At 44.6% G+C, this 115,343-nt stretch carries 86 protein-coding genes, 18 tRNA genes, 8 rRNA genes and 1 riboswitch (2 of these 113 only partly in view); of the genes, 25 read left to right on the forward strand and 87 right to left on the reverse strand.

What is annotated here, in order from left to right; all coding sequences use genetic code 11:
* The 10 genes from P4S58_RS13445 to P4S58_RS13490 all read right to left on the reverse strand — a co-directional run.
* A protein-coding gene (locus P4S58_RS13445; RefSeq protein ID WP_102964275.1) for a GspE/PulE family protein crosses the window boundary here: on the reverse strand, positions 1–1,049 show its 5' portion. The gene continues 676 nt to the left of window position 1, outside the view; the window shows 1,049 of its 1,725 coding nt (coding positions 1–1,049); it begins with the start codon at positions 1,047–1,049; its stop codon lies beyond the left edge, outside the window.
* On the reverse strand, positions 1,039–2,217 hold the full coding sequence (locus P4S58_RS13450; RefSeq protein WP_102964276.1) for a tetratricopeptide repeat protein: 1,179 nt from the start codon (positions 2,215–2,217) through the stop codon (positions 1,039–1,041). Before P4S58_RS13450 ends, P4S58_RS13445 begins: the two co-directional genes overlap by 11 nt.
* Positions 2,217–3,059, reverse strand: a complete 843-nt coding sequence (locus P4S58_RS13455; RefSeq protein WP_102964288.1) for an ExeA family protein — start codon at positions 3,057–3,059, stop codon at positions 2,217–2,219. The genes P4S58_RS13450 and P4S58_RS13455 overlap by 1 nt, the downstream gene beginning before the upstream one ends.
* 5 nt (positions 3,060–3,064) lie before the next feature.
* Complete coding sequence (gene mshL, locus P4S58_RS13460) at positions 3,065–4,744, reverse strand: pilus (MSHA type) biogenesis protein MshL (RefSeq protein WP_102964277.1); 1,680 nt, start codon at positions 4,742–4,744, stop codon at positions 3,065–3,067.
* 14 nt (positions 4,745–4,758) lie between these two features.
* A complete protein-coding gene (locus tag P4S58_RS13465; RefSeq protein ID WP_269350805.1) occupies positions 4,759–5,103 on the reverse strand; it encodes an MSHA biogenesis protein MshK in 345 nt (114 codons plus the stop codon).
* On the reverse strand, positions 5,096–5,737 hold the full coding sequence (gene gspM / locus P4S58_RS13470) for a type II secretion system protein GspM (RefSeq protein WP_102964278.1): 642 nt from the start codon (positions 5,735–5,737) through the stop codon (positions 5,096–5,098). Before gspM ends, P4S58_RS13465 begins: the two co-directional genes overlap by 8 nt.
* Positions 5,734–7,182, reverse strand: a complete 1,449-nt coding sequence (locus tag P4S58_RS13475; protein ID WP_102964279.1) for an MSHA biogenesis protein MshI — start codon at positions 7,180–7,182, stop codon at positions 5,734–5,736. Before P4S58_RS13475 ends, gspM begins: the two co-directional genes overlap by 4 nt.
* Positions 7,183–7,188: 6 nt before the next feature.
* Positions 7,189–9,180 carry an RNase E specificity factor CsrD gene (csrD, locus tag P4S58_RS13480; protein WP_102964280.1) on the reverse strand — a complete coding sequence of 664 codons (1,992 nt, stop codon included), beginning with the start codon at positions 9,178–9,180 and terminating at the stop codon, positions 7,189–7,191.
* Positions 9,181–9,430: 250 nt separating this feature from the next.
* A complete protein-coding gene (locus P4S58_RS13485) occupies positions 9,431–11,317 on the reverse strand; it encodes a reverse transcriptase domain-containing protein (protein ID WP_337164270.1) in 1,887 nt (628 codons plus the stop codon).
* 621 nt (positions 11,318–11,938) lie between these two features.
* A complete protein-coding gene (locus P4S58_RS13490) occupies positions 11,939–12,475 on the reverse strand; it encodes a single-stranded DNA-binding protein (protein WP_102964281.1) in 537 nt (178 codons plus the stop codon).
* A 291-nt stretch (positions 12,476–12,766) separates the two neighbouring features.
* Here P4S58_RS13490 and P4S58_RS13495 point away from each other — a divergent pair, with 291 nt between their 5' ends.
* The 4 genes from P4S58_RS13495 (at position 12,767) to P4S58_RS13510 (ending at position 19,276) form a co-directional block, all read left to right on the forward strand.
* A complete protein-coding gene (locus tag P4S58_RS13495; RefSeq protein ID WP_042489353.1) occupies positions 12,767–13,414 on the forward strand; it encodes a LuxR C-terminal-related transcriptional regulator in 648 nt (215 codons plus the stop codon).
* A gap of 145 nt (positions 13,415–13,559) precedes the next feature.
* The gene (gene galU, locus P4S58_RS13500; RefSeq protein ID WP_102964282.1) at positions 13,560–14,429 is read left to right on the forward strand and encodes a UTP--glucose-1-phosphate uridylyltransferase GalU; all 870 of its coding nucleotides are present in this window, start codon (positions 13,560–13,562) and stop codon (positions 14,427–14,429) included.
* A 154-nt stretch (positions 14,430–14,583) separates the two neighbouring features.
* Complete coding sequence (gene uvrA, locus P4S58_RS13505; RefSeq protein WP_102964283.1) at positions 14,584–17,406, forward strand: excinuclease ABC subunit UvrA; 2,823 nt, start codon at positions 14,584–14,586, stop codon at positions 17,404–17,406.
* A gap of 103 nt (positions 17,407–17,509) precedes the next feature.
* A complete protein-coding gene (locus P4S58_RS13510; protein ID WP_102964284.1) occupies positions 17,510–19,276 on the forward strand; it encodes a PglL family O-oligosaccharyltransferase in 1,767 nt (588 codons plus the stop codon).
* 39 nt (positions 19,277–19,315) lie between these two features.
* Here the strand turns inward: P4S58_RS13510 and P4S58_RS13515 are convergent, their stop codons facing one another.
* Positions 19,316–20,437, reverse strand: coding sequence for a pyridoxal-phosphate-dependent aminotransferase family protein (locus P4S58_RS13515; RefSeq protein ID WP_102964285.1), 1,122 nt, complete (start codon positions 20,435–20,437; stop codon positions 19,316–19,318).
* A 267-nt stretch (positions 20,438–20,704) separates the two neighbouring features.
* Positions 20,705–20,882: riboswitch (Lysine riboswitch) on the forward strand.
* Positions 20,883–20,999: 117 nt separating this feature from the next.
* On the opposite strand from P4S58_RS13515, the gene lysC reads away from it, so the two are divergent.
* Positions 21,000–22,352 carry a lysine-sensitive aspartokinase 3 gene (lysC, locus tag P4S58_RS13520; protein ID WP_042489367.1) on the forward strand — a complete coding sequence of 451 codons (1,353 nt, stop codon included), beginning with the start codon at positions 21,000–21,002 and terminating at the stop codon, positions 22,350–22,352.
* A 69-nt stretch (positions 22,353–22,421) separates the two neighbouring features.
* Here lysC and metH read toward each other — a convergent pair whose 3' ends face one another.
* The gene (gene metH / locus P4S58_RS13525; RefSeq protein ID WP_102964286.1) at positions 22,422–26,102 is read right to left on the reverse strand and encodes a methionine synthase; all 3,681 of its coding nucleotides are present in this window, start codon (positions 26,100–26,102) and stop codon (positions 22,422–22,424) included.
* Between the two features lie 196 nt (positions 26,103–26,298).
* On the opposite strand from metH, the gene P4S58_RS13530 reads away from it, so the two are divergent.
* Positions 26,299–27,630 (forward strand): cation:proton antiporter, encoded by a 1,332-nt coding sequence (locus P4S58_RS13530; RefSeq protein ID WP_042489373.1) that lies wholly within the window; start codon positions 26,299–26,301, stop codon positions 27,628–27,630.
* Positions 27,631–28,285: 655 nt separating this feature from the next.
* On the opposite strand, the gene P4S58_RS13535 is transcribed toward P4S58_RS13530, so the two are convergent.
* The 13 genes from P4S58_RS13535 to dusA all read right to left on the reverse strand — a co-directional run bounded on the left by P4S58_RS13535 (position 28,286) and on the right by dusA (position 41,227).
* Positions 28,286–28,362: transfer RNA gene (locus tag P4S58_RS13535), tRNA-Asp, on the reverse strand.
* 30 nt (positions 28,363–28,392) lie between these two features.
* A 5S ribosomal RNA gene (gene rrf / locus P4S58_RS13540) occupies positions 28,393–28,508 on the reverse strand.
* Positions 28,509–28,614: 106 nt separating this feature from the next.
* Positions 28,615–31,503 (reverse strand): 23S ribosomal RNA (locus P4S58_RS13545).
* 317 nt (positions 31,504–31,820) lie between these two features.
* Positions 31,821–31,896, reverse strand: a tRNA-Ala gene (locus P4S58_RS13550).
* A gap of 39 nt (positions 31,897–31,935) precedes the next feature.
* Positions 31,936–32,012, reverse strand: a tRNA-Ile gene (locus tag P4S58_RS13555).
* A 66-nt stretch (positions 32,013–32,078) separates the two neighbouring features.
* Positions 32,079–33,621: ribosomal RNA gene (locus P4S58_RS13560) — 16S ribosomal RNA — on the reverse strand.
* Together the 16S, 23S and 5S rRNA genes with 3 tRNA genes alongside form the textbook arrangement of a ribosomal RNA operon.
* A gap of 642 nt (positions 33,622–34,263) precedes the next feature.
* The gene (locus P4S58_RS13565; RefSeq protein ID WP_102967336.1) at positions 34,264–35,016 is read right to left on the reverse strand and encodes a phosphoadenylyl-sulfate reductase; all 753 of its coding nucleotides are present in this window, start codon (positions 35,014–35,016) and stop codon (positions 34,264–34,266) included.
* A complete protein-coding gene (cysI, locus tag P4S58_RS13570) occupies positions 35,009–36,757 on the reverse strand; it encodes an assimilatory sulfite reductase (NADPH) hemoprotein subunit (RefSeq protein WP_337164272.1) in 1,749 nt (582 codons plus the stop codon). Before cysI ends, P4S58_RS13565 begins: the two co-directional genes overlap by 8 nt.
* A complete protein-coding gene (locus P4S58_RS13575; RefSeq protein WP_337164273.1) occupies positions 36,757–38,610 on the reverse strand; it encodes an assimilatory sulfite reductase (NADPH) flavoprotein subunit in 1,854 nt (617 codons plus the stop codon). The genes cysI and P4S58_RS13575 overlap by 1 nt, the downstream gene beginning before the upstream one ends.
* Before the next feature lie 91 nt (positions 38,611–38,701).
* Positions 38,702–38,938: a hypothetical protein gene (locus P4S58_RS13580; protein WP_042490298.1), complete on the reverse strand. Its 237-nt coding sequence runs from the start codon at positions 38,936–38,938 to the stop codon at positions 38,702–38,704.
* 142 nt (positions 38,939–39,080) lie between these two features.
* Positions 39,081–39,746: a TIGR04219 family outer membrane beta-barrel protein gene (locus P4S58_RS13585; protein ID WP_443089013.1), complete on the reverse strand. Its 666-nt coding sequence runs from the start codon at positions 39,744–39,746 to the stop codon at positions 39,081–39,083.
* 85 nt (positions 39,747–39,831) lie between these two features.
* Positions 39,832–40,041, reverse strand: a complete 210-nt coding sequence (gene pspG / locus P4S58_RS13590) for an envelope stress response protein PspG (protein ID WP_042490308.1) — start codon at positions 40,039–40,041, stop codon at positions 39,832–39,834.
* 178 nt (positions 40,042–40,219) lie between these two features.
* A complete protein-coding gene (gene dusA / locus P4S58_RS13595) occupies positions 40,220–41,227 on the reverse strand; it encodes a tRNA dihydrouridine(20/20a) synthase DusA (protein WP_337164277.1) in 1,008 nt (335 codons plus the stop codon).
* A 401-nt stretch (positions 41,228–41,628) separates the two neighbouring features.
* Between dusA and zur the strand changes: the two genes are divergently transcribed.
* Both zur and P4S58_RS13605 read left to right on the forward strand, forming a co-directional pair.
* On the forward strand, positions 41,629–42,078 hold the full coding sequence (gene zur, locus P4S58_RS13600) for a zinc uptake transcriptional repressor Zur (protein ID WP_042490291.1): 450 nt from the start codon (positions 41,629–41,631) through the stop codon (positions 42,076–42,078).
* A gap of 26 nt (positions 42,079–42,104) precedes the next feature.
* Entirely contained in the window at positions 42,105–42,566 is a 462-nt protein-coding gene (locus P4S58_RS13605) for a chemotaxis protein CheX (protein ID WP_042490288.1), read from the forward strand.
* A gap of 105 nt (positions 42,567–42,671) precedes the next feature.
* On the opposite strand, the gene pgi is transcribed toward P4S58_RS13605, so the two are convergent.
* Entirely contained in the window at positions 42,672–44,324 is a 1,653-nt protein-coding gene (pgi, locus tag P4S58_RS13610) for a glucose-6-phosphate isomerase (RefSeq protein ID WP_042490286.1), read from the reverse strand.
* Positions 44,325–44,618: 294 nt separating this feature from the next.
* Here pgi and P4S58_RS13615 point away from each other — a divergent pair, with 294 nt between their 5' ends.
* Complete coding sequence (locus tag P4S58_RS13615; RefSeq protein ID WP_102964735.1) at positions 44,619–45,038, forward strand: secondary thiamine-phosphate synthase enzyme YjbQ; 420 nt, start codon at positions 44,619–44,621, stop codon at positions 45,036–45,038.
* 120 nt (positions 45,039–45,158) lie between these two features.
* Here the strand turns inward: P4S58_RS13615 and P4S58_RS13620 are convergent, their stop codons facing one another.
* Positions 45,159–46,571, reverse strand: a complete 1,413-nt coding sequence (locus tag P4S58_RS13620; protein ID WP_042490282.1) for a replicative DNA helicase — start codon at positions 46,569–46,571, stop codon at positions 45,159–45,161.
* 353 nt (positions 46,572–46,924) lie between these two features.
* Here P4S58_RS13620 and P4S58_RS13625 point away from each other — a divergent pair, with 353 nt between their 5' ends.
* Positions 46,925–47,689 carry a DUF481 domain-containing protein gene (locus P4S58_RS13625; RefSeq protein WP_102955683.1) on the forward strand — a complete coding sequence of 255 codons (765 nt, stop codon included), beginning with the start codon at positions 46,925–46,927 and terminating at the stop codon, positions 47,687–47,689.
* Positions 47,690–47,758: 69 nt separating this feature from the next.
* Here the strand turns inward: P4S58_RS13625 and rplI are convergent, their stop codons facing one another.
* From rplI to fkpA, 15 genes are all read right to left on the reverse strand, one after another.
* Positions 47,759–48,208, reverse strand: a complete 450-nt coding sequence (gene rplI / locus P4S58_RS13630; protein WP_042490280.1) for a 50S ribosomal protein L9 — start codon at positions 48,206–48,208, stop codon at positions 47,759–47,761.
* 32 nt (positions 48,209–48,240) lie between these two features.
* Positions 48,241–48,468, reverse strand: coding sequence for a 30S ribosomal protein S18 (gene rpsR / locus P4S58_RS13635; protein ID WP_042490278.1), 228 nt, complete (start codon positions 48,466–48,468; stop codon positions 48,241–48,243).
* Positions 48,469–48,483: 15 nt separating this feature from the next.
* The gene (gene priB / locus P4S58_RS13640) at positions 48,484–48,786 is read right to left on the reverse strand and encodes a primosomal replication protein N (protein WP_102943069.1); all 303 of its coding nucleotides are present in this window, start codon (positions 48,784–48,786) and stop codon (positions 48,484–48,486) included.
* Between the two features lie 8 nt (positions 48,787–48,794).
* A complete protein-coding gene (gene rpsF / locus P4S58_RS13645) occupies positions 48,795–49,172 on the reverse strand; it encodes a 30S ribosomal protein S6 (protein ID WP_042490275.1) in 378 nt (125 codons plus the stop codon).
* A 195-nt stretch (positions 49,173–49,367) separates the two neighbouring features.
* Entirely contained in the window at positions 49,368–49,844 is a 477-nt protein-coding gene (bfr, locus tag P4S58_RS13650; protein WP_042490273.1) for a bacterioferritin, read from the reverse strand.
* A 104-nt stretch (positions 49,845–49,948) separates the two neighbouring features.
* Positions 49,949–50,137 (reverse strand): (2Fe-2S)-binding protein, encoded by a 189-nt coding sequence (locus P4S58_RS13655; RefSeq protein ID WP_042490272.1) that lies wholly within the window; start codon positions 50,135–50,137, stop codon positions 49,949–49,951.
* A gap of 329 nt (positions 50,138–50,466) precedes the next feature.
* Positions 50,467–51,651 (reverse strand): elongation factor Tu, encoded by a 1,185-nt coding sequence (gene tuf, locus P4S58_RS13660; RefSeq protein WP_337164282.1) that lies wholly within the window; start codon positions 51,649–51,651, stop codon positions 50,467–50,469.
* A 121-nt stretch (positions 51,652–51,772) separates the two neighbouring features.
* The gene (gene fusA, locus P4S58_RS13665; RefSeq protein WP_337164283.1) at positions 51,773–53,869 is read right to left on the reverse strand and encodes an elongation factor G; all 2,097 of its coding nucleotides are present in this window, start codon (positions 53,867–53,869) and stop codon (positions 51,773–51,775) included.
* Positions 53,870–54,038: 169 nt separating this feature from the next.
* A complete protein-coding gene (rpsG, locus tag P4S58_RS13670) occupies positions 54,039–54,509 on the reverse strand; it encodes a 30S ribosomal protein S7 (protein ID WP_042490263.1) in 471 nt (156 codons plus the stop codon).
* A gap of 112 nt (positions 54,510–54,621) precedes the next feature.
* Complete coding sequence (gene rpsL, locus P4S58_RS13675) at positions 54,622–54,996, reverse strand: 30S ribosomal protein S12 (RefSeq protein WP_042490261.1); 375 nt, start codon at positions 54,994–54,996, stop codon at positions 54,622–54,624.
* Between the two features lie 178 nt (positions 54,997–55,174).
* Positions 55,175–55,450 (reverse strand): sulfurtransferase complex subunit TusB, encoded by a 276-nt coding sequence (gene tusB, locus P4S58_RS13680; RefSeq protein ID WP_102964729.1) that lies wholly within the window; start codon positions 55,448–55,450, stop codon positions 55,175–55,177.
* Between the two features lie 9 nt (positions 55,451–55,459).
* The gene (gene tusC / locus P4S58_RS13685) at positions 55,460–55,816 is read right to left on the reverse strand and encodes a sulfurtransferase complex subunit TusC (RefSeq protein ID WP_102964730.1); all 357 of its coding nucleotides are present in this window, start codon (positions 55,814–55,816) and stop codon (positions 55,460–55,462) included.
* Positions 55,813–56,220 (reverse strand): sulfurtransferase complex subunit TusD, encoded by a 408-nt coding sequence (gene tusD / locus P4S58_RS13690; protein WP_180980210.1) that lies wholly within the window; start codon positions 56,218–56,220, stop codon positions 55,813–55,815. The genes tusC and tusD overlap by 4 nt, the downstream gene beginning before the upstream one ends.
* On the reverse strand, positions 56,217–56,942 hold the full coding sequence (locus P4S58_RS13695; RefSeq protein WP_042490253.1) for a helix-turn-helix transcriptional regulator: 726 nt from the start codon (positions 56,940–56,942) through the stop codon (positions 56,217–56,219). Before P4S58_RS13695 ends, tusD begins: the two co-directional genes overlap by 4 nt.
* Before the next feature lie 174 nt (positions 56,943–57,116).
* A complete protein-coding gene (fkpA, locus tag P4S58_RS13700) occupies positions 57,117–57,893 on the reverse strand; it encodes an FKBP-type peptidyl-prolyl cis-trans isomerase (RefSeq protein WP_102955673.1) in 777 nt (258 codons plus the stop codon).
* A gap of 147 nt (positions 57,894–58,040) precedes the next feature.
* On the opposite strand from fkpA, the gene P4S58_RS13705 reads away from it, so the two are divergent.
* Both P4S58_RS13705 and P4S58_RS13710 read left to right on the forward strand, forming a co-directional pair.
* On the forward strand, positions 58,041–59,021 hold the full coding sequence (locus tag P4S58_RS13705; protein ID WP_042490248.1) for a WD40 repeat domain-containing protein: 981 nt from the start codon (positions 58,041–58,043) through the stop codon (positions 59,019–59,021).
* 46 nt (positions 59,022–59,067) lie between these two features.
* On the forward strand, positions 59,068–59,295 hold the full coding sequence (locus P4S58_RS13710; RefSeq protein ID WP_042490246.1) for a SlyX family protein: 228 nt from the start codon (positions 59,068–59,070) through the stop codon (positions 59,293–59,295).
* Positions 59,296–59,318: 23 nt separating this feature from the next.
* On the opposite strand, the gene P4S58_RS13715 is transcribed toward P4S58_RS13710, so the two are convergent.
* The 9 genes from P4S58_RS13715 to tsaE form a co-directional block, all read right to left on the reverse strand.
* Entirely contained in the window at positions 59,319–59,504 is a 186-nt protein-coding gene (locus P4S58_RS13715) for a DUF2065 domain-containing protein (protein WP_102955671.1), read from the reverse strand.
* A gap of 57 nt (positions 59,505–59,561) precedes the next feature.
* Positions 59,562–60,542 (reverse strand): protease modulator HflC, encoded by a 981-nt coding sequence (gene hflC / locus P4S58_RS13720; RefSeq protein WP_042490241.1) that lies wholly within the window; start codon positions 60,540–60,542, stop codon positions 59,562–59,564.
* A 2-nt stretch (positions 60,543–60,544) separates the two neighbouring features.
* Positions 60,545–61,747: an FtsH protease activity modulator HflK gene (gene hflK, locus P4S58_RS13725; protein WP_042490238.1), complete on the reverse strand. Its 1,203-nt coding sequence runs from the start codon at positions 61,745–61,747 to the stop codon at positions 60,545–60,547.
* Positions 61,748–61,792: 45 nt separating this feature from the next.
* On the reverse strand, positions 61,793–63,082 hold the full coding sequence (hflX, locus tag P4S58_RS13730; protein WP_042490237.1) for a ribosome rescue GTPase HflX: 1,290 nt from the start codon (positions 63,080–63,082) through the stop codon (positions 61,793–61,795).
* A 38-nt stretch (positions 63,083–63,120) separates the two neighbouring features.
* Positions 63,121–63,384 (reverse strand): RNA chaperone Hfq, encoded by a 264-nt coding sequence (gene hfq / locus P4S58_RS13735; protein WP_042490235.1) that lies wholly within the window; start codon positions 63,382–63,384, stop codon positions 63,121–63,123.
* Between the two features lie 192 nt (positions 63,385–63,576).
* On the reverse strand, positions 63,577–64,509 hold the full coding sequence (gene miaA / locus P4S58_RS13740; RefSeq protein ID WP_042490234.1) for a tRNA (adenosine(37)-N6)-dimethylallyltransferase MiaA: 933 nt from the start codon (positions 64,507–64,509) through the stop codon (positions 63,577–63,579).
* A 9-nt stretch (positions 64,510–64,518) separates the two neighbouring features.
* Positions 64,519–66,519, reverse strand: a complete 2,001-nt coding sequence (gene mutL, locus P4S58_RS13745) for a DNA mismatch repair endonuclease MutL (protein WP_337164291.1) — start codon at positions 66,517–66,519, stop codon at positions 64,519–64,521.
* Between the two features lie 8 nt (positions 66,520–66,527).
* Positions 66,528–68,246 carry a LysM peptidoglycan-binding domain-containing protein gene (locus tag P4S58_RS13750; protein WP_102964732.1) on the reverse strand — a complete coding sequence of 573 codons (1,719 nt, stop codon included), beginning with the start codon at positions 68,244–68,246 and terminating at the stop codon, positions 66,528–66,530.
* Positions 68,240–68,704 carry a tRNA (adenosine(37)-N6)-threonylcarbamoyltransferase complex ATPase subunit type 1 TsaE gene (gene tsaE / locus P4S58_RS13755; protein WP_042490231.1) on the reverse strand — a complete coding sequence of 155 codons (465 nt, stop codon included), beginning with the start codon at positions 68,702–68,704 and terminating at the stop codon, positions 68,240–68,242. The genes P4S58_RS13750 and tsaE overlap by 7 nt, the downstream gene beginning before the upstream one ends.
* A gap of 265 nt (positions 68,705–68,969) precedes the next feature.
* On the opposite strand from tsaE, the gene queG reads away from it, so the two are divergent.
* Positions 68,970–70,082, forward strand: coding sequence for a tRNA epoxyqueuosine(34) reductase QueG (gene queG, locus P4S58_RS13760; RefSeq protein WP_102964733.1), 1,113 nt, complete (start codon positions 68,970–68,972; stop codon positions 70,080–70,082).
* A gap of 592 nt (positions 70,083–70,674) precedes the next feature.
* Here the strand turns inward: queG and P4S58_RS13765 are convergent.
* The 8 genes from P4S58_RS13765 to P4S58_RS13800 all read right to left on the reverse strand — a co-directional run bounded on the left by P4S58_RS13765 (position 70,675) and on the right by P4S58_RS13800 (position 71,699).
* Positions 70,675–70,751: transfer RNA gene (locus P4S58_RS13765), tRNA-Met, on the reverse strand.
* A 61-nt stretch (positions 70,752–70,812) separates the two neighbouring features.
* A tRNA-Gly gene (locus tag P4S58_RS13770) sits at positions 70,813–70,888 on the reverse strand.
* Between the two features lie 33 nt (positions 70,889–70,921).
* Positions 70,922–70,998, reverse strand: a tRNA-Met gene (locus P4S58_RS13775).
* Between the two features lie 149 nt (positions 70,999–71,147).
* Positions 71,148–71,223: transfer RNA gene (locus tag P4S58_RS13780), tRNA-Gly, on the reverse strand.
* 33 nt (positions 71,224–71,256) lie between these two features.
* Positions 71,257–71,333: transfer RNA gene (locus tag P4S58_RS13785), tRNA-Met, on the reverse strand.
* Positions 71,334–71,384: 51 nt separating this feature from the next.
* A tRNA-Gly gene (locus tag P4S58_RS13790) sits at positions 71,385–71,460 on the reverse strand.
* A gap of 33 nt (positions 71,461–71,493) precedes the next feature.
* Positions 71,494–71,570 (reverse strand) — tRNA-Met (locus P4S58_RS13795).
* 53 nt (positions 71,571–71,623) lie between these two features.
* A tRNA-Gly gene (locus tag P4S58_RS13800) sits at positions 71,624–71,699 on the reverse strand.
* A gap of 383 nt (positions 71,700–72,082) precedes the next feature.
* Here P4S58_RS13800 and P4S58_RS13805 point away from each other — a divergent pair.
* Positions 72,083–72,775, forward strand: coding sequence for a hypothetical protein (locus P4S58_RS13805; RefSeq protein ID WP_337164576.1), 693 nt, complete (start codon positions 72,083–72,085; stop codon positions 72,773–72,775).
* Between the two features lie 43 nt (positions 72,776–72,818).
* Here P4S58_RS13805 and orn read toward each other — a convergent pair whose 3' ends face one another.
* Entirely contained in the window at positions 72,819–73,364 is a 546-nt protein-coding gene (gene orn, locus P4S58_RS13810; RefSeq protein WP_042490222.1) for an oligoribonuclease, read from the reverse strand.
* Between the two features lie 89 nt (positions 73,365–73,453).
* On the opposite strand from orn, the gene rsgA reads away from it, so the two are divergent.
* From rsgA to P4S58_RS13845, 7 genes are all read left to right on the forward strand, one after another.
* On the forward strand, positions 73,454–74,590 hold the full coding sequence (rsgA, locus tag P4S58_RS13815) for a small ribosomal subunit biogenesis GTPase RsgA (protein WP_337164293.1): 1,137 nt from the start codon (positions 73,454–73,456) through the stop codon (positions 74,588–74,590).
* Positions 74,591–74,752: 162 nt separating this feature from the next.
* Positions 74,753–75,613: an archaetidylserine decarboxylase gene (gene asd / locus P4S58_RS13820; RefSeq protein ID WP_102964687.1), complete on the forward strand. Its 861-nt coding sequence runs from the start codon at positions 74,753–74,755 to the stop codon at positions 75,611–75,613.
* A gap of 172 nt (positions 75,614–75,785) precedes the next feature.
* Positions 75,786–77,201, forward strand: coding sequence for an SLC13 family permease (locus P4S58_RS13825; RefSeq protein WP_042490215.1), 1,416 nt, complete (start codon positions 75,786–75,788; stop codon positions 77,199–77,201).
* A 204-nt stretch (positions 77,202–77,405) separates the two neighbouring features.
* A complete protein-coding gene (locus P4S58_RS13830; RefSeq protein WP_102964688.1) occupies positions 77,406–78,293 on the forward strand; it encodes a DMT family transporter in 888 nt (295 codons plus the stop codon).
* A gap of 191 nt (positions 78,294–78,484) precedes the next feature.
* Positions 78,485–80,017 (forward strand): 2,3-bisphosphoglycerate-independent phosphoglycerate mutase, encoded by a 1,533-nt coding sequence (gpmM, locus tag P4S58_RS13835; RefSeq protein WP_102955616.1) that lies wholly within the window; start codon positions 78,485–78,487, stop codon positions 80,015–80,017.
* A 172-nt stretch (positions 80,018–80,189) separates the two neighbouring features.
* On the forward strand, positions 80,190–81,332 hold the full coding sequence (locus P4S58_RS13840; protein ID WP_180980208.1) for a murein hydrolase activator EnvC family protein: 1,143 nt from the start codon (positions 80,190–80,192) through the stop codon (positions 81,330–81,332).
* A gap of 249 nt (positions 81,333–81,581) precedes the next feature.
* Positions 81,582–83,141, forward strand: a complete 1,560-nt coding sequence (locus P4S58_RS13845) for an HD domain-containing phosphohydrolase (protein WP_337164294.1) — start codon at positions 81,582–81,584, stop codon at positions 83,139–83,141.
* Positions 83,142–83,191: 50 nt separating this feature from the next.
* On the opposite strand, the gene P4S58_RS13850 is transcribed toward P4S58_RS13845, so the two are convergent.
* The 4 genes from P4S58_RS13850 to nudC all read right to left on the reverse strand — a co-directional run bounded on the left by P4S58_RS13850 (position 83,192) and on the right by nudC (position 87,214).
* Positions 83,192–84,151, reverse strand: coding sequence for an acetyltransferase (locus P4S58_RS13850; RefSeq protein ID WP_102964691.1), 960 nt, complete (start codon positions 84,149–84,151; stop codon positions 83,192–83,194).
* A 118-nt stretch (positions 84,152–84,269) separates the two neighbouring features.
* Positions 84,270–84,905 (reverse strand): TetR/AcrR family transcriptional regulator, encoded by a 636-nt coding sequence (locus P4S58_RS13855; protein ID WP_042490205.1) that lies wholly within the window; start codon positions 84,903–84,905, stop codon positions 84,270–84,272.
* Positions 84,906–85,003: 98 nt separating this feature from the next.
* Positions 85,004–86,086, reverse strand: a complete 1,083-nt coding sequence (gene hemE / locus P4S58_RS13860; RefSeq protein ID WP_102964692.1) for a uroporphyrinogen decarboxylase — start codon at positions 86,084–86,086, stop codon at positions 85,004–85,006.
* 309 nt (positions 86,087–86,395) lie between these two features.
* Positions 86,396–87,214, reverse strand: a complete 819-nt coding sequence (gene nudC, locus P4S58_RS13865; protein WP_373279456.1) for an NAD(+) diphosphatase — start codon at positions 87,212–87,214, stop codon at positions 86,396–86,398.
* A gap of 151 nt (positions 87,215–87,365) precedes the next feature.
* Here nudC and rsd point away from each other — a divergent pair, with 151 nt between their 5' ends.
* On the forward strand, positions 87,366–87,854 hold the full coding sequence (gene rsd / locus P4S58_RS13870) for a sigma D regulator (protein ID WP_102955623.1): 489 nt from the start codon (positions 87,366–87,368) through the stop codon (positions 87,852–87,854).
* A 97-nt stretch (positions 87,855–87,951) separates the two neighbouring features.
* On the opposite strand, the gene rpoC is transcribed toward rsd, so the two are convergent.
* The 13 genes from rpoC to P4S58_RS13935 form a co-directional block, all read right to left on the reverse strand.
* Entirely contained in the window at positions 87,952–92,154 is a 4,203-nt protein-coding gene (gene rpoC, locus P4S58_RS13875) for a DNA-directed RNA polymerase subunit beta' (protein ID WP_102955624.1), read from the reverse strand.
* 87 nt (positions 92,155–92,241) lie between these two features.
* On the reverse strand, positions 92,242–96,270 hold the full coding sequence (gene rpoB / locus P4S58_RS13880; protein WP_042490194.1) for a DNA-directed RNA polymerase subunit beta: 4,029 nt from the start codon (positions 96,268–96,270) through the stop codon (positions 92,242–92,244).
* Positions 96,271–96,501: 231 nt separating this feature from the next.
* Positions 96,502–96,870 carry a 50S ribosomal protein L7/L12 gene (rplL, locus tag P4S58_RS13885; RefSeq protein ID WP_042490192.1) on the reverse strand — a complete coding sequence of 123 codons (369 nt, stop codon included), beginning with the start codon at positions 96,868–96,870 and terminating at the stop codon, positions 96,502–96,504.
* Positions 96,871–96,929: 59 nt separating this feature from the next.
* Complete coding sequence (rplJ, locus tag P4S58_RS13890) at positions 96,930–97,418, reverse strand: 50S ribosomal protein L10 (protein WP_102964694.1); 489 nt, start codon at positions 97,416–97,418, stop codon at positions 96,930–96,932.
* Positions 97,419–97,700: 282 nt separating this feature from the next.
* Positions 97,701–98,402 carry a 50S ribosomal protein L1 gene (gene rplA / locus P4S58_RS13895; RefSeq protein WP_042490187.1) on the reverse strand — a complete coding sequence of 234 codons (702 nt, stop codon included), beginning with the start codon at positions 98,400–98,402 and terminating at the stop codon, positions 97,701–97,703.
* 4 nt (positions 98,403–98,406) lie between these two features.
* Positions 98,407–98,835 (reverse strand): 50S ribosomal protein L11, encoded by a 429-nt coding sequence (rplK, locus tag P4S58_RS13900; RefSeq protein ID WP_042490185.1) that lies wholly within the window; start codon positions 98,833–98,835, stop codon positions 98,407–98,409.
* A gap of 184 nt (positions 98,836–99,019) precedes the next feature.
* Positions 99,020–99,568, reverse strand: coding sequence for a transcription termination/antitermination protein NusG (gene nusG, locus P4S58_RS13905; RefSeq protein WP_042490183.1), 549 nt, complete (start codon positions 99,566–99,568; stop codon positions 99,020–99,022).
* A 12-nt stretch (positions 99,569–99,580) separates the two neighbouring features.
* The gene (secE, locus tag P4S58_RS13910; RefSeq protein ID WP_042490180.1) at positions 99,581–99,958 is read right to left on the reverse strand and encodes a preprotein translocase subunit SecE; all 378 of its coding nucleotides are present in this window, start codon (positions 99,956–99,958) and stop codon (positions 99,581–99,583) included.
* 239 nt (positions 99,959–100,197) lie between these two features.
* Positions 100,198–101,382: an elongation factor Tu gene (gene tuf, locus P4S58_RS13915; protein ID WP_337164304.1), complete on the reverse strand. Its 1,185-nt coding sequence runs from the start codon at positions 101,380–101,382 to the stop codon at positions 100,198–100,200.
* Between the two features lie 104 nt (positions 101,383–101,486).
* Positions 101,487–101,562 (reverse strand) — tRNA-Thr (locus P4S58_RS13920).
* Between the two features lie 14 nt (positions 101,563–101,576).
* Positions 101,577–101,651, reverse strand: a tRNA-Gly gene (locus tag P4S58_RS13925).
* Positions 101,652–101,685: 34 nt separating this feature from the next.
* A tRNA-Tyr gene (locus tag P4S58_RS13930) sits at positions 101,686–101,770 on the reverse strand.
* Between the two features lie 68 nt (positions 101,771–101,838).
* Positions 101,839–101,914 (reverse strand) — tRNA-Thr (locus P4S58_RS13935).
* Positions 101,915–102,122: 208 nt separating this feature from the next.
* On the opposite strand from P4S58_RS13935, the gene coaA reads away from it, so the two are divergent.
* On the forward strand, positions 102,123–103,046 hold the full coding sequence (gene coaA, locus P4S58_RS13940; RefSeq protein ID WP_042490401.1) for a type I pantothenate kinase: 924 nt from the start codon (positions 102,123–102,125) through the stop codon (positions 103,044–103,046).
* A gap of 35 nt (positions 103,047–103,081) precedes the next feature.
* Here coaA and birA read toward each other — a convergent pair whose 3' ends face one another.
* Together birA and murB are read right to left on the reverse strand one after the other, a co-directional pair.
* Positions 103,082–104,044 (reverse strand): bifunctional biotin--[acetyl-CoA-carboxylase] ligase/biotin operon repressor BirA, encoded by a 963-nt coding sequence (gene birA / locus P4S58_RS13945; RefSeq protein WP_102964772.1) that lies wholly within the window; start codon positions 104,042–104,044, stop codon positions 103,082–103,084.
* A complete protein-coding gene (gene murB, locus P4S58_RS13950) occupies positions 104,045–105,115 on the reverse strand; it encodes a UDP-N-acetylmuramate dehydrogenase (protein ID WP_443089021.1) in 1,071 nt (356 codons plus the stop codon).
* Positions 105,116–105,164: 49 nt separating this feature from the next.
* Between murB and P4S58_RS13955 the strand changes: the two genes are divergently transcribed.
* Together P4S58_RS13955 and pssA are read left to right on the forward strand one after the other, a co-directional pair.
* On the forward strand, positions 105,165–105,605 hold the full coding sequence (locus tag P4S58_RS13955) for a GNAT family N-acetyltransferase (RefSeq protein WP_102964774.1): 441 nt from the start codon (positions 105,165–105,167) through the stop codon (positions 105,603–105,605).
* A 92-nt stretch (positions 105,606–105,697) separates the two neighbouring features.
* Positions 105,698–107,038, forward strand: a complete 1,341-nt coding sequence (pssA, locus tag P4S58_RS13960; RefSeq protein WP_102964775.1) for a CDP-diacylglycerol--serine O-phosphatidyltransferase — start codon at positions 105,698–105,700, stop codon at positions 107,036–107,038.
* A gap of 530 nt (positions 107,039–107,568) precedes the next feature.
* Here the strand turns inward: pssA and P4S58_RS13965 are convergent.
* The 8 genes from P4S58_RS13965 to P4S58_RS14000 form a co-directional block, all read right to left on the reverse strand.
* Positions 107,569–107,645, reverse strand: a tRNA-Asp gene (locus P4S58_RS13965).
* Positions 107,646–107,675: 30 nt separating this feature from the next.
* Positions 107,676–107,791, reverse strand: a 5S ribosomal RNA gene (gene rrf / locus P4S58_RS13970).
* Positions 107,792–107,880: 89 nt separating this feature from the next.
* Positions 107,881–110,769 (reverse strand): 23S ribosomal RNA (locus P4S58_RS13975).
* Positions 110,770–111,086: 317 nt separating this feature from the next.
* Positions 111,087–111,162: transfer RNA gene (locus P4S58_RS13980), tRNA-Ala, on the reverse strand.
* 39 nt (positions 111,163–111,201) lie between these two features.
* Positions 111,202–111,278 (reverse strand) — tRNA-Ile (locus P4S58_RS13985).
* A gap of 66 nt (positions 111,279–111,344) precedes the next feature.
* A 16S ribosomal RNA gene (locus P4S58_RS13990) occupies positions 111,345–112,887 on the reverse strand.
* 375 nt (positions 112,888–113,262) lie between these two features.
* Positions 113,263–113,378, reverse strand: a 5S ribosomal RNA gene (gene rrf / locus P4S58_RS13995).
* 90 nt (positions 113,379–113,468) lie between these two features.
* Positions 113,469–115,343 (reverse strand): 23S ribosomal RNA (locus P4S58_RS14000); it runs 1,014 nt beyond the window's last position.

Raw genomic sequence — 115,343 nt, forward strand, 5'->3', positions numbered from 1 at the left:
TCTGCGGTAATGATTTTTTTGCCCACTTCATTCAGTTCACTTAGCGCGCCGTACAAAGTGGTTGTTTTACCCGAACCTGTCGGTCCAGTGACGAGGATCATACCATGCGGGCGCTTAAGCTGACGTCGGAAGCGCAGTAACAGCTCGTCAGGAATGCCTGATTTATCCAGCTCCCGAATACCAGAGGACTGGTTTAATAAACGCATTACAACCGATTCACCATATTGCACAGGCATTGTCGACATACGAATATCAACCGACTGCCCTTTAGCTCGGATGTTAAATCGGCCATCTTGCGGCAGACGTTTTTCAGAAATATCGAGATTAGCCATCAGCTTCAGTCGCGAAACGAGCGCTGATGCGATACCCACTTCATTTAGAACCGTTTCATGAAGAATACCGTCCACACGCTGACGAATACGCAATATCTTTGAATCTGGCTCGATGTGAATATCCGACGCCCCCACCTGAATTGCATCTTCAAACAGCGAGTTAATCAGCTTAACAACCGTTACTTCTTCGCTGTCATCATTCGCGATATCAAAGTCGAACGCTTCTGTAACTTGGTGTTCAGCCTGTAACTGTTCAGCGAAAGAGGCAATTTCTTTGGTACGGCGGTAATAACGGTCAAAACCATCCACCAGTTGTTTTTCTGGTGCGATAACAAACTCAAAGCTGTACTGAGACAGTTGGTTGAGGAGGGACTCCTGAGCAAACAAATCCGCAGGGTCACTCATTGCGACACGCAGAGTATCGCCATTGCGGCCAATCACTAGTGCACGCAGACGGCGTGCATGTACTTCGGAAAGCAGCTGTACCGCGTCAATGTCGACCGTTGCACGGCTCAAATCAATCAGCGGAATCGCCAGTTGCTGAGACAAAAAGCTCAGCATTTGCTGTTCAGATAAAAAGCCTAACTCAATTAAGGTATCACCCAGCTTACGACCAGTATTCTTCTGAGCTGATAATGCCTGCCCAAGCTGTTCGTCAGTAACAATGCCCTCTTCGACCAGCAAATCCCCCAGTCGTTTTCTTAACTTAATTTGCATTGTTGTTCTCCTCTAGGTGATTCAGCACATCTAGACGATTACGAATAAAGGCTTGTGACTGAATCGATACCCCAACCTTTGTTAACGCCTTTTGATAAGACATCTTCGCGTCTTCTAACAAAAACGAACGCTCTTGCTGAATCGCTAACCCAAGCCACCAGCGACCATTGTTCGCCTCTTTCTCAGTCAACTTCTGATAGCTTTCTAGTGCAATTTCATTCTGTTTAACTTTTTGCGCCAGCGCCGCACGTAATGAAAGGTACTCCACGCTTACCGATGCAGGTAAATACGCTAGAGGTGTTAATGCCGCTTCTGCTTGCTGCTCTTTCATCAGCAGTTTTGAAAGCGCTATTCTCAAAGTTTCACCTTCAGGGTTTATTTCGATACCGCGCTGCATCAGATCAAATGCTTTTCGCACTTCACCTTTACCGTAATACAACGCCGCCAATTTTTGACGCACCGATTCATTATCCGGTGTATAGCGAAGGGCCTCACTGTAAGCACTGACTGCATTTTGAAAATCGCTAGAATCCATCGCTTTGTTTGCTCGGGAAATTGCTTTTTCTGCCAGTTTTTCAGCGCTCATTTCTACCTGTTCAATGGTTACCGTATTTTCTTGTGCGCTTTTCGATTCTGAAGAAACCATTGCTGGTGCTTGAGTTACTGAGCTTGAGTTCACTGGTGCAGAAGTGGTATTGCTCGCTAACAACACAGGCTTTTGAATGCGTGTTTGATTTCCTGTTGCCTCATTTGAAGCAATGGTCTTTGGCGTTGTGATTGCTGGTTCAACAGGCTGTGCAAAATCGCTAGCTTCTGTCGCTTCTTCTGTAACTTGACGAGATTCCAATAGCGGCTCTTCAATCGGCGCAGAGTGATAAACCACCACAGATGCCTGATTTACTTTTTGTGTTGGCGAAGCGACAACAGGAGCAGGTTCAACAAACGCCTTTACTTGCATTGGTTGACTGATTATTTGGGTATTCTGTACTTCAGGCGCTTGCTGTGACACAGCCCAACCGCCAACCGCTAAACTCAAACCAAATCCTGCCATCATCCATACCCAGACAGGACGCGTTTTGATTGGCTCAACGTGCGCTTTTTCTATTGGATCAAGTGATGATTGCTGCTTATCGGCAAGTTGAGATAAAGCTTTGTTCATAACACTCATCAATGGCTCCATCCCCAGATAACTGGAGTTTTATGTTTGGGTTTACAAGTATCGTACGTATCGTGAATAGCAGTGTATAGATGCTGGTTCTTGACCTGTTTGGTCTGTTCGTAAAACGCGAGCAACAGGGTTTTATGGCACACCTGATTGATAAGTCGAGGTGTGCCCTGACACGCTTTCCAAATAACTTTCTTCTGATTCAAACTGAACAGCGCACCTTCATAGCCTGATTTAGACAGTCGATTGTCAATATAAGCAACGGTTTCAGCCATATCTAATGGTCTTAACTTGGCACTAAAAGTAATTCGCTGACGGAATTGCCTTAAATGGTATTGTTCAAGTCTTTCATCCAGTTCTGGCTGGCCAATCAAAACCAGTTGTAATAACTTGGTTTGTTCGGTCTCCAGATTGCCAAACAACCGCAACACTTCCAACGCTTCATCAGAAAGCGCTTGGGCTTCATCCAGTAAAGCAACCACTCTTTTACCACTGGTATGGGATTCAATAAGTCGCGCCTGAATAGCTTCAACCAAACCCACTTTAGAACATTCATTAATATCCAGTTCTTTTGCTATCGCCGCACGTAAATCGTCACCATTCAAGGCTGGATTAGGCAAATATATCAGCTGGACATACTCTTTCAGATGAGTCAGCAGCATTCGACACACCATGGTTTTACCGGTTCCGATTTCACCGGTTACTTTTATGACACCTTCACCCATTTGCAGAGCCGCGCTGACGGTTTGAATCGCTTCATAATGCGGGTCTAGCCCCAGAAACAAACCAGTATCAGGCGTTAAGTGAAAAGGCTGTTGTGTAAAACCAAAGTGCTCCAAATACATATTCATTACTCAGAGTCAGGGAACCACTCCTGCAACAAATCACGTGAGCGCTCCAACTCTTTTTGCCACGTGTTGACACCAACTACCGTTGGTTTTAGCAAGATGACCAATTCTGTTTTCTGTGTCACTTGAGATGTGTTGCGGAACGCGTGGCCTAACACGGGGATGTCCCCTAAAAACGGAACTTTCGATGTTTGGTTCAAGGTATTGGTTTTCATCAGACCGCCAATTACAACCACATCGCCATCTTTGGCACGAATCACTGAGTCAGATTCACGGATAGAACTTTTCGCCAGCGGTAGAGATATCACTTTATTGTTGTAAGTGATGGTTTTGTTCTGTTGCTCCACTTCAATGACTGCGGGGTGAACATGCAGCAGTACATGCCCTTTGTCATCAATTTGAGGGGTTACATCCAGTGAAATACCAGAGAAAAATGGTGTTAGTTCCACATCAGGAGACGCTTCAGAATTGTCTCCATTACCAACGACACTGGATAAATCGGTAACGTAATACTCATCAGTACCCACTTTGATCACCGCTTTCTGGTTGTTGGCTGCGGTTACGCGAGGGCTTGATAGCACATTCAAGTCGCCTTGCGTTGCCATAAAGCTCAATACCGACTCAAAGCTGCCACTCGACATAACAATGTTGGTTTGTCCGCCCAGTAGTGTACCAATAGTGTCAATACCGGGTAGCGCTGCAATGGTACCTAGACCATTGCTGATTGCAGAGCCAGCGCCCGATGTGTCACCAGTACCAATTCGGTAGTTAACACCATTAGAGGTAAACATCTTGCTCCAGTTAATTCCTTGCTGGTAGCCGTCATTTAAAGTGACCTCTAGAATCTTCGCTTCCATAATCACTTGACGATGCATACGCTCTTGAGAAATCCCTAAAAATCGACGAACTTCGCGAATCTCATCAGGATATGCTCGTAACGTAATCACACTCGCTTGCGGTGTTACAACCACGCTTTGACCACGACCAGAGCCAACCAACTGCGCTACAGCAGTTTGCAGCTGTGGCCAGAAATCACTCTCGCTCAACGTTTCAATCTCTGTACCACCTCGGTCCGACGTGGCATTACTGTCACTATTGTTCGAATTATTGTTATTCGAACTACTTGAAGACGAAGAAGAGCTGTCGCTTGAAGAATTGGTGTCCGTATTGGTAATCGTACCTGTAGTGATGGTCGTCAGTGAGCGACCACTTCGTTTAAATTGCAGGTAATCAACAGGGATAGTCACCGTGCGTAAACCCGATGGATAAACTTGGATAACCTTGCCGACTTTTTCAATTTGGTAACCGTAAAGATCGCGAACCACATCTAACACTTCATCAAGTGTGACTTCCGATAAATTGACTGTGACTGTGCCATCCACCATCGGGTGAATTGCAACGCTGTATTCAGTGCCTTTTACTAAGCTGGTAAAAAAAGCTTTCGCCTGAACGCCGTTCGCCTGAATACGAAAACGCTTCAAGCTAGGATCCGATGTCGCTATTGCTCCGTCCATATCAGGCATAAGATCCGCTTCTACCGATGGCGGTAGATTTTCTAAATTGCGGCTATTCGCTTCATTAATAGCCTGATTCAGCGACTGTTTGGCTTCCACTGGGTCACGATGCCCCATAGAGCAGCCCACTAAACTCACCATCACTACGCCGATGATCATATTACGCATATGAATTCTTAACCTTATTTCTTAATGTCCAGAGAGAACAGCTTCAAAGTCCAACTTTTACTGCCTTGCTTAAGTTCGACCTGCGATGGCGTGACTTTAGACACTTTATAGCCAGACACACTATCGCCCTTGTCCACGACCTTATCATTTAAAATGGCATAGCATTGATTATCATCTTTACAAACAATGCTTTGCAGCTCAGGCACAGGTACATTTCTTTTTGCTTTTTTAACTTGTTCTGTTTTCATCCAACCTAATGGCGCGGTTGGATCTTGTTCTTGGCTCGCCGATACGGAAACCGAAACGGCAGCAAGTATCATTAACCACCATGCCTTATTTAGCATCGATATCCTAGCCACCGATAAACTCCTCACGGGTTCCAAGTGTGTAGACTTCTAATACCAACTTGGCATTAGGGTAGGTTTCAACTTGATAGTGAAAACTACGCCAATAATATTTCACAGGCAGGCTTTCTAACGCGTGCAAATAATCTCTGATAGCGAAATAAGTGCCATTCAGTTCCATCCGAACTGGATGTAGGAAATATTCGGCATTGCTATCTGTCTCATTAATTGGACTAGCTGGCAATGATGTCAAGCTCACTAATTTCAATTTAGCACTATGATCCAATACGCTTTGTAGCAAATTAGCCATCTGTGATGGTGACACCAAATTACTCATAACTTCGGAAAGCTGCATAGACAGTTCCTGACTCTGCTGTTGCAGTTGTTCTAACTCTTTATTTATCTCTGCGTTGGGATCTTTAGCCAGTTCGCGCTGCAAAATGATGATTTCACTTTCCATTCGCTGATTAGCGGATTGCTGCGACATTAACTTCTGTTGGGCATCTTTTCTCTGCTGCAATAGCGGATCGATTAACAGTGTCTGCAACACCATCGTAATCACAATCAAACCACAAATGGCGATTAACCACTTTTCGCGCGGAGCTCTGCCTTCGAACTGTTGACTCCATTTCTGCCAGCGTTCGTTCATTTCTCCACACCTCGTTTTGATTTCAATTCAAACGTCACTATGTCTTGCTCGTCACGACCAATAGTGAGTTGTTCGAAACTACGTCCAGTCAAACTTACTTCATCCTTAAATTGCGCAATCCATGTTGGTATAACGTTGGCATCTCTCGCCATACCTTTTACATCCAACGTTGCTTCATTTATCTCTATCTCACTTAAGCTAATATCACGGCGGGAAAGTTTTGCTAAACCATCCATCACTCCGGAATAGCCCAACTGTCGCGAAGCGTCATACTGGCCAATCGCAGCTAGTGATGCTTGCTGTGATTCAATCTCTTTCTTTAAACGAGCTGAAGCCGCCACTTTTTCTGCTGAAGGCAGATGCGCCGCATGCTTTTGTTTCAGCTCTCCAAGTTGCGCCGTCAGTTGGGTATTTTGTTGGTTGGCTTGTTTAAGTTGTTGCTGATATTGAATATTTTGAAATTGAAACCATGCAAAGAAGCATAGCATAACAACAGCAACAGCCCCCCAGACAGCAGTGATGGATGATAGCGTCATCAACTCTTTCTTTGGCTTCAGGTGCTCTTGATAAAAGTTGATCGCATCAGCAGGAACAAACAGTGCTTTTTCTGCCAACACTTGGCCAGAAACGATATGCTCAGCACCTTCAACCAGAGGGGCAACCTTGACACTTAAACGCTCGCCCAATGCTTGGACGAGTTCGGCGTGTTCTTCTTCATCACAACACACTTTTAACTGATGCAGCGACATGCCTTTGAAATGAGAGGATAAATAGTCGATTGAACGCTGCAGTTCTAGCGCGAGACCATCAAGTTGCAGCGCTGTACTGGCAACGCCTGTAATCGGTGCGACAACACCACGCAGTGTACGTTGAAAAATACAACGCTCATTGACGAACGCATCTAATTTAAAATGGCTGCCTTTGCTTCGTTGCACTAATAAGTAGTTTTTCAGCTCACCATTGTTTCGGCCCCAAACTTCTTGTTCAGGAACAATACTCTCGAGGCTACACCCCATACTCTCAAGTAAACTGCTCGCTTCTAAAACGACCTTTTTGTTAATCACGTAGGCTTGCGCCTTATTGCCGCCTTCGAGCGGGTAAGCATCCGCAATTACATCTGAAGATTTTTCGGTAATCAGGTCTTTTAACAAGAATGGCAGCGCACTAGACCACTCTTGCTGAGGAATGGATGGCTTATCAATTTGATAACTTTGAAACAGTTGGGCGTGCAACACCACGTGAACACTCAACCCTTTCGCTCCGGCGGTAAGAAGTGCATTCACTAAGGCATGAGGCCAAGTATTATTGGTCAAAGGATAGTGTTCAGGCAAGGCAAGGGATTCTGATGACGAGAAATAAATCGCATCAGGTTGAACCACTGCAAACACAGCCATCTGCTTAGATTTTTTTCTGGTGAACCGCTTTAACAATGCTTCAATCTTCATTTATCTCTACTTTGTGCGCCATCGGTTTCGTTTACCGGGTTTAACTTGACGTTCCGCCACAGGTAACTTGCTCGGATTTAGTGGTTGTTCAGTATCAAATAAACGCCCTTGAACACCATCAACCCCAAGATTATGCAAAACCTGTAACTCTGACTGGTTTTCAACCCCCACGGCAATGACTTTTGTTTGTGTGCCTTTGCAAACCCCTAACAGGCTGCGCACTATCAACTGATTTTCATGTCTTTGATCGATTTGCTTTATTAGACTTCGATGCAATTTAAGATAGTTGATCTTTAAGTCTTTGATATAGTGAGTTGCAACGATTGTTCGCCCTGCTTGTCCGACTATCAACTCGCACCCAAGTGCGGATATTGTTCTGAGTACCGGACGCATATAATCCAGATGTTGAACTAAATGCCCTTCGGTAAATTCAAACGATAACTGACCACGCTGGCGGAAGGTTAACTGCATTAACTCATTACGGAACCAGCGAAAATATTGTTTATCAGAAAAAGGAAGTACATACAGGTTTACCGACAACGCGGATTCGTTAACTGAAGACTTAATCAGTTGTAACGTTCTTCTCATCACCGCTTTATCTAGGACAGCTTCATAGCCAACGGTTTCTATAGCTGAACTAAATCGAGACGCTTTCAACACCCCTTTGTCAGGGTCGTTAATTCTAGCGAACAATTCGTTATGCAATAATTCTAAGTGATTAGAACGACCGGACAAATAGCAAGCCTGTCGGAATAGGATGATATTGTCATCAATAAGAGCCTTATCGAATAGAGTCCGCCAACGTACGCTGCCTCTGTCTTCGGCAACCGCCGCTTTTTCGAAGCGACTCCAAGCATTGACTCTCTGCAACTGAGCACTTTTCAAAGCCGTTTCTGTCTCATCAATAATTCGGCCTCTACGCTCTCCTTCCTTGTACATACTGACACCAATATGGAACCAATTATCTTTATCTAATGGATCTGGCGGCGTTAGGCGTTCAATAAACTTCAGGCATTGAGAAGCAACATGAGAGACATCTTTTGCCGTTTGGTGTGGCATGAAGAGAGCAAATACTGAATCATAGTAACGAGACAAAATTACGTCTGGATAACGAGCAATGACGTTTGAGATACACTGGCCGACTTCAACGACAAAATCATCAATGACACGTTTCTCGTTTTCTTCTTTCGCTACATCAAGATCATCAATACGTAGCATCAGAACGCCACCTTGAGCTCCACTCTCCTGCAACGCCGATTCTAATTTGCTGTCGAACAGGACTCGATTTGCCGTACCCGTTAACTGGTCGAGAAATGTCTGTGTACGGATAAAAGTATCAAAACGGCTACGCTCTTGACGTGCATCTTGTAACTCTTCGATCAGAACATCTAAAGCTTCACTGGCAGTATATGGCCACTCTCTGTCATCGCCTTTTGCGTATTGCTCAACTCTACCGGCCAATATCATTCGCCCACGCTCTTCCAGCATTTCCGATCCCAAAAGCTGAAAACGCAACCACTTAACACTCTGTACCAAGCAGAAAACAATGAATAAAACAGCGACTGTTATCGACCACATAGCACCGATGGAATAGCTAAAGCCAACATAAGGCGGTACGACTTTAAAGTGCACCGAATAACCTTGAATGCGTTGCAAAGGAAAATCAGCTTGATAAAGCCGTGCTGGGTCGATTTTTGAGGAGGTGTCTTTAAAACGGTAAATAATGCCAGCTTGAGATGACAATTCCATCTCAACAATATTACTTGCTTGCAGCATCTTGGGCATCCAACGCTGCATAGAATACGCAGCATCTGGATCTTCCATCTCTTTATCCACCACTTCCACTATGCCCTGCATGTAGTGGTTGAGATATTCCTGCCCTAACCGCTGAAAGGATAAGGTTCCACCTATAAACAAAATGAACATCGCACTGGTCACAATCAAAGTGACGAAAACCACTAAACGTGTACTGAGTTTTAGCGTAGGCGTGTAGCGCATAGAAATTGAATTCCCTTTCAATTTATCGATGGGTGGCATTATTCATCGAAGAAGGCTGCTCGCAAAAATTATGTAAACAGTGCGCTAAGTATATAAAAAAAGCCACAAAATTGCGGCTTTTTTAAAATCGAGACAAATTGGGTAGAACACGTGCGCCCTCTTCAAACCCCTTTTTCATTTCGTTTGATAGGGTTAGCCGTTGTCCCCCCACCGAACCGTACGTGCACATTTCTATGCATACGGCTCTCCGTTAGACTTTAGCAAAATTTCGATAGTCAGGTAACTTTCCGCGATGCAAATCAATGTGACAGTCCTTACATAAAACTAAAGTTTTTCTCTTTCGAGAAATCATTAGTCGTTTCCAAGGTTCTGTATCCCCCTTGATATCTTTTAGTTTACGCACATGGTGAACCTCCAAATATCCAGATGGAATACCACAATATTCACATTTTCTAGCTGCCATTCTATCGAGCAATTCAGTTCGAGACATATACTTAAATGTATTCGGAAACGGATCTACGAACTCTGCTGTCGACACACTTCTGTTTTTTAACTGGAATAGCTCCAGTTCGTAGAGTTTATTGTTACGACTCTCTCGATGGACATATCTCCCATCTGGTTGTTTTAATCGTTTAGCGATCTTAGTCCTAGATGTTTGATGCTTATTTGCCAGTGTTTTGAACAAACTGTTCATCCATATCCAATGTAACTTATTAAGATACAGAACTGGCGATAAATTGTAGTAATTCGCAAAACCCCGCATTTCAGCATTATATTGACCGATTATTTCGTAATCAGACAAATATGCCATTGCAGGTTTGCTACTACTTCTATCCCTATGCGAATCGTATTCCCCATAGCCACGGAGAGAACAAAATCTCTGTACTTTCTCTCTTGGTACACCGAGGTGAATGTGATCAGTAATAGTACGCTTCGCAGCGTGGGTTTTACTGCCATTAGAATTATGTCCTACAACACACTTCTTACGTTTGCCTTCTCTACGGGTTTTAACTTCATATCCGAGAAAGACAAATCCTCGTTTAGGATCTACTATGCTCGACTTTTCTTTGGATACTTCAAGTTTTAACTCAAGTTCAACAAATTCAGTGACTTCTTTCATCACCTCCCTTGCTTCTTTCTTTGAGCCAACAATTCCTATCAAAAAGTCGTCTGCATAACGAACGTAGCGCATTCGTTTGAAGTCGGGATCATCCATTAAGACACTAGGCATATTTGCCATTTTCTTATGAAGTTCTTCTGCTTCTTGTCTCCACTGATCTAGTTTTTTCTCATCAGCAAGTAGACCCGATGCACCATGTCCCTGTCTTATCCACTTTATGCGATTTGCTCGATTCTGTAGAGCTTTCTTGTACTCAGGGTTAGGTTTTCTTCTATATTCCCCACCAAACTCTTTGATTTTCATTTTCATGAATTCATCAAGTTCATGGAGGAAAACATTGGCAAGTATCGGTGAAATGATTCCACCTTGTGGAGTTCCACTGTGAGTGCCAAAGTAACGCCAATCTTCCATATAACCAGCTTTCAAGAACTTTTTAACCAGTGCTAGAAAAGCTTTATCGTCTATTCTTTTACTTAAGAATTTGAGCAAAAGATTATGGTCGATGTTGTCGAAGTAACCTTTTATATCTACATCACATACCCACTTGGTTCCTTTCCAACCGCTACGAATTTCGGTTAGTGCTGTGTGACAAGAGCGATTTCTACGGAAGCCATAACTCCAATTACTGAAGATAGGTTCGTAGATTTCTTCAAGTAGCATTCTCATGACTTCTTGAATTAACTTATCATCACCGCTAGGTATTCCAAGAGGTCGTTTCTTACCATTCGGCTTCCTTGCATCCTTGGGTATGTAAGTGCGTCTACAAGGTTTAGGGAGATAATCCGAGGATTTAATTAGGTTGACTAGATTTAAAACTCTATCATTACCCATTCCATCAAGCGTATTATCATTAACTCCTTTCGTCATGGCACCACGATTAGAGTAAATGTTGGCATAAGCCGTTGCCCATAAGTCAAGATTACTGCACATTAGTTTGTGTAATTTCTTGACCTTTTGTCCTTGTATACTTGCTTTGTTAATACCACTTAGAGCTTTGAGTGTTCTTGCTGATAGCACTGACTATCGAACCTCGCTTCTATTAGTATTGCGTCTAACTGCCTCCCTTCCCCCTTACGTCTACACTTTCGCAATAAATTACTTTATTACTTATACATAGGTTTCGGATTGGATTTACACCAATTGCCACTTCATTACAAAGCTACGTTGGGTACTATGGAGACTCTGTCATCATATTGGTTGTTTAGTTCAAACCAACTTAGATGATCCCGAATTTCTCTGTAGTCAAGATACGTCCTACTTAGGTTCCACTTACGTTCAATTACCACTCTCACCGAGCAGGTGCCAAAGTTGTTGGATATGACAACCTTCTAATTATAATTGTCATAAACTTTGGTAAGACTCCTAAACTATCGTGAGTCATAGATATCCCGAAACCCACTATGAACTATGATTCAACCAATCAGGTTTAACCTTATAGGACTTGCAATGACTGGCGCAAAGTAGATAGTTTCCCCGCCACCAGCCTTTTACCCGACATGCTGCACTCCCCTTCCTTTTTCAAGGTTCAAGCTTATTACTAAGCAAGGATAAGTCGGGCTTGCAATAGGCTTTCCAACAGCCTATACTTGTGATTATAAATAACCGTAAGCACTTGAATTACAAAGCAAAACGGCGCACTTAGAACGGGATGTCGTCGTCAAAATCCATTGGCGGCTCATTGTATTGAGGCTGAGGAGCTTGTTGAGGTGCTTGCTGAGCAGCTGGCTGATACGCTGGTTGGCTCTGTCTCGCAGGCTGTTGAGGTTGCCCCCATCCGCTTTGCTGTTGTGGTTGACCCTGACCCGCGCCACCAGCTTGTTGTTGACGACCACCAAGCATTTGCATAATGCCATTGTAACCTTGCACAACTACTTCGGTTGAGTAACGATCTTGACCACTTTGATCTTGCCACTTACGAGTTTGTAACTGACCCTCAATGTAAACTTGAGAACCTTTACGCAGGTACTCACCCGCTACTTCTGCAAGTTTTCCATAAAGAGCAACTCGGTGCCACTCAGTTTTCTCACGCTGTTCGCCCGTTGCTTTATCACGCCATGTTTCTGACGTTGCAATGGTGATGTTTGCAACAGCACCGCCACTTGGCATATAGCGAACTTCAGGATCTCCACCCAAGTTGCCCACCAAAATTACTTTATTCACGCCACGGCTTGCCATGTTTCGCTCCGTCTTTAAATCGTATAATTTTTGAAAAAATTTCAAACAGTCAGTTAGGATAACACGCTTTTTCTCGAGCTTAAATGTCCGGTCGAATTGTTATCAAAAACTCATTCCGTTTTCACTTTTAAGCTTCTAATTTTCGGGGGAAATCTTCCATTTGCAATTTGATATAAAACTCATTTACTCAATCGATTGAAATCCCACGCAAACTCGCTATCCCAATTCGCTCTATCTTTTAATTTTAGGCATTGTTGACGCATTTCACCGCATCCTACTAAGGAATAATCCATGCCAAAACACAACTATGCCAGAACCATATATTTTCTTTGCATGGACGACACATGCGTCCCTGAGCAATTAGAAAAAGCTCTAGAACTTCTTGCTTTGCCAATACCTCAAATTCTCCCTGAGCAGTTATTGCGAAATTATCACACAGATAAACACAAAATTTTGCTGATTAACTATCAGGAACATCATCTGATTAGACAAAATTTAAAAGCATTAAAGATTACAAGCCCTCACTTTGAAACAATTCTATTTAACGTTGATAAGAGGCTGCATACAGAAGAGCTACTCACTTTTGGTAACTTAAAAGGGCTGTTTTATCAGGATGATACTCCCGAAAGTATCTGTGAAGGCTTGGGAGAAATAATCAACGGGCAAAACTGGCTCCCACGTCATGCCTCAAGCCAGCTTCTACATTATTACCGTTATCATTTTCAGGCCCACCATGCACAAGCTTCAGTTGACCTCACAGCAAGAGAAATTCAGATTTTGCGTTGCTTACAGACTGGAGCATCAAATATGCAAATGGCAGAAAGTCTTTTTATCAGCGAGTTTACAGTCAAGTCTCATTTGTATCAGATATTTAAAAAGCTTTCGGTGAAAAACCGAGTTCAAGCCATCAGTTGGGCAAATCAAAATCTACTTTCATAAATGCGCCTTTCAGCACATTTTCATTTTCATGACGCAGAATGTGCTGAATCTCACGAAAGTATCATGCTAAAGTCTGCAGTAAATCTATGTTTAAACATGACAACTCGGTTTTAAGACAAAACAGATAGTTTAGCAGGGCGAAAAAATGATTAAAAAATGCCTATTTCCGGCAGCTGGCTACGGCACTCGCTTTTTACCAGCAACCAAATCAATGCCAAAAGAAATGATGCCAGTAGTAAACAAACCTCTAATTGAATATGGCGTAGAGGAAGCAATTCAAGCAGGAATGAACGGAATGTGTATTGTGACGGGTCGAGGTAAGCATTCGATCATGGATCACTTTGACATGAACTACGAGCTTGAGCACCAAATCCAAGGAACGAACAAAGAAGACCTACTTGTTGATATCCGAGACATTATCGAAACTGCTAACTTTACTTTCATTCGTCAACGAGAAATGAAAGGCTTAGGGCACGCGATTCTCACAGGCAGAGAACTCGTCGGTGACGAACCCTTTGCTGTTGTTTTAGCGGATGACCTTTGTGTCAATGAAGAGAAAGGTGTTCTGACACAGATGGTAGCACTGTACAACCAGTTCCGCTGTTCAATCGTTGCAGTACAAGAAGTTCCCGCAGATGAAACACATAAGTATGGTGTGATCTCGGGTGAAATGATCAAAGACGATCTTTTCCGCGTAGATGACATGGTTGAAAAACCTGAACCAGGCACAGCACCAAGCAATCTGGCCATCATTGGTCGTTATATCCTGACTCCTGATATTTTCGAGTTAATAGAACAAACTGAGCCTGGTAAAGGCGGTGAAATCCAAATCACCGATGCGCTATTAAAACAAGCAAAATCTGGCTGCGTTTTAGCCTATAAATTTAAAGGTAAGCGTTTTGATTGCGGTAGTGTAGAAGGTTATATCGAAGCGACAAACTACTGTTTTGAACATTTATACAAGAAAAACGAACAGCAAGTTGCATTGGCGAAACATTCTACCCATAAGAGCTAATACTCATCGCAAGTAATCTTCAAAAGAGCTGCAATCAAGCGGCTCTTTTTTATTAGTTAACTGTTTTTATATCCAGTATTTCTTGCACATTTCTCACTCTATGTAATACTTGCTCGACTTAGCCTTTAACGAAGCCAAAGACAGAGCAAATCAAATGGACAAAATTGAAGTACGTGGTGCTCGAACCCATAACCTGAAAAATATCAATCTCACGATTCCCCGTGACAAGCTGATCGTCATTACCGGACTTTCTGGTTCAGGGAAATCATCTTTAGCCTTTGATACTTTATATGCCGAAGGTCAGAGACGTTATGTTGAGTCTCTCTCTGCCTACGCTCGCCAGTTCCTGTCTTTGATGGAAAAGCCCGACGTAGACCATATTGAAGGTCTATCGCCGGCGATCTCTATTGAGCAAAAGTCGACATCACACAACCCGCGTTCAACAGTGGGTACCATTACCGAAATCTACGATTATCTGCGTTTGCTGTTTGCTCGTGTTGGCGAACCTCGTTGCCCAGAACATAAGATTCCACTTGCCGCTCAAACAATCAGCCAGATGGTAGACAAAGTATTAGAGCTTCCTGAAGGCTCTAAACTGATGCTGCTTGCTCCTATCGTGAAAGAGCGTAAAGGTGAACACGTTAAAACTCTGGAAAATTTAGCGGCTCAAGGTTTTATTCGTGCACGAATTGATGGTGAGATTTGCGATTTGTCCGATCCTCCGACGCTTGAACTGCATAAAAAGCACACGATTGAAGTTGTGGTTGACCGATTTAAAGTGCGTTCTGACTTACAACAACGTTTAGCTGAATCATTTGAGACAGCTCTTGAGCTCTCTGGCGGCAACGTTGTGGTTGCACCAATGGATGAAGAAGGCGAAGAGCAAATATTCTCCGCCAACTTTGCCTGCCCACATTGTGGTTATAGTATGCGTGAGCTTGAGCCTCGCTTGTTCTCATTTAACAACCCGGCTGGTGCATGTCCAACGTGTGATGGTCTGGGTGTACAACAGTATTTTGACCCAAGTCGAGTGATTCAGGATGAGAAGTTGAGTTTGGCTGAAGGCGCAATTCGCGGTTGGGATCAAAAGAACTACTATTACTTCCAAATGCTCAGTTCTTTAGCTGCCCATTACGACTTTGATTTGCAAACGCCTTTCAACAAACTGGGCAAGAAAATCCAAGAGATCATTCTTCATGGCTCTGGTCGCACCGAAATCGAATTTAACTATATTAATGACCGAGGTGACATCCGAGTTAAGCGTCATCCGTTTGAAGGAATTCTGAACAATCTCGAGCGTCGCTATCGTGATACGGAATCCAACTCAGTTCGTGAAGAGTTAGTGAAATACATTTCTAACAAACCATGCAGCCATTGTGAAGGTACACGTTTACGCCTTGAAGCTCGCAACGTATTCGTCAACGACACGCCACTACCGCAAGTTGTAGAACTCAGCATCGCTGATGCGCTGCAGTTTTTCCAATCTCTGACGCTCGAAGGTCAGCGAGCTCAAATTGCAGAAAAGATCATGAAAGAAGTGAATGATCGTTTGCAGTTTTTGGTCAATGTGGGTCTGAACTATTTAAACTTATCACGCAGTGCAGAAACTCTCTCAGGTGGTGAAGCGCAACGAATTCGCTTAGCGAGCCAAATTGGCGCGGGACTGGTTGGTGTGATGTATGTACTCGATGAACCATCCATCGGTCTCCACCAGCGAGATAACGAAAGATTACTCAAAACCCTAGAACATCTGCGCGATTTGGGGAATACCGTTCTTGTGGTTGAGCATGATGAGGATGCCATTCGCATGGCTGACCATGTGATTGATATCGGCCCAGGAGCTGGTGTACATGGTGGTAACGTAGTGGCTGAAGGTAATGTCATAGATATCATCAACAATCCTAACTCTCTAACAGGACAATACCTAAGTGGTGTGAAAGAGATTGAAATACCTAAACAGAGAACACCAAAAGACGCGAAGAAAACAGTCGAGCTTCTTGGTGCATCTGGCAACAACCTAAAAGATGTCAATCTTTCTATCCCAGTCGGATTATTTACTTGTGTAACAGGAGTTTCCGGTTCAGGTAAATCAACACTGATCAATGATACTTTCTTTAATATCGCGCATATCGCATTAAATGGCGCAACCACATCAACACCCGCGCCATACAAATCGATAAAAGGATTAGAGCATTTCGATAAAGTTATCGATATCGACCAGAGTCCTATAGGCCGCACACCTCGTTCAAACCCTGCGACCTATACCGGTATTTTCACTCCGATTCGTGAGCTGTTTTCAGGCACGCAAGAGTCTCGTTCACGTGGTTACAAGCCGGGACGCTTTAGTTTTAACGTTCGAGGTGGTCGCTGTGAAGCGTGTCAGGGCGATGGCGTAATCAAAGTTGAAATGCACTTCTTACCCGATGTGTACGTCCCTTGTGATGTGTGTAAAGGAAAACGCTACAATCGCGAAACATTAGAAGTTCGTTACAAAGGCAAAACGATTGATGAAGTTCTCAACATGACCGTTGAAGACGCTCATGAGTTCTTTGAGCCTGTACCTGTGATAGCACGTAAACTGCAAACGCTAATGGACGTAGGTTTGTCGTACATCCGTCTTGGTCAGTCTGCCACGACATTGTCTGGTGGTGAGGCTCAACGCGTCAAACTCTCGCGAGAACTGTCCAAACGTGACACTGGTAAAACACTGTATATTTTGGATGAGCCAACCACAGGTTTGCATTTCCATGATATTCAACAACTGCTCAATGTATTGCATCGTCTACGAGATCACGGGAACACGGTTGTCGTCATTGAACACAATCTTGATGTAATTAAAACCGCAGACTGGATAGTTGATTTAGGCCCGGAAGGTGGGCAAGGCGGTGGTGAAATTATTGCGGAAGGTACACCTGAAGATGTGGCGAAAAGCAAAGTTTCCCATACCGCTCGTTTCTTAAAACCGATGTTGAAATAGAAAAGATCTGTAGAAACTGAAAAAAAACGGTAAATTAGGGCCTGTCAGCCCTAATTTGCCTGATCAAAAAGCAGGTTTCTTCGCAAAGGACATTGAAACACTTATGGCAACCTTGCTGTTAAGCGGAACACAACTTGAGCCACAAGCACCGAGTGTGCCTAAAAACAAACCGTTTCTGATAGCGGTTAGCTTTGTTTATCTCATAGCAATGCACGTTTTTATGCCCAATTTAGGCGGTGATGGATTGTCGTTACCCTTCAATGCAGCGACTTGGATTGCTATCAGTATTCCCTTAGCAATCGGCCTATATCAAATGAGCAGCTATCAGCGTTTGAGATATTCCAAACTGACTATCGGTCTTTGGGTCTGCTGTGTGATCATGACGCTTCCGCTGTTTTTTGCTAACGCGCAGTGGTACAGCGAATTAACCAAAATCATTGGTTTATGGGCCGGATTTTCACTTTTTTTAGTACTACAACAATTTCATTTCAGTAATAAAAACAAACAGAAGTTACTTCTGTTTGTTGTCTTTGCTAGCCTCATTGAAGCGCTATTTGGTGTTTATCAATACAGTGTCTTACACACTGGCAATATCTTTAACTATGACACTGTAAAAAACCTGCCTTACGGCATTTTTCAGCACCCTGATGCCATGGCCAGCTTCCTTACTACCGGTCTAGTGCTTTCAGGGTACTTATTGGCTCGCCAACCGAAAAAATACAATAAAAAACTCAGTGAAGTGAGCTTACTGTACATAACACCTGTGGTTTCTATCCCACTAATAATCGTCTTGCATTCTCTGGTTGGTTGGATATCTGCTGCAGTAGGTGTGTTACTTATTCTTCCATATCTGTATCGTTTTTCACCTCGTCAACGTTTTATAAACTGGGTATTAGCAACGGTTTCAGGATTAATCATTGGCCTAGGTGCGCTGTATTTACCCCACAATCAAGACCGCGATGTAGAGCCTTACCTTTCATCCGTTCCTTATAGCAGCGTTCTTCCTCAATCCATCGATATGCTGATTGAAAAGCCATTTACAGGCTATGGTTACGGTAAGTTTGAATCAAGTTATATCCTGTATACCGCTAGGCAACATCAGCTCAATCCAAACTACAAAGTAGGAATTCCATCGATGGAACATCCTCACAATGAGTTTCTATTTTGGGGGATTGAAGGCGGATTATTACCCGTATTAGGAATGGCTTTAGCGGCGAGCTTTGTACTGATTCGGATATACTCAGCGAAGAAAGGCACCCGATTGGCCATGTTCGCTTTGTTACTGCCAATCGTCATTCACAGCCTAGTCGATGCACCTTTCTACCAATCGAGCATTCACTGGTTAACCTTTATGATATTACTGTTCTGGATTGACCAGCGCGTAGCAAAATATCGTGTGTTTCGTTTTAGCAAACTCAGCAAAACACTATTACGAATCACAAGTTTGACTCTGCCAATCGTCACCTGTTTTTATATGGTGAGTGTGCTGCATACCAATTTCTACCTGACTAAATTTGAAACATCCAACCCAAAGCAACTGGATATATTGAATAAAGTCGTCAATCCAGTGCTCATCAAAGACAGATTGGATTGGGAAATGTACAGCACTTATTTAGATCTAGGGTTAAACGAGAAGAAATACGAGTACATCCAGCCTTATATCGACTGGTCTTTGAAGATTATTCAAAGCAAACCGAGACCAGGATTGTATGAGAAGTTGATCATGGCTTATCAAGCAATTGGCGATACCAGCCGAGCTGAACAAACTAAAACTGAGGCCGAGTTTCTGTTTCCTGAATTAGATTTTAGCCATATACAATACCAGAGCTTATTCGATAACTCGGAGCAATCTGAGACAGATATTGAGTAAAAAGAAAGGTGGCAAAAGCCACCTTTATTAACCGAAGTTTTATTGAGTCAGAGATTCTTCCAGTGCTCTGAGACACAAAGCGATATTTTCAGAACGGGCGCCATAACCCATAACACCAATACGCCACGCCTTACCAGCTAACGCACCGAGCCCTGCACCAATTTCCAAATTGTATTCATTGAGAAGATGGCTACGAACTTTAGCGTCATCAACACCTTCTGGAATATACACCGCATTCAGTTGTGGTAAGCGATATCCTTCTTCCACCACAAATTTGAAACCCATTTGTTCTAAACCAAGCTTGAGTTTTTCATGCATCGCTTGATGACGAGACCAAGCATTCTCCAACCCTTCATTTTTCAAAATCAGCAATGCTTCGTGCAATGCGTATAAACTGTTCACGGGTGCAGTATGATGATAGCTGCGTTTATTGCCGCCACTCCAATACCCCAACACTAAACTCTGATCTAAGAACCAACTTTGGATCGGCGTCTTTCTCGCTTGGATCTTTTCGATCGCTTTTGCTGACAGAGTCAAAGGTGATAACCCCGGCACACAAGAAAGGCACTTCTGACTTCCAGAATAAACTGCATCCAATTGCCATTCATCCACCAGCAGTGGAACGCCACCCAATGAAGTCACAGCATCAACAATCGTCAGCATATTATTTTGCTTAGCCAAAGCGCCAAGTGTTTGAGCGTCACTCAAAGCCCCTGTTGATGTTTCAGCATGGACGAAAGCAAGAAGTTTTGCATCGGGATGTTGGCTGATGGTTTGCTCTACTTTGCTAACAGAGACTGGAGTTCCCCACTCATCATCGACTGTGATAGCAATACCGCCACAACGGACAACATTTTCACGCATACGCTCGCCAAAGACACCGTTGCGGCAAACAATCACTTTATCGCCGGGCTCAAGCAAATTGACGAAACACGCCTCCATACCCGCACTACCCGGTGCTGATACCGCAATGGTGAACTCGTTTTCAGTCTGGAAAGCATATTTAAGTAGCACCTTTAGCTCATCCATCATAGCGACAAACAACGGGTCTAAATGCCCAACAGTTGGACGACTAAGAGCCTGTAATACTTGAGGAGAGATATCCGAAGGACCTGGTCCCATAAGAGTTCGGTGCGGAGGGATGAAGCTTTGTATAGTCATAGGTGCTCCCAGTTATTATTAGTAATAAGCTTTCACGTACGAAAATGTAGAGTACGGCAGAATCAAGACGACGACAATTCGACAGAGGTCTATGCTGCCTGACAATTTCGACACATTTATTTTCATTTATCACAAATTTACAATTGACAACAGTTTCACAAAACCGTTCAATGAGTGAGCTATTTATCCCTTACTCATTAGGGTTGTATACGTGAGCTGATTTGAGCACAAATCGTAGCCGCACAGATACAACACTAAGCAGGATGGGATAACAGAAGAGGAGCACTGCCCAGGCAGATGTTTTGTGGAGCCTCAACTCCAAAACAAAACATTCAGGGGGAGCAGTGCCGAGATAAATCAAAGTTGTGGATTTGGTTTATCGGTTGTCAGGGTTGAATCCCTTCAACTGTCATCGGTGCTATGCTGATGAAGAGCTTCTGAGGAATTTTATACAACCTGCCTGTTGTTACTCCCCTCTATTTTGCTCTAAGAAACTCTCTTCAAAACATTGGAAGTTGGATTACCAACCTTTTTTATTTCTAGGAAGTCCGGGAGAAATGTAGTGAGCGCATTCAATGTCGCCAAGTTTGGTGGAACAAGTGTTGCAAATTTTGAAGCAATGAGCCGTTGCTCTGCAATTATCGAAAATAACCCACAAACACGATTAGTCGTCAGCAGTGCTTGCTCTGGCGTAACGAACTTACTTGTTGAACTTGCTAATGGCGTTCAGGATGCAGACCAAAGATTAAGCATCATGAAACAGTTGGCTGATATTCATGATTCGATTATCGACCAATTGTCTGAACCGACCCAAGTAGAAAAAGAAGTTCATTCGATGCTAGATAGCATCGCTAGCGCTGCCGAAGCTGCATCATTTCAGTCCAGCAAAAAGCTGACAGATCATTTGGTCGCTTGCGGCGAACTGATGTCGACGTATATCTTGACCCAGTTAATGCGTGAGCGCGGTGTTAATGCCGTTCGCTTTGATATTCGTGAAGTATTAAGAACAGACAGCCATTACGGCCGAGCTGAACCACAAATCGAAGAAATCGCGAAACTGGCTCAAGAAAAACTTGCCCCACTTTGTGCGGAATATGTGGTTGTTACTCAAGGTTTCATCGGTTCTGATGAACAAGGTAATACGACAACACTTGGTCGTGGCGGCAGTGATTACTCTGCTGCGCTGATTGCGGAATCAGTAAAAGCTTCTGGCTTAGAGATTTGGACGGATGTTCCGGGGATCTACACAACAGATCCTCGCATTGCACCTAAAGCTGCACCAATTCCAGAGATCAGCTTTAGTGAAGCCTCTGAAATGGCGAACTTTGGTGCGAAGATCCTACACCCTTCAACACTGGTGCCAGCACTTCGCCATGAAATCCCTGTATTTGTCGGTTCTTCTAAAGAGCCAGAAAAAGGTGGCACTTGGATTCGTCAACAAGTCGAGAACTCACCGCAGTTCCGGGCGCTAGCACTACGCTGCAATCAAACTATGGTGACTTTACGCAGTGCGAAGATGTTCCATGCGTATGGTTTCTTAGCGAAAGTATTCGAAGTTTTGGCAAAATACAAAATCTCGGTAGACCTTATCACCACTTCTGAAATCAGTGTGTCTCTGACACTAGATAAAACGGACACATCAGGCGGTGCGCCTGAACTGCCACAAGAAGCGAGAGAAGAGTTACAAGAGCTTTGTACTGTAGAAGTCGAGCATAACCTTTGCCTAGTAGCATTGATTGGTAACCACATGGAAACCAAAGGCTATGCGAAAGAAGTGTTCAGCACCTTAGGTGATTTTAACTTGCGTATGATCTGCTACGGAGCAAGCGACCACAACCTTTGCTTCCTCGTCGATGCTCCTGAATCTAAAGCCGTGATTCAGAAACTGCATTTGGATCTGTTCGAGAATCGATAATCAGATAACTCATCACGTAAAACAAAGGTCACCAAGCGGTGACCTTTTGCGTTTCTATGCTCGGTAATCCTAACCGTTAATGTTAGGACCCAACCATTTTTCAGCTTCAAGGATATCCCAACCTTTGCGCTGCGAATAACTCTGAACTTGATCATCTTGGATCTGAGCAACGGCAAAGTAGCGAGAATCCGGATGTGAGAAATACCAGCCAGAAACAGATGCACCCGGCATCATGGCGTAACTGGTTGTCAGTTCCATACCAATCTTCTCTTGCACACCTAATAGATCCCAAATAGCACCTTTCTCCGTATGCTCAGGGCAAGCCGCATAACCCGGAGCAGGGCGAATACCCTGATACTTCTCGCGAATCAAATCTTCATTACTTAGATTTTCATCAGGAGCATAACCCCAAATCTCAGTACGCACTTTCATATGCAGATATTCAGCAAACGCTTCTGCCAAACGGTCAGCAACCGCTTGAACCATAATCGCGTTGTAATCGTCACCTTTGGCTTTGAAGTCGTCAGCCAGTTCACGTTCACCAATACCGCCTGTCACAGCAAACATACCAATCCAGTCTTGTTTGCCACTGTGTTTAGACGCAACAAAATCGGACAGACAGTAGTTCGCTCCTTTTGGCTTCTCGGTTTGCTGACGCAAGTTATGCAGCACTTTAATCACTTGCTGGCGTGATTCATCCGCATACACTTCAATATCGTCATCCACACTTGCCGCAGGGAACAGACCACAAATACCGTTGGCCTTCATAAGCCCTTCGGTTTCGATACGGTCAATCCAGTCATTCGCATCTTTGAACAGCTTACGAGCCTCTTCCCCGACCAATTCATGGTCAAGAATTGCAGGATATTTTCCTGACAGAGACCAAGTCATAAAGAATGGTGTCCAGTCGATGTACTGACGTAAAACTGAAACATCAAAATCTTTAAATACATGAATACCCGGTTTAACTGGTGCCGGTGGTGTGTATATCTGCCAATCTATTGCAGCCTTGTTTGCTCGGGCTTGCTCTAAAGTCACAGGGCGGCTCTTCGGCTTTTTCCGTGCGTGCTGTTCACGCGTTCTTTCGTAATCAAGATTCAGACGTTCAACAAATTCAGGACGACGTTCATCAGAAAGCAATGCGGAACATACGCCTACAGCGCGTGACGCATTGTTTACATACACCACTGGCTGATGATAGTTCTGCTCAATCTTAACAGCCGTATGCGCCTTTGATGTGGTTGCGCCACCAATCAGTAGTGGTAACTCAAATCCTTGGCGCTCCATCTCTTTCGCTACGTGAACCATTTCGTCCAAAGACGGCGTAATCAAACCTGACAGACCGATAATGTCGACATTCTTCTCGCGAGCCACTTTCAGAATTGTCTCGCACGGCACCATTACGCCAAGGTCGATGATTTCATAGTTGTTACATTGCAGTACAACACCAACGATATTCTTACCGATATCGTGAACATCACCTTTCACGGTTGCTAATAGGATCTTACCGTTTGTCGACCCTGCTTGTTTCAGCGCATTGATGTAGGGCTCTAGGTACGCAACAGCCTGCTTCATCACACGGGCAGATTTCACCACCTGCGGCAGGAACATTTTCCCTTCACCAAACAAGTCCCCGACGACATTCATGCCGTCCATTAATGGACCTTCGATTACTTCAAGAGGCTTGGTCGCTTTAGCCCTAGCTTCTTCAGTATCTTCAACGATAAATTCAGTAATACCTTTAACAAGTGCGTGCTCTAAACGCTTTTCAACTGGCCAAGTGCGCCATTCCAGTAAAGAGGCATCTTCCTCTTTGCCGACAGCATTTTCACGATACTCTTCAGCGATTTCCAACAGACGCTCAGTGGCACCATCGTCGCGGTTCAAAATGACATCTTCAACCGCATTACGCAGTTTATCTGGCACGTTATCGTATATCTCTAACTGACCAGCGTTGACGATGCCCATGTCCATACCATTCTTAAAACAGTGGTATAGGAACACCGCATGAATCGCTTCACGTACGTAGTTGTTACCGCGGAAAGAGAAAGAGACGTTAGACACACCACCGGAAATCATTGCATGTGGAAGTTCGCGTTTGATATCTGCAACGGCGTTGATGAAATCGAGAGCATAGTTGTTGTGTTCATCAATACCAGTAGCAACGGCAAAGATGTTCGGGTCGAAAATAATATCTTCCGCAGGAAAACCCACTTGGTCGACAAGAATATGATAGGCGCGACGACAGATTTCTATCTTACGTTCACGAGTATCCGCCTGCCCTACTTCGTCAAAGGCCATAACGATAACAGCAGCACCATAGCGACGAATCAATTTCGCCTGATGAATAAATTTTTCTTCGCCTTCTTTTAGCGATATTGAGTTAACGATACCTTTGCCCTGAATACATTTCAGGCCGGCTTCAATCACTTCCCATTTCGATGAGTCAACCATGATTGGCACTTTCGAGATCTCTGGTTCTGATGCACACAACTTAAGGAATCGTTCCATACAAGCCATCGCATCCAACATGCCTTCATCCATGTTGATATCAATGATCTGTGCGCCATTCTCGACTTGCTCACGAGCAACATCTAAAGCCTCATCATAGAGTTCTTCTTTAATAAGACGTTTAAAGCGGGCTGAACCCGTAACGTTAGTACGCTCACCAACGTTAACGAACAATGTTTCTGGGGCAATGCTCAGAGGCTCTAAACCAGACAGTCGACACTCTACGCTGATCTCCGGAATAGCGCGTGGAGCGACTCCTTCAACTACTTTAGCCATTGCTGCGATATGCTCAGGGGTGGTACCACAACAACCGCCAACTAAGTTGAGGAACCCTGCTTGAGCCCATTCACCAATGTGCTCCGCCATATCTTCTGGTGATAAGTCATATTCACCAAATGCATTTGGTAATCCCGCATTCGGGTGAGCAGAAACATAACTTTCTGAAATGCGAGAAAGCTCTTCTACGTATTGACGCAGCTCATCCGGGCCCAAAGCACAGTTCAAACCAAACGAAATTGGGCGAACATGGCGCAAGGAGTTATAGAATGCTTCTGTGGTTTGGCCGGACAGAGTTCGACCTGATGCATCAGTGATAGTACCTGAGATCATGACAGGCAATTCGATGCCAAGTTCTTCAAACACAGCATCAACAGCAAAGGCACACGCTTTCGCATTCAAAGTATCGAAAATAGTTTCGATCAAAATCAGATCGCTGCCGCCTCTAATTAAAGCGCGTGTAGATTCAGAGTAAGCTGTGACTAGCTGATCAAACTCGACATTACGGTAGCCGGGATCGTTTACATCTGGAGAGATAGAACACGTACGGTTGGTTGGCCCTAACACACCTGCAACGTAGCGAGGTTTATCCGGTGTTTTTGCCGTCCATTCATCCGCAACTTCACGCGCCAATTTGGCTGCGGCAAAGTTAATTTCTTCGCTCAAAGACTGCATGTCGTAATCAGCCATTGCAATCGTGGTTGCGTTGAAGGTATTGGTTTCAAGGATGTCAGCCCCTGCTTGCAAGTAAGCAGAGTGAATACCTCTAATTAACTGAGGCTGAGTGAGAACTAAGAGATCGTTATTTCCTTTTAGATCACAATGCCAATTGGCAAAACGTTCACCACGATAATCTTCCTCTTGCAATCTATGCTCTTGGATCATGGTGCCCATACCACCATCAATCAACATAATACGTTGCTTCAATTGCGCTTCGATCTGGTGCTTTAGATTACTACCCACAGTACAGCCTCATTATTCCTTTATTGCTTGTTCGACATCCTATCATACATTGATTAGAAATCTAGACGTCTAAAACATCTAATTACTACAAATGCGTTCGTTATAAAATTGATAAATCTATAGGTAAAAAGTGTTTGCTATTTGTTCATCATCAAAGGACAATTTCTCTCACATTTAGTTACATTTGAAGAAGAAAATGTCGGTCTACTATACCCTGTGCTTTCTATCTGCTGCTGCAATGATGATTGCTTTTTTAAACAGCAAGATAGGTAAAATGCAAACCACAATAGCCATTACTGCTGGCTCTATGGTGCTCTCATTACTTATCCTTATTGCTGGTCAAAATGACTGGTTCCACCTCACTCAAATTGCAACTGAAACAGTGACCAGTATAAATTTTGAGAGCTTTCTGCTAAAAGGCATTTTGGGCTTCCTTCTATTTGCTGGCGGCCTCGGTATTAAACTCCCTCACTTAAAAGATCAAAAATGGGAGATTACCGTACTCGCACTTGGGGCAACTCTGTTCTCTACCTTCTTCATCGGATTTGGCCTTTACGGCTTCTGTTACTTTATCGGTATTCATTTAGATCTTGTTTACTGTTTATTGTTTGGTTCGCTGATTTCACCAACCGACCCAATCGCAGTACTGGCTATCGTGAAAAAGCTAAACGCGCCTAAACGAATCTCGACCCAAATCGAAGGTGAGTCGCTGTTTAACGACGGCTTCGGTTTAGTCATATTTGTAACTATCTTTACCGTCGCATTCGGCAAAGAAGCACCAACAGTAGGAAGTGTAGTCGCATTATTTGCGCAAGAAGCGCTTGGCGGCATCGTTTACGGCTTTCTATTAGGGTTACTGTTCCACTATTTAATTAGCGCAACCAACGACCATTCAATGGAGCTCTTACTGACTATCGGTGTGCCAACCGCTGGTTATGTATTTGCAGACGTAATCCACGTGTCAGGTCCATTAGCCATGGTGGTATCAGGAATCATGATTGGTAACTGGACACGATTTATTGGTTTCTCTAAAGAGAGTGAGGAACATCTTGATCACTTCTGGGAGTTGGTGGATGAATTCTTAAACGGCGTCTTGTTCCTTTTGATAGGTATGTCGATGCTTCTTTTCGAATTCCACGAAGAAGACTGGATCCTAATGGCTTTTGCTGTACCACTAGTCCTCGCAGCCCGTTACTCTAGCGTGTTTGTCTCATATATAGGTTTCAAGCGTTACCGTAAATATAACCCTTGGTCGATAAAGATCTTAACTTGGGGTGGGCTACGCGGAGGATTAGCTTTAGCGATGGCACTATCAATTCCTTCAGGAATGATGGTCATCCCAGATAAGCTTATCGACGTTAAAGAGCTGATTCTGGTTATGACCTATGCTGTAGTGGTGTTCTCTATCCTGATTCAAGGTTCTACAATCACTCCGATGATTGAAAAAGCCAAACTGAAAGAGAAAGAGATGGAAGAAGAAAGTGCTCAACACAGCGACGTACAAGAAAGCCAACAACAAAATGTCTAAGCATTAATCTTCTGGAAAGCAGCGACCTTGGTTGCTGCTTTTTTTATATGCCATTTATTATTTGCCAAAGAAACATGGCCAATTTGCCTAAGCTTCCTTCTTTTGCCCCCACCACTAGTTCTCCGTTCATCTCCTTCACCATAAGCACGTAATACTCGCTGCTCTATGATCTTATAAGAGGATCTAAACTAACCATTATTTATAGAGAGCAATAAGCACTAATCCACGTAGACTCATCAACGAACGCATCCTCAAGTATCGAAGCTTTAGTATCGCTCTATCTCGTTGAGTGCAGAGGGAATGAAGAATCTGAAAAGTCACTTATGAATAATCTGCTTTTTATTAAACATACGTTAGAGTTCAGGGGACTTTAAATATACTACTTTGATACTCTATAGGCGTTGAGCCCTGCTTAGACTTAAACAAAACCAACTGTCGAACTATATAAGTCGCGTGTTCATGAAGGCCATCATTTATGACGAGGCTTTAGATAATGGCGGAGAAAACTAGACTTACTATCTTACTTAGCGCTTCCCCGGTGTAACAGACCAGCTTTCTGTTAAACAAGGAGCAACCCACTGAGCTGCCGCTTTGCCTTGGTCACTTTCCTTCAGACGCAAAAAAGCCCCGTCATTTCTGACGAGGCTTCAAATAGTGGCGGAGCGGACGGGACTCGAACCCGCGACCCCCGGCGTGACAGGCCGGTATTCTAACCAACTGAACTACCGCTCCGCATTGGTTAGCGCTTGGTGCTAAATATGAGCCTGGCGATGTCCTACTCTCACATGGGGAGACCCCACACTACCATCGGCGCTAATTCGTTTCACTTCTGAGTTCGGCATGGAATCAGGTGGGTCCAAATCGCTATGGTCGCCAAGCAAAATTTTAAAATTCGGAAAGCTGCTTTCTCTTAAATAAAGAGCATGTTCTCTACACATTCAATTCTGTTCTTGCTTTGAGCCCACAAAACCCCTTGGGTGTTGTATGGTTAAGCCTCACGGGCAATTAGTACAGGTTAGCTCAATGCCTCACAGCACTTACACACCCTGCCTATCAACGTTCTAGTCTCGAACAACCCTTTAGGACACTTAAAGTGCCAGGGAGAACTCATCTCAGGGCTTGCTTCCCGCTTAGATGCTTTCAGCGGTTATCAATTCCGAACTTAGCTACCGGGCAATGCTACTGGCGTAACAACCCGAACACCAGAGGTTCGTCCACTCCGGTCCTCTCGTACTAGGAGCAGCCCCCTTCAATTCTCCAACGCCCACGGCAGATAGGGACCGAACTGTCTCACGACGTTCTAAACCCAGCTCGCGTACCACTTTAAATGGCGAACAGCCATACCCTTGGGACCGACTTCAGCCCCAGGATGTGATGAGCCGACATCGAGGTGCCAAACACCGCCGTCGATATGAACTCTTGGGCGGTATCAGCCTGTTATCCCCGGAGTACCTTTTATCCGTTGAGCGATGGCCCTTCCATTCAGAACCACCGGATCACTATGACCTGCTTTCGCACCTGCTCGAATTGTCATTCTCGCAGTCAAGCGGGCTTATGCCATTGCACTAACCACACGATGTCCAACCGTGTTTAGCCCACCTTCGTGCTCCTCCGTTACTCTTTGGGAGGAGACCGCCCCAGTCAAACTACCCACCAGGCACTGTCCTCGACCCGGATAACGGGTCTGAGTTAGAACATCAAACATACAAGGGTGGTATTTCAAGGACGGCTCCACACAAACTAGCGTCTGCGCTTCAAAGCCTCCCACCTATCCTACACATGTAGGTTCAATGTTCAGTGCCAAGCTGTAGTAAAGGTTCACGGGGTCTTTCCGTCTAGCCGCGGGTACACTGCATCTTCACAGCGATTTCAATTTCACTGAGTCTCGGGTGGAGACAGCGTGGCCATCATTACGCCATTCGTGCAGGTCGGAACTTACCCGACAAGGAATTTCGCTACCTTAGGACCGTTATAGTTACGGCCGCCGTTTACCGGGGCTTCGATCAAGAGCTTCGACCGAAGTCTAACCCCATCAATTAACCTTCCGGCACCGGGCAGGCGTCACACCGTATACGTCATCTTACGATTTTGCACAGTGCTGTGTTTTTAATAAACAGTTGCAGCCACCTGGTATCTGCGACTCTCATCAGCTCCATCCGCAAGGGACTTCACCGTCAAGAGCGTACCTTCTCCCGAAGTTACGGTACCATTTTGCCTAGTTCCTTCACCCGAGTTCTCTCAAGCGCCTTGGTATTCTCTACCCGACCACCTGTGTCGGTTTGGGGTACGATTCCTTATAATCTGAAGCTTAGAGGCTTTTCCTGGAAGCATGGCATCAATGACTTCACTACCGTAGTAGCTCGACATCGTGTCTCAGCCTTAAAGAGAGCCGGATTTACCTAACTCTCAAGCCTACGCACTTGAACCTGGACAACCGTCGCCAGGCCCACCTAGCCTTCTCCGTCCCCCCATCGCAATTGTAAGAAGTACGGGAATATTAACCCGTTTCCCATCGACTACGCCTTTCGGCCTCGCCTTAGGGGTCGACTCACCCTGCCCCGATTAACGTTGGACAGGAACCCTTGGTCTTCCGGCGAGGAGGTTTTTCACCCCTTTATCGTTACTCATGTCAGCATTCGCACTTCTGATACCTCCAGCATGCTTTACAACACACCTTCAACGGCTTACAGAACGCTCCCCTACCCAATACAATAAATCGCATTGCCGCAGCTTCGGTTGATTACTTAGCCCCGTTACATCTTCCGCGCAGGCCGACTCGACTAGTGAGCTATTACGCTTTCTTTAAATGATGGCTGCTTCTAAGCCAACATCCTAGCTGTCTGAGCCTTCCCACATCGTTTCCCACTTAGTAATCATTTGGGACCTTAGCTGGCGGTCTGGGTTGTTTCCCTCTCCACGACGGACGTTAGCACCCGCCGTGTGTCTCCCGGATAGTACTTACTGGTATTCGGAGTTTGCAAAGGGTTGGTAAGTCGGGATGACCCCCTAGCCTTAACAGTGCTCTACCCCCAGTAGTATTCGTCCGAGGCGCTACCTAAATAGCTTTCGGGGAGAACCAGCTATCTCCGAGTTTGATTGGCCTTTCACCCCTAGCCACAAGTCATCCGCTAATTTTTCAACATTAGTCGGTTCGGTCCTCCAATTGATGTTACTCAATCTTCAACCTGCCCATGGCTAGATCACTCGGTTTCGGGTCTATATCCAGAGACTAAACGCCCAGTTAAGACTCGGTTTCCCTACGGCTCCCCTATACGGTTAACCTTGCCACTGAATATAAGTCGCTGACCCATTATACAAAAGGTACGCAGTCACCCCACGAAGAGGCTCCTACTGCTTGTACGTACACGGTTTCAGGTTCTATTTCACTCCCCTCACAGGGGTTCTTTTCGCCTTTCCCTCACGGTACTGGTTCACTATCGGTCAGTCAGGAGTATTTAGCCTTGGAGGATGGTCCCCCCATATTCAAACAGGATATCACGTGTCCCGCCTTACTCGTTTTCACTCAAAATGACATGTCGGTTACGGGGCTATCACCCGGTATCGCGATACTTTCCAGAATCTTCACCTGTGTCATTAAAAGCTTAAGGGCTAATCCAATTTCGCTCGCCGCTACTTTCGGAATCTCAATTGATTTCTTTTCCTCGGGGTACTTAGATGTTTCAGTTCTCCCGGTTCGCCTCATTAACCTATGTATTCAGTTAATGATACTCACTTATGTGAGTGGGTTTCCCCATTCGGAAATCGTAGACTCAAGTGGCTTTTACTGCCTTATCTACGCTTATCGCAAGTTAATACGTCCTTCATCGCCTCTGACTGCCAAGGCATCCACCGTGTACGCTTAGTCACTTAACCATACAACCCCAAAGGGTCTTTCGTATGGCAAACAACCAAGGTTTAGTTGTCTCTCATTATTTGAATGAGCGAGAGACATTTCGATTTTGCCGGACTCAAATATCAATACTTACTTATAAAGTAAGATTCCCAAGAACACTTGAATGTGTATTGGTACCTAAATGACTGAGTCATCTAGGATTTGAGAACTTTTAATAGTTAATAATTAATCAAATTATTAACTGTCAGCTTTCCAAATTGTTAAAGAGCAAGAGTTTTTATAAACAAAGAGTTTACGAAAACCATTTTTAAAAGCACTCATCGAATGCGCTTAAAGATGGTGGAGCTATGCGGGATCGAACCGCAGACCTCCTGCGTGCAAGGCAGGCGCTCTCCCAGCTGAGCTATAACCCCATCAGGTGTCGATACTGTTCAATCTTCACAAGGAAAGATTGGTGGGTCTGAGTGGACTTGAACCACCGACCTCTCGCTTATCAGGCGAACGCTCTAACCACCTGAGCTACAGACCCAGTATCGTCTCTTTACTTTCTAAACCTAATCAATCTGTGTGGACACTCATCAAGAGAATCTTTACGTAAGGAGGTGATCCAGCGCCAGGTTCCCCTAGCGCTACCTTGTTACGACTTCACCCCAGTCATGAACCACAAAGTGGCAAGCGTCCTCCCGAAGGTTAAACTACCTGCTTCTTTTGCAGCCCACTCCCATGGTGTGACGGGCGGTGTGTACAAGGCCCGGGAACGTATTCACCGTGACATTCTGATTCACGATTACTAGCGATTCCGACTTCATGGAGTCGAGTTGCAGACTCCAATCCGGACTACGACGCACTTTTTGGGATTCGCTTACTCTCGCAAGTTCGCTGCCCTCTGTATGCGCCATTGTAGCACGTGTGTAGCCCTACTCGTAAGGGCCATGATGACTTGACGTCGTCCCCACCTTCCTCCGGTTTATCACCGGCAGTCTCCCTGGAGTTCCCGACATGACTCGCTGGCAAACAAGGATAAGGGTTGCGCTCGTTGCGGGACTTAACCCAACATTTCACAACACGAGCTGACGACAGCCATGCAGCACCTGTCTCAGAGTTCCCGAAGGCACTCCCGCGTCTCCGCAGGATTCTCTGGATGTCAAGAGTAGGTAAGGTTCTTCGCGTTGCATCGAATTAAACCACATGCTCCACCGCTTGTGCGGGCCCCCGTCAATTCATTTGAGTTTTAATCTTGCGACCGTACTCCCCAGGCGGTCTACTTAACGCGTTAGCTCCGAAAGCCACGGCTCAAGGCCACAACCTCCAAGTAGACATCGTTTACGGCGTGGACTACCAGGGTATCTAATCCTGTTTGCTCCCCACGCTTTCGCATCTGAGTGTCAGTATCTGTCCAGGGGGCCGCCTTCGCCACCGGTATTCCTTCAGATCTCTACGCATTTCACCGCTACACCTGAAATTCTACCCCCCTCTACAGTACTCTAGCTTGCCAGTTTCAAATGCTATTCCGAGGTTGAGCCCCGGGCTTTCACATCTGACTTAACAAACCACCTGCATGCGCTTTACGCCCAGTAATTCCGATTAACGCTCGCACCCTCCGTATTACCGCGGCTGCTGGCACGGAGTTAGCCGGTGCTTCTTCTGTCGCTAACGTCAAATGATGCTGCTATTAACAACACCACCTTCCTCACGACTGAAAGTGCTTTACAACCCGAAGGCCTTCTTCACACACGCGGCATGGCTGCATCAGGCTTGCGCCCATTGTGCAATATTCCCCACTGCTGCCTCCCGTAGGAGTCTGGACCGTGTCTCAGTTCCAGTGTGGCTGATCATCCTCTCAGACCAGCTAGGGATCGTCGCCTTGGTGAGCCATTACCTCACCAACTAGCTAATCCCACCTGGGCATATCCTGACGCGAGAGGCCCGAAGGTCCCCCTCTTTGAGCCGAAGCTATCATGCGGTATTAGCCATCGTTTCCAATGGTTATCCCCCACATCAGGGCAATTTCCCAGGCATTACTCACCCGTCCGCCGCTCGCCACCCGAGAAACAAGTTTCTCTGTGCTGCCGCTCGACTTGCATGTGTTAGGCCTGCCGCCAGCGTTCAATCTGAGCCATGATCAAACTCTTCAATTTAAGATTTTGTCGGCTCAACGAATACTGACTTCAAAACTGTTTTTACTCGAAAGTAAAAAGTAATTTTAAAGCTATTACCATTCCAACAGAACGGTAATGAATTGACTGTGCCAAATAACCGAAGTTATTTGTATTGGTCACTCAGTTCATTGAAACCTAAGTTGCTTTGTTACTAGAACAAAGACTTAACTTTGATTTTCATCAACGAGTGCCCACACAGATTGATAGGTTTAAATTGTTAAAGAGCTTTCTACCGTTCTTAGTGACTTAGGTCACTTCGGAAGAGGCGGCCATTCTAGCTGGAAATTAATTCGTGTCAAACACTTTTTTAATTTTCTTTTTTGGCCTGTTGAAGCGGCTTAGTGGCTTGCTAGCCCTTGCTGCGTCAACGAGGAGGCATTATAGGGATCCAAATCACACTGGCAAGTATTATTTTGCAAAAAATACAAAAATAATGCTTAACCGTAGAAAACATCGCCAAAGCCCTATTTATCCAACTTTACCCAAAAGTTGAATACAAGTTATCCACAGAGTTATCCTTTTTGTTGCTTATCCAGTCGCTGATCAGGCTTAATAAAAAAGCTGCGATTGCAGCTTTTTTATTGGTAGATAGAAATTAACTAATTAAAACGGACGCTTTTCTTAGTTGTTATCTTCATGAAGACCACATTCTCGCTTCAAGCCGAAGAAACGAGTTTCCTCTTCTGCCATTCCAGGCTCCCATTTACGAGTTGTGTGTGTATCACCAACCGATAGGTAACCTTGTTCCCAAAGAGGATGATATGGAAGGTCATTATCTTTTAGGTAATAGTGGACATCTTTATTCGTCCAATCGATAACAGGGAGAAACTTAAACACGCCATTTTGAACCGCTAATATAGGCAACGTTGCTCTAGATTGAGATTGCTCTCGGCGCAAACCTGAAAACCAAACTCCGACAGACAGTTCTTCTAAAGCTTTGCGCATTGGCTCTACTTTATTAATACGGTTGTATTGTTCGATCCCTTCTACACCCTGCTCCCAAAGTTTACCAAAACGCGCTTCTTGCCATGCAGGCGTCAGTTCAGACTTATAGATTTGCAAATTCAGATTCAAACGCTGAGTTAACTCATCAATAAACTGATAGGTTTCTGGGAACAAGTAGCCTGTATCCGTCAAGACAATAGGCACATCAGCTTTAATACTCGATACAAGATGTAGCATTAAAGCTGCTTGAATGCCAAAACTTGAAGATACTGCATGAGTGCCCGGCAAGTTTTCGAATGCCCATTCCACACGTTCTTGAGCGGTTAAGCTTTCGAGATAAGCATTAACTTCAGCAAGACGAAGTGTTTGTTCCACTTTTGTCAGAGTGAGCAGTTCTGACAAATCAGGCACAGAGGCAGTATCAAGCATAAAAGTCCCTCTTAGATACAACTACCTCTTGAATGATTCCAGCTCGGATAGTGAAATCGCCAAAGCCTTCACCTGCTTCACGCTCTTTCGACCAGCGTTCCACTAACTGATCGATCTCTTCTAAGATCTGTTTCTCAGTGATGTTCTCTTTATACATCTTAGGAATTCGCGTACCCGCTCTGTTACCACCGAGATGCAAGTTATAACGACCAGGCGCTTTACCCACCAGACCAAGTTCCGCCAACATCGCACGGCCACAACCATTTGGACAGCCTGTGACACGCAAGATGATGTTGTCTTCTTTTGGTAAATTGTGTTTTTCTAGAATTCCCTCAACATCAGTAACAAAAGAAGGAAGGAAACGCTCAGCTTCCGCCATTGCAAGCGGACACGTTGGAAACGCCACACACGCCATTGAGTTCTTACGCTGCTCGCTGACAGAGTCATCCATCAAACCATGTTCACGCGCAATCTTCTCAATCAGCTCTTTTTGATCTGCCGGAACACCCGCAACAATTAAGTTCTGGTTAGCAGTCATGCGGAAGTCACCTTGGTGAATCTTGGCAATCTCAGCAACACCCGTTTTTAGGGGTTTACCTGGATAATCAAGTAAACGGCCATTCTCTATAAATAGAGAAAGGTGGAATTTGCCATCGATACCTTCTACCCAACCAATACGGTCACCACGCTCAGTAAACTCATAAGGACGGCTTGCTTCAAACTGAATTCCAGCCCTCTTCTCGACTTCAGCTTTAAATACATCAACACTCACACGATCTAATGTGTATTTGGTTTTCGCATTCTTACGGTTTGAACGGTTACCCCAATCACGTTGAGTTGTCACCACTGCCGCTGCTACGTCTAGTGTTTTTTCTGCTGGAATATAACCTAAGTCATCCGCACGACGAGGGTAAGTAGACGTATCACCATGAGTCATGGCTAGACCGCCGCCCACCAGCACATTGAAGCCCACCAGCTTGCCGTTATCAGCAATAGCGACAAAGCTAAGATCGTTAGCATGCACGTCAATGTCGTTATGAGGTGGGATCACAACCGTTGTTTTGAACTTACGAGGAAGATAAGTGCTTCCGAGAATAGGTTCTTCGTCCGTTGTTTCTACTTTCTCACCATCTAACCAAATTTCCGCATAAGCACGAGTTTTTGGTAGTAAATGTTCACTGATTTTCGCCGCCCATTCATAAGCTTCTTGATGCAACTCAGATTCAACAGGGTTAGACGTACATAATACGTTTCGGTTTACGTCGCCCGCGGTAGCAATTGAATCAATACCAATACTATTGAGTGTCTGATGCATCAGCTTAATATTGGGTTTTAATACACCATGGAACTGGAAAGTCTGGCGAGTCGTCAAACGAATACTTCCATACATAGTGTGTTCAGTGGCGAATTTGTCGATAGCTAGCCATTGCTTAGGCTGGATAATACCGCCAGGCATACGAGCTCGAAGCATCACATTATGTAGTGGCTCCAGCTTTTGCTTAGTTCGTTCGTTGCGAATATCACGATCGTCTTGTTGATACATACCGTGGAAACGGATGAGCTGGAAGTTGTCTGCTGTGAATCCGCCAGTGATACGATCTTGCAGATCTTGCGCGATCGTGCCGCGTAGAAAATTACTTTCTCTTTTTAAACGCTCGTTATCCGACAGAGGGCCAAGCACTTCGCCCAATACTTCTTGGCTACCATTGTTACTATTTTTAGTGTCAATCTTAGTGCTCATTAGTAAACATCCCTTTGGTAACGTTTCGCTTTGCGAAGTTCATTCAAATACTCTTCTGCCTTTTCACGAGTCAGGCCGCCTTGCTGCTCAGCAACAATAACTAGTGCTTCATGGACATCTTTCGCCATACGAGTCGCATCGCCACAGATATAGATATACGCGCCTTCTTGAAGCCACTGCCAGACTTGTTCTGCTTGCTCAAGAATGCGGTGCTGAACATAAACTTTTTCATGTTGGTCACGGCTAAATGCCACATCCAAACGACTCAAAGCACCTGACTTCAGATATTTCTGCCACTCTACTTGATACAAGAAATCTTGAGTGAAAGTACGGTCACCGAAGAACAACCAGTTCTTACCTTCTGCTCCACGGTTTTCACGCTCTTGGATGAAACTGCGGAATGGTGCAATGCCAGTACCCGGACCAACCATGATGATCGGTGTAGAGTCATCCTGTGGCAGTTTGAAGTTGTTATTGTGTTCGATGAAAATTTTAACTTCATCGCCCTCTTCCAGTCTGCGACCTAAGAAGCTAGAAGCTCCGCCTTGGCGAACTTCTTCACCTTGTTCGTATTCAACGATACCAACAGTCAAATGCACTTCTTCATCCACTTCGGACTGGCTTGACGCAATAGAATAAAGACGAGGCGTCAAACGACGTAGCAAAGAGATTAGCTCTTCAGCTGAGAGCTTGGTTTGATTCTCTTTTAAGACATCAATAATTTGAGTGTTTGATGAGTACTCACGAAGTTTATCTTTGTCTGCGACCAGAGCTTGTAGCTTTTCACTGCCCGATAGCTCAGCAAACTTAGTGATGAACTGAGGATTTGCTGCAGTGATTTCATATTTACTGACCAGAGCGCTATGAATAGAAAGACTTTCTCCATCAACATCCACACTTTCAACGCCTGATAAGCCTACGGCTCCTGCTACAGCGCTCGCCAATTCTGAACTGTTCTCATACCAAACGCCTAGGGCATCACCCGGCTGATAAGTCAAACCTGAGCCTTCTAAATCAATTTCAATATGACGAACGTCTTTTCCTGAATCGCGACCTGTGATTTTTTGGCTAGTCAGTAAGGTTGCTGTATACGGATTTTGTTTTGTGTATTGAGAGTGAGAGACTGACGTCTGACCTACTGGCAGTTGCACTACTTCAGCTTGAGTACTTGCCAACGATTCTTTGACAATTTCAATGACTTTAGCTCGCCACTCTGCTGCAGGCTGATCGTAATCAACGTCACAGTCAACTCGGTCGATAAAACGTTTCGCGCCTAACTTTTCTAGGAATGCATCGAAGTCTTTACCCGTCTGGCAGAAAAACTCATAGCTGGAATCACCCAAACCAATCACACCATATTCCAAATTCGGCAGCTTTGGTGCTTTCTTTGATTGTAGAAATTCATGCAACTCGAGAGCATTATCTGGCGCTTCACCTTCACCGTTGGTTGAAGCGACGAAAATAACGTGCGTCTCTTTGGCTAAGTCTTTGCCTTTGTAATCACTTGCGTCAAACAGACGAACTGCAACACCAGCAGCTTGCGCCTCATGCTCAAGCGCTTCTGCAACACCTTTTGCATTACCCGTTTGCGAAGCATAGATGATGGTTAACTGGCTATCTGGTTTAGCAATAGCAAATGCTGAAGGCTGAGTAAGAGGTGAGTTCGTTGTCACTGATTGAGATTGACTTAAACCCCAAAAATAACCGCTCACCCACGCTAGTTGCTGAGGTGAAAGTTGTGAAACCGTTTGTTGCAGCTGATTTAACTGCGAGTCGTTTAGCGGGCCAGTTAAACTAACCAGCTCTTTTGGTATGGTATTTCCTGAAGACATTGTCACGACTTCCTTATTCATTGCGTGACGATAGATTAACCACTCTCCTTAATAACAAGAAAGAATAGAAGAGAATGTTTTATAACTTTTTGGAAGTAAGAAGGTTAAAAACTCAATCTCTGGTTGATTCCACCCTGACTTGTTTGAAACCTACCGCCATCGCCGATTTCGATGCCAGGTCCAAATCTGCATAGTGGCATTCTTCACCGCTGGCATTTGTTAGCAGAACAAAACCACCCGCTTGATGGCGAAATTCTACTATCCACGAGCCTTCGTGAGCGGAGGGCTCTATGATCGCCTCCACCAGCATCTTCTCACGATACAAGTTTCTCAGTTCCGCGATTGTCATTCCCTATACTCTCACCTAGCTAAGTCCACTTCTTAAGCATGGCTCAATTATGATGAAGTACTAAATAACGATGAGAAATAATTTCTAACGGCTAGATGTAAAAAAAGCCACGTCGTGCGGGGCTTTTTATTTTGAATCAGGGTTAAAACTTAAACTGAGTGCCTAGGAACCAACCGTCTGCGAACACATATGACATTTTGTTGTTCGGGGAAGCGGTCGCTAAATCGGTGAATTCAAGGTCAATCACTCGATAGCCGCCGCGGAAAGAAAGATCGCCCTCAGCTAAAGGCACAACATACTGAACCCCAGCAATCACATCCGAACTCTTTATGCCGTCACTATCACCAAACTCAAATTGACCAATGATGTCGAAATTGGTTTCCGGAACAGAGATTTCAGCATGTGCATACCAGTTAAACGTCAGATCATCGAACGAGTACTTCTGCCCATCTGTTGCTTTATATTCACTGTTCGCATACTGGGTCATCGAAATGCCCGCATCGAACGTCATCAAATCACGCTCTAAGATATTGTAATAGAAGGTGTAGTCGAGTTTATCGTAAGAAGCATAGTCGGCATCCATATTGGTATACCTAACACTAACATTAGGCAAATACGGTAGCTGATGCTCGAACGCCAAATTCAAGACAGGAGAGTTCGCGTCATCACGACGTGTATTATCAATTTTAGTACTTGGTAACCACATATCAGCGGCAACGTTCACCCCAACAGGCGAGTTGGCACACCAAACAGGAGCCGAGCCTATCATGAGTAGAGAAGTAAATACGGCTACGATAGGTTTGTTCATCCTATGTTTGCTCCAAAAATTTTCACTAACGAATAAACGTGATACTAGCATATTCCCTATGCGGGAAAACGCATATTCATAAGAATTAACGTGGCGCTTTATCTCCCTGACGAAAAATCCACACAATCACTGCAATCGCCAATATCCAAGGTAACAGTTTAATCGCCATGCCAAACATACCGAGCACCAGCATCACTAATAAAGATAAGCCAATCGCGGCAAACACACTCATAAGAGTTAGCCCTGTCACCAGCAATGTCGCCACAAAAACCAATATAAAGATAATCTCGAACATCATTCACTCTCCTTTTAGCTATGCTTTTTTCATCATGCTGCAGAAGTATTAGCAGTATTCATTCCAAGTTTATAAAAGATGTAATTAGCTGAATTTAAAAAATAAAAAAGCCAACACATCAAAGACTGTTGGCTCTCAATAAAATTTAGAGGTAAAAATCACTAACTAGTGGTGAGATTTACACACCCAAATCTTGGTATGGGATTTTGGCTAAAGCGGCTTCAACAACTTCAATACCAGCTCCAGCCTTGTGTGCATTTTCACTGATGTGACGGCGCCATTGACGCGCACCCGGCATACTTTGGAACATACCAAGCATGTGGCGAGTAATGTGACCAAGATAAGCGCCTTGTGATAATTGCTGCTCAATGTATGGGAACATTTCAAAAATCACTTCAGAACGTTTCTTAACTGGTGCATCTAAACCGAATATCTGTTGATCAACTTCAGCCAGAATATAAGGACTTTGGTACGCTTCTCGGCCAATCATTACACCGTCTAAATGAGCTAAATGCAGTTTCGCTTCTTCCAGACTTTTCACACCGCCATTGGTAGCGATGTTTAAGTGAGAGAAATCTTTCTTGATTTGATATGCGCGGTTGTAATCCAACGGTGGAATTTCGCGGTTCTCTTTCGGACTCAATCCACTCAGCCAAGCTTTACGAGCATGAATCGTAAACTGCTCACAGCCACCTTTCTCTGACACTATGAAGATGAAATCTGTCAGAAACTCATACGAATCTTGATCATCTATGCCAATGCGTGTTTTTACCGTCACAGGTACATCAACAACCTCTTTCATCGCAGCAACACAATCTGCAACCAACTGAGGTTCAGCCATTAAGCACGCACCGAAGCGACCATTCTGAACACGGTCTGACGGGCAGCCAACATTGAGGTTAATTTCATCATAGCCACGCTCTTGAGCCAGCTTTGCACAATGGGCAAGATCAACCGGGTTTGAACCACCGAGTTGCAGCGCTACTGGATGTTCTTCTTGGTTATACGCAAGAAAATCACCTTTACCGTGAATAATCGCACCGGTAGTCACCATTTCGGTATACAACAGAGTTTGCGATGTCATGAGTCGGTGGAAGTAACGACAATGGCGATCCGTCCAATCGAGCATGGGAGCGACTGAAAGGCGGTTAGCTTTATATGTTGAAGTGTCTTTAGCAATAGTCATGATTTATATCGAATTCAGATACCGTGATGAAATACTTCGCTAGCAGAAGTTAGCTGCCAGCCCAGTCAAAAATAGAACGAATTTATACGCTTACATTAATGACCGAAGATAGCGTGCAAAACGGTTCCTTCGCTTTACATCTCAGAGAGCGGCGATTATACACACAGAGCGGAGAAATTCATAAAAAAGCTAGCTAACGCTCTCGATGTAGCGTCTGAAAAGTGCAAATTATGTCAACGAGCTCAACGAACAGTTGTTATATAGTATCGTTTTTTGGCGATATAAGGTAAGTTACCGCTAATTCGTTTTTTATCGATACACCATGTTCTTCAAGCGTCATTATTTTAAGAATGCGCTTTATTCACTAAGAAATGGTATATCATTACTAAAGTCCAAAGATTATGGTGATAGAATTGGACACTAAGCTAACTAAGCAAGTAGAAGAAATTTGTGCAGCACGAGGAGTCAGACTGACCTCTCAACGTAAGCGTGTGTTTGAGCTTATTTGTGCAAGTGAAAAAGCGTCAAGTGCTTATGAATTGCTGGACGACTTAAAAAAGAGTGAACCTCAGGCTAAGCCACCAACGGTCTATCGAGCGTTAGACTTCTTAATGGAGCAAGGCTTTATCCATAGAGTGGAATCCACAAACAGTTTTATTTCTTGCTGCTCTTGCAATGCACATAAGCATTTTTCACAACTATTAATTTGTGACCAGTGTGGTAATGTCGTAGAGCTACAAGATGATAATCTGATTGCCCAGCTGGCGAAGAATGCTGAGCAACACGGTTTTACCATTAGCAACCAAGTGATCGAATCACACGGTGTGTGTAAAACCTGTTCCTCGAAATAATTTTTTGATTCAGATAGAAGAAGGTTATGCGCGCTGAATTTGTAAATCCGTTTCTAGCGTCCTTAATGAACGTTTTAAAAACGATGGCTTCATTAGAATTGAAGCCTCAGAAGCCTCGTCTAAAGAAAGATGAGATTGCCCGTGGAGATGTCTCGGGGCTAATTGGCATGGTCGGCAGTCAAACGCGTGGCTCAATGTCTATTACATTTGATGAAAACCTAGCATTAGAAATCATGCAGAATATGTTGGGTGAGAGGCCAAATGGCCTAAATGAAGAAGTTACCGATATGGTTGGCGAGATTACCAATATGGTCACAGGTGGCGCTAAACGAATTCTGGCTGAAAGCGGCTTTGATTTCGATATGGCAACACCAGTGGTTGTCTCTGGTAAAGGGCATACGATTCGTCACAAATGTGAAGGCTCGATCATTATCATGCCGTTTTCTTCACAATGGGGTAATGCTTTCATCGAAATCTGTTTCGAGTAGCGAGCACTCAACATCCCGTTCCATTGAACTAGAAAAGGCTGATGTAAAATACATCAGCCTTTTTGCATTCTAAATGCCCATGTAAAACACAGGCTCTAGTCAATATTAGCTACGCAATGCTTTGAATGCGTTGATCAGACCGTTAGTTGAGCTGTCATGTGAAGTGATTTCAGATGCATCAGTCAACTCTGGCAGAATTTGGTTTGCTAGTTGCTTACCAAGTTCTACGCCCCATTGGTCAAATGTAAAGATGTTCCAGATGATGCCTTGAACGAAGATTTTATGTTCGTACATTGCAATCAAGTTACCTAGTGAACGAGGCGTAATTTGCTTAACCAGAATAGAGTTGGTTGGGCGGTTACCTTCGAATACTTTGAATGGAACAAGCTTCGCTACTTCTTCTGCGTTCATACCCGCTTTTTCAAGCTCAGCTTTTACAGTTTCAGCCGATTTACCAAACGCTAACGCTTCAGTTTGAGCAAAGAAGTTAGACATCAGTTTTTGGTGATGATCGCTGGTTGGGTTGTGAGTCACTGCTGGAGCAATGAAGTCACAAGGGATCATCTTAGTACCTTGGTGGATCAACTGATAGAAAGCGTGTTGACCGTTAGTACCAGGCTCACCCCAAATAATTGGGCCAGTTTGGTAAGTTACTGGGTTACCGTCACGATCTGTGTATTTACCGTTTGATTCCATGTTGCCTTGTTGGAAGTAAGCAGCAAAACGGTGCATGTATTGATCGTATGGAAGAATCGCTTCTGATTCCGCACCGTGGAAGTTGTTGTACCAAATACCAATCAACGCCAAGATCACTGGAATGTTGCTTTCAAATGAAGTTTCAACGAAGTGGTTATCCATTTCGTGAGCACCCGTTAAAAGCTCAACGAAGTTCTCGTAACCGATTGAAAGAATAATAGACAGACCGATAGCAGACCATAGTGAGTAACGGCCACCAACCCAGTCCCAGAAACCAAACATGTTGTCAGTATCAATACCAAACTCTGAAACAGCGCCAGCGTTAGTAGAAAGAGCCGCAAAGTGCTTAGCTACATGAGCTTCATCACCAGCCGATTTCAAGAACCAATCACGAGCAGAGTGCGCGTTAGTCATCGTCTCTTGAGTAGTGAAAGTCTTAGATGCAACTAGGAATAGCGTTGTTTCTGGGTTCACTTTTTTCAACGTTTCAGCGATATGAGTACCGTCAACGTTAGAAACAAAATGCATAGTCAGATGGTTTTTGTATGGCGTTAGAGCTTCAGTCACCATGTATGGACCTAAGTCTGAACCACCGATACCGATGTTAACAACATCAGTAATTGCCTTACCTGTGTAACCTTTCCATTCGCCACCAATAACGCGTTCAGAGAAAGCTTTCATCTTTTCAAGCACAGCATTTACTTCTGGCATTACATCTTTACCGTAAGCCAAAACTGGCTTGTTGCTACGGTTACGTAAAGCAGTGTGAAGTACTGCACGGCCTTCAGTTTGGTTAATAGCTTCGCCACTGAACATCGCTTGAATCGCGCCTTTTACGTCAGTTTCTTCAGCTAATGCAAACAGGTGCTTCATCGTTTCTTCGTTTACAAGGTTCTTTGAATAGTCGACAAGAATGTCGCTACCAAATTTTGCTGAATACTTAGCGAAGCGCTCACTATCTTCTGCGAACAAAGAGTTAAGGTTCATGCCTTGCACTGACTCAAAATGCGCAGTCAGAGCTTTCCAAGCTTGAGTTTGCGTTGGATTGATGTTTTTCAACATGGTATCTATCCCGATATGACTGTAGGTTTTGTTCAAACAATCTTAGCCTCTCTTCATCGATGAAGCACAGGTGATTGTTCGACCCCCGATTAATAAAAATAAAAAGTAAAAATGCTACCAACAAGAGTAGCAAAAAATGTAATTAATTTTCAGTACATAATTATGACTCAACCTTTAATCACTCGCTTTGAGTTAAGTCAGTAAAGAGCCGCCGCTAACGCCATAATTATTATCGTAAGGCGCTCACCATAACGCTAAACTATCTGTTTGCCAATTAGATTATGGAACTCGGAAATGTGGACACAAACTCATATTCATTTGCCTTCATACACTAGAGGTTTTCATTTAATAACCGACGAGGTTGAACGTCAGTTACCAGATTTGAAGAAAGTTTCAGTTGGCATTGTGCATCTGTTCATTCAGCACACCTCTGCAAGTTTAACCATCAACGAAAATGCGGATCCAACCGTACGTTCTGATATGGAACAGCACTTTAATCACTTCGTTCCAGAAAGAGCTCCATACTACGTACACACATACGAAGGTGATGATGATATGCCTGCACATATTAAAGCATCGCTACTGGGTTCAAGCATCACAATCCCAATTTCAAATGGGCGACTGGCATTAGGAACTTGGCAGGGAATCTATCTTGGAGAACATCGTAACCACGGTGGAAAAAGAAGAGTGATAGCTACCATTCAGGGCGAATAAACAAAAAAAACAGCAGGTTGATTAGCCTGCTGTTTTCTATTGCCAATAAATCATAACTATGTGATTGGGGAGAATGAGTGAAACCAATGCCCCTAGAGTTTCAAACAGGCAGGATGATGATTATTCGTTGTCGAAATCGAATGCAGGTCCCGCATAGTTATCAAATCGCGAATACTGACCTTGGAATGTCAGACGTACCGAACCGATAGGACCATTACGCTGTTTACCGATAATAATTTCAGCCGTACCTTTCAAAGCACTATCTGGGTGGTAAACCTCATCACGATATATGAACATGATTAAGTCCGCATCCTGCTCGATAGAGCCCGATTCACGTAAGTCCGAGTTAACCGGACGCTTATCAGCACGTTGCTCAAGAGAGCGGTTAAGCTGAGAAAGTGCCACCACAGGTACGTTCAATTCTTTAGCTAACGCTTTCAGTGAGCGCGAAATTTCCGCGATTTCTAAAGTACGGTTATCAGACAAAGCAGGTACACGCATTAACTGCAGGTAGTCGACCATGATAAGTGACAGACCACCACGTTCACGGGCAATACGTCTTGCTCGCGAACGCACTTCTGTAGGCGTTAGACCTGAGCTGTCATCGATATACATGTTTTTCTTCTCCATCAAAATACCCATGGTAGAAGAAATACGCGCCCAATCCTCATCATCCAATTGACCAGTACGGATTTTGGTTTGGTCAACGCGAGAAAGAGACGCGAGCATACGCATCATGATCTGTTCGGCTGGCATCTCTAGAGAGAAGATCAAAACAGGCTTGTCTTGCTCCATCGCTGCGTTTTCACATAAGTTCATCGCAAAGGTCGTTTTACCCATCGATGGACGAGCCGCGACAATAACCAAATCTGAACCTTGAAGACCCGCTGTTTTCTTGTTTAGGTCGGTAAAACCAGTGTTTACACCTGTAACACCATCTTGTGGGCTCTTATAAAGCAGTTCGATACGCTCTAGAGTCTTCTCAAGAATGTTATCGACGTTCTGAGGACCTTCATTTTCATTGGTGCGCGCTTCAGCAATAGCGAAAACTTTACTTTCTGCTAAGTCGAGTAAATCTTCTGAACTGCGACCCTGAGGATCATAACCTGCATCCGCAATCTCATTGGCGACACCAATCAGGCTACGAACCAGAGCTCGTTCTGCCACGATTTCAGCGTACGCATTAATGTTCGCCGCACTCGGTGTATTCTTAGCAAGATCCGCTAAGTAAGCAAAACCACCAACATCTTCAAGTTGCTCACGCTGCTCTAAGTATTCTGAAAGCGTAATCAGATCGAGAGGCTTACCTGCTTCAAGAATGGATTTAACTGCTTCAAAAATATGTCGATGTGGGCGGCTGTAAAAGTCAGACGACACAACACGTTCAGAAACGGTATCCCAACGTTCATTATCCAGAAGCAGACCACCGATAACCGACTGTTCAGCTTCCAATGAATGAGGTGGAACTTTGATAGCATCAACTTGTGCATCTGCAGTTTTACGATATCGATTCTCTATACGGGGTTCTGCCATTATCTTACTCAATAATTCTGGGGCCGGATTTGGCCTTAAGAGGTGAATTGCCTTAGAGCTATACCCTAAATTGCCGTTTATTATACCCAAGTCCCTTCAATATGCGAGAGCGTGGACAAATGCGCATAAAAACAAAGACCATGAGGGCATGTGTATTGCTGTCATATTCAATAAAAGCAACAACTTCTCGTTAGCAATTGGGCACTTTTCATCTTCTAATGGCGGATTTTCCTAATCTCACAGCCAGTGCTCTACTTTCAATATCCTTTGGTGCAGAATTAACGTTAATCTGACTAAAGAACCATCAGCTGCATTTATGATTTGCGGCCTATTATGATTCACCGAGGTACTCTGTGTCCAAACTGTGGCTTCTCAGTATTAGCTTGCTAGCGTTCAATGCAGCTTGTGCAACGGAAGATGCGAACAAAGATAAGGACATTGAAGTGCCCTCCCCATGGGATACCCAAGTTGAGTTTGGCTATCAAGCTCACTCAGGCAACACCACATCTGAAGCTCTGAATTCACGCCTAAAATCGGAATACACATCGGGTCGCTACCGAACTACCGGCGACTGGAAGTTTTATCGTCTTGAAAAAAACGGTAAAGAAACCAAACGTCAATCTACGTATTCGCTACAAAGTGACTATAAGCTGGGTTCAGATACTTATCTTTATAGTAGCTTCAAAGGCATGGATTCACAGTACACCGCCTATTTTAAAGACTTCACAGTGTCCGGTGGTTTGGGTTATCAGGTAGCAAACAGTAAGAACTTGTTGCTTGAAGTAGAGCTAGGACCGGGTTATCGATATCAGGAACCAAACTTAGATGAGATCGATGATGATGACATTGTGTTTCCTGATGTGGTTCAGGAACCGATTTTCCGCACCAACGTCCGGGGAAACTGGCAGGTACTGGATAATTTGAAATTTGGTATCGACATTACCCACGTCACAGGTGAAAGCAATACCATGTGGGACAGTGACATCAGCATTACCAACAATATTACCGATGACATCGCATTAAAGCTTAGCCAATCGCGCCAGTATCACGACAAAGTACCAGAAGGCTTAAGCAAAGCAGACAGTATCTTTTCGATCAACTTGCTGTTTATCTTCTAGAACATCGTATATTTCAGACATAAAAAAACACCAGCCGAGGCTGGTGTTTTTAAACTTGCGTAAACTGAATTACTCAGCAACAACTTGTAGTTTAACTTCAGCAAAAACTTCAGAGTGAAGTTGAACGCTGATTTCGAACTCACCAGTGTTACGTAGAGCGCCTTCAGGTAGACGAACTTCGCTCTTAGTTACTGCAACGCCAGCCGCTGTGATAGCGTCAGCGATATCGCGAGTACCGATAGAACCGAATAGTTTACCTTCGTCACCAGCTTTAGAAGCGATAACAACAGCTTCTAGTGCGTTAACTTGGTCAGCACGAGCTTGAGCAGCAGCTAGTTGCTCAGCAACTTTAGCTTCTAGCTCAGCACGACGGCCTTCAAACATTTCAACGTTAGCTTTAGTTGCCATAACAGCCTTACCTTGAGGGATAAGGAAGTTACGAGCGTAACCAGATTTAACGTTTACAGTATCGCCAAGACCACCTAGGTTACCGATTTTATCAAGTAGAATAACTTGCATTGCTTAATCCTCTTTCTAATAAACGGTGCCGATTACTGATGTTTGTCAGTGTATGGCAGAATAGCTAGGTAGCGAGCACGTTTGATTGCGCGAGCTAGCTGACGCTGGTATTTAGCGCTAGTACCAGTGATACGGCTAGGTACGATTTTGCCAGCTTCAGTGATGTAGTTTTTAAGAGTTGCTACATCTTTGTAGTCAATCTCTTGTACGCCTTCTGCAGTAAAACGGCAGAATTTACGACGACGGAAGAAACGAGCCATGGGCTATCTCCTGATCTAAATTTGAATAATGTTGTCGGCGTGTAGTACTAATTTCCCCAAACCATTTCGGCCGGTTTGATAAGCGACAAAGCCACTTACCTGAATACTACTGCCTTGTACTAAGTCTTGAGTTAAGATTTTTGACCGCTGCCCACTCACTACCACCGGAATTCGACAATAAACTTGTCGCGGGAAGTCAGCTTCAACCACCGTAGAGCGATGCTCTAGCCAAAAATGACAGTGTTCAACACCCGATGGACTTTGGCTTCGAATCGGAGGTTTAGCGACTGAACCACTTAACTCCATTCGATTGGTCATAAATTCAATTACTCAGCAGCTTCTTCTGAACGGTCTTCAAACTGTTCGCGACGAGGAGCACGCTCTTCTTTCGCTTTTAGCATGATTGAAGGTTCAGTGATCGCTGATTTAGTACGCATGATCATGTTACGTAGAACTGCATCGTTGAAACGGAAAGCAGTTTCTAGCTCGTCAATCACAGCTTGGTCAGCTTCAACGTTCATTAGAACGTAGTGAGCTTTGTGTAGCTTGTTGATTGGGTAAGCCATTTGACGACGACCCCAATCTTCTAGACGGTGTACTTTACCGCCAGCTTCAGTGATAGAACCAGTGTAACGCTCGATCATGCCAGCAACTTGCTCACTTTGATCAGGGTGCACCATGAATACGATTTCGTAATGACGCATTTATTGCTCCTTACGGATTATTAGCTTCCAAAGTTGGCCCGGTCATCCACAGGAAGCAAGGAACTAATGATAATTGACCGAGAATAAAGGAGCACGAATAGTACAGAATGTCAGCAGTGTTAGCAAGGGAAATTGTTGGGGATACGTGAGAATTAAATCGCTAGCGAGTATTGATTCTCGCCAGCGTTAAAGGCATTAATCTTCATCGACAAATTGCGCCTGAAGATAGTTTTCAATACCGGTTTTTTCAATCAGACCAAGCTGGGTTTCAAGCCAGTCAACATGCTCTTCTTCATCTTCCAGAATGTCTAGGAAGAGATCTCGAGACACATAATCACGAATGTCTTCTGCATACGCTATTGCGTCTTTCAAATCAGGAATCGCTGCCATCTCTAACTTGAGATCGCATTCGAGCATTTCTTTGGTATCTTCACCTATCATCAATTTACCGAGGTCCTGCAGGTTTGGTAAACCTTCCAAAAACAAAATTCGTTCGATTAGGTGATCTGCGTGTTTCATTTCATCAATAGATTCATGGTACTCCTTGTCAGCAAGATGCTTTAATCCCCAATCTTTGTACATGCGTGCATGTAAAAAGTATTGGTTTATAGCAACCAGCTCATTACCAAGAATTTTATTGAGATGTTGGATTATTATTGGATCGCCTTTCATGACAAAGCCCTCCTCTTTGGCTCTTATAACTTTAGAACCAATTAAGAGAGTGTCAAAAAAGATGTAGTGCTATGTATGACTTTCAGCCAACAAAGCGTATTTAACTAGCTCGCTTGCTGCAGTTGAATAACCTCAACTTCACTTAATATTTCTTTTGCCTGACGTACACATTTACCACACTGAGAACCCAATGGGGTGCATTGTCTGATCCCACGGATATCAGTAATACCTTGCTCAATAGCAAGCTTCTTTATTTTCTTATCAGAAATACCGTGGCACAAACAAACGTACATACTGCAACCTTATTAACGACCTTTGTTCGAAATATAAAAAAGAATCGTTCTTATTACCAGTAGGTTTTATCCATTATTCAGAACGATTAGTTATAAAAAAGCAGCGAATTCGGACTGAAAAACACTTAGGTCAACCACCATAAAGAATTCAGAAATTAAGCGACTGTTTTTATGAAGGTTATGGATAGATGTGTGAATAGATATAGATATAGATAAAATCTTTATAACTAAAGCAGATTAATGAGTTAAAACAGGTATGCAATGAAAAAGCAAAAAGGGAAGCCAAAGCTTCCCTTTTTTAATGCGATATTCGCAGTAAAGATTTGCGATTAAGCAATAACTTTAGCTACAACACCAGCACCAACTGTACGGCCACCTTCGCGGATCGCGAAACGTAGACCTTCATCCATTGCGATTGGAGCGATTAGCTCTACAACCATTTGGATGTTGTCGCCAGGCATTACCATTTCTACGCCTTCTGGTAGAGAGATATCACCAGTTACGTCAGTTGTACGGAAGTAGAACTGTGGACGGTAGCCTTTGAAGAATGGAGTATGACGGCCACCTTCATCTTTAGACAGTACGTATACTTCTGATTCAAAAGTAGTGTGTGGAGTGATTGAACCTGGTTTCGCTAGTACTTGACCACGTTCAACTTCGTCACGTTTAGTACCACGTAGAAGTGCACCAACGTTCTCACCCGCACGACCTTCGTCTAGAAGCTTACGGAACATCTCAACACCAGTACATGTAGTAGTTGTAGTGTCGTGGATACCAACGATCGCTACTTCATCACCTACACGTAGAATACCGCGCTCGATACGGCCAGTTACTACTGTACCACGACCTTGGATTGAGAATACGTCTTCGATTGGCATTAGGAACGGCATGTCTACTGCACGCTCTGGCTCTGGAATGTACTCATCTAGTGCTTTAGCAAGCTCGATGATTTTCTCTTCCCACTGTGCTTCGCCGTTTAGCGCGCCTAGTGCTGAACCTTGGATAACTGGTAGGTCATCACCTGGGAAATCGTACTCAGATAGAAGTTCACGAACTTCCATTTCTACTAGTTCTAGTAGCTCTTCGTCATCTACCATGTCACATTTGTTCATGAATACGATGATGTAAGGGATACCAACCTGACGGCCTAGTAGGATGTGCTCACGAGTTTGTGGCATTGGACCATCTGTTGCAGCAACAACTAAGATACCACCGTCCATTTGCGCAGCACCAGTGATCATGTTTTTAACATAGTCAGCGTGTCCTGGGCAGTCTACGTGTGCGTAGTGACGAGCTGGAGTATCGTACTCTACGTGTGAAGTAGAGATTGTGATACCGCGCTCACGCTCTTCTGGAGCGTTATCGATAGATGCGAAGTCACGAGCTGAACCACCGTATACTTTTGATAGAGTAGTACAGATAGCTGCTGTTAGAGTTGTTTTACCGTGGTCAACGTGGCCGATAGTACCAACGTTTACGTGCGGTTTCGTACGTTCAAATTTTTCTTTAGACACGATCGTGTTCCTTCCTAGTTATGATTCACCTTAAGTCACGTACACTCAAGGCGCGCCAGAAATTGCTATTTTATGCGCCAACGCTCGTCAGCGCAATAGATTCGTTATTAATCAAATAACGTTAACCGCGTTCCGCAATAATTGCTTCTGCAATATTTTTAGGAACCTCAGAGTACTCAGCAAACTCCATAGAGTAAGAAGCACGTCCTTGGGTCGCAGAACGTAGGTCCGTTGCGTAACCAAACATCTCAGATAGAGGTACCTTAGCATGGATAATTTTCAGACCAGCAAGGCCATCATCCATACCTTCGATCATGCCGCGACGACGGTTTATGTCACCAACAACATCACCCATCCAATCTTCTGGAGTGGTTACTTCAACTTTCATTAGCGGTTCAAGAATGACTGGGTTTGCTTCGAGCGCACCTTTCTTGAATGCCATTGAGCCAGCGATTTTAAACGCCATCTCACTTGAGTCGACATCGTGGAATGAACCATCGAATAGTGTTGCCTTAACATCCAATACAGGATAGCCAGCTAACACACCGTTGTTCATTTGCTCCTCGATACCTTTCGCTACCGGGCTAATGAATTCCTTAGGAATTGCACCACCAACGATCTCATCAACGAAGACAAAGCCCTGACCTACTTCAGCAGGTTCAATCTTCAGCCAAACGTGACCGTATTGACCACGACCGCCAGACTGACGAACAAATTTGCCTTCAACTTCCGATTTACCACGAATGGTTTCACGGTAAGCAACCTGAGGTTTACCCACGTTGCAGTCAACGTTGAATTCGCGTTTCATACGATCAACGATGATGTCTAGGTGAAGTTCGCCCATACCAGAGATAAGCGTTTGACCCGTTTCTTGGTCTGTTTCAACGCGGAAAGATGGGTCTTCTGCTGCTAGTTTACCTAGCGCGATTGCCATTTTCTCTTGGTCGGCTTGAGAACGAGGCTCTACGGCGATCTGAATAACAGGTTCAGGGAATTCCATACTCTCCAAAATCACTTTGTGATTTTGGTCGCACAGAGTATCACCTGTCGTTACATCTTTCAGACCGATAGCCGCAGCGATATCGCCTGCACGAACTTCTTTAACTTCTTCACGCTTGTTAGCGTGCATTTGCACGATACGACCAAAACGCTCACGCTTTTGTTTTACTGAGTTGTATACAGCATCGCCTGAATTCACAACACCAGAATAAACGCGCATGAAGGTTAGAGAACCTACAAATGGGTCAGTCGCAATCTTAAATGCTAATGCTGAAAACGGTTCGTTGTCGTCAGCATGACGCTCAACTTCGTTGTCGTTTTCATCGATACCTTTGATTGAAGGTACGTCAATAGGTGCTGGTAGATATTCAATCACCGCATCCAGAACCGCTTGCACACCTTTGTTTTTGAACGCACTACCACAAGTAGCCAGCACGATTTCGTTATTCAGTGTACGTTGACGTAACGCTTGTTTGATTTCAGCTTCAGTTAACTCGCCATCATCAAGGTATTTTTCCATCAATTCTTCGCTTGCTTCAGCGGCAGTTTCAACCAAGTGGCTGCGCCATTCTTCAGCAAGTTCTTGCATGTCAGCCGGAATGTCTTCGTATGTAAACGTCATGCCTTGATCGGCTTCATTCCAGTTGATTGCTTTCATCTTGATAAGGTCGATAACACCTTTAAACTCTTCTTCTGCACCAATGTTTAGTTGGATTGGAACCGGAGTTGCACCAAGACGATGTTTAATTTGGTCTACAACGCGTAAGAAGTCTGCGCCTGCACGGTCCATTTTGTTTACAAATACAATACGTGGTACGTGGTATTTGTTTGCTTGACGCCATACAGTTTCAGACTGAGGTTCAACGCCTGATGCTCCACAGAACACAACCACTGCACCATCAAGTACACGCAGTGAACGCTCTACTTCAATAGTAAAGTCTACGTGTCCTGGGGTATCAATGATGTTGATGCGATGATCTTGGAACTGTGCTTCCATACCACGCCAGAAAGTCGTAGTCGCAGCTGAAGTGATAGTGATACCACGTTCCTGCTCCTGCTCCATCCAGTCCATGGTTGCGGCACCATCGTGAACTTCGCCGATTTTGTGAGAAAGGCCAGTGTAGAACAGAATACGCTCAGTAGTGGTAGTTTTACCTGCATCTACGTGAGCACAGATACCGATGTTACGGTAGCGCTCAATAGGAGTTTTGCGAGCCACGATTGAATCCTCTTATTAGAGATAGGGACTATTGCTATAGCTAAAAACGATTCTCAGCTAAAAAACTATCTTCGAGAAAAATACTGTCCTCTAGATATAGCAATAGTTCCTAGCATAAGCATAGGAACTAAAGAAGTGCTGCAAGGAACCTTGCAGCACTGAAAAGGTATTACCAACGGTAATGAGCAAACGCTTTGTTCGCTTCAGCCATACGGTGAACGTCTTCACGTTTCTTAACAGCTGTACCTTTGTTTTCTGACGCGTCTAGCATTTCAGCAGCTAGGCGAGCAGCCATAGATTTTTCACCACGCTTGCGCGCAGCTTCAACTAACCAACGCATAGCAAGTGCGTTACGGCGAACCGGACGTACTTCTACTGGTACTTGGTAAGTTGAACCACCAACACGGCGAGACTTAACTTCTACCGCTGGGCGTACATTTTCAAGAGCTTCTTCAAATACAGCTAAGTGATCTTTACCAGATTTCTCAGCCATAGTGTCTAGTGCAGTGTAAACAATTTTTTCTGCAGTAGATTTTTTACCGTCAACCATAAGGATGTTAACGAATTTTGCCAGCAGTTCTGATTTGAACTTTGGATCTGGAAGGATCTTACGCTGACCAATAACGCGACGACGTGGCATGGATTTTCTCCGTTGTCTTCTTCAGGTTTTATCCAAAACTTTTCAGTTTTATCAAAAAATACAAATTAATTTAGTGTTTGGCCTTACTTAACGCTTTCTTTACAGAGAAAAATTAAGACTTAGGACGCTTCACACCGTACTTAGAACGAGCCTGTTTACGGTCGTTCACGCCAGCACAGTCAAGTGCACCGCGAACAGTGTGGTAACGCACACCTGGAAGGTCTTTAACACGACCACCACGGATTAGAACAACTGAGTGCTCTTGAAGGTTGTGACCTTCACCGCCGATGTACGAAGTCACTTCGAAGCCGTTTGTTAGACGTACACGACAAACTTTACGAAGTGCTGAGTTAGGTTTTTTAGGTGTTGTAGTGTAAACACGAGTACATACACCACGTTTTTGTGGGCACGCTTCTAGTGCAGGCACGTTGCTTTTAACAACTTGCTTTACACGAGGCTTACGTACCAACTGGTTAATAGTTGCCATTAACTAGCTCCTGATTTGCTGAAATTAGCTTTGTGAAAAATCTATCCCTACTTACAATGCGTAAATAGGGACGCAAAATTCTATGCAGCAGTGGGATGTGTGTCAAGAAATATACAGATCTTTTTTTAGCCCATTACTGAGGATAAAAATGAACGAAATTTGATAAAGAGATGAATAATTACCAAGATATTGATTTTGCATGGTTTACTGTCAGCTCAACAAACTCGAATTTATTGATGATTTGAATGTTTTCTGCCGTCTTTTTCGACCACCCTCTCGCCAGAAGATCCTCTTCCAAAACAAATACCAGATTCGTCTGTGCAATTTGCTTGAAATACTCAGAATGTTCACTGGTTGCGTAAACGGCATTTTCCACCAGCAATAACGCATCTTCTTGTAGCAGGTAACGAGACACAAGCTTCAGTTTTTCCAAAGATTTTACGATGTGTAGCACGTGAGCCCCTTAGAAAGTTAAAAGTTGGTCAAACTCATTCCACTGAGCTGCGATTTGCTGTGAGGACAGAATTTCTCCCTCAATAACCAAGTCGCTCGAATCAAGCCCCCAGTCTTGTAGGCTTTGAGAGCAAATATAACGCTGCTCAATATCATATAAATCAAGCAGTTTAAAAGCGCTAATGTAATCACGACTCAATACTTGAGACGGTTCCTGATCCTTGAGGAGTTGCAGTACCCCTTCTCCAATGAAAAAAATGGCTAAATCTTCGGAATAGGCAGAAGCGGCTAAAATCGCGTCCAGCCCTTCACGTGCGGAAGATGTAGCATGAGGAGGAGTATGAAAAATAAAGGCGACTTTTTTCAAAACTGAATCACTCTATCCTGACTAAGCAACGCTTCGGCTAGACTACCCAGCCCAGATTGCTCAAAGTGCTCTGCAAGATTATCTGAAGGCAATTGATGCTGACTTGCTTCTTCTTTGCCAATCACACCACGACGTAATGCTGCAGCTACGCACGTTTCCAAACGAACCTGATGCTTAGTCGCCAGTGATTGCCATGCTTTGACCAGATCAAACTCATCGTTGGCGGGAACCGTCAGTGATGATGCATTGAATACACCGTCTTGATAGAAAAAGACGCTTTTTAGCTGGTGCCCTTTTTCTATCAAAGCTTGTGCAAACAAATAGGCATTACGTGCAGACTGAGTTCCGTACACAGACCCATTGACCACTAAGGTATAAGTCAACGAAGTGTGGTTCGAACTCACGCTTCATCATCCTCTGTTTTACGCTGACGGATATACAAATAAACAGTGTGCTTAGAAATATTCAGACGGTCCGCAACGCGGTTAATCGCATCTTTAATATCGAAGATACCTTTGTCGAACAGCGCCATAACGATCTGACGGTTCTTAGTGTTATTCGACACGGTTTTATCCGTGTTGATTTCTTCAATTGTGCGTTCAACCGTTTGGTCCACAAGCTCTTCGACATCGCTCGCGAAGTTAACTGAAGATGCAGCATCTTGCGCTTCTTGAGTTGGCATAAAAGATTGAAGAACTTGAGAGAATGGAGCATCAAGGTTGACGTTAATACACAGCAAACCAATAACACGATTCTCACCATTACGAATGGCAACCGTAATGGATTTCATCAAGACACCACCCTTCGCGCGGGTAAAGTAAGAACGAGAAAAATTGCGTTCTGAACCTTCAATATCTCTCAGCATCTTAAGCGCAAGGTCGGTGATCGGTGAGCCGACTTGTCGACCTGTGTTTTCACCATTGGCGATTTTAATTGCAGAGGTATTTAAATCTTCTAATGAGTGCAAAACAATCTCACAAAAAGGACCAATCAAGCTGGCGATACCATCTACAACAGCTTCATAAGAGCGCAAAATCACCTTGTCGTGCTCAGTGAATGGTTTCACGTGCACGGATTCCATTTCGAGCAGCATGTCTGCATTATTAAATGTTTCTGTTGTTGTCACTGTACTTTGACCTTAAAACGCAAAATCAACAAATTGTTGTAAGTCTATCAGAAAATTTTATTTGAATGCTTAGCTATATCACTAACAAGTGATTTGAGACAAATTATGTGCTCAAACTCACTGAAAGAAAAAAGACCTGAACAAGTCAGGCCTTTATCAACGATTAAAGATAACTTATTGAGCCGCAGCGTCACCGTTATCAATTTTCAGTAACTCAACTTCAAATACCAGTGTTGAGTTCGCTGGAATTGTTGGCGTGTCTTGTTCGCCATATGCAAGTTCAGGCGGAATAACGAACTTGAATTTTGAACCAACAGGCATCAACTGAACACCTTCTGTCCAACCCGGAATAACTCGGTTTAGAGGGAATGTTGCTGGCTCACCACGATCGTATGAACTATCGAACTGAGTACCGTCAGTCAAAGTACCTTTGTAGTGTACTTGAACAGTATCGGTTTCTTTTGGCTGTTCGCCTTCTGCTGGCGTGATCACTTGGTAAAGTAGGCCCGATTCAGTTTTCTTCACACCTTCTTGCGCTTCAAACTCAGAGCGGAACTTATCGCCCGCTTCTTTGCTTGCTGCTGCTTTCTCAGCCGCTTTCGCTTGCATGGTTTCAGCCACACGTTTGTCCAACGCTTCTAGCGCCGCGCGAGTATCTTCTTCAGTAAGTTCTGCTTTGCCAGCAAAAACGTGTTCAATACCCTGAAGTACAAGATCTTTGTTTAGTTCGATACCAATTTCACGAGGCTTGTCTAAGCTGGTGTTTAGGTAGTTAGCGAAAGAAACACCAATAGCGTATGCCGCTTTATCATCGTCCGTTTTAAAAGTGACTGCCTGAGCTTGCTCTTGTGCTGCCGGGGTCGCTTCCGTTTTCGGTGCTTCATCTTTCTGGCAGCCGACTGCAAGAATGACTGTTGCAGCTAGCAGTGACACTTTAAATAGTGATTTCATTGAATTCTCCAAATTGTTGGCAAAGCTTATTTTATTGGTAAAGCTTCAGTATCATGCACAAAATCAGTTATCTAACTGGTGCATAACAAAAAGTTGTACCAATATAGCGGTATGTTTTGAGATTGTCTCTACGGATAATTAGACCTAATGCGGATAATTTATCATCTCACACTCTGTTTTACTGTCATCGTTGCGTTAAACGGCTGCTTTTTCTCTGGAAAAGAGCTAGAGCGCTGGGATTTAGAACCCAATGGTTCTGCCAGTTTCGGCTTAAGTCGTGACGGCCGATTCGCTCTTATCTATTCCCAAGAACACCAATTGGTTCTCTGGGATTTAAACTCTCGCGAGCAACTCGCGGAGCTCGGCGCTCAGGATCCACAGCAAAACACCGTATCACGTATTCGAATTTCGGATAACGGACAATTTGCCGTTACAGCTAGCCAAATTAACTTTGCCGTTTGGAATCTCGCTTGGTCACAAGCAAAAGGGCTGTGGTCCATATCCGATGGATTAATCCGTGATATTGATATCAGCAGCGATGGTCAACAAGTCTTACTCGGTCTGTCTAATGGCAAAGCCATCTACGTCGATTTAGTCAGCGGAAGACGGATGGAGTTCCTCGCACACCAAGAAAAAGTCAATTCTGTCGCTCTTTCACCGAACGGACGCTATGCCCTCACCGGTGGCAATGACTATAAAGCTTACTTTTGGGACACAAAAACAGGACAAATCATCCACACCTTTGAACATCAGCAAAGAGTCAATCGAGTCGCACTGCAACGTGATGGTAAATTCGCTTTTACTTCTGATGGTGGAGATGAATCTTTTATCTGGCAACTACCAAGTGGAACTCAGCAAGCACAGTTACACAGCTTTTCTCGCCAATTAATATTTTCTACAGCCCGCTTTTCTGATGACGGAACTTTGTTAGTCACAGGAACCCCATCAAGCCGAATAGAAGTTTGGGACAGTAAAACCGGCGATAAACTGGATAGCTTTGAAGCTGAGCCGAGAAAAGATGCGCGCCCTCCGCGAGCAGTAGTGTATGATGCCGCTTTCGATTCAAAGCAGCGAATCATATCAGGTACCTCCGCAGGCATAGCACAAGCTTGGCAGATGAGTAATTAAACCTGTAGAACGAACAACTGTAGACCATGACGATATGGGTATTACGATGACAGAACAACACACAGTACAGTTACAGCAACGTATTGATGATTTGGAATGCAAAGTTGCGTTTCAAGAACAGACGATTGATGAGTTAAACGAAGCTCTTGCTCAGCAGCAGTTATTGATCAACAAAATGAAAGATCAAATGAAATATGTCGTTGGGAAAATGAAAAATATGGAAACGTCAAATATGGCGGATCCAAGTAAAGAGCCACCACCTCCACATTACTAGCGCTCTCTGGTAAATCATGGGTTTTAAGCAAAGTAATACGCGATAACGGCACCCGCCACCACTAGGCACCCACCAAGGCGACGAAGTTGATTATCCGGTTGTTCACTAAGTTGAGCGACCATTTGCCGCCAGCCGTTGGGGGCAATTAAAGGGCCAAGTCCTTCTACCACCAGCACAAGTCCCAGTGCCATCCAAAGTGAATTCGACATTATTTGTTCCCATAAAGAAAGGCTCCCAAAGGAGCCTTTTAGTCAAATTTAAATGCGTTATTTCGCAACAGCGCCTTTTGCATTATTCATATACTGGAAGAAGTCACTCTTCGGATCCAACACTAGAATGTCGCCTTTATTGCTGAACGATTTCTCATAAGCTTTTAACGAACGTACGAAACTGAAGAACTCAGGATCTTTGTTATACGCTTCAGAGTAAATTTTCGCCGCTTTTGCGTCAGCTTCACCGCGAGTAACACGCGCTGTTTTATCTGCTTCGGCTAGAATAGTCGCCACTTCAAGTTCAGCTTGAGCACGGATAACTTCCGCTTTCTCACGACCTTGAGAACGGTGTTTACGAGCAACAGATTCACGTTCTGCACGCATACGACGATAGATAGATTCACTGATTTCGTCAGGTAAGTTGATTTTCTTCATACGGAAGTCAACCACTTCAACACCTAAGTCTTTCATCGCACTCTTACGAGTATCGTTAAGCACGTTTTCCATGATCTGATCACGCTGACCATCAATTTCTAACGCTTGCTTCGCCGCTTCAGTTGTTACAACTTCCGCATCTGCACTGTCTGGTAATACATCTTTGTTGCGAGGACCAGAAACGATCTGCTTGATTTCGCGCGAACCGATTTCAGAACGTAGTACGTCAGTCACTTTACGCTCAAGTAACGCTTCAGCAGTCAGGGCATTACCGCCACCTGTTGCTAAGTAGTATTGACCGAAGTCTTTGATACGCCACTTAACATAAGTATCGATAATTACGTCTTTTTTCTCTGACGTTACGAAACGGTCAGAACGGCCATCCATCGTTTGAATACGTGCGTCTAAAGATTTCACACGGTCAAACAAAGGCATTTTCATGTGTAGGCCAGGTTCGTAAATTTTCGCCGCATCGTTAGCATCTTTCATTACTCGGCCAAAGCGAATAACAAAGCCACGCTCACCTTCCGGGATGACGAATACTGACATCAACAACAAAGCAAGAACAACAACCACTACAGGGATCATTAACTTACGCATAATTAGTATCTCCCTTGACGTGAAGTAGTTGAACGATTTTGAGTATCGGTCTCGTTATCTGTAGCTGTACGTTGAGACTCTAACTCAATGTGGTCATAAGTCGCTGAAGACTTGTCTGAACGTTTGGTCGGCGTTGTTTGTTGACCTACTAACTTATCCATTGGCAAGTAAAGCAGATTACCGCTTGATTCAGAGTCAATCAGCACTTTAGAAGTATTGCTGTACACTTCTTCCATCGTGTCTAGATACATACGGTTACGTGTAACTTCAGGTGCCGCTTTGTATTCAGGTAACAGTTTTTCAAACTGAGCAACTTGACCCAATGATTCGTTAACTACTCGCTCACTATAACCCAACGCTTCTTTTTTCAGACGTTCTGCACGACCAGTCGCTTTAGGAAGAATCTCGTTTTTGTAAGCTTCTGCTTCACGAATGAAACGCTCTTCATCCTCACGAGCCGCAATCGCATCGTCAAAGGCATCTTTAACTTGCTCTGGCGGACGAGCAGACTGGAAGTTCACGTCAACAATCATTAAGCCCATATCGTAGCTATCAATGACTTGATTTAGCGTCTCTTGAGTGCTTTGACGAATTTGTTGGCGGCCACTTGTCAGGATGCTATCCATCAATGAGTCACCAATCACCGCACGTAGCGCTGAATCTGTCGCTTGGCGTAAGCTGTCGTCAGCATTGGTCACACGGTATAAATACTTGAACGGGTCAGCAACACGGTATTGAACATCCATTGCTACCGTCACAACGTTCTCATCTTTAGTCAACATAAGACCTGATGCACGCATTGAACGGATTGCCTGAATGTTTACTGGTGTAACTTCATCAATAAAGCGAGGACGCCAGTTCAGACCTGGGTCAACAATACGGTCGTATTTACCTAGTCGTAAAACCACGCCGCGCTCAGCTTCGCTGATGGTATAGAAACCAGCAAAGAACCAGATAGCAATAGCGATAACTGCGATAACACCAAAACCAATGGCACCACCACCAGGGAAAGAAGGCCCTTTACCGCTTCCACCTTTGTTACCAAATTTTCCGCCCAGTTTTTGACTTAGCTTGTTAAATACTTCGTCCAAATCTGGCGGACCTTGCTCACGGCCGCCTTTGTCACCACGATTATTGTTATTACCCCAAGGGTCATTATCGCGGCCATTGTTGCCGTTGTTATTTCCGGGCTCATTCCACGCCATTAGAAAGCTCCATCATTTGATATGACGTTATACTTTAGCAGTCCTTTAAGTAACTATAAAGTCACGTAAAACTGCCTCTTCTCTTTTTTCTAGTCTAGACCAATCTACTTGCTGCATACGAATTGATATCAGCAAATTGCCATCAGAATCATACTCTTCGTCTTGAATGCACTTCATTTGGAAGAACGTACTGCGAATTCTACCTTGATGTTGTGGTGGAACACACAATCTGTATTCAACTATTTGGCTAGCCAGACGCTCTGTCAGAGCTTGGAATAGCAGATCAATGCCTAAACCATCCATCGCCGAAATCCATACGGTTCTCGGCAAACCTTCATCATCTCTTTCAATGCGAGGTTCTTGAACGTCTAGATTGTCAATCTTGTTCATGACTAGCAGGGTTGGCACTTCGTTAGCGTCAATCTCCTGTAACACATCATTTACAGCTTGAATATTCTCACGAAAACGGTCATCGCTGGCATCAACAACATGTAACAAAATGTCAGCTTCTTGCGTTTCTTGTAACGTCGCCTTAAATGCCGCTACCAAATCATGCGGTAGATGACGAATAAACCCTACAGTATCAGCCAAGATTGCAGGGCCGACATCCTTGAGTTCAATTTTTCTAAGCGTAGGGTCCAGCGTTGCAAACAATTGGTCTGCAGCATATACCCCAGCTTCAGTGATTCGGTTAAATAGGGTCGATTTACCCGCGTTGGTATAACCAACCAATGACACCGTAGGTATCTCTGCACGGGTTCTAGCACGCCTACCTTGCTCACGCTGCTTAGCTACTCGATCTAAACGGCGCAAAATCGCTTTAATACGTTCACGCAGTAAACGTCTGTCGGTCTCTAACTGAGTTTCACCCGGTCCACGTAAACCGATACCACCTTTCTGACGCTCCAAGTGAGTCCAACCACGAATCAAACGAGTCGAGATGTGACGTAACTGAGCTAACTCAACTTGCAACTTACCTTCATGGGTACGAGCGCGTTGAGCAAAGATATCGAGGATCAAACCCGTTCTGTCTATGACACGACACTGGCAAAGATGTTCGAGGTTACGTTCTTGGGCAGGAGAAAGAGAATGGTTAAAGATCACGACATCTGCTTCTGTCGCTTGAACCGCTTGTGCGATCTCTTGGGCTTTACCTTCACCAACATAATATTTAGGGTGAGGAGATTGACGACTTCCTGTTACAACTTGAAGTGTCTCTACTCCTGCAGAAGATACCAGCATTTGACACTCGCTGAGATCTTCCCATTCACCCTGTTGCGTGAAGTTGATATGAACAAGTACGGCTCGCTCACCGGCTTCATAACGGTCAAACAAGCTATCAACTCCTTAATAAATATAGCTTTATGTTACTATTAATCTTCTGATTTCTCTGAAGGACGATCTGAAGGAGAACGCTCTGCAGTGTGGTGACTTACTGGACGAGCAGGTACCACAGTAGAAATTGCGTGCTTGTAAACCATTTGGTTAACAGTGTTCTTCAGTAGGATCACAAATTGATCGAAAGACTCAATTTGGCCTTGTAGCTTAATGCCGTTAACCAGATAGATAGACACTGGAATACGCTCGCGACGTAATGCATTTAAGAATGGGTCTTGTAGAGATTGCCCCTTAGCCATTTTATTTTCCTTATTTGTATTTTGTTGTAGTTATTTAGCTAGCGGTGCACTAAAAGTCTGTGCAGACCATGCCTATGAGCTAAATGAATAAAACCCCGTTGTTACTAGATATGGTGATAAAAACACCAAAAACAAGTAACGATCCCTGACAGGGTAAATTACGCAAAAGCGATCACATTATACACAGCGAAATCAATCTAACGCTATGGCATTTGAAACTGTTTCGAATGCAAGATCAATGTTTTCACTATCTAACCAAGTTAGATCATCCCAGCTGCGCAACCAAGTGATCTGGCGCTTGGCCAATTGACGGGTTGCACAGACTCCACGAAAGATCGCTTCATCTAAAGTACAGTTCCCATCTAAATAGTCCCACATCTGTCTGTAGCCAACACATCGAATCGACGGCAGATCAGGATGAAGATCTTTTCGAGCATAGAGTGCTTTCATTTCATCTTCAAATCCATTCTCAACCATTTTTTCGAATCTTAGCTCAATTCGACGATGGAGCTCTGCCCTTTCCTTGGGTGCTATTGCAAACTGCTTAACTCGAAATGGAAGTGGTTCTCCTTTCGTTTTAGTCAGCTCAGTTAGAGTTTTACCTGAAATTCGATAAACTTCCAATGCCCGTGACAATCTTTGTGGATCATTTGGGTGGATTCTCTCAGCAGAAACCGGATCGATTGCTTTTAACTGGTCATGCAAAGCATCCCAACCCAGTTCGATCGCTTCTTTTTCAATCTGTTGACGAATTTCTGGATCCGCCGCCGGAAGTGGCGATAACCCCTCCAACAGCGCTTTGTAATAAAGCATTGTGCCGCCCACCAGCAGTGGGATCTTGCCCTCGGCAACGATGTCGTTCATTTCTTTTAGTGCATCGCGTCTAAAATCCGCAGCAGAATAAGATTCACTCGGATCCAAAATATCAATTAAGCGATGCGGAGCAAGTTCTTGCTCGCGAGCGTCAGGCTTGGCTGTACCAATATCCATACCTTTATAAATCAAAGCCGAATCGACACTGATGATTTCAATCGGGTACTTTTGGCGCAGGCGTATTGCCAGCTCTGTTTTGCCCGATGCGGTTGGCCCCATAAGAAACAGAGCTAAAGGTAATTGTTTGGTCATGAGTTTTGCTTAAATGTTTAATGCTTGGATAGTCGCTGTAAAATCGACAGGCTTAACAAAATGTGCATCATGCAAAGGCAACTTGCCTTGCCATAACTGCTCTAATTCAGCAATCAACTGAATCGCTTCAGACAAAGTGTAGCTGGATTTGTTCACGGTCACATGATCACTTAACCACTGAGCGAGCACTTGAGTATCAAGCTCACTTTCAGCCTGCGCTAAGTTTGAAGCGGCGTAAGATAACAGATCTTGAACTAAATTTTGTAAGTTTTGCTGGCGCAATGGTTGGGGCACTCCCATCAACATGACGCTTTGTGCTGAGCGACGCTGAAACTCAATACCAAACCTAGCAAATACCGCCTGATAAAGCTCTAAGGCTGAAACTTCTTGTGACGATATTTTTAGTGATAACGGGACGAGCAGCGGCTGGCTTTTTAACGCCCCTTGCTCAACATTCAGTTGCCCAAGCACTTTGAACCATTCCGCTTTGTGCAGTGAGATCAGAACACAACCACTAGGGGAGTTCATCAGCAAATATCGTTCTTGAATAATAGAGATCGCTTTGCCCAGTTGCTCAATAAGCACGGGTTCGAGAGAAGCTTGTGGAGAACCTGTTTTTTCAAGCTCGTGTTTATCCACGTTGTTTACCAGTGCAGTTGCTGGCTTTTCAGTATGCTCAGGTGTTTTCATTAATTCCTGATAGGCATAAACCTCAGCTTTGCTCGGCGATTTAGAAACCACTCTCTCCTGAGGCGATTTACTCTTCGCTCTGTCGGATACCATCCACTCACTGCGTTGCGCATTTTCTCGCACCTGATAGGAATCATTCTGTGGTGAATAACTCCGTTCTGAACTCGCCTTTCTTGGATAGGCCGGTGAATTCTCGACCGCTTGCCTAGCTCTTTCCACAGCCTCTTCAGACCGCTTGACGGGTTCTTGATTATCTTGCGTATGATTCGATTCGTCTGGAGAGTGGAACGCTCCCTCATTAATGCTTGGAGCATCAATATGCTGGCTCTCAGCCAACGCGCTGCTTAACGCTTGATAAATAAAATCATGTACTAAACGAGCTTGATGGAATCGCACTTCGTGTTTAGCAGGATGGACATTGACATCCACCTGATGAGGATCGATTTCGATATAAAGCACATAAGTAGCGAACTGATCTGTACGCAGACTACTTTCATAGCTTTGACGAATGGCATGATTGATCAACTTATCGCGCATCATGCGTCCGTTGACGTAGCAATACTGAATATCGCTTTGCTGACGGGCACCTTCAGGTGTCGTGATCCAACCGTGCAAACGCAAGCCCTGATGTTCAAGCTCAATTTTCAGCATTGAACGAACAAAGGCACTGCCACACACTGCGGCGATGCGTTTTTCCGCCTGAATTTCCGTTTTAGCGGCTCGGTACTGACGCACCATTTTCCCGTTGTGTCGCAAGTTGAATGTCACGTCAAAACGACTTAATGCAATACGCTTTAGAAGTTCATCAATGTGAGTAAATTCGGTTTTCTCGGTACGCAGAAATTTGCGGCGAGCAGGAGTGTTGAAGAACAAGTCCAGAACTTCAACCGTGGAACCAATGGGATGCGCTGCTGGTTGAAGCTTAACTTCCATCTCGCGCCCTTCGCTATAAGCGGACCAAGCTTCTTCTTGAGTAGCAGGACGCGAAGTCAGCGTTAAACGAGAAACAGAGCTGATACTAGCCAGCGCTTCGCCTCGGAACCCGAGGCTGATAATCGCTTCAAGATCATCCAAAGTATGGATTTTTGACGTTGCATGGCGACTCAACGCCAAACCGAGTTCCTCTTTTACTATTCCACAACCGTTATCGCGGATACGAATTAGCTTAGCGCCACCCTTCTCGATATCGATATCGATTCGTGTAGCGCCAGAGTCTAAACTGTTTTCCACCAGCTCTTTCACTACTGATGCAGGTCTTTCCACTACCTCACCCGCAGCGATTTGGTTTGCTAAACGGGCGGGTAATATTTGGATGGTCATAATCTTGATTACTTGTTTGGAATAATGAGCACTTGTCCGACGGCGAGCTGATCGGAGCGTAAATTGTTCGCTTTTCTGACACTTTCAACATCAACGCCATACTGACTAGATATCTTGCCTAAGTATTCGCCTCTTTTCACTGTGTGTTTGCGTAAAGGCTTATCTTTCAGGCTCACAGTAATTCTCAATTTCTGTCCCAATTTGAGCGTGTCAGATTTTAAACTGTTCTCACGCTTAATCTCAGCCACAGAAACTTTATAAGTGCTGGCGATCTTACCCAAATAATCACCTTTCGCCACCGTGTGGGTAATTGTTTCAGTTTCTACCGGATTACTCACGACAGGAACTGGAATCGGGCTTGAAATACCACCCGGAATTGTGATGACTTGACCAACCGATAAACTGTTACTGGTTAATTTGTTGGTTCGTTTAATCGCTTCAATGCTCGTGCCGTATTTGTGGGCAATAGCAGAGAGTGAATCGCCTCGCTGCACTTTGTATTTTTGAGTCTTATTGCGATTCGCGAAAAGTGTCCCTTCTGGCGGGTTCTCTTCAAAATATTGGGTTATCGCCTTTGCAAGGGCACGAGCCAGTTTGTCTTGATGGCTACGTTGGAAGAGTAACTGCTCTTCAGTAGGGTTAGAGATAAACCCAGTTTCCACAAGAACTGAAGGAATATCCGGTGATTTCAGAACAGCAAGACTGGCATTGACCGGATCTGCTTTATGCAGGTGTGCTACTTTACCCATTTCGCTCAGGATGTTGGTAGCCACCTTGTAGCCTTCTTTTTGCGAATGGCTAAACTGTAAATCCAATAAGGTTTGGCTTACGTTTCGGTCACTGTTGTTCTTGGCTAATACCTGCCCAGCACCACCAAGCAACTCGGATTGCTGTTCATGATTCTCAACCCAACGGGCAATTTCCGTATTCGCACGACGTGTATTGAGAACGAACACAGAAGCTCCCCTCGGTTTCGGCGAACTAAATGCGTCAGCGTGAATCGAAACCAACAAATGGGCTTTATTCTTACGAGCAATTTCTGAACGTTTATTGAGGTTAACGAAGTAATCTCCGCGACGAGTGAGAACACCTTTAATTCCCGGAACTGCATCCAACTGGTCAACTAACTTCTTTGAGATACTCAGCGTTGCATTCTTTTCGTATTTGCGAGTTGGACCGATGGAACCGGGGTCTTCACCGCCATGTCCAGCGTCAATAGCAACGACGATATTGGCATTTCCATAAAATTGAGAGGCATCTCTGCTCACCTGAGTTGGAGAACCAGAGCTCGAACCGCCTTGCGATGAAGCATCATCATGAGGTAGGTCAACAACCAGACGGTGCCCATATTGTCCGCCGGGAGTCGGCGCTAATGTGAATAGTTTTGCTGGGGATTTTTTCTTTAACTCAAACACCAGACGATAAGTCCCCTTGTCTGGAGGAGAACTGGCACGAATCTTCGTCAATACATCACTATCCGTTACCTTCATCGGTAACTTGGATTTAGATGAGGTATTTTTAAGATCAATCACTAGCCTTTCGGGGCTAGTCAGAGTGAAATAGGTGAAACTAACTTCCGATTGAACATCTATCACCACTCGAGTTTCGTCTGGAGAGGGCCAAACACGAACTCCCTCTAGAACATTGGCACTCGCATTAGAAGTGATGAATGCTATCGCTAAAGTGAAAAAAACTACAAAAAGGCGCAGGCGCGATCCTATCAACATAACTCCAACTGACTCAGTAACGTACGTCCATAATCGTTATTGGCTGTCAGCAACGCTTGGCGTTGTTCACCATCGTAACGAATTTCAATATCTATATCCGATGTCGGCAATAGCCCTTGGCCTTTCTCTGGCCATTCCACCAAACAAATTGCATCGGCTGTAAAATAGTCGCGGATCCCCATGAACTCTAGTTCTTCAGGATCAGCCAAACGGTAAAGGTCAAAGTGATAAACCTGCCAATCGGCTAATTGATAGGGCTCAACCAATGTATATGTTGGGCTTTTCACATTACCTTGATGACCTAAAGCACGAATAAAACCACGACTAAAAGTTGTTTTGCCAGCACCAAGATCTCCGTGCAAATAGAGGGTCGTTTGCTGAGAACACAACTTTGATAGCGCTGTGCCAAGTTTTACCGTCTCTTGCTCATCTTTTAAAATAAACGTCTTAGTGCTCATTCAATACTTTCTCAAATTCATCTCAGGATCGTTAGATCCCAATGACTATATAAAAACCAATAGAAACCGAATAGTAAACTGGTATCGAATTGAGAGACAAGATCTCTTGTGTAAGCAAACAGAAAAATGTCTGTATGAACTCGCTAAATAACGTAAAGATCCTATCTTTTTACCTTGAGTGGTTCGAGTTTGAACTAGATCCACTTGGTGAGATCCGTTAAGATCCGCTCCCTTTTAGGCTATTAATCCTAGTACATACTTCGCCATGAACTATCAAGCACTCGCTGATCAAATAAAACAATGGGCTACTGAACTCGGTTTCGAGAAAGTAGGCATCTGCGATATTGATCTTCATGAGCATGAAGCGGCTCTGCAAAAGTGGTTAGATGCCGGATATCATGGCGAGATGGATTGGATGGCAAGGCACGGGATGATGCGTGCTCGTCCAGCGGAGCTTTTTCCTGGAACAATCCGAGTTATTAGTGCACGGATGAACTACCTGCCTCCACAAGCACAATTCGCTTCGAACTTGTCTGATCCGACTCAAGCCTATATAAGCCGATATGCTCTTGGACGTGACTATCACAAATTAGTTCGCAACCAATTGAAAAAACTCGGTGAAAAAATAGAAAATGAAGTCGAAAAGTTAAGTTATCGTCCTTTTGTGGACTCTGCACCAATCCTGGAACGCCCTCTTGCCCAAAAAGCAGGATTGGGTTGGACAGGTAAGCATTCACTTATTCTCGACAAAGACGCTGGCTCTTGGTTTTTCCTTGGTGAACTATTGGTAGATATTCCTCTACCCGTGGATACACCGTCGGAAAATGAATGTGGCAAATGCAAAGCCTGCATCACCTCTTGCCCAACGGGTGCAATTATCGCTGATGGTATTGTCGATGCAAGGAAGTGCATCTCCTATCTCACCATAGAGTTCGACGGTATTATTCCTGAAGAATTTCGTACAGCGATGGGAAATCGTATTTATGGATGTGACGATTGTCAGCTCGTCTGCCCTTGGAATCGCTTTTCCGAACTCACACAGAAAAAAGACTTTCATCGCAGAGAGTCTTTTGAATCACCAGACTTATTGAGTTTGTTCGAATGGGATGAAAAAACATTCCTGCAAAAAATGGAAGGTTCTGCGATTAGAAGAATTGGTCATCTGCAATGGCAGAGAAACATAGCCATTGCACTAGGCAATGCTCCCTATTCGGAAAAAATTGTTTCTGCTTTAGAAAATGCTAAAGACCAATCAGAGACTTTAGATGTGCACTTAAATTGGGCTATTGAAAAGCAATTGGCGAATCTACCAAGCTCCATCGCGAGCCATCAAAGGCTAATTCGTATTATCGAGAAAGGTCTTCCGAGAGACGCCTAGTGAGCCAATAAACCATCCGATTACGCACAATTAATAAGCATATTCTTTGATACGGTTCTCAAAATGCACCAATGTGGAAAAAATTTTAAAGACGCGTCTATTTTTATATTTGAGAAAAGTTAGTCACATTAGCAGGAAATGATTAGGATCAATGAAAATACAGTTAATGATCGTTTTTTGACTGTCAATGTCAACATCAAGAACATTACATTCTCATTAAAATCATATAGTTAAAGAAAAAACCCGTTATTCGCACAATCTCTATTACCGCAAAAGATCCTACTAGCTCAAGCATTTTTTCTTGTAAAAAACAAATTATTCACTGAGTTATCCACATGCAAAATTTGTGGATAAGTCTGTTAATGAACAGTACAAAGAATGCCTGAACACACAGTATCAAAGGGATAAAGAGGCAAGTTTATGATTTGCGTTTATCTGGGGGTATTCTGCCTATGAAGATAGGAGAATTTCTTATTAGGGGGCTTATGCTTCACAGCATTATAGAAAGAGCATTGGCAGATTGCCAAATAATTGCAGTATTAAAAGAAAAAAATCTGCGAACAAGCGCAGTTTACTTTTAACATTTTGAAATTGGTTGCGGGGGCCGGATTTGAACCGACGACCTTCGGGTTATGAGCCCGACGAGCTACCAAGCTGCTCCACCCCGCGTCCGTATTGTATCACCGTTAAGCACGATGAAGGCTTTTACTTTCTAATGAAAGAAAGAAACTGGAGCGACACACGAGGTTCGAACTCGTGACCTCAACCTTGGCAAGGTTGCGCTCTACCAACTGAGCTAGTGTCGCATGATTAACCGCATTTTGCGTTTAATCTAAATTTGGTTGCGGGAGCTGGATTTGAACCAACGACCTTCGGGTTATGAGCCCGACGAGCTACCAAGCTGCTCCATCCCGCGTCCGTATCATTGTTAAGCACAATGAGAGCTTTACTTTCTACTTAAAGAAAGGAATTTGTAGTGACACTCGAGGTTCCCATCTCTTAACAAAAAGGCGTGACCTCAACCTTGGCAAGCTTGCGCTCTAAAGGGTGTGTAACTCTTCAAACTGGAGCGACACACGAGGTTCGAACTCGTGACCTCAACCTTGGCAAGGTTGCGCTCTACCAACTGAGCTAGTGTCGCACGATTAAACGCATTTTGCGTTTAATCTAAATTTGGTTGCGGGAGCTGGATTTGAACCAACGACCTTCGGGTTATGAGCCCGACGAGCTACCAAGCTGCTCCATCCCGCGTCCGTATCATTGTCAAGCACGATGATAGCTTTACTTTCTAACTAGAGAAAGTGGAGCGACACACGAGGTTCGAACTCGTGACCTCAACCTTGGCAAGGTTGCGCTCTACCAACTGAGCTAGTGTCGCATGATTAACCGCATTTTGCGTTTAATCTAAATTTGGTTGCGGGAGCTGGATTTGAACCAACGACCTTCGGGTTATGAGCCCGACGAGCTACCAAGCTGCTCCATCCCGCGTCCGTAATCATTGTTAAGCACAATGAGAGCTTTCGCTTTCTAACTAGAGAAAGTGGAGCGACACACGAGGTTCGAACTCGTGACCTCAACCTTGGCAAGGTTGCGCTCTACCAACTGAGCTAGTGTCGCATCAACAACGTTTCCGTTGTTCAGGGCTGCGAATTATAAGAGCATTTTTGTGTGATGCAAGCCCTTAACGAAAAAAAATTCTTTTTTTTATCGCTTGACTAAAAAGCATCCGCAAACAGCGCATTTTGCTTAAAAGACCACCACTCTCGGTTAGTCATTTAAGGTTTCACTTAAATTCGAGCCCACGCATTATGCGAGATAAACCGTTATTCTGACAGAATTATTTGCAACTTATTTTGCGACCGACGTATTTTTAACCGTACAGCACTAAAATCTGCGTAAACTGACATTCGTAAAAGCTTCCATCTTTGAAAGCTTCTGACAAGGAAAGTAAAAAGGAAAATGGATTGAGAAAACTAATCCCTCAGCCACTCAAGCGTGAAATTTCACTACTGCTGGTGCTGATCACCACTTTTTTCTTCCTATCTGGTTGTGGCTCAATGCCAAAACCTATGCGCAATTTAGGGAAAAGTGATGTTGATTTTGTTATGGATGTTCACGCCAAACAGCAAAAACAAATGCTGATGGAATTGACTCGAAAACTTTACGTTCGAAATCCTTGGCAACTCAGAAAAAGTTCCGGCATGAGTGTGAACGCTCGTATGGCACAGATATTCGGCACCTACAATACGATTGAAGTTCCCTCTTTGATTTTTGATGAACTAAACGGTGTCACTGGTATTGATGCGATTCTTCTTAGTTTCGATGAAAACTTTCAGGGAGATAGGGTTTTCGCCGCTATGGTGGGCTTAACTGAGATGCTCAGGCGATCTTACAACCACCAGCAGGAATTTTTCATTATCGATTCATTAAATGAGCAATCCCTTTATAACAGCGCTCGTAACATTGAAATTTTTGTCTGGCGCCTCTATCAACGCAGGGACAGTAAAGGTGAGTTATTTCTGTTATCAAACCGCATGGGAGAATCAGATTACGACATCAGCTTTGATCGGTTGTTTTCCAAAATGGTTATGGTTCAGGACATGATGGCCTTGATCGTGGCCGATAAAACTAATCGTGGTATTACCAAAGTGGTTCAAAGTGTTGCTCAACTTGCCTTTCTACCCGTTCCATAAAAAAACCGCAGCGATTGCTGCGGTTTGATTCATGTATATACGCTTAAATCGACATGATGGTTTGACGATAATACTTAAGCTCTGCGATTGATTCGCGAATATCATCCAACGCCAAGTGACTCCCCTTCTTAGAGAAACCGTCCAACACTTCAGGTTTCCAACGGCGAGTCAGCTCTTTCAAAGTACTAACGTCGATATAGCGGTAATGGAAATACTCTTCTAATTCCGGCATATGTTTATAGAGAAAACGGCGATCTTGTCCGATACTATTACCGCAAATCGGTGATTTTCCACGAGGAACCCATTTTTCTAGAAACTCAATAGTTTGTGCAACGGCTTGTTCTTCTGTCACTGAACTTTGGCGAATACGCTCTACCAGACCGCTACCTGTGTGCGTGTTGGTACACCAATCATCCATTTTGTCTAACTCTGACTCTGGTTGGTGAATCGCCAACACAGGTCCTTCCGCTAGAATATTTAACTGACTATCGGTGACAATAGTGGCAATTTCGATGATTTTGTGAGCTTCAGGGTCTAAGCCAGTCATCTCTAAATCGATCCAAATAAGATTTTGATCGCTATAAGACATAAGTGAGTGCCTATATGGGTTTGTCGATAAAAGAGGTACTATACCCAAATTCAGATAGCCAAGAAACCTAGCTCAACGCATTTACTCAAATGTGTACAGCTTCAAATTTGGCACCAAACTCAATCAAATTCATCAGTACCATCGAATTCATAAAAGTAGATCATAGTGGCAAAGAAAAAAAGCTAACTAAAGGCCAAGTGAGGCGAGTAAGAAACAACCAACATCGCAAACTTAAGCAAGAAGACTCCGTGCAATGGGAAGAGTCGATGCTTGAAAGCGCAAAATTAGGCTTGGTTATTACTCGTTTTGGTCAACATGCTGACATTGAAGATCCGGAAACAGGAACGATTCATCGCTGCAACTTACGACGCGGCATTGAAAGCCTCGTCTCTGGTGACAAAGTGATTTGGCGACCGGGCAATGAAATTCTGGCGGGAATATCCGGCGTAGTTGAGGCTGTAGAACCTCGAACCTCAGTATTAACTCGCCCTGATTATTATGACGGTTTAAAGCCAGTTGCTGCCAACGTTAACCAGATGATTATCGTCTCCTCTGTATTGCCTGAATTATCGCTCAACATCATTGACCGATACCTCATCGCTTCAGAAACACTGGAAATTGCGCCACTGATTGTTCTCAATAAGATTGATTTATTAACTGACGCTCAGCGCTTGCAGTATCAAGAGTCTCTGGCTGAGTATGAGCGCATCGGTTACGAGGTGCTTTACGTCAGTAAGCAAACTGGCGAAGGCATTACGGCTTTGGAAGAGAAACTGCGCGATAAGATCAATATCTTCGTGGGTCAGTCAGGCGTGGGCAAATCCAGCTTAGTCAATGCACTGATGCCAGAATTAGCCGAGTCGGTAGAAGAAGGGGCTATCTCTGAAGCTTCAGGTTTAGGTCAACACACAACTACTGCGGCTCGTCTCTACCACATTCCATCTGGCGGTGACTTGATAGACTCTCCGGGAGTTCGTGAGTTCGGTTTATGGCATTTAGAAGCAGATGACATCACAAAAGCTTATGTGGAATTTCGTTCTTATTTAGGCGGTTGTAAATTCAGAGACTGTAAACACGGTGATGATCCCGGATGCATATTACGAGAAGCCGTTGAGAAAGGTGAAGTGAGCCGAACTCGATACGAGAACTATCACAGAATCATCGAAAGTATGGATGAAAACAAAGCCAATCGTCAGTATTCGCGTAATAAGAAAGCGGATCTATAGCGAGATTTTGTTGCCATTTATAACCAAATTGCTGACACCTGTGGCGATTTTCAGTAACATCTCGCGCCCAAAGCTCAAGGTTTGCTGACCTTTTGAGAAGAACAGACAATTTGGCCCATTGTTCTAAACACATTGGACCTAAACACATTGGAATGAAACACAATGGATAAAATTAAAGTTGGACTGCAGTATTGGATTCCACAACACGGTTTAACTCGCTTAGTCGGTAAGTTAGCCTCAGCTAAAGCGGGTGGTCTAACTACAGCCGTTATCCGCTGGTTCATCAAACAATATAACGTGAACATGGATGAAGCTCTGCATTCAGATCCAAAGCACTTTAAAACATTCAACGAATTCTTTGTGCGTGAACTAAAGCCTGGTGCTCGCACTATTGTTGAAGATGAATTAGTGATTACTCACCCAGCTGATGCTTGCGTGAGTCAATTTGGCCCTATCAACAATGGACAGTTGATTCAGGCAAAAGGCCATGACTTCTCAGCACAAGAGCTGTTAGGTGGCGATGCTAAATTGGCTGAAGAGTTCCGTGATGGCGAATTCGCAACACTGTACTTATCTCCTCGCGACTACCATCGAGTACACATGCCATGTGATGGCACTTTACGTCAGATGATTTACGTACCAGGTGATTTGTTTTCAGTTAACCCACTAACGGCTGAAAACGTACCAAACCTGTTTGCGCGTAATGAACGCGTAGTTTGTATCTTCGATACAGAGTTTGGTCCAATGGCTCAGGTATTAGTAGGTGCAACTATCGTTGGTAGCATTGAGCTAACTTGGGCAGGAACTGTAACACCTCCTCGTGGTAACACGGTTTACCGTTGGGATTATCCAGCGACGGGTGACAACGCGGTTTCATTCAAGAAAGGCGAAGAAATGGGTCGCTTTAAACTTGGCTCAACGGTCATTAACCTGTTTGCCAAAGATGCAATCCGCTTTGATGAGAGCATGAAAAATAATGTACCAACTCAACTAGGTACACCATACGCTCACATCAACAAATAAACGTGTTTTCCTCTTTTAAAATGCCCAGCTGAGTCTGGGCATTTTGTTTTTGACCTATCCCACACATCCACCTTTTATCTCAGCAAAAAAACAAAACTTTAACCCCGCTCTAAGACCCTATTATTTCAATGGGTTAAGATTTAGCCATTCTTCTTGGAGTGAGGATGTACCCATGCCGACTTTGCAACCCATGTTGCTCATAAAACTGTTAGTGTGTCTTTTGATTCCTCTTGGTGTCCTGATGATGCCAATAGATGCAATTCCCATTGATAACCTCACTCTGATACAGCATCGATTGCTGGCGATCTTCTTACTTGCAGCGCTCTTATGGGTATTGGAGCCTGTACCTGTGTTTGCAACTTCGATATTCATCATCACTCTTGAGCTCATCATGATCTCAAATAAAGGATTGCATTGGTTTCGTGCGCCTTCCGAAGGTCATGAGTTAGGTGTACTCATTCCTTACACTGAAATATTTAGTGCATTCTCCTCTCCCATCATCATTTTATTTATGGGTGGCTTTGCACTGGCAATCGCGGCATCAAAATATGAGTTGGACAACAACTTAGCCCGAGTACTGCTCAAGCCTTTTGGTACTCAACCGAGATTTATCATGCTTGGTCTAATGTTGATTACCTCTGTGTTTTCAATGTTTATGTCCAATACCGCAACCACGGTAATGATGCTGGCATTATTGGGGCCTATTGTGGCATCTGCACCCAAGGGCGATTTAGGTATTAAAGCTTTAGTGTTGTGTATCCCTATTGCGGCAAACACGGGTGGTATTGCCACCCCAATAGGTACACCGCCCAATGCTATTGCATTACAGTACCTAACAGGTGAACACAGTATTAGTTTCTTATCTTGGATGAAGATGGGTCTGCCCTTTGTCTTTATCCAGCTCACCTTCGCATGGTTCTTATTACAAAAGTTATTTCCCTCTTCTCAACCATCTATGACGCTTAAACTTGAAGGAACGTTTATGCGCAGTTGGCGAGCTATCGTGGTGTACATCACTTTTGCTGCAACCATACTTCTATGGATGACAACCTCGCTACACGGTATGAACACCTATGTTGTAGCAGTAATCCCGCTAGCGATATTTACCTTAACTGGCATTATGGGCAAAGAAGAGCTCAAACAAATCAACTGGGACGTACTCTGGCTGGTTGCCGGTGGTATCGCCATTGGTATTGGTTTAGAACAAACCGGTTTAGCAAAAGCTCTCGCGCACGCGATTGATTATGAGTCTCTATCACCAATGTCCGTTGTTATTACGCTCTCAATCATCTGCTGGTTAATGGCGAACTTTATGTCAAATACCGCAACCGCGAACTTGTTGATGCCGATAGCAGCCGCAATTGGCACATCGATGCAAAGCTTATCCGATGTTGGTGGTATTCAGGGATTGCTGGTTGTTGTCGCGTTTTCAGCTTCTTTAGGGATGATTTTGCCCGTTTCTACACCACCGAATTCACTGGCGTATTCAACAGGATTAATCGAAAGCAGAGACATGGCAAAAGCAGGTGTTATCATTGGTGTAGTTGGCTTGTTGATTGTGTATATCGCTACCTGGATACTCACCTAGCCGACTTTCCCTCTCTCAAAATCTCCCTTGTACAAGGGAGATTTTTGTTTTCAGCTATAAAAAGTTTTCCTGTCGCTGCACTACCCATAAAAAGCACCAATACAGCTGCTGTTGCTTCCATCGTAAATGATATGAATTTACTTTGTTTTCCCATATCTTGATGGCATATTGAGGACCCTTTTCTCTCCCTCTCAAGGATCAATCATGGGCTATGAATGGCTGGCGCTTGCTGCGGCATTTCTGTGGGCTATTGCCAGTTTACTTTCTGTTACTCCCGCCAGACATCTTGGAACCTTTGCCTATAGCCGATGGAGAATGGGATCAACGTTTACCATTTTAGCCACAATGGCGCTGATTACTGGTGGATGGTCAACGGTAGAAGCATCAGCCGTTCCACCAATGATGCTGTCGGGACTTATCGGCATATTCATCGGTGATACCGCACTCTTTGCCTGCTTGAACCGTATGGGGCCTCGCCAGTCTGGACTGCTTTTCTCTTGTCATGCCGTTTTTTCAACGGTGCTGGGATACTTTCTCTTTAGCGAAAGCATGACGCCTATTGAACTCTTAGGTTCAACGCTGGTTTTCTCTGGTGTATTGACTGCCATCTTTTTCGGCAGAAGAGGACAAGCCAGCAACCATTTAGAAATGGTGCATGGCAACGTTTGGATAGGGCTAGGCTTAGGATTAACCGCAGCGCTATGCCAAGCTTTGGGTGGTGTGATTGCAAAACCAATTATGCAGACAGATATTGATCCTGTAGCTGCATCCTCAATCCGAATGCTGACGGCGTTTGTCGCCCACTGCTTGCTACGAGCGACAGGAACTCGCGTTGCACGCCCGACTCAGAAAATGAATTGGAAAATTTTTGGTATTACTACCATCAACGGTTTTATCGGTATGGCGCTGGGCATGACGCTGATCTTGTATGCCCTGCGTGAGGGGAATGTCGGCATGGTAGCTCTGCTTTCTTCCACTACACCTATCATGCTATTGCCTATACTTTGGATCTATACCAAGCAAAGGCCGAACCGTTTTGCTTGGCTAGGCGCGATTGTCGCCGTCGCTGGAACAAGTATTTTGGTCTACTAACGAACTATTTTTAGTTTACTAACTATAAGAATAAACAAGCAATTTGAGACAATTTTTTTGATCAATTGGCTACATTTTATTGCAACGATAGGGAGAATCATTGATCTTGCCCTACAGTAACGGCTATAAAGTGTAGTAAAATTACGCTAATTTCAGTTTTTAGTTACTTTGAATTTGACGAGGTTATAAGTATGTCAGCTAAGAAGCCAATGGCTCTAGTGATTCTTGACGGTTGGGGTTACCGTGAAGACAGCAGCAACAATGCTATCAACAATGCGAACACTCCTGTGATGGATGCATTGATGGCAAACAACCCAAATACTCTGATTTCGGCTTCTGGTATGGATGTAGGTCTACCTGACGGTCAAATGGGTAACTCTGAAGTAGGCCACACTAACATCGGCGCAGGTCGTATTGTTTATCAAGACCTAACTCGCATCACTAAATCTATCGCTGACGGTGATTTCCAAACAAACGAAGCAATAGTAACTGCAATTGATAACGCCGTTGCTGCTGGTAAAGCGGTTCACCTAATGGGTCTTATGTCTCCAGGTGGTGTTCACTCTCACGAAGATCACATCTACGCAGCTATCGAATTAGCAGCAGCTCGTGGCGCAGAGAAGATTTACCTACACTGCTTCCTAGATGGTCGTGATACACCGCCACGTAGCGCTGAAGGTTCTCTACAACGTTTTGATGAACTGTTCGCAAAACTAGGCAAAGGCCGTATCGCATCTTTAGTTGGTCGTTACTACGCTATGGACCGCGACAACAACTGGGAACGTGTAGAAAAAGCTTACGACCTATTAACTGCAGCTAAAGGTGATTTCACTTTCGACTCTGCTCTAGCAGCTCTAGAAGCGGCATACGCTCGTGATGAAAACGATGAGTTCGTTAAAGCTACAGAACTCCGTGCAGAAGGCCAAGAGTCTGCTGCAATGCAAGACGGTGACGCGGTTCTATTCATGAACTACCGTGCTGACCGTGCGCGTCAAATCACTCGCACTTTCGTTACTGATTTTGCTGGTTTCGAGCGTAAAGTATTCCCTGCTCTTAACTTTGTTATGTTGACTCAATACGCAGCTGACATTCCACTACCAGCCGCTTTCCCACCAGCATCACTAGAAAACACTTACGGTGAATGGTTATCGAAAGCAGGTAAAACTCAGCTACGTATCTCTGAAACTGAGAAATACGCACACGTAACTTTCTTCTTCAACGGTGGCGTTGAGAATGAATTTGCTGGTGAAGAGCGTCAACTTGTTGCTTCACCAAAAGTGGCAACTTACGACCTTCAACCAGAAATGAGCTCTGCTGAGCTAACGGATAAACTTGTAGCGGCTATCAAATCTGGCAAATACGACGCTATCATCTGTAACTACCCGAACGGTGACATGGTTGGTCACACAGGTGTGTACGAAGCGGCAGTTAAAGCTTGTGAAGCGGTTGACGAATGTATCGGTCGTGTTGTTGAAGCAATCAAAGAAGTGGATGGTCAACTACTTATCACGGCTGACCACGGTAACGCAGAAATGATGATCAACCCAGAAACGGGTGGCGTACATACTGCACACACTAGCCTTCCAGTACCACTAGTATATGTTGGTAGCAAAGACATCGAGTTTATCGAAGGCGGTAAACTGTCAGACCTAGCACCAACGATGCTTGCTCTGACTGACACTGAAATTCCAGCAGAAATGTCTGGTCAAGTTATTTACAAATAAGTAGAACTTGCGAAATGATTGTGGAAGCCCTAACTCAGTTAGGGCTTTTTTATCGCCAAATTTCGCTATAAGGCAAATACTATGACAAAGTTTTTGCATCCGGCACTCGCCTCATTCCACTCTTTGAGTATACTGGTTACTCATTGAATCTATTGGCGAACATACTCCCCATATGACAATCACGTTACGACACGACCTAAAGCACAACCTCGTCCACATGACAGTGACGTTGTTTTTCTGTTTTTCTGTTTTGTCTGTATCCAATGTTTTTGCCGCTTCACAGCAAGAACTCAAAGGAGTAACGGGGGAAATATCTCGCCAGAAACAAGAGTTGACCAAACAACAGAGCCAGCTTGATCAATTACAACAATCTCTGAAACAACAAGAGATCAATATTTCGAATCTTGAAAAGCAGATCAAAGACACCAAAAGAGAGCTCACATCTGCAAATAAAAACATCAGCAAACTTCAAGCGAAAATAAAAGAACTCGAAGCAAAGCGCACACAGCAAGCTGATAAGTTAGAACAACTGCTTCAGACTTATTACATCACTAAAAACTCAACCGCAAACGGCAACTTACTCAACAACAACGTAGAAGAAGACCGCATCAGTCAATACTTCCAACATTTAGCCAAAGCACGTAGTGAGACCATTCAAGCGCTGAAACAGACTAGAGAACAGCTCGAAGAAAGCCAGAAACAGATACAGCTAGAACGAGACCAAATTGCCTCGCTGTTAGAAGAACAAACCCAAAAACGTGATCAGCTAGCAAAGACCCAGTCTCAGCGTAAAGGCACGGTAAACAAGATTCAGAAGAGCATCTCAGGCGACAAAGTGTATCTTGCAGAACTGCAACGTAATGAAACACGTCTGAAAGCTGAAATAGCCAAAGCAGCGAAACGTAATGCCATCCCTATGGATGGTATAAGCCAGCAACGCGGCAAACTCGCTTGGCCAATTAAGGGCTCCGTTTTGCATAATTTTGGCGAGCGTCAAACCGGTCAGGTGGATTGGAAAGGCATCGTGATATCTGCCAATTATGGTCAAGCCGTCACCGCTGTCTATCCGGGCACGGTTGTATTTGCGGAGTATCTTCGAGGTTATGGTTTAGTCGTCCTGTTAGATCACGGTAAAGGCGATATGACCTTATATGGTTTCAATCAGTCCTTGATGAAAAAAGAGGGCGATAAGGTTACCGCTGGTGAAACCATTGCGCTGGCTGGCGATACCGGCGGTCAATCCCGACCTAGCCTATACTTCGAAGTGCGACGTAATAGCCGTGCTGAAAATCCTCGCACTTGGCTGACTCGATAACCTATTACTGAAACCGACCACTCTGTAACGTCAGTATCCACTGATATCCTAGCGTTGATTTAGCCCCTATTTATAAGCCAAATCTATTAGTTATCTATATTAATTAACCCCATCTTTACTTGTGCCATTTTTCGAATAGGTACAAAGCCAAAGCGTTGTCAGATAACCCTTATCTCTCACTCCACGCCGTAATTCCCTCAGCAAAACAGGTTAAAATTAAACCGTCTATTCACCAAACCCATAATCATTATGTCTATTACTGAAAAAGCGAAAAAGCTCATCACAGATAGCACTGACATTCTAACGGACAATGTCATTACATTAGGGAACCAGTACGGCTATATTGCCTATACATCAAACACCAGTGCGGCTTGGAGAGAGTCCATTGTTGGCGTTTCCAAAGGTTTAAATACTTTGCTATCTAGCGACAAAGTACACACCATTGATCCGAATATCCGTATGGAACTTAATGATTGGGATGAAGAAATCACAGCTTATTTCAGTGATCGTGCCATCGTGCATCAAAAAAGAGCCATAGAACTCTATATGTACACGGGGTTACTAAAACATTATCGTCAGGCTTACATCACTTTAATTCAATCGCTGGATGCCAGCCATGATGATATTAACTGGTTGATTTCATTAATTCACGGTTACTTTGACCGTGGAGAGGCTATCACCTGTTACGAGTACCAAAAATTATCGTCTAACTCAAACCAAGAACTGGAAGAGATCAAACGGAGCCACAGAGAAGTACTCAACAACAAGAACCAGTTGCTGTCGATTATCGAAAGTATTGACCAGCCTCTGTTTGGTGTTGATAACCAAGGCTATATCCGCCACGCCAATGGTTTAGGTCACAAGATACTCTCACTACAATCCCTCGAAGGCGACAATCAAAATTATTGGGATATGAACCTAGACGATAAACAATTTAACGTTAACAAACTCATCCCTGATTTCAATACCATCAGTGATTCGGATAAAACGAACAAGCACCTGTACAACATCGTCAATATCCACGGTACTCCTTATGAGTTGTATTTCTACAAATACAAAGGCATGGTACGTTATCGCGATGAACATGATTCCATCATAGTGATGCTGCGTGAGATCTCCAGTTTAGTGGCCTATGAAAATCAACTGGAATCAGAACGCCAAAAGCGATTTGCAGAAAAACAAGAAATCATCCAAGTATTGGGCGACATACTTGAAAACCGTTCAGATGAAACGGGGTTGCACGTTCGACGTGTTGCCTGCGTTGCAAGCAAATTAGGTATGCTTTATGGTCTCAGCCATGAAGAGGTGACCACTATTTATACTGCAAGTCCGCTTCACGATGTGGGCAAAATCGCAGTTCCTGATGCGATACTAAACAAAGCGGGCAGACTCACCAAACAAGAGTTTGAGGTGGTTAAAAGACATTCCGAAGTTGGCCGAAACTTGCTACAAGGGAGCGATTCTCACCTAATGCAAATGGCTTGTATCATCGCGCATGAACATCATGAGAAGTGGGATGGTAACGGCTACCCATGCGGAAAAGCAGGAGAAGAGATCCATATTTTTGCCCGCATTGTGGCGATTGCAGATGTATTTGACGCCCTACTGAGCAAGCGTCCATACAAGAATGCTTGGGCGAAAGAAGAAGTTCTACAAGAATTTATTGACCAAAAAGGTAAGCACTTTGACCCAGAGTTAACTCAGTTACTTATCGATAACTTTGAAGAACTTGCACATTTACATAAAGAGGCTAACGAGTTTAATTTGCCGCAAATTCACCAGTTGCATGCCATTAACTACGCCGCTTAAGCGTTTGCTCAATAGATTCTTGAACAGGAAAGCGATATCGCTTTCCTGTTTTAATTTCCGTAATAGCTTTCTAGCGTGTTAATTAACCTTGATAGCTCCTGCTTGGCTAAACGGTTGATACCACCAGCCGCTTCCCGTCCTCCACCAGTCACAAACTGCGAGCACAACTGCCCTGCACCTTGCTTATTATTTAATGGCGCGCGAAGAGAAACAGCGAAGCTGTTATCGTCAATTTTGGTCAATACAAGGTGAGCTTGAGAAGGCGATTGATTGGCAATTAAGTTGCCATATACACCACTGACACGATGAGAGAAATCCTCATCTGGCAGTTCAAATACTCGTAAAGTTTGGCTCTCATAAAAACTTGGGACAGAGATTGCTTGGGCAACATCTGCTTCATATGCCGCCTTTAGTTGATAAAAAGGCGATGATTTATCTTTTATCACCTCAAACGGGGATGGATAAGCCAGCAGTATTTGATAGAGCTTTTCCGGGTGAAAATGCAGCTGAGCAGTACTCTTTCCATAACCGTTGTAATTAATAAGAGTGCCGAGCTCTTTAAGCTGTAGTGACTCTTGTTGTGTTAGCCCCAACTCTTTACACAATTCATCAGCAACTCTGTTCAAATTATCACCGTAAGCGGCAGTAATCGCCCATTCACGGAATCGGCCGTCTAACAACCTGTCGACAATCAAAGCAGTGCACATATCGGGTTCTAAATGAATATGAGCAGATAACAGACTGTGAGAAGGAATATCACCGGCTTGATGATGATCCGCATAAAACACATCGGCACCTGCTTCAAGAGCCGCAAGTAACCCTGCATGGTTTTTCTGCATAGAGATATCAAGCACAGTGAGAGAATCGCCCGCTTTGACATTCAGTTTATCGAGCAACTGAATATCTCTTTTAACACCCGTAACAAGCTGAGCTTCTATAGGCTGAGCAAGCCTGAGCTGAAGAAGAGATATGATACCATCGGCATCACCATTAAAAACATCGTAGTGCATGGCTGATAATTCGTTAAAAGTGGGGTTAATCAATAAACTATCAGCGTTCGTTGTTCAGAGACAAGATTGAAAGGTTATAACTCATCACCTTTCAACCCTACGCTTAGTGGTCACTCTTCTAAACATGAAGTGCCAGAATACCATCTTCCAGCAGTTGCAACTGTTCATAACCTTGCGGAGTGGTACAAGGTTTAACGAGTGAGATCATTTGTAACATTCCTTTATAAATCACTTGCTCGGTAATTTCGGTTTTCAATGACATTGCAGATTGATATGCCAGCCAACCTGAATAGACCATATGCAATGAGGTTACCAAGGTTTCTAAATCTTCTTTTTCAACATCAAGAAGCTCCATATCGACGAAGTTTTGCATGATATTGATTAAGTTTACATGCAACTTCTCTTGAGAAGCGATGTATTCAACGTGCAGTTCCTCATCACGCTGTAAGATTTCAGGCAAGTTTGAATAGAAGAAACGATATTTCCACATCAAGTTGAACATTGAATCGAGATAGTGCTTTAACAGAGTTAAGCTTTCATATTGCCCTTGAAGCGGTGTAAATCTTTCAATCAGCTCTTTCGAATAAAGTGCAAAGATCTCTCGTACAATCTCTTGTTTATTGCGGAAGTGGTAATAGAGATTACCCGGGCTAATCTCCAGATGGGCAGCAATATGGTTGGTGGTCATAGCGCGCTCACCGTTTTCATTAAACAGCTCCAAAGCTGCGTGAACGATTCTGTCTCTTGTCTTCATTGGCTCGCCAGATTGTAATTGACTCTATCGCAGTATAAATCAGTGATAGCTAAAGTAAAAAAAAGCGCTCGATTATGAGCGCTTCGTATACCATTCATTTATTTGTTATAAGACTGGTTGTGGTAAGGCTTGGATAGCTCATGTACCGCTTCAACAAACACTCCAGCGTTCTCTGGCGGAACGTCCAAGTGAATACCATGACCGAGGTTAAAGACATGACCTGTTCCTTCATCACCAAAACCTTCGAGGATAGAAGCCACTTCTTGGCGAATACGTTCTGGCTGAGCGTATAAAATCGATGGATCCATGTTACCTTGCAGCGCAACTTTATCACCAATACGAGCTTTGGCATCAGCAATGTTGATTGTCCAGTCAAGACCAACGGCATCACAACCTGTTGCCGCAATGCTTTCCAACCACATACCACCGTTCTTAGTGAACAGAGTAACAGGAACTCGGCGACCTTCGTTTTCACGAATGAGACCATCAACAATCTTATGCATGTATTGCAGAGAGAACAGGTTGTAATCACGAGGAGTCAGTACGCCGCCCCAAGTATCAAATACCATCACAGATTGCGCACCAGCTTTAATCTGAGCATTTAGGTACTCAATAACACTGTCTGCAAGCTTGTCCAACAATGTATGTAGCGTTGCTGGTTCTGCGTACATCATCTGCTTAATTTTAGTAAAAGCTTTTGAGCTGCCGCCTTCTACCATATAAGTCGCTAATGTCCATGGGCTACCCGAAAAACCAATCAAAGGTACTTCACCTTTAAGATCTTTGCGGATTTGGCGCACTGCATTCATTACATACTGCAATTCACCTTCTGGATCGGGTAGACCAATTTTATCCACGTCAGCTTTGCAGGTAATAGGACGGTCAAATACCGGACCTTCACCAGCTGCAAAACGTAGCCCTAAACCCATAGCGTCAGGAATAGTCAGAATGTCTGAAAACAGAATCGCAGCATCAAGAGGAAAACGACGTAGTGGCTGTAATGTCACTTCAGAAGCAAGCTCTGCATTTTTGCACAGCGACATAAAGTCTCCAGCTTGTGCACGTGTCGCACGATACTCTGGCAAATAACGCCCTGCTTGGCGCATCATCCACACCGGAGTACAGTCAACGGGCTGCTTCAACAAAGCACGAAGATAACGGTCATTCTTTAATTCTGTCATTCTGGCTTCCAACTTCTAGGCTTATTTCTTTAGTTTCTTTATTAATTAGGCGCGTATTCTATCACTTATTTCCCTGCAACTGACCATAGATTTACGGTTTGTAGAACAGAGCTTTGCAACCTAGATCATGTTATTAACTTTTAAATCAATGGTTAATTTGCGTGCAAACTGAAACAGTGTTTAAAATCTCGGTGCTAGCGAAAACTACAATAATATACGGGTACTCAGTACTCGACATCTCATAACGACATCTTACTTACCCCCTCCCTCACCGGAGGGTTTTTTTGCCTGTTTTCTCGAGCTTTTTAATTATATCGACGTCGAATATTCATCTTTGATAGCGTTAACCGTGTGTTCTATCAGCGCTCTGGCAATCGTACCTTTTGGTGCGACCGGCGGCATTTCACTCGGTGTAAACCATTGGGCATCACTCAACTCTGAATAATCAGGGCGAATATCACCACCAGCGAAATCAGCCAAAAATGCCATCATCATACTGGAAGGAAACGCCCAAGGCTGACTACCAAAGTATCGGATGTTCTTAACGCTAATACCTGTTTCTTCCAACACTTCGCGAGCCACACACTGTTCTAGGGTTTCCCCAACTTCCAAGAACCCAGCAATCACCGTATACATACCCGTTTGATGTCGAGGATGCTGTGCCAGAAGAATCTGATTCTCTTTTCTCACCGCAACGATGATGCATGGGAAAATCCGTGGATAATGAAGAGTTCGGCAGTCCTGACATTGCATCGCCAGATCACGATGGTTGAGATGGTTACGTCCACCACACTGTGGGCAAAAACGTAACGTTTGGCTCATGTGTCCATACTGAACTGCTCGGCTGGCGGCGAGAAATAATGCTTCATCAACAACCAATAATTCACGCAATGAGGTCATCTCAAGATCTTTATCGAGATCGGCGTGATTCAGCCAGTAAACCGGATGTCCCTTGTATTGTTCAACTTCGATTGCGGTTTCGATCGGCAGTTCAAGATCCTTTGCCGTTCCGAATGGTACGGTTCCGTCAATGGTCCAAAGTTCACTTCCTGAAACAACACACCAATAAGCTGATTTGAGGTCACTATTTTTTAACATACAAACTCCTGTTGCTTGCAGTTCGTTCATTTTACTGGCAATCTAATTTCATACCAGAGTTTGCCTCTATTTGTTTACCACACATAAACTCTCGTGAAAACAACAGGCTGTATCCTACTCATACAGCGAAATGTGCAAAGGACAGTCTATCCTACGATAGCTCTATCTTGAGGGCGTGGCCATGCTAAAAAAATTCAAACAAACACAAGAGCAATGGGGCGGAGCCAGTGACGTTATCGATCATTGGTTAGAGAAGAGACAGCATGTAGTTGTTGAATATTGCAAAATTGCTGCACTTCAACCTTGTGCTTCTAAAGCCTCGGTTTCAGAACTCCCTTCACCTCAAGAACTTCAGTATTTCTGTCAGGAAATCGTCGACTATATTTCTGAAGGCCATTTTAAGGTCTACGATATGGTGATGAATAAATGGCAATCGACTGGTTTTAAAGCCACTGACGAGATTAATCGAGCTTATTCAGAGATCATCTTAACCACCGATCCTCTACTGAACTTTACCGATAAGTATGCTGCTGTAAGTGAAGAAGATGAGTTGGAAACTTTCGATGAAGATCTATCTAAAGTTGGGCAAATTTTAGAATCCCGATTTGAGTTGGAAGATCATCTGATCCAATTAATCATTGATAGCCTTTCGATTCCACCAGGCGCATAAATTAACTTAGATTCAGTAGCTAACTGCTTTATTTGATTACAAATTTTTCCAATAAAAAAGGCACCTTTCGGTGCCTTTTTTCATATCGATAGTTCGATTACTCTTCTGAAGAGAAACCTGCGTTCAGTAGTGCAGCTAGGTTATCCGTAGCTTGCTCTGCTGAAGGGCCTTCTTTCTGAGCTTCACGCTTAGATTGACGCTCTTGGTGGTACGCAAAACCAGTACCAGCAGGAATCAAGCGACCAACGATAACGTTCTCTTTCAGACCACGTAGGTCATCACGCTTACCAGATACCGCAGCTTCAGTCAGTACGCGCGTCGTTTCTTGGAACGATGCCGCAGAGATGAACGATTCTGTCGCTAGAGACGCTTTCGTGATACCTAGAAGTTCACGTTCGAAACGTGCTGGCTCTTTGCCTTCAGCTTCTAGAGCACGGTTAGCAATCTTAACTTGTGAGTATTCAACTTGCTCACCAGGTAGGAACTCAGAGTCACCTGCGAAAGTAATTGTACACTTACGTAGCATCTGACGAACGATGGTTTCGATGTGCTTATCGTTAATCTTAACGCCTTGCAGACGGTAAACTTCCTGAACTTCGTTAGCAATGTAAGAAGTTACAGCATGGATACCACGCAGACGTAGGATGTCATGTGGAGACTCTGGACCATCTGCGATCACGTCACCACGTTCGATACGCTCACCTTCAAACACGTTCAACTGACGATGCTTAGGAATCATCTCTTCGTAAACTTCACCGCTGTCGCGAGTGATAACTAGACGACGTTTACCCTTAGTCTCTTTACCGAACGACACAGTACCTGTGTACTCAGCAAGGATTGCAGGCTCTTTCGGCTTACGAGCTTCAAATAGGTCTGCTACGCGAGGTAGACCACCTGTGATGTCTCGGTTACCGCCAGATTTCTGAGGAATACGAGCAAGAGTATCACCCACATTCACTTCAGCGCCATCTTCGATGTTCACGATAGCTTTACCAGGTAGGAAGTATTGAGCTGGCATATCTGTACCAGGGATTACTACATCGTTACCTTTCTCATCCACAAGTTTGATAGCTGGACGCATATCTTTACCTGCTGCTGGACGAGCTGCTGCATCCGTTACTTCGCTTGAAGATAGACCTGTTAGGTCATCTGTTTGACGAGAAACGGTTACGCCATCGATCATGTCTACGAACTGGATGCGACCTGCCACTTCAGTGATGATTGGCAATGTGTGCGCTTCCCAGTTTGCTACTGTTTCACCAGCTTCAACTGCGTCGTTATCTGCTTTGCTTAACAATGAACCGTAAGGAAGTTTGTGCTTCTCTTTGGTACGACCAAATTCGTCAATGATAGTTAGCTCAGATGCACGAGATGTGATTACTAGCTTGCCATCTTTGTTAATTACGAACTTAGCATTGTGTAGCTTAACAGAACCAGTGTTCTTAGCTTGGATGCTGTTCTCTGCTGCTGCCGTAGATGCCGCACCACCGATGTGGAACGTACGCATCGTTAACTGTGTACCCGGTTCACCGATAGACTGAGCAGCGATAACACCTACTGCTTCACCTTGGTTCACTAGGTGACCACGAGCTAGGTCACGACCGTAACATAGTGCACAACAACCGAAGTCTGCATCACAGGTTACTACTGAACGTACTTTAATACGGTCAACAGAGTTGTCGTTTAGAACCTGACACCATTTCTCATCAAGAAGAGTGTTACGAGGAACTAGAACTTCTTCTGTACCTGGTTTCAGAATGTCTTCTGCAACCACACGACCAAGCGCAAGTTCAGTTAGCGGAACTTTAACGTCACCACCCTCGATATGAGGCATCATGTCTACACCCTCGTGGGTGCCACAGTCGTGCTCATAAACTACTACGTCTTGAGCAACGTCTACTAGACGACGTGTTAGGTAACCTGAGTTCGCTGTCTTCAATGCTGTATCCGCAAGACCCTTACGAGCACCGTGCGTTGAGATAAAGTACTGAAGTACGTTTAGACCTTCTTTAAAGTTCGCAGTGATTGGCGTCTCGATGATTGAACCATCTGGACGAGCCATCAGACCACGCATACCTGCTAGCTGACGAATCTGAGCTGCAGAACCACGAGCACCTGAGTCAGCCATCATGTAGATGCTGTTGAATGACTCTTGCTTCTCTTCTTCACCGTCACGGTTAATAACCATTTCAGATGAAAGGTTCTCCATCATCGCTTTTGCTACGCGATCGTTGGTCGATGCCCAAATATCGATCACTTTGTTGTAGCGTTCGCCCGCAGTTACAAGACCAGACTGGAACTGTTCTTGAATTTCGCGTACTTCTTCTTCCGCTTCTGCGATTTCAGTGTATTTCGCAGGTGGTACAACCATATCGTCGATACCAACAGATACACCTGAAAGTGCCGCATAAGCGAAACCAGCGTACATGATTTGGTCAGCGAAGATTACAGTATCTTTCAGACCTAGCTTACGGTATGCCTCGTTAAGTAGGTTAGAAATTTGTTTCTTACCTAGCTTTTGGTTAACGATGCTGTAAGGAAGACCTGACGGTACGATTTGCCACAACATTGCACGGCCGACAGTAGTGTCTACCATCTTAGTTTCTGTTGTGCTGTTACCATCTTCGTCAACAACGGTTTCTGTAATACGTACTTTAACGCGTGCGTGTAGCTCTGCGCTCTTAGTGCGGTATGCCTTTTCAGCCTCTTCTGGGCCAGCAAGGTACATGCCTTCACCTTTCGCGTTGATCTTCTCACGAGTCATGTAGTACAGACCCAATACAACGTCCTGAGAAGGTACGATGATCGGATCACCTGACGCTGGCGACAGAATGTTGTTTGTCGACATCATCAGAGTACGAGCTTCTAGCTGTGCTTCTAGAGTTAGAGGCACGTGCACCGCCATTTGGTCACCATCGAAGTCCGCGTTATACGCCGCACACACTAGTGGGTGTAGCTGAATCGCTTTACCTTCGATAAGTACAGGTTCAAATGCCTGGATACCTAGACGGTGAAGTGTTGGTGCACGGTTAAGTAGCACTGGGTGTTCGCGGATTACTTCATCCAAGATATCCCATACAACAGCTTCTTCACGCTCTACCATTTTCTTAGCTGCTTTGATTGTAGTCGCAAGACCACGAGTCTCTAGCTTGCTGTAGATAAATGGTTTGAATAGCTCAAGTGCCATCTTCTTAGGAAGACCACACTGGTGCAGACGAAGGTATGGACCTACTGTGATTACAGAACGGCCAGAGTAGTCTACACGTTTACCTAGAAGGTTCTGACGGAAACGACCTTGTTTACCCTTGATCATATCAGCAAGAGATTTCAGAGGACGCTTGTTCGAACCTGTGATCGCGCGACCGCGACGACCGTTGTCTAGAAGCGCATCAACAGACTCTTGTAGCATACGTTTTTCGTTGCGTACGATGATGTCTGGAGCAGCAAGCTCAAGAAGACGTTTCAAACGGTTGTTACGGTTAATAACACGACGGTATAGATCGTTCAGATCAGAAGTCGCAAAGCGACCGCCATCTAGTGGTACTAGAGGACGTAGATCTGGCGGAAGCACTGGAAGAACAGTCAGAATCATCCACTCAGGTTTGTTACCTGAACTTACGAATGCTTCAACTAGCTTCAAACGCTTCGTTACTTTCTTACGCTTAGTTTCTGAGTTAGTCGTATCTAGCTCTTCACGCATCTGTTCGATTTCTGCATGAAGGTCCATTGAGCTTAATAGATCTTTGATCGCTTCAGCACCCATCTTAGCGGAGAATTCATCACCCCACTCTTCTAGGCGGTCTAGGTACTCTTCCTCAGTCAGCATTTGACCTTTTTCAAGATCAGTCATGCCTGGTTCCGTTACTACGTACATTTCGAAGTAAAGAACGCGCTCGATATCACGTAGCGGCATATCCATTAATAGACCGATACGAGATGGTAGAGATTTTAGGAACCAGATGTGAGCAACTGGAGATGCAAGCTCGATGTGGCCCATACGGTCACGACGAACTTTAGTCTGTGTAACTTCAACGCCACACTTCTCACAGATAACACCACGGTGTTTTAGACGCTTATATTTACCACAAAGACATTCGTAGTCTTTTACTGGGCCAAAAATACGCGCACAAAACAGACCATCACGTTCAGGTTTGAACGTACGATAGTTAATCGTCTCAGGTTTTTTAACTTCACCAAAAGACCATGAACGAATCATGTCTGGTGAAGACAGACCGATTTTGATTGCATCAAATTCTTCGGTCTTATGCTGTGCTTTTAGAAAGTTTAATAAGTCTTTCACAATCAGCTCCTGTAAGGAGTTAAAAGCAGCCAGCCAAACGCCAGCTGCTTTCTACCAGATAATCACATTTCTCTGACGAGAAACGAATTACTCTTCGTCTTCTAGCTCGATGTTGATACCTAGCGAGCGAATCTCTTTCAACAATACGTTGAACGATTCTGGCATGCCAGGTTCCATGCTGTGGTTGCCATCTACGATGTTCTTATACATCTTAGTACGGCCGTTAACGTCATCCGACTTAACTGTTAGCATTTCTTGTAGCGTGTAAGCAGCACCGTAAGCTTCAAGTGCCCATACTTCCATCTCACCGAAACGCTGACCACCGAACTGAGCTTTACCACCAAGTGGTTGCTGAGTAACAAGGCTGTAAGAACCCGTAGAACGAGCATGCATCTTGTCATCAACAAGGTGGTTCAGTTTCAGCATGTACATGTAACCAACAGTTACAGGACGCTCAAACGCATCACCTGTACGACCATCGAACAATGTCAACTGACCAGACGTTGGAAGGTCTGCCAGTGTCAATAGTTCTTTGATTGAAGCTTCGTTCGCGCCATCAAATACTGGTGTCGCAATCGGTAGACCGTTGCGTAAGTTACCAGCCAGCACACGTACTTCTTCATCGCTCATAGAAGCAATGTCAACGTTCTGACGAGTTTCACCAAGATCGTAAACCTTCTGTAGGAATTCGCGCAGCTTAGCAAGCTCTTGCTGTTCCTTAATCATTTGGTTGATCTTGTCACCAATACCTTTAGCCGCCAGACCTAAGTGAACTTCTAGGATCTGACCGATGTTCATACGCGAAGGTACACCCAGTGGGTTAAGTACGATATCGACTGGCTGACCAGTTTCATCGTAAGGCATGTCTTCAACAGGGTTGATCTTAGAGATTACACCCTTGTTACCGTGACGACCCGCCATCTTATCACCCGGTTGGATGCGACGTTTCACCGCTAGGTAAACTTTAACGATCTTCAGTACGCCTGGTGCTAGATCATCACCTTGAGTGATCTTGCGACGCTTAGCTTCGAATTTCTTATCGAAGTCAGCTTTCAGTTCGTCGTACTGCTCTGCTAGCTGTTCTAGCTGAGTTTGTAGTTCGTCGTCTTCTAGCGTTTGTTCTAGCAACTGCTTACGGTCGATAGATTCAACTTTAGCTTCGCTGTAGCCTGCAGTAAGTAGCAGAGAACGAACACGTGCAAATAGACCGCCTTCAAGAATTTGGAACTCTTCAGTCAGATCTTTCTTCGCTTCTTTCAGCTGCATTTGTTCGATTTCAAGTGCACGCTTGTCTTTCTCTACGCCATCGCGAGTGAAGACTTGTACATCGATAACCGTACCTGCAACAGAGTTAGGCACACGTAGTGAAGTATCTTTAACGTCAGAAGCTTTTTCACCGAAGATAGCGCGTAGTAGCTTCTCTTCTGGAGTTAGCTGAGTTTCACCTTTAGGTGTTACTTTACCAACTAGGATGTCGCCACCCTTAACTTCTGCACCAATGTAAACGATACCTGACTCATCTAATTTAGATAGAGCAGCTTCACCTACGTTTGGAATATCCGCAGTGATCTCTTCAGCACCAAGCTTAGTATCACGAGCCACACAAGATAGTTCTTGAATGTGGATAGTGGTAAAGCGGTCTTCTTGAACAACACGCTCAGAAACTAAGATCGAGTCTTCGAAGTTGTAACCGTTCCAAGGCATAAATGCGATACGCATGTTTTGGCCAAGAGCCAATTCGCCTAGGTCAGTTGAAGGACCATCTGCAACTACGTCACCACGAGCAACAAGTTCACCTGGCATCACACAAGGACGCTGGTTGATACATGTGTTTTGGTTTGAACGTGTGTACTTAGTTAGGTTGTAGATATCGATACCCGCTTCACCTGGTACCAACTCTTCTTCATTAACCTTAACAACGATACGAGATGCGTCCACAGACTGAACAACACCACCACGTTTAGCAACAGCAGTTACACCTGAGTCAACAGCTACGTTACGTTCAATACCAGTACCAACTAGAGGCTTGTCTGCTCTTAGAGTTGGAACTGCCTGACGTTGCATGTTCGCACCCATCAATGCACGGTTCGCATCATCGTGTTCTAGGAACGGGATAAGCGAAGCTGCGATAGATACTACTTGGTTTGTAGCAACGTCCATGTAGTCAACGTGTTCACGAGGGTGAAGACCAGATTCACCTTTTTGACGTGCTGTGATCAGTTCGTCAGCAAAAGTGCTTTCTTCTGTCAGCTTCGCGTTCGCCTGAGCGATAACGAATTGACCTTCCTCGATAGCTGATAGGTAATCAACTTCATCAGTAACAACACCATCTACTACACGACGGTACGGAGTTTCTAGGAAACCGTACTCGTTACAACGTGCAAACGCAGATAAAGAGTTGATCAAACCGATGTTTGGACCTTCAGGCGTTTCGATAGGACATAGACGACCGTAGTGAGTTACGTGTACGTCACGTACTTCGAAGCCAGCACGTTCACGAGTAAGACCACCAGGACCCAATGCAGAAATACGACGTTTGTGCGTAACTTCTGAAAGCGGGTTGTTTTGGTCCATAAATTGTGAAAGCTGTGAAGAACCAAAGAATTCTTTTACAGCAGCAGAAATCGGTTTCGCGTTGATCAGATCTTGTGGCATCACGTTGTCTAGATCGCCTAGGCTTAGACGTTCTTTAACTGCGCGTTCAACACGTACAAGACCAACACGGAATTGGTTTTCTGCCATTTCGCCTACGCTACGGATACGACGGTTGCCAAGGTGGTCGATATCGTCCACTTCGCCAATACCGTTACGGATCGCGATAAGCTTCTTCATCACTTCGATGATATCAGTTTCATCAAGAGTGCCTTGCTCACCAGCGTCTTCACGACCGATTGAGCTGTTGAACTTCATACGACCTACAGTTGATAGATCGTAACGTTCTTCAGAGAAGAATAGGCTATTAAATAGCGTTTCAGCCGCTTCTTTCGTTGGCGGCTCGCCAGGGCGCATCATGCGGTAGATTTCTACAAGCGCAGAAATACGGTCAGTTGTGCTGTCAACACGGACAGTGTCAGACATGAATGGACCGTGGTCTAGATCGTTCGTAAATAGAACTTCTAGTTTTTTGTATCCCGCTTGAGATAAGTTCGCTAGTGCTTCTAGGCTAATCTCTTGGTTAGCCGCGATGATTACTTCGCCAGTCGCTTCATTGATGTAATCTTTAGAAGATACTTTACCAACTGTGTATTCAACTGGTACTTCAATGAATTCAACGCCATCTTTTTCAAGTTGACGGATGTGACGAGCAGTAACGCGACGACCTTTCTCTACATAGACCTTGCCATCAGCTTCGATGTCAAACGTAGCCGTTTCACCACGTAGACGCTCAGGCACCAACTCCATCATTAGAGTTTGGTCTTTCACTTCGAAGTTTACTTTTTCGAAGAAGATATCAAGGATCTCTTCAGTCGTCTTACCTAGAGCACGAAGAATGATCGATGCTGGTAGTTTACGACGGCGGTCAATACGTACGTATAGGTTATCCTTTGGATCGAATTCGAAATCCAACCATGAACCACGGTAAGGAATGATACGCGCGTTATATAGAACTTTACCTGAAGAGTGGGTCTTACCCTTATCGCTGTCGAAGAATACGCCTGGGCTTCTGTGCAGCTGGGATACGATAACCCTCTCGGTACCATTAATTACAAAGGTACCATTATCTGTCATGAGTGGAATTTCACCCATGTAGACTTCTTGTTCTTTAATATCTTTGACAGTACCTGCTGGCGCGTCTTTATCAAAAATCACAAGGCGTAGTTTTACGCGCAGTGGTTTTGAATAAGTTACACCACGGATTTGACATTCTTTAACGTCAAAAACTGGCTCACCAAGACGGTAGCTAACGTATTGCAGCTCTGAATTGCCGTTGTAGCTCTGAATTGGAAATACAGAACGAAAAGCAGCTTCAAGACCGTATTGTCCCTCAGGATCCTGTTCGATAAATTTATCGAATGAATCGAGCTGGATCGATAGCAGGTATGGAATGTCCAGTACTTGTGGACGAGTACCAAAGTCCTTACGGATGCGCTTTTTCTCGGTATAAGAGTAAACCATGGGGTTCCTCAGCTCGCTGATAAGTGACCCAAACTGTCCACCTTGAAGGTTTAGGACAGTGACTAAATCGCTGTTTACTGTAGTGACGGTTTGTCAGTTCGACTTCCGCTTTTTGCATGAATATGGGACGCTTAAACAGCGGGAAAATTCGCCCATACCCTACAGCGCAAAAAGGCCGGTGGTTATTAAACCACCAGCCATTAGCCTTTCGGCTAAGAAATTAAGTAATTATTACTTAACTTCAACAGTTGCACCAGCTTCTTCAAGCTCTTTCTTCAGTGCTTCTGCTTCTTCTTTAGAAACAGCTTCTTTCAGAGGAGCTGGAGCGCCGTCAACTAGAGCTTTAGCTTCTTTAAGACCTAGGCCCGTTGCGCCACGTACTGCTTTGATTACAGAAACTTTGTTCGCACCAGCAGCAGTTAGGATTACGTTGAATTCAGTTTGCTCTTCAACAGCTGCACCAGCAGCAGCGCCGCCAGCTACAACTGCAGCAGCAGCAGAAACACCGAATTTTTCTTCCATTGCAGTGATTAGTTCAACAACTTGCATTACAGACATTTCTGCAACTGCGTCTAGGATTTGCTCGTTAGTAATAGACATAACAATTCTCTTTTAAGTCAACAATAAGTTTATTTTGCAACCAGTAAAAAGCAAGGCAATTAAGCAGCTTCTTTTTGATCACGGATAGCAGCGATAGTACGTACCAATTTGCCAGCAGAAGCTTCTTTCATGCACATCATTAGGCGTGCGATTGCTTCGTCGTAAGTTGGTAGTGTCGCTAGTACTTCAACGTCAGTGATAGAACCTTCGTATGCAGCAGCTTTGATCTCGAATGCTTTGTTCTCTTTAGCGAAGTCTTTGAAAAGACGCGCTGCAGCACCTGGGTGCTCGTTAGAGAAGCCGATCAAAGTTGGACCTACGAATACGTCTTGTAGACATTCGTAAGCTGTGCCTTCTACAGCGCGACGTGCTAGTGTGTTACGAACAACTCTTAGGTAAACGCCCGCATCACGAGCTTGTTTACGTAAAGTAGTCATCGCAGCAACTTTTACACCACGAGAGTCAGCAACAACTGCAGAAAGTGCACCACTGGCCGCTTCGTTGACTTCAGCAACAATTGCTTGTTTGTCTTGAAGATTTAAAGCCATCTTGGATTACTCCTGGTTGTTATTACACCACTCACTATTGTCACAACAGTGAGAGATTATTAGGTGCAGTTCCAGAAGAAAGGTAACCCATTCTTTAAAATAAAAAATGAAATCTTTCTGTCAGGTTCGGGCACCATCTACGTAGGTTGTATTAAGTTATCGAATGATAACGCCTACGGTCTTGGACGGAGACTGAATTCTGATTCAGAGAATCGGGCTTCAGCCCCAACCACAAATATTAGGCGCAAAATTATACACAAATTTTGCGCCTAAGCAAATGCATTATGCTTGAGTGTTCAGAGTATTCTGATCAACAGCAACACCAGCACCCATAGTAGTAGAGATGCTTACCTTCTTCAGGAAAGTACCTTTCGCTGAAGATGGTTTTGCTTTCTTAAGCGCAACTAGTAGAGCTTCTAAGTTCTCTTGTAGTTGGTTAGCTTCGAAAGACACCTTACCAATAGTAGTGTGGATGATACCGTTCTTGTCGTTACGGTAACGAACCTGACCAGCTTTAGCGTTCTTAACCGCTTCAGCAACGTTAGGAGTTACAGTACCAACTTTAGGGTTTGGCATTAGACCACGTGGACCAAGGATGGTACCAAGTTGACCTACAACGCGCATTGCATCTGGAGATGCGATAACTACGTCGAAGTCCATAACACCTTTCTTAACTTGATCAGCTAGGTCTTCCATACCCACTAGGTCAGCGCCTGCAGCTTTAGCAGCTTCAGCGTTTGCACCTTGAGTGAACACAGCAACACGGATATCACGACCAGTACCGTGTGGTAGTACAGTTGCACCACGTACGTTTTGGTCAGATTTACGAGCGTCGATACCTAGGTTAACAGCAACGTCAACAGACTCTACGAATTTTGCAGTTGCTAGTTCTTTAAGAAGAGCAACAGCTTCGTTGATTTCGTACTCTTTAGTTACATCCACTTTCTCGCGGATTGTACGCATACGCTTAGTTAGTTTTGCCATTATATTAACCCTCTACCACTAGGCCCATTGAACGAGCAGTACCAGCGATAGAACGCTTCATCGCTTCGATGTCAGCACCAGTCATATCAGCAGCTTTAGTTTCTGCGATTTCTTGGATTTGAGCGTCAGTGATAGTACCCACTTTTTCAGTGTTTGGACGACCAGAACCAGACTTGATACCAGCTGCTTTCTTAAGAAGAACTGCTGCAGGTGGAGTCTTAGTTTCGAATGTGAAAGAACGGTCGCTGTATACAGTGATAACAACTGGAGTAGGTAGACCTTTCTCGATAGATTCTGTACGTGCGTTGAACGCTTTACAGAATTCCATGATGTTCACACCACGTTGACCTAGAGCAGGACCAACTGGTGGACTTGGGTTAGCCATACCCGCTGCAACTTGCAGCTTGATATAAGCTTCAACTTTCTTAGCCATGATATTTCCTAAATTTTGGGTTCAAACGCTAATTAACAATCAGCTCCCCGAAGTAACAAAACCAATTAAAGGTTTAGAAAACCTGATTCTCAAGTGGTAACACTCAAAAATGGTATTAATACCTGTAAAAAGGCGCGAAATTATAGCTAGCATTCGCGCCTTAAACAAGCCTAAAAGGTGTTTTTTAGTCAACCTTTTCAACTTGTCCAAATTCAAGCTCAACTGGTGTCGCACGACCAAAGATCGATACAGACACTTTCAGGCGGCTCTTCTCATAGTCCACTTCTTCAACCGTACCGTTAAAGTCAGCAAATGGACCTTCGTTAACACGAACCACTTCACCCGCTTCGAACATAGTCTTAGGACGTGGAGCTTCGCTCGCCTTCTCTAGACGGTTCAGAATCGCGTCTGCTTCTTTATCAGTAATTGGCGCTGGACGATCAGAAGTACCACCAATGAAGCCCATTACACGAGGGACGCTACGTACTAAGTGCCAAGATTCATCATTCATAATCATTTGCACAAGCACGTAACCAGGGAAGAATTTACGTTCACTTTTACGGCGTTGACCCGCGCGCATCTCAACAACTTCTTCAGTTGGGACAAGCACTTCACCGAATAGATCTTCCATGCTGTGCATCTTGATATGTTCACGTAGAGATTGTGCTACGCGACCTTCAAAGCCAGAGAAGGCTTGAACTACATACCAGCGTTTTTTTGGAGCTTCACTCATGTATTAAACCCTCTATACCCCAGTAGCAAAGGCCACTAGACGAACCATAATTCCGTCAATGCCCCAAAGTACTAGAGCCATTACAATACTTACCGCTAACACAATTAGTGTTGTTTGCATCGTTTCTTGGCGTGTAGGCCAAACAACTTTACGAACTTCCATTCGTGATTCACGTGCAAAACTAATTGCGGCTTTGCCTTTTGATGTTGTTGCAGCGACGCCTAGCGCAGCAGCAATTAACACAATTACACCTGCAGCGCGAATCACTACAGACAATTCACCATACAGGTAATTACCCACAACAGCGGCAGCTAGCAGAACGAAAGTGACAATCCACTTAAATGTATCTGCTGCATTTGAGCTATCAGGAGCTTCAGCATTTGCTTTCATAAACCAACCTGTCACACAAGTCTTACTATAGACGACAACAACCCCGCTGCTGCAGGGCAAATCCATAACATCAAGGTAAAATACCTCGATGCACTCTCTTTTTTATTTGTTAAAGAGCTAAATTCTTTAACAAATAGTCCTGTTTTCACACTTGCTTGTATAAAAAACTAGCTAATGCTTAATACAGCGCATAAAAAGGGCATCAAATGATGCCCTTTTTACTAGTGTCGCGTCAAATCTTATTCAAAGATTTTAGCTACAACACCAGCACCAACTGTACGGCCACCTTCACGGATCGCGAAACGTAGACCTTCATCCATTGCGATTGGAGCGATTAGCTCTACAATCATTTGGATGTTGTCGCCTGGCATTACCATTTCTACGCCTTCTGGTAGAGAGATATCACCAGTTACGTCAGTTGTACGGAAGTAGAACTGTGGACGGTAGCCTTTGAAGAATGGAGTATGACGGCCACCTTCATCTTTAGACAGTACGTATACTTCTGATTCAAAAGTAGTGTGTGGAGTGATTGAACCTGGTTTCGCTAGTACTTGACCACGTTCAACTTCGTCACGTTTAGTACCACGTAGAAGTGCACCAACGTTCTCACCCGCACGACCTTCGTCTAGAAGCTTACGGAACATCTCAACACCAGTACATGTAGTAGTTGTAGTGTCGTGGATACCAACGATCGCTACTTCATCACCTACACGTAGAATACCGCGCTCGATACGGCCAGTTACTACTGTACCACGACCTTGGATTGAGAATACGTCTTCGATTGGCATTAGGAACGGCATGTCTACTGCACGCTCTGGCTCTGGAATGTACTCATCTAGTGCTTTAGCAAGCTCGATGATTTTCTCTTCCCACTGTGCTTCGCCGTTTAGCGCGCCTAGTGCTGAACCTTGGATAACTGGTAGGTCATCACCTGGGAAATCGTACTCAGATAGAAGTTCACGAACTTCCATTTCTACTAGTTCTAGTAGCTCTTCGTCATCTACCATGTCACATTTGTTCATGAATACGATGATGTAAGGGATACCAACCTGACGGCCTAGTAGGATGTGCTCACGAGTTTGTGGCATTGGACCATCTGTTGCAGCAACAACTAAGATACCACCGTCCATTTGCGCAGCACCAGTGATCATGTTTTTAACATAGTCAGCGTGTCCTGGGCAGTCTACGTGTGCGTAGTGACGAGCTGGAGTATCGTACTCTACGTGTGAAGTAGAGATTGTGATACCGCGCTCACGCTCTTCTGGAGCGTTATCGATAGATGCGAAGTCACGAGCTGAACCACCGTATACTTTTGATAGAGTAGTACAGATAGCTGCTGTTAGAGTTGTTTTACCGTGGTCAACGTGGCCGATAGTACCAACGTTTACGTGCGGTTTCGTACGTTCAAATTTTTCTTTAGACATGAGTTGTCCCTCTAGGTACGGATTTAAGTGGCTTTATAAATGACCACGCAACCAAAAATTTGGTAGTAAAAAGTATATATCAAAAGGAAAAGTTTGCTTAGAGCTGGTGCTGATAGGCAGAATCGAACTGCCGACCTCATCCTTACCAAGGATGCGCTCTACCATCTGAGCTATATCAGCACTCTTAAATGGAGTGGAGCGGGCAGCGGGAATCGAACCCGCATCATCAGCTTGGAAGGCTGAGGTAATAGCCATTATACGATGCCCGCAACACGTAACTCTGAGAGCTATTTCCTAATAATATGGTGGAGGGGGACGGATTCGAACCATCGAAGGCGGAGCCGGCAGATTTACAGTCTGCTCCCTTTGGCCACTCGGGAACCCCTCCAAATTTTTACGCCACTTCTCTCATTAATAAGCAGTTTTCATTACAGAAAGCTCTCATAAAGGAGAAAATGGTGCCGACTACCGGAATCGAACTGGTGACCTACTGATTACAAGTCAGTTGCTCTACCTACTGAGCTAAGTCGGCATAAGTGGTGCGCATTCTAGTGAATGATTTATTGGCTTGCAATACTTATGAGAAAAAAAATGCGAAATTTCGCGTTCTTTTGTTTGTTCGATGATTTTTCAAGCGAATTCACGCCTAAACACTAAATATTCCATCTTTCTCGTTTGAATTGTGGCTACCATATTGTATGTTCGCTGGTCTTACTCTAATTTCGACAATTGAGCATGTTATGACCCCATATTTGTCTTTTGATCGCCAACAATGGTCTGAACTTCGCAATTCAGTGCCAATGATGCTGTCAGAAAGTGATCTGCAAGAGTTGCAAGGTATCAATGAGAATTTGACGGTAAAAGAGACTGTAGAAATCTATCTCCCTCTCGCTCGTCTTCTTAACTTGTATGTCGCGGCAAGACAGAGTCGTAATAGTGTGCTCAATCAGTTTCTCGGTAATAAAGAAAGCGCTCCCCCTTTTATCATTGGGATTGCAGGCAGTGTCGCTGTGGGAAAGAGTACCACAGCTCGCTTACTAAGAGCTTTGCTCGCCCGATGGGAAAACCATTCTAAGGTTGAACTCGTCACGACCGATGGCTTTCTACACCCAAATAGAATATTGGAAGAGCGCGGTATTATGCATAAGAAAGGATTTCCTGAATCTTATGATATACGTAGCCTTGTTCAATTTGTTTCCGATGTCAAAGCAGGGAAACCGAATGTCGAAGTCCCTGTTTATTCACACCTGACTTATGACATCACAGAGCAGAAAAAAGTTGTCGATCGCCCTGATGTGTTGATCATTGAAGGGCTCAATGTTCTACAAAGTGGCATGGATTACCCGCACGATCCTCATCGAGTGTTTATTTCTGATTTTCTTGATTTCTCTATCTATGTCGATGCAGATAGCCAGATGATCGAAAAATGGTATGTTGAACGCTTTATGAAATTCAGAGACAGTGCATTCAAAGAGCCGGGGTCTTATTTCAGCCATTACACTTCATTAAGCACAGAAGAAGCCATCGCAAAAGCGAAACAAATTTGGCATTCGATTAATGGTAAGAACCTACAGGGGAACATTCTTCCTACGAAAGAACGGGCTCAACTGATTTTGAAGAAAGGCCTCAACCATACCGTGGAAGAGATACTTCTTCGTAAGTAACGATAAAACATAAAAAAGAGGCCTCAGCCTCTTTTTTATTCGTTGTTTCTTAAGGAAATCTCGCCACCGATAAAACTCTTAATGCCTTGTTCTGTTTCCAACAAAACACCACCTTGTTCATCGATACCACGTTCTATTCCCGTGACCTCATTCGTTCCCATAATGAGCTTAACTTTACGCCCGATAAAGTTATCTAAGCGATTCCAACGTTCTACAAAGTTTTGCATACCGTGAATTTCGTAATTTTTTAACGCTGTATCTAGGGTGTTAATAAACTCTGCAGCCAAAATATTGCGATCAATATGATCGGTACCGATCACCTCAGACAAACTTGCCCAAGGCTGATCGATAGCAGAATCACGATCTTGCATCGCCAAATTCATACCCATACCGATAACCAAGTGGGCTGCGCCACCGGCTTGACCTGACATCTCGACTAATATGCCCGCCAGTTTTCGGTCTTGATAATAAAGGTCGTTTGGCCATTTCAGTTTCACACCTTCCAAGCCCATATTTTCTAGAGCCTCTACCATAGCAACACCAACAACAAGGCTAAGCCCCATCGCTGCAGCCATACCAGCATCAAGACGCCAGTACATTGATAAATACAGGTTTGCACCGAATGGCGATACCCAATGGCGTCCACGTCTGCCTCGACCACTCTCTTGATACTCAGCAATACAAACCGTACCGGACTGCAAGTTGGCAGTATTATCAATCAAATACTGGTTGGTTGAGCCGATTACTGGATGAAGCTCTACCGGATTTGAAACCTTTGATTGGATTAAAGTTTCATCCAACATGATCAGCGGTTGAGACAATTGATATCCTTTTCCTTGAACACGGAAGATATCAACGCCCCACCCCTGAATGCCTTTGATATGCTTACTGATCGCCGCGCGAGACATTCCAAGATCTTCGCCTAACGATTCTCCCGAGTGAAAAGAACCATCAGATAGCTTACTCAGTAACTTTAACTTTACGTCTGGATTTTTCACTCATGATTCTCCAATCAAACAACTCAAATACGTTTCTTTGTCTCGCCCCATGAAGCGAACTTCATGTTCCAACAAAACACCATACGTCTCTAGTACTTTACTTCGGACTATGCCAGCCAATTCAACGATATCTTGGGCTGTGGCATTGCCTTTGTTAATCAATACTAAAGACTGATTAGGATGAACCTGAGCTCCGCCATGTACTGTTCCTTTAAGTCCCGCATGTTCAATGAGCCATCCGGCGGCAAGCTTCACACCGTCAGCAACCGGATAGGCGACAATATCTGGAAATGAAGACTTTAGCATTTCAAAATGCTGCTCGATAACAACGGGGTTTTTGAAGAAACTTCCAGCATTTCCGATGACAGCAGGATTAGGTAATTTTTCACTACGAACCTGACATACACGCTCAAACACTTGTCTGGCAGAGCAGTCTTCGCCGAGTTCTTTTAAAGGGCCATAGTTAATGTTTGGTTGCCAATGCTTAGTGAGTTTAAGACCCACTGCGACGACGATTGCCTTGTTATAAAGCGTTTTCTTAAAAATAGAATCTCGGTAGCCAAAAGCACATTCTTCTTTAGTGAGACGCTTAACTTGCAATGAATCTAGGCAAAGGTAGTCAACGTATTCACACACATCTTGAAACTCTACCCCATAAGCGCCAATGTTTTGTATTGGAGCAGAACCGGCGCATCCGGGAATCAAAGCCAAGTTCTCTAACCCTGATATATTCTCGTTTATACTCCATTCAACGAGATCCCGCCAATCTTCCCCGCCCTCTACATGCAAATAATGAAAGTCTTCATCTTGAGTGTGCTTAATGCCAAGCATACGGTTAACCATGATCAAACCTTGATAGGTCTCGGTAAAAAGCATGTTGCTCCCCTTACCTAACATCAATTTGGGCAAAGCTTTAAGCAGTGGAGAACGATACACTTCTTTTAGATCATCGACTGTTTCAATGAATACTAATGTATGGCATAGCTGCTCAATGCCAAACGTATGATAAGCGGCTAAATTCACATCGTGATGTAATTGCAAAGGGCTATGTAATTGCATGAGACTCTTCAGATAAACTAAACTTCGGACATTCTACAACAGATGCCATGATAAGACACAAATGCCTGAACTCAAGTTTGGACACTTAGATCCAATAAAACTCCCACTGCTTAAACGCTTCTACAAACAACATTACCCAAGCACTAAACCTAAAAGTGACGAATTATCGATTGTTGCGTATAGCGATTTTTCTATGGTTGCTGTAGTACGATTTCGCTCGATTGCAGAATGTAGGTTGCTAACTGGGATGGCTGTAGATGAATCCAAAAGAGGGGAAGGTATAGGCTCTCAACTACTCAACTATTGCTTAAACGAGGTTTTGGCCAAAAATGATTTTTGTTTTTCTTATAACCATCTACAAAACTTCTATGAACAGGCTAACTTCAAAAAAATAGATATTGAAGAATTACCAAATGACCTTAGAACCTTATTTCTTAGATACAGTCAAAACGGTAAAGATCTCATTCCAATGCAGTTTTTTGCCGAGCGCAGCGAAGTTTAAACAGCTTTTCTAGCCTTTTGTTTCACTAGTTTGGTATTATCCGTTGTTCGCACATTTGCACATTTGCACATAAGTAAGGTAAAGCATTCAAAATGATCGCTCGTAGAAACCCATTCGACCAGCTGCCGACTATTGCGCAAGATCCGACTAAATTTGCCATTCTCTTCTCTGCCAAAGAATTTCGTACTCATCTCATTGAGTCAATTCGCCAGGCTAGTAAGCGAATTTACCTTGTAGCCCTATACCTAGAAGACGATGAAGCTGGCCGAGAGATTCTTACTGAGTTGTTCGAAGCTAAGCAACGTAATCCTGGATTAGATATTAATATATGTGTCGATTGGCACCGAGCACAGCGCGGCCTAATAGGTAAAGCAACCTCCGAAGGTAATGCTGCGGCTTATAAAAAGTTTAACCAAGAGTACAAACATACCATTCCAACTTATGGAATCCCTGTACGCGGGCGTGAAGTTTTTGGCGTGTTACATCTGAAAGGTTTTGTTATTGATGATACTGTCATATATAGCGGAGCCAGCTTAAACAACGTTTACCTCCACTATAATGAACGTTATCGCTTTGATCGGTACCATTCAATCGAAAATGCAACCTTAGCTGACAGCATGGTCAAATTCGTTCAAGAAGAGATGTTAGCTCATCCTGCGGTTAATGATCTTAGCGCTCAAGATAAACCAGCAACGAAAGAGATCAAAACCGATATTCGTCAATTCAGAGCTTCACTGGCTCAGGCAAGCTACAAGTTTGAACCGGATGTTGTTGCTCAGGACAAAGTTGCTATTACGCCAATTGTTGGTTTAGGTAAGCGTCGTAACAGACTTAACCAATACATCGTACAACTTATCGCTCAAGCGAAAGATGAAGTATTCATCTGCACACCTTATTTTAATTTCCCAAGAAGTATCGCAAAGGAAGTAAAGAAGGCGCTCAAACGTGGCGTTAAAGTACATATCATCATTGGCGATAAAACAGCAAACGACTTCTACATTTCACCGGAAGAAGAATTCAAGACGATTGGCGGGCTACCTTATCTTTATGAGATAAACCTGCGTCGCTTCGCTAAAGCGAATGAAGCTAACATTGCTAGCCGTAAACTGTCCATTCATCTATGGAAGCACGAAGACAATAGCTTCCACCTAAAAGGGATTTGGGTAGACAAACGCTATATGTTGTTAACGGGAAATAACCTAAATCCTAGAGCTTGGAAACTCGATTTAGAGAATGCTCTACTGGTAAAAGATGACTACCACTTGTTAACAGAGCAGTTTGAGAAAGAGATCCAAAACATTCTTCAGCATACTCACTTAGTTTGTACATACAGACAATTAGAGAAGCTTGAAGACTACCCAGAAGCGGTACAACGCTTAGTACGGAAGATCACTCGAGTGAAAGCGGACAGAGTCTTAAAACAAATACTGTAAAAGCACATAATCAAGAAACCGACGCCACTGTGTCGGTTTTTTTATATCTGTTTTTAGAGGTAGTGAAACATTTAAGAATGTGTAACGAAAACGATGGAGATGAATTGATCTACCCTTCTTAAACTAATACCTAGGGCGTGAAAAGCTCAGATATTCTTATCTTGCGCAGCTTACTCTCTATTTTGGTTTAGAGGGTATACAGCAGAACCGCTGGAACTTCACATTGTTTGCTTTTTTGTATCTACGTAGTGACAGCCTGTTAGGCTCTTAAACAAAAGCAAGTAACTGAACTAATGCTCCACATCCGTTCGCCTTTCTCCAAATACAAAATATCCCTGTCATTTCTGACAAGGCTTCAAAATAGTCTCGGAGCGGACGGGACTTCCTATTACTTTACTTGGCGCGCCCCCCGGCGTGACAAGTCGGCTTTCTCTTAAACCAAGTGAAACCCACTGAACTGTCGCTTCGTGTTGGTTCGTCTTTCTCCAGACGCAAAAAAGCCCCGTCATTTCTGACGAGGCTTCAAATAGTGGCGGAGCGGACGGGACTCGAACCCGCGACCCCCGGCGTGACAGGCCGGTATTCTAACCAACTGAACTACCGCTCCGCATTGGTTAGCGCTTGGTGCTAAATAAAAGCCTGGCGATGTCCTACTCTCACATGGGGAGACCCCACACTACCATCGGCGCTAATTCGTTTCACTTCTGAGTTCGGCATGGAATCAGGTGGGTCCAAATCGCTATGGTCGCCAAGCAAAATTTTAAAATTCGGAAAGCTGTTAATGTTCTCTACACATTCAATTCTGTTCTTGCTTTGAGCCCACAAAACCCCTTGGGTGTTGTATGGTTAAGCCTCACGGGCAATTAGTACAGGTTAGCTCAATGCCTCACAGCACTTACACACCCTGCCTATCAACGTTCTAGTCTCGAACAACCCTTTAGGACACTTAAAGTGTCAGGGAGAACTCATCTCAGGGCTTGCTTCCCGCTTAGATGCTTTCAGCGGTTATCAATTCCGAACTTAGCTACCGGGCAATGCTACTGGCGTAACAACCCGAACACCAGAGGTTCGTCCACTCCGGTCCTCTCGTACTAGGAGCAGCCCCCTTCAATTCTCCAACGCCCACGGCAGATAGGGACCGAACTGTCTCACGACGTTCTAAACCCAGCTCGCGTACCACTTTAAATGGCGAACAGCCATACCCTTGGGACCGACTTCAGCCCCAGGATGTGATGAGCCGACATCGAGGTGCCAAACACCGCCGTCGATATGAACTCTTGGGCGGTATCAGCCTGTTATCCCCGGAGTACCTTTTATCCGTTGAGCGATGGCCCTTCCATTCAGAACCACCGGATCACTATGACCTGCTTTCGCACCTGCTCGAATTGTCATTCTCGCAGTCAAGCGGGCTTATGCCATTGCACTAACCACACGATGTCCAACCGTGTTTAGCCCACCTTCGTGCTCCTCCGTTACTCTTTGGGAGGAGACCGCCCCAGTCAAACTACCCACCAGGCACTGTCCTCGACCCGGATGACGGGTCTGAGTTAGAACATCAAACATACAAGGGTGGTATTTCAAGGACGGCTCCACACAAACTAGCGTCTGCGCTTCAAAGCCTCCCACCTATCCTACACATGTAGGTTCAATGTTCAGTGCCAAGCTGTAGTAAAGGTTCACGGGGTCTTTCCGTCTAGCCGCGGGTACACTGCATCTTCACAGCGATTTCAATTTCACTGAGTCTCGGGTGGAGACAGCGTGGCCATCATTACGCCATTCGTGCAGGTCGGAACTTACCCGACAAGGAATTTCGCTACCTTAGGACCGTTATAGTTACGGCCGCCGTTTACCGGGGCTTCGATCAAGAGCTTCGACCGAAGTCTAACCCCATCAATTAACCTTCCGGCACCGGGCAGGCGTCACACCGTATACGTCATCTTACGATTTTGCACAGTGCTGTGTTTTTAATAAACAGTTGCAGCCACCTGGTATCTGCGACTCTCATCAGCTCCATCCGCGAGGGACTTCACCGTCAAGAGCGTACCTTCTCCCGAAGTTACGGTACCATTTTGCCTAGTTCCTTCACCCGAGTTCTCTCAAGCGCCTTGGTATTCTCTACCCGACCACCTGTGTCGGTTTGGGGTACGATTCCTTACAATCTGAAGCTTAGAGGCTTTTCCTGGAAGCATGGCATCAATGACTTCACTACCGTAGTAGCTCGACATCGTGTCTCAGCCTTAAAGAGAGCCGGATTTACCTAACTCTCAAGCCTACGCACTTGAACCTGGACAACCGTCGCCAGGCCCACCTAGCCTTCTCCGTCCCCCCATCGCAATTGTAAGAAGTACGGGAATATTAACCCGTTTCCCATCGACTACGCCTTTCGGCCTCGCCTTAGGGGTCGACTCACCCTGCCCCGATTAACGTTGGACAGGAACCCTTGGTCTTCCGGCGAGGAGGTTTTTCACCCCTTTATCGTTACTCATGTCAGCATTCGCACTTCTGATACCTCCAGCATGCTTTACAACACACCTTCAACGGCTTACAGAACGCTCCCCTACCCAATACAATAAATTGCATTGCCGCAGCTTCGGTTGATTACTTAGCCCCGTTACATCTTCCGCGCAGGCCGACTCGACTAGTGAGCTATTACGCTTTCTTTAAATGATGGCTGCTTCTAAGCCAACATCCTAGCTGTCTGAGCCTTCCCACATCGTTTCCCACTTAGTAATCATTTGGGACCTTAGCTGGCGGTCTGGGTTGTTTCCCTCTCCACGACGGACGTTAGCACCCGCCGTGTGTCTCCCGGATAGTACTTACTGGTATTCGGAGTTTGCAAAGGGTTGGTAAGTCGGGATGACCCCCTAGCCTTAACAGTGCTCTACCCCCAGTAGTATTCGTCCGAGGCGCTACCTAAATAGCTTTCGGGGAGAACCAGCTATCTCCGAGTTTGATTGGCCTTTCACCCCTAGCCACAAGTCATCCGCTAATTTTTCAACATTAGTCGGTTCGGTCCTCCAATTGATGTTACTCAATCTTCAACCTGCCCATGGCTAGATCACTCGGTTTCGGGTCTATATCCAGAGACTAAACGCCCAGTTAAGACTCGGTTTCCCTACGGCTCCCCTATACGGTTAACCTTGCCACTGAATATAAGTCGCTGACCCATTATACAAAAGGTACGCAGTCACCCCACGAAGAGGCTCCTACTGCTTGTACGTACACGGTTTCAGGTTCTATTTCACTCCCCTCACAGGGGTTCTTTTCGCCTTTCCCTCACGGTACTGGTTCACTATCGGTCAGTCAGGAGTATTTAGCCTTGGAGGATGGTCCCCCCATATTCAAACAGGATATCACGTGTCCCGCCTTACTCGTTTTCACTCAAAATGACATGTCGGTTACGGGGCTATCACCCGGTATCGCGATACTTTCCAGAATCTTCACCTGTGTCATTAAAAGCTTAAGGGCTAATCCAATTTCGCTCGCCGCTACTTTCGGAATCTCAATTGATTTCTTTTCCTCGGGGTACTTAGATGTTTCAGTTCTCCCGGTTCGCCTCATTAACCTATGTATTCAGTTAATGATACTCACTTATGTGAGTGGGTTTCCCCATTCGGAAATCGTAGACTCAAGTGGCTTTTACTGCCTTATCTACGCTTATCGCAAGTTAATACGTCCTTCATCGCCTCTGACTGCCAAGGCATCCACCGTGTACGCTTAGTCACTTAACCATACAACCCCAAAGGGTCTTTCGTATGGCAAACAACCAAGGTTTAGTTGTCTCTCATTATTTGAATGAGCGAGAGACATTTCGATTTTGCCGGACTCAAATATCAATACTTACTTATAAAGTAAGATTCCCAAGAACACTTGAATGTGTATTGGTACCTAAATGACTGAGTCATCTAGGATTTGAGAACTTTTAATAAATAACGATTAATCAAATCGTTATTTGTCAGCTTTCCAAATTGTTAAAGAGCAAGAGTTTTTATAAACAAAGAGTTTACGAAAACCATTTTTAAAAGCACTCATCGAATGCGCTTAAAGATGGTGGAGCTATGCGGGATCGAACCGCAGACCTCCTGCGTGCAAGGCAGGCGCTCTCCCAGCTGAGCTATAACCCCATCAGGTGTCGATACTGTTCAATCTTCACAAGGAAAGATTGGTGGGTCTGAGTGGACTTGAACCACCGACCTCTCGCTTATCAGGCGAACGCTCTAACCACCTGAGCTACAGACCCAGTATCGTCTCTTTACTTTCTAAACCTAATCAATCTGTGTGGACACTCATCAAGAGAATCTTTACGTAAGGAGGTGATCCAGCGCCAGGTTCCCCTAGCGCTACCTTGTTACGACTTCACCCCAGTCATGAACCACAAAGTGGCAAGCGTCCTCCCGAAGGTTAAACTACCTGCTTCTTTTGCAGCCCACTCCCATGGTGTGACGGGCGGTGTGTACAAGGCCCGGGAACGTATTCACCGTGACATTCTGATTCACGATTACTAGCGATTCCGACTTCATGGAGTCGAGTTGCAGACTCCAATCCGGACTACGACGCACTTTTTGGGATTCGCTTACTATCGCTAGTTCGCTGCCCTCTGTATGCGCCATTGTAGCACGTGTGTAGCCCTACTCGTAAGGGCCATGATGACTTGACGTCGTCCCCACCTTCCTCCGGTTTATCACCGGCAGTCTCCCTGGAGTTCCCGACATTACTCGCTGGCAAACAAGGATAAGGGTTGCGCTCGTTGCGGGACTTAACCCAACATTTCACAACACGAGCTGACGACAGCCATGCAGCACCTGTCTCAGAGTTCCCGAAGGCACTCCCGCGTCTCCGCAGGATTCTCTGGATGTCAAGAGTAGGTAAGGTTCTTCGCGTTGCATCGAATTAAACCACATGCTCCACCGCTTGTGCGGGCCCCCGTCAATTCATTTGAGTTTTAATCTTGCGACCGTACTCCCCAGGCGGTCTACTTAACGCGTTAGCTCCGAAAGCCACGGCTCAAGGCCACAACCTCCAAGTAGACATCGTTTACGGCGTGGACTACCAGGGTATCTAATCCTGTTTGCTCCCCACGCTTTCGCATCTGAGTGTCAGTATCTGTCCAGGGGGCCGCCTTCGCCACCGGTATTCCTTCAGATCTCTACGCATTTCACCGCTACACCTGAAATTCTACCCCCCTCTACAGTACTCTAGCTTGCCAGTTTCAAATGCTATTCCGAGGTTGAGCCCCGGGCTTTCACATCTGACTTAACAAACCACCTGCATGCGCTTTACGCCCAGTAATTCCGATTAACGCTCGCACCCTCCGTATTACCGCGGCTGCTGGCACGGAGTTAGCCGGTGCTTCTTCTGTCGCTAACGTCAAATGATGCTGCTATTAACAACACCACCTTCCTCACGACTGAAAGTGCTTTACAACCCGAAGGCCTTCTTCACACACGCGGCATGGCTGCATCAGGCTTGCGCCCATTGTGCAATATTCCCCACTGCTGCCTCCCGTAGGAGTCTGGACCGTGTCTCAGTTCCAGTGTGGCTGATCATCCTCTCAGACCAGCTAGGGATCGTCGCCTTGGTGAGCCATTACCTCACCAACTAGCTAATCCCACCTGGGCATATCCTGACGCGAGAGGCCCGAAGGTCCCCCTCTTTGAGCCGAAGCTATTATGCGGTATTAGCCATCGTTTCCAATGGTTATCCCCCACATCAGGGCAATTTCCCAGGCATTACTCACCCGTCCGCCGCTCGCCACCCGAGAAACAAGTTTCTCTGTGCTGCCGCTCGACTTGCATGTGTTAGGCCTGCCGCCAGCGTTCAATCTGAGCCATGATCAAACTCTTCAATTTAAGATTTTGTCGGCTCAACGAATACTGACTTCAAAACTGCTCTTACTCGAAAGCAAGAAGTAATTTTAAAGCTATTACCATTCCAACAGAATGGTAATGAATTGACTGTGCCAAGACCGAAGTCTTGATTGGTCACTCAGTTCATTGAAACCTAAGTTGCTTTGTTACAAGAACAAAGACTTAACTTTGATTTTCATCAACGAGTGCCCACACAGATTGATAGGTTTAAATTGTTAAAGAGCTTTGCTTTCAGTGCCTTAGCACTTGGGCAGGACGCGTATATTACGCTTCATGCTTTGAAAGTCAACATAAAATTCTAAACATTTTAGAACTCTATGTTGACTCGCTTAATAAGTAAGCAAGTCATGAATATGAGCCTGGCGATGTCCTACTCTCACATGGGGAGACCCCACACTACCATCGGCGCTAATTCGTTTCACTTCTGAGTTCGGCATGGAATCAGGTGGGTCCAAATCGCTATGGTCGCCAAGCAAAATTTTAAAATTCGGAAAGCTGTTAATGTTCTCTACACATTCAATTCTGTTCTTGCTTTGAGCCCATCAAAACCCCTTGGGTGTTGTATGGTTAAGCCTCACGGGCAATTAGTACAGGTTAGCTCAATGCCTCACAGCACTTACACACCCTGCCTATCAACGTTCTAGTCTCGAACAACCCTTTAGGACACTTAAAGTGCCAGGGAGAACTCATCTCAGGGCTTGCTTCCCGCTTAGATGCTTTCAGCGGTTATCAATTCCGAACTTAGCTACCGGGCAATGCTACTGGCGTAACAACCCGAACACCAGAGGTTCGTCCACTCCGGTCCTCTCGTACTAGGAGCAGCCCCCTTCAATTCTCCAACGCCCACGGCAGATAGGGACCGAACTGTCTCACGACGTTCTAAACCCAGCTCGCGTACCACTTTAAATGGCGAACAGCCATACCCTTGGGACCGACTTCAGCCCCAGGATGTGATGAGCCGACATCGAGGTGCCAAACACCGCCGTCGATATGAACTCTTGGGCGGTATCAGCCTGTTATCCCCGGAGTACCTTTTATCCGTTGAGCGATGGCCCTTCCATTCAGAACCACCGGATCACTATGACCTGCTTTCGCACCTGCTCGAATTGTCATTCTCGCAGTCAAGCGGGCTTATGCCATTGCACTAACCACACGATGTCCAACCGTGTTTAGCCCACCTTCGTGCTCCTCCGTTACTCTTTGGGAGGAGACCGCCCCAGTCAAACTACCCACCAGGCACTGTCCTCGACCCGGATGACGGGTCTGAGTTAGAACATCAAACATACAAGGGTGGTATTTCAAGGACGGCTCCACACAAACTAGCGTCTGCGCTTCAAAGCCTCCCACCTATCCTACACATGTAGGTTCAATGTTCAGTGCCAAGCTGTAGTAAAGGTTCACGGGGTCTTTCCGTCTAGCCGCGGGTACACTGCATCTTCACAGCGATTTCAATTTCACTGAGTCTCGGGTGGAGACAGCGTGGCCATCATTACGCCATTCGTGCAGGTCGGAACTTACCCGACAAGGAATTTCGCTACCTTAGGACCGTTATAGTTACGGCCGCCGTTTACCGGGGCTTCGATCAAGAGCTTCGACCGAAGTCTAACCCCATCAATTAACCTTCCGGCACCGGGCAGGCGTCACACCGTATACGTCATCTTACGATTTTGCACAGTGCTGTGTTTTTAATAAACAGTTGCAGCCACCTGGTATCTGCGACTCTCATCAGCTCCATCCGCAAGGGACTTCACCGTCAAGAGCGTACCTTCTCCCGAAGTTACGGTACCATTTTGCCTAGTTCCTTCACCCGAGTTCTCTCAAGCGCCTTGGTATTCTCTACCCGACCACCTGTGTCGGTTTGGGGTACGATTCCTTACAATCTGAAGCTTAGAGGCTTTTCCTGGAAGCATGGCATCAATGACTTCACTACCGTAGTAGCTCGACATCGTGTCTCAGCCTTAAAGAGAGCCGGATTTACCTAACTCTCAAGCCTACGCACTTGAACCTGGACAACCGTCGCCAGGCCCACCTAGCCTTCTCCGTCCCCCCATCGCAATTGTAAGAAGTACGGGAATATTAACCCGTTTCCCATCGACTACGCCTTTCGGCCTCGCCTTAGGGGTCGACTCACCCTGCCCCGATTAACGTTGGACAGGAACCCTTGGTCTTCCGGCGAGGAGGTTTTTCACCCCTTTATCGTTACTCATGTCAGCATTCGCACTTCTGATACCTCCAGCATGCTTTACAACACACCTTCAACGGCTTACAGAACGCTCCCCTACCCAATACAATAAATTGCATTGCCGCAGCTTCGGTTGATTACTTAGCCCCGTTACATCTTCCGCGCAGGCCGACTCGACTAGTGAGCTATTACGCTTTCTTTAAATGATGGCTGCTTCTAAGCCAACATCCTAGCTGTCTGAGCCTTCCCACATCGT

The organism is Vibrio sp. Hal054, assembly GCF_037162405.1.
GTDB classification, from domain to species: domain Bacteria; phylum Pseudomonadota; class Gammaproteobacteria; order Enterobacterales; family Vibrionaceae; genus Vibrio; species Vibrio diazotrophicus.

What these genes read in the sequence shown, in the direction of transcription:
- hflK (WP_042490238.1), bottom strand. Translation starts at nt 61,747, where the DNA reads ATGGCGTGGAATGAGCCCGGAAATAACAACGGCAACAATGGCCGCGAT.
- rplL (WP_042490192.1), bottom strand. Translation starts at nt 96,870, where the DNA reads ATGTCTATTACTAACGAGCAAATCCTAGACGCAGTTGCAGAAATGTCT.
- P4S58_RS13575 (WP_337164273.1), bottom strand. Translation starts at nt 38,610, where the DNA reads ATGAATAAGGAAGTCGTGACAATGTCTTCAGGAAATACCATACCAAAA.
- rplK (WP_042490185.1), bottom strand. Translation starts at nt 98,835, where the DNA reads ATGGCTAAGAAAGTTGAAGCTTATATCAAGCTGCAAGTTGCAGCGGGT.
- coaA (WP_042490401.1), top strand. Translation starts at nt 102,123, where the DNA reads ATGACCCCATATTTGTCTTTTGATCGCCAACAATGGTCTGAACTTCGC.
- P4S58_RS13510 (WP_102964284.1), top strand. Translation starts at nt 17,510, where the DNA reads ATGGCAACCTTGCTGTTAAGCGGAACACAACTTGAGCCACAAGCACCG.
- P4S58_RS13530 (WP_042489373.1), top strand. Translation starts at nt 26,299, where the DNA reads ATGTCGGTCTACTATACCCTGTGCTTTCTATCTGCTGCTGCAATGATG.
- P4S58_RS13585 (WP_443089013.1), bottom strand. Translation starts at nt 39,746, where the DNA reads ATGAACAAACCTATCGTAGCCGTATTTACTTCTCTACTCATGATAGGC.
- P4S58_RS13450 (WP_102964276.1), bottom strand. Translation starts at nt 2,217, where the DNA reads ATGAGTGTTATGAACAAAGCTTTATCTCAACTTGCCGATAAGCAGCAA.
- pspG (WP_042490308.1), bottom strand. Translation starts at nt 40,041, where the DNA reads ATGTTCGAGATTATCTTTATATTGGTTTTTGTGGCGACATTGCTGGTG.
- rplJ (WP_102964694.1), bottom strand. Translation starts at nt 97,418, where the DNA reads ATGGCTTTAAATCTTCAAGACAAACAAGCAATTGTTGCTGAAGTCAAC.
- P4S58_RS13655 (WP_042490272.1), bottom strand. Translation starts at nt 50,137, where the DNA reads ATGTACGTTTGTTTGTGCCACGGTATTTCTGATAAGAAAATAAAGAAG.
- P4S58_RS13840 (WP_180980208.1), top strand. Translation starts at nt 80,190, where the DNA reads ATGACAATCACGTTACGACACGACCTAAAGCACAACCTCGTCCACATG.
- rpoB (WP_042490194.1), bottom strand. Translation starts at nt 96,270, where the DNA reads ATGGTTTACTCTTATACCGAGAAAAAGCGCATCCGTAAGGACTTTGGT.
- P4S58_RS13705 (WP_042490248.1), top strand. Translation starts at nt 58,041, where the DNA reads ATGCGGATAATTTATCATCTCACACTCTGTTTTACTGTCATCGTTGCG.
- P4S58_RS13495 (WP_042489353.1), top strand. Translation starts at nt 12,767, where the DNA reads ATGCCAAAACACAACTATGCCAGAACCATATATTTTCTTTGCATGGAC.
- rplA (WP_042490187.1), bottom strand. Translation starts at nt 98,402, where the DNA reads ATGGCAAAACTAACTAAGCGTATGCGTACAATCCGCGAGAAAGTGGAT.
- hemE (WP_102964692.1), bottom strand. Translation starts at nt 86,086, where the DNA reads ATGACAGAATTAAAGAATGACCGTTATCTTCGTGCTTTGTTGAAGCAG.
- priB (WP_102943069.1), bottom strand. Translation starts at nt 48,786, where the DNA reads ATGACCAATCGAATGGAGTTAAGTGGTTCAGTCGCTAAACCTCCGATT.
- cysI (WP_337164272.1), bottom strand. Translation starts at nt 36,757, where the DNA reads ATGAGCACTAAGATTGACACTAAAAATAGTAACAATGGTAGCCAAGAA.
- P4S58_RS13620 (WP_042490282.1), bottom strand. Translation starts at nt 46,571, where the DNA reads ATGGCAGAACCCCGTATAGAGAATCGATATCGTAAAACTGCAGATGCA.
- tsaE (WP_042490231.1), bottom strand. Translation starts at nt 68,704, where the DNA reads ATGAGCACTAAGACGTTTATTTTAAAAGATGAGCAAGAGACGGTAAAA.
- gpmM (WP_102955616.1), top strand. Translation starts at nt 78,485, where the DNA reads ATGTCAGCTAAGAAGCCAATGGCTCTAGTGATTCTTGACGGTTGGGGT.
- fkpA (WP_102955673.1), bottom strand. Translation starts at nt 57,893, where the DNA reads ATGAAATCACTATTTAAAGTGTCACTGCTAGCTGCAACAGTCATTCTT.
- queG (WP_102964733.1), top strand. Translation starts at nt 68,970, where the DNA reads ATGAACTATCAAGCACTCGCTGATCAAATAAAACAATGGGCTACTGAA.
- P4S58_RS13490 (WP_102964281.1), bottom strand. Translation starts at nt 12,475, where the DNA reads ATGGCAAGCCGTGGCGTGAATAAAGTAATTTTGGTGGGCAACTTGGGT.
- P4S58_RS13955 (WP_102964774.1), top strand. Translation starts at nt 105,165, where the DNA reads ATGCCTGAACTCAAGTTTGGACACTTAGATCCAATAAAACTCCCACTG.
- P4S58_RS13515 (WP_102964285.1), bottom strand. Translation starts at nt 20,437, where the DNA reads ATGACTATACAAAGCTTCATCCCTCCGCACCGAACTCTTATGGGACCA.
- rpsL (WP_042490261.1), bottom strand. Translation starts at nt 54,996, where the DNA reads ATGGCAACTATTAACCAGTTGGTACGTAAGCCTCGTGTAAAGCAAGTT.
- orn (WP_042490222.1), bottom strand. Translation starts at nt 73,364, where the DNA reads ATGTCTTATAGCGATCAAAATCTTATTTGGATCGATTTAGAGATGACT.
- uvrA (WP_102964283.1), top strand. Translation starts at nt 14,584, where the DNA reads ATGGACAAAATTGAAGTACGTGGTGCTCGAACCCATAACCTGAAAAAT.
- nusG (WP_042490183.1), bottom strand. Translation starts at nt 99,568, where the DNA reads ATGAGTGAAGCTCCAAAAAAACGCTGGTATGTAGTTCAAGCCTTCTCT.
- dusA (WP_337164277.1), bottom strand. Translation starts at nt 41,227, where the DNA reads ATGACTATTGCTAAAGACACTTCAACATATAAAGCTAACCGCCTTTCA.
- galU (WP_102964282.1), top strand. Translation starts at nt 13,560, where the DNA reads ATGATTAAAAAATGCCTATTTCCGGCAGCTGGCTACGGCACTCGCTTT.
- asd (WP_102964687.1), top strand. Translation starts at nt 74,753, where the DNA reads ATGGATAAAATTAAAGTTGGACTGCAGTATTGGATTCCACAACACGGT.
- miaA (WP_042490234.1), bottom strand. Translation starts at nt 64,509, where the DNA reads ATGACCAAACAATTACCTTTAGCTCTGTTTCTTATGGGGCCAACCGCA.
- rsgA (WP_337164293.1), top strand. Translation starts at nt 73,454, where the DNA reads ATGTGTACAGCTTCAAATTTGGCACCAAACTCAATCAAATTCATCAGT.
- pgi (WP_042490286.1), bottom strand. Translation starts at nt 44,324, where the DNA reads ATGTTGAAAAACATCAATCCAACGCAAACTCAAGCTTGGAAAGCTCTG.
- hfq (WP_042490235.1), bottom strand. Translation starts at nt 63,384, where the DNA reads ATGGCTAAGGGGCAATCTCTACAAGACCCATTCTTAAATGCATTACGT.
- csrD (WP_102964280.1), bottom strand. Translation starts at nt 9,180, where the DNA reads ATGCGCTACACGCCTACGCTAAAACTCAGTACACGTTTAGTGGTTTTC.
- mutL (WP_337164291.1), bottom strand. Translation starts at nt 66,519, where the DNA reads ATGACCATCCAAATATTACCCGCCCGTTTAGCAAACCAAATCGCTGCG.
- P4S58_RS13475 (WP_102964279.1), bottom strand. Translation starts at nt 7,182, where the DNA reads ATGAAGATTGAAGCATTGTTAAAGCGGTTCACCAGAAAAAAATCTAAG.
- P4S58_RS13845 (WP_337164294.1), top strand. Translation starts at nt 81,582, where the DNA reads ATGTCTATTACTGAAAAAGCGAAAAAGCTCATCACAGATAGCACTGAC.
- P4S58_RS13615 (WP_102964735.1), top strand. Translation starts at nt 44,619, where the DNA reads ATGTGGACACAAACTCATATTCATTTGCCTTCATACACTAGAGGTTTT.
- gspM (WP_102964278.1), bottom strand. Translation starts at nt 5,737, where the DNA reads ATGAACGAACGCTGGCAGAAATGGAGTCAACAGTTCGAAGGCAGAGCT.
- P4S58_RS13750 (WP_102964732.1), bottom strand. Translation starts at nt 68,246, where the DNA reads ATGTTGATAGGATCGCGCCTGCGCCTTTTTGTAGTTTTTTTCACTTTA.
- P4S58_RS13855 (WP_042490205.1), bottom strand. Translation starts at nt 84,905, where the DNA reads ATGAAGACAAGAGACAGAATCGTTCACGCAGCTTTGGAGCTGTTTAAT.
- rpsF (WP_042490275.1), bottom strand. Translation starts at nt 49,172, where the DNA reads ATGCGTCATTACGAAATCGTATTCATGGTGCACCCTGATCAAAGTGAG.
- P4S58_RS13850 (WP_102964691.1), bottom strand. Translation starts at nt 84,151, where the DNA reads ATGCACTACGATGTTTTTAATGGTGATGCCGATGGTATCATATCTCTT.
- P4S58_RS13825 (WP_042490215.1), top strand. Translation starts at nt 75,786, where the DNA reads ATGCCGACTTTGCAACCCATGTTGCTCATAAAACTGTTAGTGTGTCTT.
- P4S58_RS13830 (WP_102964688.1), top strand. Translation starts at nt 77,406, where the DNA reads ATGGGCTATGAATGGCTGGCGCTTGCTGCGGCATTTCTGTGGGCTATT.
- rpsR (WP_042490278.1), bottom strand. Translation starts at nt 48,468, where the DNA reads ATGGCTCGTTTCTTCCGTCGTCGTAAATTCTGCCGTTTTACTGCAGAA.
- P4S58_RS13710 (WP_042490246.1), top strand. Translation starts at nt 59,068, where the DNA reads ATGACAGAACAACACACAGTACAGTTACAGCAACGTATTGATGATTTG.
- zur (WP_042490291.1), top strand. Translation starts at nt 41,629, where the DNA reads ATGGTGATAGAATTGGACACTAAGCTAACTAAGCAAGTAGAAGAAATT.
- P4S58_RS13605 (WP_042490288.1), top strand. Translation starts at nt 42,105, where the DNA reads ATGCGCGCTGAATTTGTAAATCCGTTTCTAGCGTCCTTAATGAACGTT.
- rpsG (WP_042490263.1), bottom strand. Translation starts at nt 54,509, where the DNA reads ATGCCACGTCGTCGCGTTATTGGTCAGCGTAAGATCCTTCCAGATCCA.
- pssA (WP_102964775.1), top strand. Translation starts at nt 105,698, where the DNA reads ATGATCGCTCGTAGAAACCCATTCGACCAGCTGCCGACTATTGCGCAA.
- mshL (WP_102964277.1), bottom strand. Translation starts at nt 4,744, where the DNA reads ATGCGTAATATGATCATCGGCGTAGTGATGGTGAGTTTAGTGGGCTGC.
- P4S58_RS13455 (WP_102964288.1), bottom strand. Translation starts at nt 3,059, where the DNA reads ATGTATTTGGAGCACTTTGGTTTTACACAACAGCCTTTTCACTTAACG.
- P4S58_RS13715 (WP_102955671.1), bottom strand. Translation starts at nt 59,504, where the DNA reads ATGTCGAATTCACTTTGGATGGCACTGGGACTTGTGCTGGTGGTAGAA.
- bfr (WP_042490273.1), bottom strand. Translation starts at nt 49,844, where the DNA reads ATGAAAGGCGATCCAATAATAATCCAACATCTCAATAAAATTCTTGGT.
- nudC (WP_373279456.1), bottom strand. Translation starts at nt 87,214, where the DNA reads ATGAACGAACTGCAAGCAACAGGAGTTTGTATGTTAAAAAATAGTGAC.
- rplI (WP_042490280.1), bottom strand. Translation starts at nt 48,208, where the DNA reads ATGCAAGTTATTCTACTTGATAAAATCGGTAACCTAGGTGGTCTTGGC.
- P4S58_RS13565 (WP_102967336.1), bottom strand. Translation starts at nt 35,016, where the DNA reads ATGCTTGATACTGCCTCTGTGCCTGATTTGTCAGAACTGCTCACTCTG.
- secE (WP_042490180.1), bottom strand. Translation starts at nt 99,958, where the DNA reads ATGAAAGCAAATGCTGAAGCTCCTGATAGCTCAAATGCAGCAGATACA.
- hflC (WP_042490241.1), bottom strand. Translation starts at nt 60,542, where the DNA reads ATGCGTAAGTTAATGATCCCTGTAGTGGTTGTTGTTCTTGCTTTGTTG.
- rsd (WP_102955623.1), top strand. Translation starts at nt 87,366, where the DNA reads ATGCTAAAAAAATTCAAACAAACACAAGAGCAATGGGGCGGAGCCAGT.
- P4S58_RS13580 (WP_042490298.1), bottom strand. Translation starts at nt 38,938, where the DNA reads ATGACAATCGCGGAACTGAGAAACTTGTATCGTGAGAAGATGCTGGTG.
- tuf (WP_337164304.1), bottom strand. Translation starts at nt 101,382, where the DNA reads ATGTCTAAAGAAAAATTTGAACGTACGAAACCGCACGTAAACGTTGGT.